The following is a 114,929-nucleotide window of genomic DNA, read 5'->3' on the forward strand; positions in this document are numbered from 1 at the left end:
CGGGCCTCGACGTCGAGCCCGGTGGTGGGTTCGTCGAGGACGACCAGCCGGGGCCGGCCGACGAAGGCCAGTGCGACGGCGAGCCGTCGCCGTTGCCCCCCGGAGAGCCCGCCGGTCTGTCGTTTCGCCTGGTCGGTGAGGCCGAACCGGTCGAGCAGTTCGCCCCGGGGCACCGGGTCGGGGAAGTGCGCGGCGACGAAGTCGACCACCTCGCCGACCCGGAGGGTGCCGGGCAGGCCGGTCTCCTGCGGGGTGACGCCGAGTTGCCGCCGGGCGGCCGGCTGGCGGGGGTCGCCGCCGAAGAGTTCGACCCGGCCGGCGCTGGGCCGGCGCAGCCCGACCAGCATGTTGATCAGGGTGCTCTTGCCGGCGCCGTTCGGCCCGAGCAGGCCGACGAGTTCTCCGGCGGAGACGGTCAGGTCGACCCGGTCGAGGGCGAGGACGTCGCCGTACCGGCGGGTGGCCTGGTCGGCGTGGGCGAGGATCATCGGGTCTCCCTGGGGTCGGGCGGGTCGAGCAGGGCGCGGATGTTCTCGGTGTATTCCTCGAAGGCCCGCCGCCCGCGCCGGCTGAGCCGGACCAGGGTGGTCGGGGTGCGTCCGCGGTGGGTCTTGTCGATCTCGACGTAGCCGGCGTCCTCCAGCTTGCGCAGGTGGACGGAGAGGTTGCCGGCGGTCATCGCGAGTAGTTCCTGGAGGCGGGGGAAGGTGATCCGGTCGCCGTCGGCCAGGGTGGCGAGGGTGACCACCACCCGCAGGCGGGCCTGGGCGTGGATGACCGGGTCGAGTTCGGTCATCCGTGCCGCCGCCGGGCGAGCGCGCCGGCCACCAGCAGTCCACCGCCACCGGCCACCGAGACCACCAGCGCGTGCCAGCCGGGGCCGGCGATGACGCCGACGATGTTGACGGCGGTGAGCCAGACGCCGAGGCGGAACAGGGTGCGGTCGAGCCAGATCGCCCCGCCGGCCATGTGCAGGGCGCCGGTCAGCCCCACCGACAGCGCCGACCAGAGCAGCCCGGCGAGATCGGGCGGCAGGCTGTCGGTGACCCGGCCGATCACCACGGACAGGCTGAAGAACCCGAGGCCCCAGGCCGTGCCGTACCACCTGCCGCGCTGCGCGGACTCGCCCGCGACGTGCCGGTAGGCGCGGGCGCTGCCCACTCCGAAGACCACCGCGGCGGCGGCGAGCAGCACGAACAGCAGGGTCAGCGGCAGCCAGGCCGGCATGTCGACGAGGGTGCGCCCGTCGGGGGAGAACCGCAGGAAGTAGACCCCGAAGCCGATCAGCCAGGCGAATCCCCAGGGCCAGTAGTGCACCCGGGGGTCGGGTTCGAGCCGTTGGACCGTGCTGGCCTGCTGCTCGCGGATCAGCCGCATCGCCTCGGCGGCGTCGAGCGGGGCGGCTTCGTCATCGGGGGTCATGCAAACTACTTTAAAACACAAAGTCGAGGGGTGGTGGGCCGGGTCGCCCACCGGACAGCGGCTGTTCCACCCGGTGCGGTGGCAGCGCCACCGGCGGCACGGCGGAGGATGCCCGGCCGGGCGGCCCTCACCCTCGCCGCCGGCCGGGGTCGGCTACCGGCCGGGGTCAGGGCGTCGGTGGTTCGGCGAGCGGGCCGGGCAGCGGAGCGGTGTGCAGCACCGACAGCCCGGACACGGCCCGGGTCAGCGCCACATAGAGGCGGTGCAGGCCGCGCGGCTCGGCGGCCACGATCGCGGCCGGCTCCACGACCACCACGTGGTCGTACTCCAGGCCCTTGACCAGGGTCGCGGGGACCACGGTGACCCGCGCCGAGGCCGTCGGGTCGTCGGCGGTCGCGGTCGGCACCCCGGCGGCGGCGAGGGCCGCACGCAGCCCGTCCACCGTGTCGTCGGCGGCGATCACCCCGACCGAGCCGTCGTGCCCGAGCGCCGCGCGCACCTCGGTCACCGTCGCCGCCGCCAGATCGGCCACGGTACGCACGTCGAGCGCCCCGTCACGCCGCAACGACACCGCCGGGGGTACGTCGACCGCCAACTCCGGCAGCAGCCGGTTGGCGAACGCGACCACCACGGCGGGCACCCGGAAACCCACGGTCAGCGGCACCACCACCGCGTCCGGCTTGCCCAGGTGGGCCAGGGACTCGCGCCAGTCGGTGGCGGCCCACGGCGCGGTGCCCTGGGCCAGGTCGCCGAGCAGGGTGATCGAGCCGTGCTCACTACGCCGGGCGATGGCCCGGCACTGCATCGGGGAGAGGTCCTGCGCCTCGTCGACCACCACGTGCCCGAACCCGGCGGCCCGTTCGATCAGTCCGGCCGCCTCGTCGATCAGCACCGTGTCGGCGGCGGTCCACCGGGTCGCCTTCGGCGTCCGGCCGAGCTTCGTGCCGTGCAACAGGGCCTGCTCGGCGGTGGTGAGCAGGCCGTCGGCGGCGGCGGCCAGCAGGTCCGGACCGGCGAGCAGGGAGTGCACCAGCCCCTCCGGGGTCAGCGCCGGCCACACCGCGTCGAGGAAGGCGGTCACCGGTCGGGACTTCCCCATCCGGCGCAGCCAGGCGTCCCCCGGCGACTCGGCCCGGCGGGCCTCGGCCTGGCGTTGCAGCAACCCCACCACCCGGGCCCGGACCCGCTCCCGCCCGGTGTCGTACGGCAGGCCCTCCCGGCGGGTCTCCTCGATCACCCGGTGCAGCGGGTCCAGTCCGATCCGCCAGCGGAACGACCCGTCCGACACCATGATCGGTTCGGTGGGGGCGGTGATCCGGGCGGCTGCGGCGCGGCGGAGCACCTCGGCCATCCGGGGGTCGTGCTTGAGGGCGGCCACCGCCGGGTCGTCGACCGCCCGGACGGGCACCCGGGCGACCAGGTCCTCCACGGTGGCCTGGGCCACCTCGACCTCGCCGAGGGCGGGCAGCACCGCCGCGATGTACGACAGGAACGCCCGGTTCGGGCCGACGATCAGCACCCCGGCGCGGCGCAGCCGCTCCCGGTGCAGATAGAGCAGGTACGCCGCCCGGTGCAGCCCGACCGCCGTCTTGCCGGTGCCCGGGGCGCCCTGCACGCAGATCGAGTCGGCCAGGTCCGCCCGGACCAGCTCGTCCTGCTCGGGCTGGATGGTGGCGACGATGTCGCGCATCGGCCCGACCCGGGGGCGTTCGATCTCGGCGGTGAGGATGCGGCTGGTGGTGCCCAGCTCCTCGCCCCGGTCCAGGTGCTCGTCCTCGAAGCTGGTCAGCGCCCCGGCACTGAACCCGAACCGCCGTCGTACCGCGACGCCCTGCGGGTCGCGGGCGCTGGCCCGGTAGAACGAGCGGGACACCGGGGCCCGCCAGTCCAGCACCAGCGGCTCGCCCCGCTCGTCGGTGACGTGCCGCCGGCCGACGTGGTAGCCCCGGCCGGCGTGCTCGGGGTCGGTGGGGCCGAAGTCCAGCCGGCCGAAGAACAACGCGGTGGTCGGGTCGTCGGCCAGTTCGGCGACCCGCCGGGCCAGGTGCCGGCCGAGCTGCTCGGCGGTGTACGCGTCCCCGGCGACCTTGTCACCGGTGGCGAAGAGCGACTGGGCGCGTTCCCGCATCCGGCGGAGGGCCTGTCGGGAGGTCTCCAGGTGGGCCTGCTCGGCGCTGAGTTCCGTTTCGAGGCGGGTGGGTTCGGGGTGGGTCCTGCCGCGTTCGTCGGTTGCGGGCACGGTGATCCTCTTTGGCGGTCTCGATCGGCTCGCCCGCGTATCCAGGACAGGTCCTTGGCGCGTGGGGACGTCCGCTGCGGTGCTACCTCACCACGGCCGTCGAGCGGTCAACCAGCCTACGCGCCGTCCAGCTTCCATCTCCACCCAATTCCCCGCCCCCGCGTGGCGGCCGGTTGCTGGCCGGGGTCCCGGACAGGCGGGATCATGGGGTCATGACCGAGCCGCACCCCGAGCCGCGCCGGATGACGATCAGCGACCCGCAGGTGATGCGGGCGCTGGCCCACCCGGCCCGGATCGCGATCATGGAGCATCTGAGCACGCGTGCGGGGGGCGGGACGGCCACCGAATTGGCCGAGATCGCCGGGTTGTCGCCGAGTGCGACCAGCTACCACCTGCGGGCGTTGGCGAAGTTCGGCCTGGTCGAGCAGGCACCCAGCCGGGGTGACGCGCGGGAACGGGTGTGGCGCGCGTTCAGCCAGAGCTGGCTGGTCGAGGCCGGGCAGGGGGCCGGCCCGGAGGCGCGGGCCGCCGAACAGGCCCTGGTCGAGGCGCACTCGGCCCGGGACGCCGAGCGGATGCGGACGTGGCTGCGGCACGCTGCCGACGAGCCCGCGGAGTGGTATCGCGGTGCCCTGTTCAGTGACTCGTTGCTGCTGCTCACCGCCGAGGAACTGGCCGGGCTGAACGACGCGGTGATGGCGTTGTTCGAGCCGTACCGGCAGCGGAACCGGTTGGCCGACCCGCCGTCCGACGCCCGCGTCGTCGCGGCCCAGTACCGCACGATCCCCCTCTAGAGGGGCCCGCCCCGCCCCCGGCCCGCCCGCCTCGCCCCTGCGCCGGCCTGGCACGGTCGCCATGTCGCTGATGGTGCGGTATCAGGGCCGTCGAATACCGCTATATCGATGACAAGGAGTTGATCAGCCACGGGTAGGGGTTGCTCCGAACAGTTGTGAAGGATTATTTTCGAAGTATGTCCTTCACGACTGACGCGTCGCGCTGGTCCGACGTCTGGATCGCCGCCACCGCCCGCGGCACCACCATCTGCGGGGACTTCCTCGCCGCCACCGCACTGGCGTTGGCTCTCCAGTCCGCCGGGGCGAGCGGCCTGGCCGTCTCCGGGCTGCTGCTGGCGGCCACCCTGCCGCTGGTGCTCTGCGCGCCGCTGGCCGGCCGGCTCGCCGACCGGGTCGACAGTCGTACCCTGCTGGTCAGCGTCGGGTCGATCCAGGCGGTGATCTGCGTCCTGCTCGCCTTCGCCACGCAACCGGTGGTCGTCATCGGCCTGGTCGCCCTGCTCGCCTGCGGGCTCGCCGTCACCCAGCCCTGCCTGGCGGCGCTGCTGCCGGCAATGGTCCGCCCCGGCGACCTGCCCCGGGCCAGCGCCGTCAGCCAGACCGCCGGCTCGCTCGGCGCACTCGCCGGGCCGGTGCTCGCCGGGCTGCTGGTCGGGGAGTTCGGCACCCGCGTACCGCTGCTGTTGGATGCCGTCAGCTACCTGGCGCTGGTCGGCGCGGGCCTGGCGTTGCGCACCCGGCGGGGCGGCCGGCAGGCGGGGACCGCGACCGTCGGCACCGGTCCCGCCCCGGCCTGGCGGCTGCGCGCGGACCCGTTGATGCTCGCCCTGGTGGTCAGCACGGCGGCGGTGATCACCGCGATCGGCGGCATCAACGTGATCGAGGTGTTCTTCATCCGGGAGACGCTTGACTCCTCGGCCACCGTCTACGGCCTGGTCGGGGCGGCCTGGATGGCCGGCATGCTGCCCGGCAGCTGGCTGGCCGCCCGGGTGGCCCGCCGGCTCACCGACGACGGCGCGCTGGTCCACGGGGTGCTCGCCACGCTCGCCGGGTGCAGCCTGGTCGTGGTGCTCGCGGCGACCGTCCCGACGGCGGCGCTGCTGGTGCCGCTCTGGCTGATCGGCGGCGCGGCCAACGGCGGTGACAACGTCTTCGCCAACGTGCTGACCGCCCGGCGGGTGCCCGAGCCGCTGCGCGCCCGCGCGTACGCCGTCATCGGCGCGGCGGTCCAGGGCGGCTCCATGGCCGGCTACCTGATCGGCGGCGCGCTGCTGGCGGTGCTCCCCCCGCGCCCGCTGATCGCCGCCGCCGGGATCGCCGGCCTGCTGGTGGTGCTGGCGTTCGTGCCGGTGGTAACCCGGGCGGTGCGTCACTCCCGCTCCGGCCCGGGCACACCGACATGGAGCGGGGACGGGCCGCCGCTGTCGGAGGCCGCCGGACCGCCCCCGGTCGGGGCAGGCCCTCCGACGAGGGGAGACGGTGCGGGGTTGACCACTCCCCGGGCCTCCCGATGAGCTGCCCCGGACCGGCGGGGATACGGTCGGGTCATGGCTGAGCGCGTGGCACGTCCCCGGGTCGGGCACATCCAGTTCCTCAACTGCCTGCCGATCTACTGGGGGCTGATGCGCTCCGGCGCGCTGCTCGACGTCGACCTGCACAAGGACTCGCCGGACCGGCTCAGCGCCGCACTGGTCGCCGGTGACCTGGACATCGGCCCGATCTCCCAGGTGGAATACCTGCGGCACGCCGACGAGCTGTTGCTCCTGCCGGACCTCGCGGTGGGCAGCGACGGGCCGGTGCTCTCGGTCAACGTGGTCTCCACCAGGCCGCTGGCCGAGCTGGACGGCGGGCGGGTCGCCCTCGGCTCGACCTCGCGTACCGGGGTGCTGCTGGCCCAGCTCCTGCTCGCCGACCGGTACGGCGTCCACCCGGAGTACTTCCGCTGCCCGCCGGACCTGACCCAGATGCTGCTGGAGGCCGACGCCGGGGTGCTCATCGGTGACGTGGCGCTACGCGCCCTCTACGAGGCGCCCCGTCGGGGGTTGGCGGTGACCGACCTCGGGCAGGCGTGGCGGGAGTGGACCGGGCTGCCGATGGTCTTCGCCGTCTGGGCGGTCCGCCGGGACTTCGCCGCCGCCCACCCGGGCCTGGTCAAGGAGGTGCACGAGGCGTTCCTGCGGTCCCGTGACCTGTGCCTGGCCGAGCTGGACCAGGTGGCCGAGGCGGCGGCCCGGTGGGAACCGTTCGACGCGGCGACGCTGGCCACGTACTTCCGTGCCCTCGACTTCTCGTTGGGCGCGCGGCAGGTCGCCGGCCTGCGCGAGTTCGCCCGTCGGGCGGCGGCGACCGGCGAGGCCCCCGCCCTGCCCGACGGCGGCCCGGAGTTCTTCGCCGGCTGAGCGCACCGGCCCCGGACCGCCCCCGGTCAGGTGGCGGGTTGGAGCAGCGCCTCGGTGATCTTCTGGCAGTTCTTCATGCCGTATTCGTAGCCCAGGTTGATCGGGTAGCGGACCATCACGCCCATCGTCCAGGTGTCGCCGATGGCCAGGCAGTTGATGTGCATCTCCTGCTCGCGGGTCCGGTCGATCCAGCCGTTCTTGATGGCGATCTTCTTCTGCTCGGCCGCCGGGAACGCCTTACGGATGCCGAAGTCGCCCGAGCCCCGGACCAGCTTCATCTCGTTGAGCAGCCACTTGGTCCACGTGGGGCCGGCGGCGCGGCCGTCGGCGATGCAGTTGCCGAGGCGGGCGGTGTCGCGGGGGGAGAGGTTGGTCCGGCTCCAGCCACCGTCGGCGGACACGCTGCTGTCGGTGAGCTTGCAGATCGAGATCAGCCGCTTGATCGAGGCCGACCGGCCGACACCGTTGTAGAACTGCTCGGCCCGGGTGTTGTCGCTGTCCCGGATGATCCGGGTGGCGTCGGCGAGCTTGGCGTCGCTCGGGGTCTGCCCGGCGTCGGCGGCCCGACGTAGGTAGTCGGCGACGATCCACGACTTGATCAGCGAGGCGGTGGTGCTGGTCTCGCCCATGTTGTCCGAGCCGATGATCTTGCCGGTGCGGCGGTCCAGCACGCTCCAGGCGTACCAGCCCCGGAGGTTGAGGTCGAGGTCCCGGTCGGCGAAGGGCAGCGGCGTCAGCGAACGGGTCGAGGACGGTGCCGGGGTGGGCAGTTCGGGGCGGTTGTGCCGGTCGGCTGCCCCGTCGGAGCGCGGTGCGGCGGACGAGTCACCCCAGTGCGAGGCGGCGGTGGATTCCAGCGGCGAGCCGGGCAGCAGCCGCAGCGAGACCAGCACCAGGCCGACCAGGATCGCGGCCACAGCGATCAGCTTCACCGGCTGGCTGTCGTGCCGACCACGGCGGTTGCTCCGCCGGCTGCCCGCCATCAGAGCTTCCCGACCGGCTGCGGCACCTTGAGTGCGGCACCGGGCTGCGGGGTGACCAGTTGGGTGGTGACGCTGGCGCACACCTTCGCGCCGTAACTCAACGGCTGTTTGATCGAGTAGCGCATCATCACGGCGAGGCTCCACTTGTCGGTGACGGCGAGGCAGCTGACGTGCCAGTTGGCGTCGTAGCTGAGGGCGGTCCAGCCGTTCTTCATGGCGACCGGGCCCTGCGACTTGATCGCGGCGGGCAGCCCGTCGATGATGCCCCACCGGCCACCGCCGGAGCGGGCTTGCTGCTTGGTGACGCTGCCCTGGACGTGAGCCATCTCGTTGAGCACCCACTTGGTCCAGATGGGTCCGGCGGCCCGGCCGTCGGCGATGCAGTCACCGAGCCGGGTGGCGTCGCGGGGGGACATCCGGGTGAAACTCCACCAACCCTCGTAGCCGGGGACGTTGCCGCGCTTGGTGTCGGTGAGGCCGCAGATGCTGATGGCCCGCTTGAGCACCGGGCTGGGCTGGCCGTTGCCCAGCGCCCGGTACGACCCACCGGCCGCCGCGTAGAGCCGGTTGGCCGCGTCGTCGTTGCTGTCCCGGATGGCCAGGCTGGCGTTCTTCTTCATCGCCGCCGATGGCGTCCGCTTGTCGAGCTGGCGCAGGTAGTCGGAGACGATCCAGACCTTGAACATCGACTCGGTGGAGCTGGTCGAGGTCATGTTCTTGGAACCGGAGATCTGGTCGGTCTCGCGCTCCATCAGGGCCCAGCTGAAGAACGACCCCTGGAAGTCCACCGCCACTGGGCCGGCGGCGAGGGTGAGGGCCGGTGGCGGGGTGGGCGCGGGGGCGGGCACCTTCTCCGCCGCGCCGCCGCCGATGCCGCCTGCCACGTCGTCGCCGGAGAGTTCGGCGTAGGCGGCCGGGACCAGTAGGCCGGCGCCGAGCAGCACCGCCATGACGGCGAGCACCATGATCACGCGAGATCGCATGAGTTGGGTGAACTCCAGATGTCAGGGCCGGGGGGGCCGGCTGTTTCCGAGGGTGTCGGCTCGATCGCCAGGCCGGGGGACGGTGGCCTATGTCGTGGTGGCGATCGTCGGCAGCCGATCGGTGGTGACCGGGGAAGTCTACGTCCGGACAGCCGACGCGCCAGAATCCGACGCACGGCAAACTGCCGGTAAGTCGAGATAAAGGCACGATATGCGGCAGTTAGGGGCATTCATCTTTGATCAGTGACCTAACTCATAGTCACAGGGGTGCCCTGGTGTCGACCGGGAGCATCCGCCTGGTGACGGAGGGGCTTACTCAAATCCTGTTACACCCTCTGGTGTCATGGGCGGCGAGCTGTAACACTTGGCGAATGTATGGCAACGACTTCGTCCCGCAGGAGGACGCGCCCGGCGGTGGCCTGCTCGGTCAGGTCGAGGCCGCCGAGGTGGCGCTGCGTGAGGCGGCGGCCCGCAGTCGGGAGGGTGCCGCCGCGCCCGGCGAGGATCCGGCGGCGTACTTCGCCGACGTGATCGACGCCGACCAGAAGATCGAACCGCGTGACTGGATGCCCGACGCCTACCGTCGGACCCTGGTCCGGCAGATCGCCCAGCACGCCCACTCGGAGATCATCGGCATGCAGCCGGAGGGGAACTGGATCAGCCGGGCCCCCTCCCTCAAACGCAAGGCCATCCTGCTGGCCAAGGTGCAGGACGAGGCCGGTCACGGCCTCTACCTCTACGCCGCCGCCGAGACCCTGGGCGTCAGCCGGGACGAGCTGGTGGAGCTGCTGCTCGACGGCCGGCAGAAGTACAGCTCGATCTTCAACTACCCCACCCTCACCTGGGCCGACGTGGGCGCGATCGGCTGGCTGGTGGACGGCGCGGCGATCGTCAACCAGGTCCCGCTGTGCCGCTGCTCCTACGGGCCGTACGCGCGGGCGATGATCCGGGTCTGCAAGGAGGAGTCCTTCCACCAGCGGCAGGGCTTCGAGATCCTGCACACCCTGTCGCACGGCACCCCGGCACAGCGGGCGATGGCGCAGGACGCGCTCGACCGCTGGTGGTATCCGTCACTGGCGATGTTCGGCCCGCCGGACGGTGACTCCACCCACTCCGCCCAGTCCATGGCCTGGAAGATCAAGCGGTTCTCCAACGACGAGCTGCGGCAACGCTTCGTCGACATGTGCGTGCAGCAGGCGGAGATCCTCGGCCTCACCATCCCCGACCCCGACCTGCGTTGGAACGAGACGCGGCAGGCGTACGACTTCACCCAGCCGGACTACGACGAGCTGATGCGGGTGATCAAGGGGGAGGGCCCGTGCAACCGGCAGCGGATGGAACACCGCCGCCGCGCGCACGCCGACGGCGCGTGGGTCCGTGAGGCGGCCACGGCGTACGCGGCGAAGCAGCGGGCCGAGTCGCAGCGGGAGAAGGTGGCCGCGTGAGCGCGCCCGGTGAACCGCCCCGGACCCCGGTGACCTCGCCGCTGTGGGAGGTCTTCGTCCGGGCCCGCCGTGGGTTGTCGCACACCCACGTCGGCAGCCTGCACGCCCCCGACGCCGAGCTGGCCCTGCGCAACGCCCGGGACCTCTACACCCGCCGGCAGGAGGGCGTCTCCATCTGGGTGGTGCCGGCCGGCGCGATCACCGCGTCCAGCCCCGACGAGAAGGACGCCTTCTTCGACCCGGCCGCCGACAAGGTCTACCGCCACCCCACCTTCTACGAGGTGCCGGACGGGGTGGACCACCTGTGAAGGGTCCTCTCGACTTCACCCTCGCCCTCGGCGACGACGCGCTGGTGGCCGCCCAGCGGCTCGGCGAGTGGGCCACCCGCGCCCCCGAGATGGAGGAGGACATCGCGCTGGCCAACATCGCCCTCGACCAGCTCGGCGCGGCCCGCCTCCTGCTGTCGTACGCGGGTGAGCTGGAGGGCGCCGGCCGGGACGAGGACGCGTTGGCGTTCCTGCGCGACGACCGGGAGTTCCGCAACTGCCTGCTGGTCGAGCTGCCCAACGGCGACTTCGCGGTGACCATGGTGAAGCTGCTGCTGCTTGCGGCCTACCAGCTGCCGCTCTACACCGCGCTGGCCGGATGCGCCGACGAGCGGCTCGCCGCGATCGGGGCCAAGGCCCGCAAGGAGTCCGCCTACCATCTGGACCACTCCGCGTTGTGGGTGAAGCGGCTCGGCGACGGCACCGACGAGTCGCACCGTCGGGCCCAGGCTGCGGTGGACCAGCTCTGGCCGTACCACCACGAGCTGTTCACGGCGGACCCGGCGGCCCCGGTCGACCCGGCCGCCCTGCGGGGCGACTTCGACGCCGTGGTCTCCCCGGTGCTGGCCGAGGCCACCCTGACCCGGCCGGCGACCGGCTGGACGCCGGGCGGTGGCCGCGACGGCGTGCACACCGAGCACCTGTCCTTCCTGTTGGCCGAGATGCAGGTGCTGCACCGCGCGCACCCCGGGGCGCAGTGGTGAGCGGGTCGGAGCGGCGGCGGTGACCGATCCCAGGGCGGCCGTGGCGGCGGTGGTGGACCCGGAGATCCGGGTGATCACCATCGACGAGCTGGGCATCCTGCGGGCGGTCGACGAGGATCCGACGACCGGCCGGGTGCTCGTCACGATCACCCCCACCTACACCGGCTGCCCGGCGATGGACGTGATCCGGGCCGACATCCGGCGGGCCCTCGCGGTCGCCGGGCATCCCGACGCCGAGGTCCGGACGGTCTTCAGCCCGGCCTGGAGCACGGACTGGATCTCCGCCAAGGGCCGGGCGAAGCTCGCCGCCGCCGGCATCGCCCCACCTCCGATGGTCGGCCCGGTCGGCGGCGGCCCTGCCCCGGTCGGCTCGGTCGGCGGCAGGCCCGCCCCGGGCCGACCGCCCGGGGTGGTGCCGCTGACCCTGACCGTCCGCTGCCCGCGCTGCGGATCACCGGAGACGGAGCAGGTCAGCCGGTTCGGCTCCACCGCGTGCAAGGCGCTCTGGCGCTGCCGTTCCTGCTCCGAACCCTTCGACCACCTGAAGGCGCTGTGACTGTCACCATCACCCGCCCGGTCCGTCGCCGGCCGGCTTTCCATCCGCTCGCGGTCAGCGCCGTCGACCGGCTCACCGACGACGCCGTGGCGATCACCTTCGCGGTGCCCGAGGAGCTGCGGGCGACGTTCGCGTTCGCCGCCGGCCAGCACCTGACCGTCCGCCTGCCCGCCGGTGCGGACGTGCGGCGGTCGTACTCGATCTGCTCCACACCCGACGACCTGGCCCGGCACGGGCGGTTGCGGATCGGGGTGCGGGAGATCCCCGGCGGCGCGTTCTCCAGCTACGCCTGCGGCGCGCTGCGGCACGGCGACACCGTCGACGTGCTGCCCCCGCTGGGACACTTCACCACCGCGTTCGCGCCGGACCGGGTGCGGCACTACGGCGCGGTGGTCGCCGGCTCCGGCATCACCCCGGTGCTCGCGCTGGTCGCGACCGCCCTGGCCGTCGAGCCGGCCAGCACCTTCACCCTGGTGTACGGCAACCGCACGGCCAACACGGTGATGTTCGCCGAGGAGTTGGCCGACCTGAAGGACCGCTACCCGACCCGGCTGCACCTGGTGCACGTGCTCTCCCGGGAGCAGGGCGAGTCGCCGCTGCTGTCCGGCCGGATCGACGCCGACCGGCTGGGCCGGCTGCTGGACACCATCGTGCCCGGCGACGTGATCTCCGAGTGGTTCCTCTGTGGCCCCTACCAGCTGGTGCTGGACGCGAAGGCGGTGCTGACCGGTCCGGGCCGGCCGGAGTCGACGGTGCACACCGAGCTGTTCCACGTCGACGCCCCACCGGAGCCGGTCCGCCGGGCCGACCCGTCGGCGGGTGGCGCGGAGGTGACGATCGTGCTGGACGGCCGGTCGTCGCGGTTCACCATGGGCCCGGACGAGCGGGTGCTGGACGCGGCGCTCAAGGTACGCGGCGAGCTGCCGTACGCCTGCAAGGGCGGGGTCTGTTCGACCTGCCGGGCGAAGGTGGTGTCCGGTGCGGTGACGATGGCCCGCAACTATGCGCTGGAGCCGGACGAGGTGGCCGCCGGGTACGTGCTGACCTGCCAGTCCACCCCGACCACCGACACGCTGACTGTCGACTACGACGGATAGCGCTGTGGGCCGCTCGCCTCCGGGCGGAGGGTCTGATGTCTGTTGCGGGTCCTGTCGAGCTGATGACGTTAGCGACTCACCCGGGATCGACCGATTCCCGCCGTTTTCGCCACCTCGTCGACCTGTGAGTCGGCGCGGAGGTGGGCGGTCCAGTAGGTGAGGTCGGAGTGGTGCTCGGTGAGGGCGACCCGCTCGCCACAGGCTTCCTCGATCAGCTTGACCGCCTCGTCCAGGTGCGGCGGATTGCCGTCCCAGTCCTCGTCACGGAACAGTTGCAGCCCGACCTCGCCCCGGTCGTCGCCGAGGGCCTGCGCCGCGTCGGGTGACACCAGCACCACCGTGTAGCGGGCGGCCTCCCGCTCGGCCTCGCTGGGCGGCTCCCTGGTGGCGAAGCAGAGCGCGCCGACCGTGGTGGGCCGTGGGTTGGGTGGCGAGTTGCGGCAGGTGCGGCGGGCCAGACGCCTGACCGGCTCGGGGGTGGCGACCCAACTCGGCTGGCAGCCGTCGAAGCTCTCCCGGATCGAGACCGGCCAGCAGGGCATCCGGCTGGAAGAGATCGCCGCGCTGCTGGCCATCTACGGTGTCGTGGGCGAGGAACGCAAACGGTTGCTCGACATGGCCAGGCGCGGCCGGGAGCCGGGCTGGTGGGAGACGCACTCGGCCGGCCTGACCCCGTGGTCGCGTACCTTCATCCGGTTCGAGGCCGAGGCGACCCGGATAGTGGGCTGGCAGCCGTTGCTGGTGCCGGGCCTGCCCCAGTTGCCGGAGTACACCAGCGCCCTGATGAAGGCGTGCGGGGTGGCCCCGGCGGACGCCCAGGCGCGGGTCGCGGCCCGGCTGGGCCGGCAGGCGATCCTGGCCCGGGACGAGCCGCCGGAGCTGAATCTGGTCATCGACGAGATGGTGCTACGTCGGCCACTCGGCGGTCGTCGGCTGATGGTCCGGCAACTCCACCATCTGATCGAGATGATGGATCGGCCCAACGTGACGCTTCGGGTGCTGCCGCTGGCGTGTGCCGGACACTCCGGGTTGGACGGAGCGTTCGTCCTGTTCGACTTCGACCGGCTCCCGCCGGTGGTGCACCTGGAGCACAAGATCTCCAGCATCTTCCTCGAGAAACCCGATCAGGTGGACGTGTTCCGTCGGGAGGCGGATACCCTGGCGGGGTCGGCGTTGAGCCAAGCCGAGTCGATGAAGTTGATAGCCCGGGTCGCAGTGGAGCACGAGCGGGAGTGAGCCGCAGATGGTGATCGCAGAGTTGTCGGAGGCATCCTGGCGTAAGTCGACCCGCAGCGGTTCCAACGCCAACTGTGTCGAGGTGGCTCGGGTGGTGGGCGTACGCGATTCGAAGGATCCGGCGGGGCCGGTGCTGGCTTTCGAGCGCCGGTCGTGGGCCGCGTTCGTCGCTCATCCGCCGGTGCGTTCCGGGTTCTGACGCCGGGTATGGGCGGTTGAGGTGTGGTGACGAATCGTTCGCGTTCTTCGACTTCTGTGCACCCGGTTGGTGGTCATCCTCGACGGGGTGGTGGGCAGGTGGCCGCCGGCTACGTGCCGACCTGCCAGGCCAGCCCGGTGACCGACGCGCTGACGGTCGACTACGACGGGTGACGGTGGGCAGGTCGGTGTCGGGTCCCGGTGGGCGGTCTGTCCCGCCGCCCAACGCAGTGGTGACCGGGCTCGGATCCTGGGATTGACGGAGCCACCCGGGTGTCGGTTTGGAGACAACCCATGCGTCTGGTGGGTCGGCCGGGCCATGGATGTGGCAGCCGGGGTGTACGACTGAGAGACGGCCGTCACGCCCATTGCCGCTGATCGAGAATGGTCTGCCGGCGTAACGGGCCGGGACGGTAGAGCCGGCGTGTCCGGTCTCCGGCGGCGAAAATCAGATCGGCGTACACATGTCAACAGTGGTGAAGAACCATGCCCGTTCGGTCATTCCTGCCCCGTACCCTCGCACGATGTTTTTCATTGACGCGTCTCGCTAGGGTTCTCCGGCAATCAAACGCTGTGTCCCAAGGCGCACACTCTGGGCGATGTGATCGGAGAGCGCGTGACGCTGAGTGAGAAGACGGCCCGTGGCAACGAGCCGTTGTCGGCGCTTGAACCTCAGCGTGAGACCGCAGGCCCGACTCGTGGCCGGCTGCGGAGCCTCGGACGGCGGATAGCCGATCTGGGTCCCTTCGCGCTCATCTTCGCGACGTACAGCCTTCTGGTCGATCACCTGCCCAATCAGTGGTTCAGCCAGGACTGGGTACGTTATGCCTTTGCCGTGCTGGCCGCCCTCTGTATGGGGATCGCCCTCAAATGGCTCGTCCAGCGACCGGGGCTACAGAGATTCGTGGGCCCCTCGTTGGCTGCCGGCACGATGCTGCCCGGGGCCCGGGAACCGCGGCCGAGGTCGTTCGTCTCCGCACGGCAGATCATGGAGGGCACCCGGAGCCGGCTGATGGCCGATCTGCGTACCGCCAGCGGGACCCGGGGTGAGGTCTTCGGGTGGTCGCAGTTCATGGGGGAGCAGGTCCCGCCGAGCGCCATCGGGACGTCGTACGGCCTTCGTATCGCCCTCGCACTGGACCTCAGGGAGGCGCGGCTCGACCGCCGGCGGTTGGTGGACAACGTGGTGGCGCTGCAACGGCCGGCAGGGGGTTGGGTCGCCCGCTCCCAACAGGACGTCGCCCGACCGGAAGTCACGGCATGGGTGCTCACCGCACTCGTACGAACCGGCCTGGATCCCGCCATCCGCTCCGAGTTGGTGGGACAACTCGAACGCATGATGACGCCGGAGGTCGACGGTGTCGGCTGGCAGCGCGTGACGGTTCTCAGCTCGGCGATCTCGGCGCTCGCCGAGGTTGCGCCCGCCTCGGCCAAGCTCGATGAGTTGACGACCCACCTGGTGGAGGGCGCCGTCCGGCAGCAGGCGGAGGGGGAGCCGGCCTGCATGGCCTGGGGCATGACGGTGAACCACGGGAGTGCGCCATCCGTACCGCACACCGCGAGAGCCGTGGTGGCTCTCCGCAAGGCGGCTCAGGCGGTTCGCGGTGACCGACGGGAGAAGCTCGACGAGTGTGTGGACGCGGGCATCGAATGGCTGATCCGAAACTCCCACTACGACGTCACTGACGAGCAGCTACGGCGGTTGACCAGTGCGGGCGACGCGATGGACACCATCATCGTCGGCCACTTCACGCCGGCCTGGGTGGCGCGGGCGCTCATGTGTCGCGCGGTCGATGAGCGGCGCCTGCCGCACCTGCAGCAGGCGGTCAGGGCAGTGCTCGACCTTCAAGAGAATGGGGTGTGGAAGTGGAAAGAGGAGCGAAAGGAGCCCACGTGGATGACCTATCAGGGGGTGCTGGTCGTACGGGACTACTCGATGCTGAATCTGCCCTGGCCACCTTGACCGATCGGATCCGGGTCGCGACCTGGAACGTCCGGGAGGGATTGCCCGCCGCCAGTGACGACGTGACCCGTCGGCCGGAGGCGCTGGCCGAGATGGTCGATCTCGTCGACGAGTTCGACATCGACGTGCTTGCCCTGCAGGAGGTGGACTTCACGACCGAGGGCGAGTCGGAGGTCCTGTCGGCGCTGCTCACCAGAACGGCGTTGCAGTATGCGGCCACCCTGCCGCTCTCCGAGTCGTCGTTCGAGCAGGGCAAGCGGGCGGGTGTCGCCATCGCCAGCCGCTACCCGGTCAGCCGGATCGGTGGAGTCGTGCTGCCCAACCCGCAGCTCTCCGCCACCAGGGGCCGCACCGTCATGGCGCTGCACGACAAGGGAATGGTGTCCTGCACGCTCGATTTCGGGTTTACCGAGGTGACCGTCGCCTCGCTGCATTCATTCCCCTTCCACCGGTTCGGTCGGGACGCTCGCGAGCCGGCGTTCTCCGGAATATGGAAGTCGGTGTCGGCAGCCCTGCCCCGGTCCGTCAGCGGGCAGGTCGTCATCTGTGGTGACTTCAACACGGAGGATCGCGACCTGGTGCTGGGCTCGATGGCGAGCCCGATGGTGCGGGCGTTCGGCGAGATGGCGACGCACAACGGGATGGCGATCGACGACATTCTCTTCTCGGCCGACCTGTCGCGAGGTGCCGAGCCAAAGCTGGTGAGCAATTTCTCGGATCACGAACTATGTGTGGTGGATCTCGTGTCGAGGTGGTGACATGTCGTCGCTCGTGCTGGACACAAACTCGATGTCGGCTGTTGAGCGGCAGATCATGGCGGCACTCGCCGGCAGTGCGGGGCAGCCGTCCGGGCCCGCCATCAGCATCCTGCGAGGGCTGGGCCGGCCGGAACGGTTGAGTGCCCTGCTCACCGAGTTGCTGGACGACGACTCCCGCGCGGACGCGGTGGCCGCTCGTTCGCATCCGCATGCTCTCGGCTTCGACAAGTTCATTCTGGCTACCTTCGGTGAATTCGGCCAGTTGCGCATGCACGTCTGGTGGCCTGGGCGGCCCAGGATGCGCGAGCATGTCCACGATCACCGCTTCGACTTTTCCTCGGTGGTGGTCGCCGGTCGACTCGACTGCCGCTACTACCACCCGGCCAGGAGCGGAGCGGTCCTCACCCGCTACCGGGAGTCGAGCCGGGATGGCGAGTCCGCCTGGCGTTTCGACCTCGTGGACATGGTGTCCGTACGGGAGACCCTGGCAGTCCAACTCACACCGGGCTCGTCCTACTCGATGCCGTACGACCTGCTGCACCGGGTGGAGGCGGCGTCGACCACCACCGTCACCCTCATGCTCCAGGGACGGCTGTCGCGTGACTGGTCGTCGGTCCTGGTGGACACCACCGAGACAGTGCCGGCGCGGGTGGGTCGGCGCACCTTCGACACCGAGGAGATGCGTGGCAGGTTGATGGCGCTGAGAAGTCATCTCGCCGCCTGAAGGCGTGCGGAGCCACGGGCGGGTCACCCGGACGGGCCCGACGGCCAGCGCCGGGCGAGGTGGGTGGGCCTCCCGGCGCGTACCGGGTGCCGTGGGGTGCTGGTCACCCGTCGCCGGTGCTGTGCGGAACCGGAGGGCTGCCCGGCGTACGCTCGGGATGTGACGGCGAACCGGGAGATCGACGACATCCTGCAACGTGGCGCGGACGGCGGGCGGATCACGCCCGAGGAGGCGCTGCTGCTCTACACCGAGGCGCCCTTCCACGCGTTGGGCGAAGCGGCGGACGCGGTACGCCGGCGGCGCTACCCGGACAACATCGTCACCTACCTGATCGACCGCAACATCAACTACACCAACGTCTGCGTGACGGCGTGCAAGTTCTGCGCCTTCTACCGGGCCCCCAAGCACGCCGAGGGGTGGACCCACCCGACCGAGGAGATCCTGCGCCGCTGCGGCGAGGCGGTCGAGCTGGGCGCCACCCAGGTCATGCTCCAGGGCGGCCACCACCCGGACTACGGGGTGGAGTACTACGAGGAGCTGTTCTCCTCGGTCAAGAAGGCGTACCCGCAGCTCGCGATCCACTCGATCGGGCCGAGCGAGATCCTGCACATGGCCAAGGTCTCCCAGGTGAGCCTGGACGAGGCCATCGCCCGGATCAAGGCCGCCGGGCTGGACTCGATCGCCGGCGCCGGTGCCGAGATGCTGCCGGACCGGCCGCGCAAGGCGATCGCCCCGCTGAAGGAGTCCGGCGCGCGCTGGCTGGAGGTCATGGAGCTGGCCCACCGGCAGGGCCTGGAGTCCACCGCGACGATGATGATGGGCACCGGCGAGACCAACGCCGAGCGGATCGAGCACCTGCGGATGATCCGCGACGTGCAGGACCGCACCCGGGGGTTCCGGGCGTTCATCCCGTGGACCTACCAGCCGGAGAACAACCACCTCAAGGGCCGCACCCAGGCCACCACCCTGGAATACCTGCGCCTGGTGGCGGTGGCCCGGCTCTTCTTCGAGACCGTGCCGCACCTGCAGGCGTCCTGGCTGACCACCGGCAAGGACGTCGGCCAGCTCGCCCTGCACATGGGGGTCGACGACCTCGGCTCGATCATGCTGGAGGAGAACGTCATCTCCTCGGCGGGCGCCCGGCACCGGTCCAACCTGCACGAGCTGATCGGCATGATCCGCTCGGCCGACCGGATCCCGGCCCAGCGGGACACCCTCTACCGGCGGCTGGCGGTGCACCACACCCCCGCCGACGATCCGACCGACGACCGGGTGGTCTCGCACTTCTCCTCGATCGCCATGCCCGGTGGCGGGGCCGGCCGTTCCCTGCCGCTCGTCGAGGCCCGCTGACCCCGATCGTCACGCAGGGTCACTGATCGGGCTTTCCGGGTGACTGGCTGATCGGGTTCGGGTGGTCGACCCGGGGGATATTCGTGGTCGCCGTTCGGGCGAGGTGGCAGGGGACCAGCCACCACAAGACGCAGCAATTCCGGCAGGACGCGGCGCGTTGGGCGGATGCCTGCCACGCGGCACTCCGGCGCGGGGGTTGGCGCGGCCCGACAGCGCCCGCTAACGTGCGCCCGACGTACCTTGGTTTCCCCGTCGGGAAGCCCGTACGAGCGTCGTACGTCCTCCATCGGCCCGGGAGGGCCGTTCATATAAAACGGGGGCGGGACGGGTGACCGTCCCGCCCCCGCTCCTCCTCCGTTCGGCCCCGTCTGGGACAAAATCGCACGTCACGGCTGGCGCACCGGCGTCGATCTCGGATAACGTCCGCTCGGTTCGCCACATCAGCCACACCTTTCCCAGCAGTCCCTAGCCCCCCGGGGGATCGATGACTCTGTTCCACCGCTCGGCCCTGGCCCGTGTCGGCGCCGTGGCCCTGCTCGCCGTGGGTGGCCTGGCCACCGTCGCCGCCCCGGCCACCGCCGCCGACCAGGCGCAGCTCGACCTCGTTCCGCTCAGCTCCCAGCTGGCCCTGGGCGTCAAGGAGGCCAAGGCCAAGCCGTTGAAGTTCTCCGTCCAGAACTTCCGGGGTTCGGTCGACGCCAAGGACGTGAAGGTCACCGTCGAGACGGCGGGCCTGAAGGCGAACAAGGTCGGGGTGCTCAAGCCGGACGCCTGCGCCGCCAGCGGCACCGCCTTCACCTGCTCGCTGTCCGACCTGGGCGGCACCACCGACGACATCGCCGCCGGCACCACCGAGGAGTTCGGCATCCCGCTGTTCGGCACCGACACGCGCGGCAAGGGGGGCGTGCTGAAGGTGACCGTGAGCGGGTCCAACACCACCTCGGACTCGGTCGACCACGAGATCATGGTGGTCAAGCCCGGCTACGACCTGACCACCTGGGTGCAGGACGTCTACGCCGACGTGGTGGTCGACGGCGACGAGGCCGGCGAGAGCGGGCTGACCGGCGTCAAGCCCGGCGGCACCGCTCCGCTGGACTGGGCGCTCTACAACGGCGGCAGCCGCCGGGCCACCGGCATCTTCTACGGCATCGCGCTGCCCGACGGCGCCAGCTTCGTCGACCTGCCGGAGAGCTGCGTCATGCAGGACCTGGGCGGCGTGGTGGCGTACTGCGAGGACTCCGGCGCGGTGCTGCGGCCGGGCGAGTTCTACACCGCCGACGTACGGGTGAAGGTCGGCGCGGGCGTCACCGAGAAGGTGCTCACCCCGGGCGTGCTGTTCGCCAGTGGGCTGACCGAGGCCGAGGGTACGCCGGAGGAGGAGCCGCAGGTCGCCAGCAAGGCGCAGCGGAAGATCTTCACCGAGACCGACGACGGTGACAACACCTCGCTGTTCGACGTCTTCGTCGACCTGACCACCGGTCCGAGCCCGTCGCCGAGCCCGAGCCCGAGCACCAGCCCGACCGGTCAGCCGAGTCCGAGCGCCAGCGCCAGCCCGACCACCGGTGGTGGCACGGGTGGCGGCGACGGCGGTCTGCCGGTGACCGGCGCACAGGCCACCCTGATCGGGGGGATCGGTGCCGCCGTGCTGCTCGCGGGCGGGGTGCTGCTGATGCTCGCCCGTCGGCGTCGGCTCGTGCTGGTGACCCCGGGCGACGAGAAGCCGCGGAGCTGAGCGACGGCGGGTCGTCGCGCCACCGGGCGGTGGGACGTGGAGCGGGCGGGGTGGTCATCCACCCCGCCCGTCCTGCGTCCTGGTCGCCCCGGCCCGGGGTGACGGGCCGGGCGGGTGGCGACCCAGCGCCGGGTGGGTGGGCGGGGGCTGGCAGAGTGGAGGGGTGAGTCGTACCCCGCAGGGCCAGCGCGCCGGCCTGGACAAGTCCCCGCACGAGGTCGCCGCGATGTTCGACGGGGTGGCCGCCCGTTACGACCTGACGAACACGGTGCTGTCCTTCGGGCAGGACCGGTCGTGGCGGCGGGCCACCCGGGCGGCGCTCGGGCTGCTCCCCGGCGAGCGGGTGCTGGACGTGGGCGCCGGCACCGGGGTGTCGACCCAGGAGCTGGCCCGTTCCGGGGCGTACGCGGTGGGTGCGGATCTGTCGCAGGGGATGTTGCAGGCCGGGCGGCGGGTCCGGCCGGAGGTGCCGCTGCTGGCCGGGGACGCGTTGCGGCTGCCCTTCGCCGACGCCTCCTTCGACGCGGTGACGATCTCCTTCGCCCTGCGCAACGTCAACGACACCGATGCGGTGCTGCGGGAACTGGCCCGGGTGACCCGGCCGGGCGGGCGGCTGGTGGTCTGCGAGTTCAGCACTCCGGTGCAGCCGGCCTTCCGTACCGTCTATCTGTCGTACCTGATGCGGTCGTTGCCGGTGGTGGCCCGGACGGTGTCCAGCAACCCCGACGCGTACGTCTACCTGGCGGAGTCGATCCGGGCCTGGCCGGATCAGGCGGCGTTGGCGGCGCGGATCGGCGCGGCCGGTTGGGGCCGGGTGGCGTGGCGCAACCTGACCGGCGGGGTGGTGGCCCTGCACCGGGCCGTCCGTGGGTGACCGTGGGTGAACGGCGACTTTCCCTGATATCCGCTTTTGGTGCACTTTGCGACGTATGCTCCCGTGCATGACGGGAGTAGCACCCGGCGGCCCACCGGCCCCCACCGACGACGCCGCCGCCGAGCTTGCCGCCCAGCTCAGGGAGCTGGTCGGCGCGGACCCCGTCGAAGTTCGCCAGGTGGTGGCCGAGGTGCTCGGCGCGCTCGACCGGGCGGCGGGCGGAGCGCTGCGTGACCAACTTCCGGCGGCGATCCGGGCCGAAACCGGCCTGGACGGCGTCCGGAACTGACGGGCGGACCCACCCCGACCCGCATGTTTCCAGGAAGTTAGGTACCCCTCACCCGGCAGCGGAGTAACCACGGTCATAGACTCCAACCCGATCGGGCTTGTGAAGCATTTCACGAGCGTGCGGGAGGAGGCGCAGATGACTTCGGTGGAGAACGACGCCGACGTGATCGTGGTGGGCGCTGGTCCCGGCGGATCGGCTACGGCGTACCACCTGGCGCGGCACGGCGTACGCGTGCTGCTGCTGGAGAAGACCGAGTTCCCCCGCGAGAAGGTGTGCGGGGACGGGCTCACCCCCCGGGCGACCCGGCAGCTCATCCGGATGGGCGTGGACACCTCGCCCGAGGCCGGCTGGCTGCACAACAAGGGCCTGCGGGTGATCGGCGGCGGGGTACGCCTCGAACTGGACTGGCCCGACCTGGCCAGCTTCCCCAACTACGGCCTGGTCCGCACCCGGCTGGACTTCGACGACCTGCTCGCCCAGCGGGCGGTCTCCGCCGGTGCCGAGCTGCGCACCGGCGTCAACGTCATCGGCCCGGTGCTCGACGCCGACGACCGGGTGGTCGGGGTGACCGCCGAGGTCGGCCCCGACCGGGAGCCGGCCACCTTCCACGCCCCGCTGGTGGTCGCCGCCGACGGCGTCTCCGGCCGGTTCCCGCTCGCCCTCGGCCTGGCCAAGCGGGAGGACCGGCCGATCGGGGTGGCCGTGCGGCGTTACTACCGCTCGCCGGCCAAGCACGACGACGACTACCTGGAGTCCTGGCTGGAGCTGCGCAGCAAGGACAACGACGCGCTGCTGCCCGGCTACGGCTGGATCTTCGGCCTCGGCGACGGCCGGGTCAACGTCGGCCTCGGCGTGCTCAACTCCTCCTCCGCGTTCGGCAAGACCAACTACCGGCGGCTGCTCACCGACTGGCTGGCCAACACCCCGGCGGACTGGGGGATGACCGACGAGGCGAACGCCGACGGCCCGATCCTCGGCGCGGCGCTGCCGATGGGCTTCAACCGGGTGCCGCACTACACCCGGGGGGTCCTGCTGGTCGGCGACTCCGGCGGCATGGTCAACCCGTTCAACGGCGAGGGCATCGCGTACGCGATGGAGTCCGGCGAGCTGGCCGCCGAAGTCATCGTGCAGGCGCTGGCCCGGCCGGCCGGCCCGGAGCGGGAGCGGGCGTTGACCGCGTACCCGCAGGAGCTGAAGGCCCGGTTCGGCGGCTACTACCGGCTCGGCGGGATCTTCGTCAAGCTGATCGGCCGGCCCGAGGTGATGCGGATGGCGACCAAACACGGCATGCCGCACCCGATGCTGATGCGCTTCGTCCTCAAACTGCTGGCCAACCTGACCGACCCGCGCGGCGGGGACGCGATGGACCGGGTCATCAACGCGATGACGAAGGCGGCCCCGGCCGTCTAGACCGACCCGCCCGAGGCCAACGACGGTCCCGGGCGGGACAAGAGATCGACCCCCGCTGACGGACGTCACGGTGGACGTGAATAGTGTGAATTTTGTCAAGCACCTGGGGCAGGGGAAGGACGAGCAGGAGAAAAGATGTCGCTCTCGCCTTACGCACCGATCATCGGGCTGTTCGCCCTCGCCGCGGCGTTCTCGCTGTTCTCCGTGGCCGCCGCCCGCTTCGCCGGTCCCCGGCGCTACAACAAGGCCAAGCTCGAGGCGTACGAGTGTGGGATCGAGCCCAGCCCGCAGCCCGTGGGCGGCGGCCGGTTCCCGATCAAGTTCTACCTGACGGCGATGCTCTTCATCGTCTTCGACATCGAGATCATCTTCCTCTACCCCTGGGCGGTCTCCTTCGACGCCCTGCCGATCTTCGGCTTCGTGGAGATGGTCCTGTTCATCGTCGCGGTCTTCGTCGCGTACGCCTATGTGTGGCGGCGCGGCGGCCTGGACTGGGACTGAGGGAGGAACGTCAGATGGGCATCGAGGAGAAACTCCCCGCCGGCGTCCTGCTCACCTCCGTGGAGAAGCTGGTCAACTGGTCGCGGAAGTCGTCCGTCTGGGGCGCCACCTTCGGCCTGGCCTGCTGCGCCATCGAGATGATGGCGGCCGGCGGCCCGCACTACGACATGGGCCGCTGGGGCATGGAGGTCTTCCGGGCCTCGCCACGCCAGGCCGACCTGATGATCGTGGCCGGCCGGGTGAGCCAGAAGATGGCCCCGGTCCTGCGCCAGATCTACGACCAGATGGCCGAGCCCCGCTGGGTGTTGTCCATGGGCGTCTGCGCCAGCAGCGGCGGCATGTTCAACAACTACGCGATCGTGCAGGGTGTCGACCACGTCGTCCCGGTCGACATGTACCTGCCGGGCTGCCCGCCCCGCCCCGAGATGCTCATCGACGCGATCCTCAAGCTCCGCGAGAAGATCATGTACGAGCCGCTCGGCCCGAACGGCCGCAAGATGCAGGCGGCCCGCCTGGAGCGCGGCGACGTGCCCGTGGTGCCGTACGGCTCGATGCCGTCGTCGTACCGCAACGACAAGGCCCGCCGTGCCGAGTGGACGAAGGCGGTCCGCGAGGGGCGCGAGGAGCAGTTGCGGATCGAGAACTGGATGAACGCCCAGAACCACCTCCAGACCCAGGCTGGTCCCAAGTGAACGCGGCGCAGCGCAGCCCCGCAGTGGTGAACGGAGGGCAGGCAGGGTGAGCGCGAGGAGTGCAGCGCAGCGGAGCCCCGCAGTCGCGAACGGAGGGCAGGCACGGTGACCGCGCCGAACGACAGGAAGAACGACGGCGGGGTGCCGGTGCCGGTCACCCCGGCCGGTGCGACCAGCGGCGCTCCCGCCGAGCTGCCGCCGTCCAGCCCCGCCGGGCGCGGCATGTTCGGCATGCAGGGCACCGGCGACGTCTCCGGCTACGGCGGCCTGGTCCGCCATCGCACCCCGATCGAGGAGGCCCCCCGGCCGTACGGGGGCTACTTCGACGAGGTGCGCGACGCGCTGGAGGAGGCGTACCCGCACTTCGCCGAAGCGATCGAGAAGGTCGTCGTCGACCGGGGCGAGCTGACCCTGCACGTGCGTCCGGAGCGGATCGCCGAGGTCTGCCAGGTGATGCGGGACGACCTGGCGCTGCGTTTCGAGCTGTGCTCCTCGGTGTCCGGTGTGGACTATCTCGGTGCCGACGAGCGCCGGCTGCACGTCGTCTACCTGCTGACCTCGATGACCTACCGGCGTCGGGTCCGGCTGGAGGCGGCGGTGTCCGCCGAGAGCCCGCACCTGCCCAGCGTCACCGCCGTCTACCCGACGGCCGACTGGCAGGAGCGCGAGGCGTACGACATGTTCGGGGTCATCTTCGACGGCCACCCCAACCTGACCCGGATCCTGATGCCGGACGACTGGGAGGGCCACCCGCAGCGCAAGGACTACCCGCTCGGCGGGGTGCCCGTCGAGTACAAGGGCGCGGAGATCCCGCCGCCGGACCGTAGGAGGTCATACCAGTGACCACGTCCAACTACGCGACCGAACGGGAGACCACCGAGGGGCGGGTCTTCACCGTCACCGGTGGGGACTGGGACCAGGTCGTCTCCGGCACCGACCCGATCAACGACGAGCGGATCGTCGTGAACATGGGTCCGCAGCACCCGTCGACGCACGGTGTGCTCCGGCTGATCCTGGAGCTGGAGGGTGAGACGGTCCGCGAGGCCCGCTCGGTCGTCGGCTACCTGCACACCGGCATCGAGAAGAACCTCGAGTACCGCAACTGGGTGCAGGGTTCGACCTTCGTGACCCGGATGGACTACCTCGCTCCGATCTTCAACGAGACGGCGTACAGCCTCGCGGTGGAGAAGCTGCTCGGCATCACCGACGACATCACCGAGCGGGCCACCACGATCCGCGTGCTGATGATGGAGCTGAACCGGATCTCCTCGCACCTGGTGTGGCTGGCCACCACCGGCATGGAGCTGGGCGCGATCTCCATCATGCTGTACGGCTTCCGCGAGCGGGAGTACATCCTCGACATCTTCGAGACCATCACCGGCCTGCGGATGAACCACGCTTACGTCCGGCCGGGCGGGGTGGCGCAGGACGTGCCGGACGCCGCGATCGTCAAGATCCGCGAGTTCCTCACGATGATGCCGAAGAAGCTCAAGGAGTACGAGGACCTGCTCTCCGGCCAGCCGATCTGGACCGAGCGCACCCAGGGTGTCGCGGTGCTCGACGCGACCGCCTGCCTCGCGCTCGGCGTGACCGGCCCGGTGCTGCGCTCCGCCGGACTCGGCTGGGACCTGCGCAAAACCATGCCGTACTGCGGTTACGACAGCTACGAGTTCGACGTGCCGACCCACCCGGACGGCGACGTCTGGGGCCGCTACCTGGTCCGGCTCGCCGAGATCCGGGAGTCGCTCAAGCTGGTCGAGCAGGCGCTGGACCGGTTGCGGCCGGGCCCGGTGATGGTGGCCGACCGCAAGATCGCCTGGCCGGCGCAGCTCGCCATCGGCGTGGACGGCATGGGCAACTCGCTGGAGCACGTCGCCAAGATCATGGGTCAGTCGATGGAGTCGCTGATCCACCACTTCAAGCTGGTCACCGAGGGCTTCCGGGTCCCGCCGGGCCAGGTGTACGTCGGCATCGAGTCCCCCCGGGGCGAGCTGGGCGTGCACGCGGTCTCCGACGGTGGCACCCGACCGTACCGGGTGCACTACCGGGAGCCGAGCTTCGTCAACCTCCAGGCCCTCCCGGCGATGGCCGAGGGCGGCCTGATCGCCGACGTGATCGCCGGTGGCGCCTCGCTGGACCCCGTGATGGGTGGATGTGACCGATGAGTGTTTTCACTGAAGAGACCCGGGCCCGGGCGCGGGAGATCATCGCCCGGTACCCGGCCGACCGGTCCCGCTCGGCGCTGCTGCCGCTGCTGCACCTCGTGCAGTCCGAGGAGGGTTACGTCTCCCCGGCCGGGGTGACGTTCTGCGCCGAGGTGCTGGGCCTGAACAAGGCCCAGGTCGGCGCGGTGGCCACCTTCTACACCATGTACAAGCGCCGGCCCACCGGTGACTACCTGGTGAGCGTCTGTACCAACACGATGTGCAACGTGCTCGGCGGCCAGGAGGTCTACGACACCCTGGTCGAGCACCTGGGCGTCGGGCACGACGAGACGACCGCCGACGGGAAGATCACCCTGGAGCACGCCGAGTGCCTGGCGGCGTGCGACTACGGCCCGGTGATGACGGTCAACTACGACTTCTTCGACGGCGTCGACCCGCAGGGCGCGGTCGGCGTGGTGGACGAGCTGCGTGCCGGGGGCCGGCCGATGCCGACCCGGGGTGCCCGGCTGTGCACGCTGAAGGAGATGGCCGTGCAGCTCGCCGGGTTCGCCGACGAGCGCGACGGTGCGGTCGCCGACGGTGGGCCGGGTGCGGCCACCCTGCGTGGCCTGCGGCTGGCCGAGCAGCACGGCATCTCGGCACCGGGCTACGACCCGAAGACCCCGATCCGCAGCAAGGCCGAGGCCGACCGGGCCGCCGCCGAGGCGAAGGCGAAGGCCGAGGCCGCCAAGGCTCCCGCGCCGGCCGCACCGGCGGCGAAGCCGGAGCAGATCACCGGCAGCACCGCGCCGGACGTCAAGGCGCCGGACGACAAGTCGCCGCAGGTGCGTACCGCCGAGACCCGGCAGCCCGACGCGGCGACCGCCGCGCCGGACGCCCCCGGCACCAAGGTCCCGACGGACGGCCCGCCACCGGCGTCCCGCGACGCGCAGGCGGCGCAGGCGGCCGGGGTGGCCGCGAACACCCCCGCCGGTGACGGCAAACCCGCCGGCGACGAGGCCGGTGCGCAGGAGCGCAACCTCAAGGAAGCCGAGGCGGAAACGGGCGCTGCCGGCGCGGGCTCCGCCGTCGCGAGCGAGACGGGGGCCCAGAAGTGACCACTCCCCGGCCGGAGACCCTGGCCAAGCTGACCCCGGTGCTGACCCGGCGCTGGATCTCCCCGGACGCCTGGCGGATCGGCACCTACGAGAATCTCGACGGCTACGCCGCGCTGCGCAAGGCCCTCAAGGCCCACCCGGACGACCTGATCCAGCTGATCAAGGACTCCGGGCTGCGTGGGCGGGGTGGCGCGGGCTTCCCCACCGGCCTGAAGTGGGGCTTCATCCCGCAGGGCGACGGCAAGCCGCACTACCTGGTGGTCAACGCCGACGAGGGCGAGCCGGGCACCTGCAAGGACCTGCCGCTGATGACCCACGACCCGCACTCGCTGGTCGAGGGGGTCATCATCGCCTCGTACGCGATCCGGGCCAACCGGGCCTACATCTACATCCGGGGCGAGGCGGTGCACGCCGCCCGCCGGCTGCGCAACGCGGTGGCCGAGGCGCAGGCCAAGGGCTACCTCGGGCGCAACATCCTCGGCACCGGGTTCGACCTGGAGCTGGTGGTGCACTCCGGTGCCGGGGCGTACATCTGCGGCGAGGAGACGGCGCTGCTGGACTCGCTGGAGGGGTTCCGGGGCCAGCCCCGGCTCCGCCCGCCGTTCCCCGCCACCCACGGCCTGTACGCCAGCCCGACGGTGGTCAACAACGTCGGCACCATCGCCAGCGTCCCGTACATCGTGCTGGGCGGCGCGGACTGGTGGAAGTCCATGGGCACCGAGAAGTCCTCCGGGCCGATGATCTACTCGCTGTCCGGCCGGATCGCCAACCCGGGCCAGTTCGAGTGCGGTCTGGGCGTCACCCTGCGCGAGCTGATCGAGCTGGCCGGCGGGATGCAGCCCGGTCACCAGCTGAGGTTCTGGACGCCGGGGGGGTCGTCGACCCCGCTGCTCACCGCCGAGCACCTCGACGTGCCGCTGGACTTCGAGGGGGTGGCGGCGGCCGGCTCGATCCTGGGCACCACGGCCACCCAGATCTTCTCCGACCAGGACTGCCCGGTCTACGCGACCTACCGGTGGCTGGAGTTCTACCACCACGAGTCGTGCGGCAAGTGCACCCCGTGCCGGGAGGGCAACTACTGGATGGTCCGGGTCTACCGGCGCATCCTCGCCGGCCAGGGCACCCACGAGGACCTGGACACCCTGCTCGACACCTGCGACAACATCCTCGGCCGCTCGTTCTGCGGTCTGGGCGACGGCGCGACCAGCTCGGTGACCTCGTCGCTGCAGTACTTCAAGCAGGACTACCTCGACTACATCGAGGGGCGTACCGCGCCGAAGCTCTCCGACAAGTCTCTGGTTGGAGCCCACTGATGAGCGCGAGGAACGAGCTTGCGAGTCCCGCAGTCGCGAAGGGAAGGCGACTCTAATGACTGACGTGGCGAAGGCCGCCGAGACCGTAACGCTCACCATCGACGGCGTCGAGGTCACCGCCCCCAAGGGGGCGCTGCTGATCCGGGTCGCCGAGCAGTTGGGCACCGAGATCCCCCGCTTCTGCGACCACCCGCTGCTGGCCCCGGCCGGTGCCTGCCGGCAGTGCCTGGTGGAGGTGGAGGGGCAGCGCAAGCCGGTCGCCTCCTGCACCCAGACCGTCGCCGAGGGCATGGTGGTCCGCACCCAGCTCAGCTCCCCGGTCGCCAAGAAGGCGCAGGAGGGGGTGATGGAGCTGCTGCTGCTCAACCACCCGCTGGACTGCCCGATGTGTGACAAGGGTGGTGAGTGCCCGCTCCAGAACCAGGCGATGTCCACCGGCCGCACCGACTCCCGCTTCCACGAGCACAAGCGGGAGTACGTCAAGCCGATGGAGATCAGCACCCAGGTGCTGCTCGACCGGGAGCGCTGCGTGCTCTGCCAGCGCTGCACCCGGTTCTCCGAGGAGATCGCCGGCGACAAGTTCATCGACCTGATGGGCCGGTCGTCCGCCGAGGAGATCAACATCTACCGGGACGACGCGTACGGCGCGGAGGGCGACTCCGGCGACGTCCCGTTCAACTCGTACTTCTCCGGTAACACCGTGCAGATCTGCCCGGTCGGCGCGCTCACCGGGGCGCAGTACCGGTTCCGGGCCCGCCCGTTCGACCTGGTCTCCAGCCCGAGCGTCTGCGAGCACTGCTCGGCCGGCTGCGCCCAGCGCACCGACTGGCGGCGGGGCAAGGTGCTGCGCCGTCTCGCCGGGGACGACCCGCAGGTCAACGAGGAGTGGAACTGCGACAAGGGGCGGTGGGGCTTCCAGTACACCCGCGCCTTCGACCGGCTCACCACCCCGTTGGTCCGCGACGAGAAGTCCGGCGAGCTGCGGGAGGCGTCCTGGAGCGAGGCGCTGACCCGGGCCGCCGACGGGCTGCGGGCCGCCCGCGACGAGGGACGCGGCACGGCGGTGCTGACCGGCGGCCGGCTGACCGTCGAGGACGCCTACGCGTACGCGAAGTTCGCCCGGGTCGCCCTGAACACCAACGACATCGACTTCCGGGCCCGGCCGGTCTCCCGCGAGGAGTCCGACTTCCTGGCCAGCAGCGTCGCCGGGGTCACCGACGTGACCTACGCCGACGTGGAGAAGGCGTCCTCGGTGGTGCTGGTCGGGCTGGAGCCGGAGGAGGAGTGCCCGATCCTCTTCCTGCGGCTGCGCAAGGCGTACCTGAAGAAGAAGCTGACGGTCTACGCGATCGCCCCGTTCGCCACCCGGGGCCTGGAGAAGCTCGGGGCCAAGCTGGCCCGGGTGGTGCCGGGCGAGGAGGCGAGCGTGCTCGCCGAGCACGACACGGTGGCCGAGGCGTTGAGCGCCGAGGGCGCGATCCTGTTCGTCGGCGAGCGGCTGGCCGGGGTGCCCGGTGGCCTCTCCGCCGCCGCGGACGTCGCCCGGCGTACCGGTGCGAAGTTGGCCTGGGTGCCGCGGCGCGCGGGTGACCGGGGTGCGGTCGACGCAGGCTGCCTGCCCAACCTGCTGCCCGGCGGGCGTCCGGTGACCGAGCCGTCGGCCCGCGCCGAGCTGGGCGAGGCGTGGGACATCCCGGCCGGGGTGATCCCCAGCCAGGCCGGTCGGGACACCGACCAGATCCTGGCCGCCGCCGCGAACGGCCAGCTCGGCGCCCTGGTGGTGGCCGGGGTGGACCCGGCCGACCTGGCCGACCCGAGGCTGGCCGAGCAGGCGCTCGACGCGGTGCCGTTCCTGGTCAGCCTGGAGCTGCGCAACTCGGCGGTGGCCCGTCGGGCGGACGTGGTCCTGCCGGTCGCCCCGGTGGCCGAGAAGGCCGGCAGCTTCCTGGACTGGGAGGGTCGGCTGCGTACGTTCGAGGCGGTGTTGCACACCGCCGCGATGACCGACGCGCGGGTGCTGGACGCGATCGCCGCGCAGCTCGACGTCCGGCTCGGCACCGGCGACGTGTCGGGCATCCGCCGGGAGTTGGGCGCACTGCCGCCGACCCGGGCCGACCGGCCGGTCACCCCCTCGGTCTCCCCGGGGGCCGTGCCCCAACCGGGTGCGGGCGAGGCGGTGCTGGCCACCTGGCACCAGCTGATCGACCTGGGCAGCCTCACCGACGGCGACGAGCACCTCGCCGGCACCGCCCGCCCGCCGGTGGTCCGGCTGGGCAAGGGCACCGCCGAGACGCTCGGCGTTGCCGACGGCGACCCGGTCACGGTGGGCACCGACCGGGGTGCGGTCACCCTGCCGGCGGCCATCACCGAGATGCCCGACGGCGTCGTCTGGCTGCCGACCAACTCTCCCGGTTCGACCGTCCGGCGCAGCCTCGGCACCGCGTCCGGCACGGTGGTACGGATCTCCGGAGGTGCACAGTGAACACCCTCCTCCTGGCGCAGGACCCGACGCTCGCCGACTTCGGCCGGGACCCGTGGTGGCTGGTCCTTATCAAGATCGTCTTCGCGTTCGTCTTCGGTCTGCTCGCCACCCTGCTCGGCGTCTGGTTCGAGCGGCGGGTCGTCGGCTACATGCAGGTCCGGCCCGGCCCCAACCAGGTCGGCCCGTTCGGCCTGCTCCAGACCCTCGCCGACGGCCTCAAGATGGCCTTCAAGGAGGACATCCTCCCGAAGGCCGCCGACAAGGTGGTCTACTTCTTCGCGCCGGTCATCTCGGTGGTCTGCGCGGTCACCGCACTGTCGGTGATCCCGTTCGGCCCGATGGTGAGCATCTTCGGCCACCGGACCCCGTTGCAGGTCACCGACGTACCGGTGGCGGTGCTGGTGCTGCTGGCCTGCTCGTCGCTGGCCGTCTACGGCATCGTGCTCGGCGGCTGGGCCTCCGGCTCGACGTACCCGCTGCTCGGCGGCCTGCGCTCCAGCGCCCAGATGATCTCCTACGAGGTCGCCATGGGGTTGAGCATCGTCGCGGTGTTCATGACCGCCGGCACCATGTCCACCAGCGGGATCGTCGCCGCCCAGGGGGACGCCACCCGGCTCACCATCGCCGGCGTCGAGATCCCCGCCCCCGGCTGGTACGCGATCCTGCTGCTGCCCAGCTTCATCATCTTCTTCATCGCCACCGTCGGCGAGACCAACCGGGCGCCGTTCGACCTGCCCGAGGCCGAGTCGGAGCTGGTCGCCGGCTTCATGACCGAGTACAGCTCGCTGAAGTTCGCGCTCTTCATGCTCTCCGAGTACGTCGCCATGGTGACCATGTCCGCGGTGACCACGACGCTCTTCCTCGGTGGCTGGCGGGCCCCCTGGCCGATCACGCTGTGGGCGGACGCCAACACCGGTTGGTGGCCGATGCTCTGGTTCTTCGGCAAGGTGCTGCTGCTGGTCTTCGTCTTCGTGTGGCTCCGGGGCACCCTGCCCCGGCTGCGCTACGACCAGTTCATGCGCTTCGGCTGGAAGGTGCTGCTCCCGATCAACCTGGTCTGGATCCTGGTCCTGGCCGGGCTGCGCTCCATCGAGGACTGGCAGTCGCGGGACCGGCTGCTCGCCACCGCAGTCGGCGCGGGCGTACTGCTGCTGGCGACGCTGCTGTGGCCGAGTCGCAAGCCGGCCCCGAAGCCGACCCCGCAGGAACAGGCCGACAACCGGCCGTACGGCAGCTTCCCGTTGCCCCCGCTGGATCTACAGGTACCGCCGAGCCCGCGCACGAAGCGTGTGGTCGCCGAGCGGGAGCCGGCCAACATCGCCACCGGCTCCGACTCTCAGGAGGTGTGACGTGGGCGCGATCACCGGAACGTTCAAGGGCTTCGGTGTCACCTTCTCGCACATGTTCAGGAAGGTCGTCACCACCGACTACCCGTTCAAGCCGCCGGTCTCGGCGCCGCGCTACCACGGGCGGCACATCCTCAACCGGCACCCGGACGGCCTGGAGAAGTGCATCGGCTGCGAGCTGTGCGCCTGGGCCTGCCCGGCGGACGCGATCTTCGTCGAGGGTGGCGACAACACCGACGAGCAGCGCTTCTCGCCGGGCGAGCGGTACGCCAGCGTCTACCAGATCAACTACGCCCGGTGCATCTTCTGCGGGCTCTGCATCGAGGCCTGCCCGACCCGTTCGCTGACCATGAGCAACGAGTACGAGCTGGCCCGGGACAACCGGCAGGACCTCATCTTCACCAAGGAGCAGTTGCTCGCTCCGCTGCTCGAAGGCATGGAGCAGCCGCCGCACCCGATGCGGCTCGGTGACAGCGAGAAGGACTACTACGTCGGCGCGCTGACCAACCCGGGCACCTCGGCCGGTGCCGAGCAGTCCCCGATGGGGCCCGGCCGCTACCAGGTCGAGGAGCATCCCGGGGTGACCTTCCCGGGTGCCGAGCAGGCGGCCCAGCGGGCGGCGGGCAAGGGAGCCGGAGCATGAACACGTCCACGGTGCTCGCCGCGGCGGGCCAGGTGTCCGGGGGTGAGGAGGTCACCTTCTGGATCCTCGCCCCGTTGGCGCTGATCGGCGCGATCGGCATGGTCTGGGCGCGCAACGCCGTGCACTCGGCGCTGTTCCTGGTGCTCACCATGCTCTGCCTGGGCGTGTTCTACGTGCTCCAGGCCGGGCCGTTCATCGGCATGGTGCAGATCATCGTCTACACCGGCGCGATCATGATGCTGTTCCTGTTCGTGCTGATGCTGGTCGGCCGGGACGCCTCCGACTCGCTGATCGAGACGCTGCGCGGCCAGCGGGTCGCCGCGGTGGTGCTCGGGCTCGGCTTCGCCGGGCTGGTCGGTACCGGCCTCTACCGGGCGCTGAACGGGGTCACCGCCGTCGGCCTGGACCAGGCCAACGCGGAGGGCAACGTGCAGGGCATCGCCCGGCTGCTGTTCACCAAGTACGTCCTGGCCTTCGAGCTGACCTCCGCGCTGCTGATCACGGCGGCGATCGGCGCGATGGTGCTGGCGCACATCGAGCGGCGCAAGGAAGACAAGATGGACCAGGTCGCCACGATGAAGGCCCGGTTCCGCCCCGGCAACTACCCCGGCCCGAAGCCCGGTCCGGGCGTCTTCGCCACCTCCTCCTCGGTGGCCACCCCGGCCCGGCTGCCCGACGGCCGGCTGACCGACCGCAGCACCCCGGCGATCCTGCCGCAGCGGGAGCTGACCGCCGAGGAAACCACCCTGAAGGGGACGGAACGGTGAGCGCGAGGAGTGCAGCGAAGCGGAGCCCCGCAGTCGCGAACAGCGGCGTGGCTTCGGTGAGCGCGAGGAGTGCAGCGAAGCGGAGCCCCGCAGTCGCGAACGAAAGGCCGGTCCGGTGAGCCCTGACTACTACCTGATCCTGGCGGCGGTGCTGTTCACCATCGGCGCGGTCGGCGTGCTGGTGCGGCGCAACGCGATCGTGCTGTTCATGTGCGTGGAGCTGATGCTCAACGCGGCCAACCTGACGCTGGTCACCTTCAGCCGGATCAACGGTGACCTCAACGGACAGATCATGGCGTTCTTCGTGATGGTGGTGGCGGCGGCCGAGGTCGTGGTCGGGCTCGCGATCATCATGTCGATCTTCCGGACCCGGCGCTCCGCGAGCGTCGACGACGCCAACCTGCTGAAGTACTAAAGGGGCCCTGCGGTGGATGAGATTCTGACGTACGCCCAGGCGGCAGAGCCAGCGGGTGCCGTCACCTACGCGGCGGCTGACGGCCTGCTGAGCAGCGTCTGGCTGTTGGTGGCGATCCCGCTGGCCAGCGCGGCGATCCTGCTGCTGCTCGGCCGGCGGGCCGACCGCTGGGGGCACTGGCTGGGCGTGGCCGCGATCGGTGCCGCGTTCGTGCTGGGGCTCACCTCGTTCTTCCAGCTGCGCGGGCTGGAGAACAAGTCCGTCGAGCTGAGCCTCTGGGACTTCATCACGGTCGGCAACCTGCGGGTCGACTTCGGTCTGCTCTTCGACCCGCTCGCCGCCGTCTTCGTCCTGCTGATCACCGGGGTGGGTTTCCTGATCCACCTCTACGCGGTCGAGTACATGGCGCACGACGAGGGCCGGCGACGGTTCTTCGCGTACTTCAACCTGTTCGTCGCCGCGATGCTGCTGCTGGTGCTCGGCAACAACTACGTGATGCTCTACTTCGGCTGGGAGGGCGTCGGCCTGGCGTCGTACCTGCTGATCTCCTTCTGGTACGGCCGGCCGAGCGCGGCCACCGCCGGCAAGAAGGCGTTCCTGATGAACCGGGTCGGCGACGCCGGCCTGGCGATCGGCATCTTCATCCTGTTCGCCACCCTCGGCACCACCCAGTACGACGAGGTCTTCTCCTCCGTCGGCGGGCTGGCCGGCGGCACGGTGCTGGTGCTGGGCCTGCTGCTGCTGCTCGGCGCGGCCGGCAAGTCCGGTCAGTTCCCGCTCCAGGCGTGGCTGCCGGACGCGATGGAGGGCCCGACCCCGGTGTCGGCGCTCATCCACGCGGCCACCATGGTCACCGCAGGTGTCTACCTGATCGCCCGGTCCAACCCGATCTTCTCGGCCAACGAGACGCTGCAACTCGTGGTGGTCAGCGTCGGCGCGCTGACCCTGCTGATGGGCTGCATCATCGGCGCGGCCAAGGACGACATCAAGCGGGTGCTGGCCTGGTCGACCGTCAGCCAGATCGGTTACATGTTCCTCGGTGTCGGTCTCGGCGGTGCGGCGTACGCGCTGGCCATCGTGCACCTGCTCGCGCACGGCTTCTTCAAGGCGAACATGTTCCTCGGTGCCGGCTCGGTCATGCACGGCATGAACGACCAGGTGGACATCCGCCGCTTCGGCGGGCTGTCGAAGTACATGAAGATCACCTGGATCACCTTCATGATGGGCTGGCTCGCCATCATCGGCATGTTCCCGTTCTCGGGCTTCTTCTCCAAGGAGCCGATCATCGTGGCGGCGTTCGAGCGGGAGGGCTGGACGGCCTGGCTGTTCGGCGGGGCGGCGCTGCTCGGCGCGGGGCTGACCGCCTTCTACATGACCCGGTTGTTCGTCCTCACCTTCCACGGCCCGAAGCGGTGGACCGAGGACATCGAGCACCCGCACGAGTCGCCGAAGCTGATGACCATCCCGCTGATCCTGCTGGCGGTCGGTTCGGTCGGTGCCGGTTTCCTGCTCGCCACCTCGGTGCCGGACTGGCTGACCGCCACCGCCGGGCTGGGCGGCGAGCACGCCGAGCACGCGGCGGTGCTGCCGCACTGGCTGCTGACCGCGCTGTCGCTGGTGGTGACGGTGCTCGGTGCCGGGCTGGCCTGGGCGCTGTTCCGCAACGGCACGGCCACCGCGCCGCAGCCGGCCGGGGTGCTGGTCACCGCCGCCCGGCGCAACCTCTACACGGACGCCTTCAACGAGGTGGTCTTCGAGAAGCCGGGCATCTTCCTCACCCGGGCGCTGGTCTTCCTCGACAACCGGGGCATCGACGGGCTGGTCAACGGCCTCGCCGCCGGGGTCGGGGGCGGTTCGGGTCGGCTCCGGCGCTGGCAGACCGGCTTCGTCCGGTCGTACGCCACCTCGATCCTGACCGGCGCGCTGCTCGTGGTGGCGGCGTTCCTGGCGGTGCAGGCGGGGTGGCTGGCGTGATCGACCTCAATGCGACAGCCCCCGCCGGCGGGCCCCGCATCCACGACGGAGGTAAGGCCGCATAATGTCCAACTTCCCGTTCCTCTCGGTGCTGACCGTGGCACCGCTGGTCGGCGCCCTGGTCGTGGCCTTCCTGCCGCGTCGCCGGCCCGACCTGGCCAAGCAGGTCGCGTTCGGCTGGTCGCTGCTGGTGCTGGCGCTGTCGGTGGTGATGTGGGTTTCGTTCCAGGCCGACGGTGACCGGCTCCAGTTCCGCGAGTCGTACCCGTGGATCCCCACCTGGGACGTCAACTTCACCTTCGCCGTCGACGGCATCGCACTGGTCATGCTGATGCTGATCGCGGTGCTGGTGCCGCTGGTGATCCTGGCGTCCTGGCACGACGCCGACGCGTCGAAGCGGTCGGTGCCGGCCTACTTCGCCCTGCTGCTCGTCCTCGAATCCACGATGATCGGCGTCTTCGCCGCCGCCGACGTCTTCCTGTTCTACGTGTTCTTCGAGGTCATGCTGGTGCCGATGTACTTCCTGATCGGCAGCTACGGCGGCCACCAGCGGCAGTACGCGGCGGTGAAGTTCTTCCTCTACTCGCTGGTCGGCGGGCTGTTCATGCTGGCCGCGGTGATCGGCCTGTGGGTGGTCGGCGGCAAGACCTTCGACTGGCAGACGCTGACCCAGGTGGACATCTCCACCGGCACGGAGCGCTGGCTGTTCCTCGGCTTCTTCCTCGCCTTCGCGATCAAGGCGCCGTTCTTCCCGTTCCACACCTGGCTGCCGGACGCCGGTCGGGCCGCCCCGGCGGGTGCCGCCGCGCTGCTGGTCGGCGTGCTGGACAAGGTCGGTACGTTCGGCATCCTGCGGTACTGCCTGCCGTTGTTCCCGGAGGCGTCGAAGTGGTTCGCCCCGTGGGCGCTGGCGCTGGGGCTGATCGGCATCCTCTACGCCGCGCTGCTCGCCGTCGGCCAGTCCGACCTGAAGCGGCTGGTGTCGTACACCTCGATCGCGCACTTCGGGTTCATCGGGGTCGGCATCTTCGCCTTCACCACGCAGGCGGGCACCGGCGCGGTGCTCTACATGCTCAACCACGGGCTCGCCACCGGCCTGCTGTTCCTGGTCGTCGGGATGCTCATCGCCCGCCGGGGCTCGTCGCTGATCTCCGACTTCGGTGGGGCGGGCAAGCTGGTGCCGCTGCTGGCCGGGGTGCTCTTCTTCGCCGGTCTGGCGTCGCTGGCACTGCCCGGCACCGCGCCGTTCGTCTCCGAGTTCCTGGTGCTGATCGGCACCTTCACGGTGAACAAGCCGGTCGCGGTGATCGCCACCCTGGGCATCATCCTGGCGGCGGCGTACGTGCTGTGGATGGTGCAGCGCACCACCCAGGGCACGCTCAACCCGGAGCTGACCGAGGTCAAGGCGATGCACCGCGACCTCACCCTGCGCGAGAAGGCAGTGGTCGCCCCGCTGATCGCCCTGATCCTGCTGCTCGGCTTCTATCCCAAGCCGGTCACCGATGTGATCAACCCCGCCGTCCAGGCGACCATGCAGGACGTCGGCAAGACCGATCCCGCCCCTGAGGTCGGCAGCGTCCAGGAGGCTGCGCAGTGAGCGCGAGGAGCGAACGAGCGCAGCGAGTGAGCCCCGCAGTCGCGATCGAAAGGCGGCATCCGCAGTGACCGAACTCAAGTTGCCGTCGATCGACTATCCGTCGATCGCCCCGATCCTGATCATGCTGGGGGTGGCCCTGCTGGGTGTCCTGGTGGAGGCGTTCGTACCGCGTCCCCGCCGGCACCTGGTGCAGCTGACGCTGTCCCTGGTGGCGGTGCTCGCCGCGCTGGTGATGGTGGTGCTCAACGCCGACGCCCGGCTGGTCACGGCGGGTGGGGCGCTGGCCGTGGACGGTCCCGCCCTGTTCCTGCAGGGCACCATCCTGGTGCTCGCCGCGATGTCGCTGCTGCTGATCGGCGAGCGGTCGGTGGAGCGCGGTGGCGCGTTCGTCGCCCAGGCGGCGGTGACCGCCGAGTCGGCCGACGACCGGAAGCAGGCCGAGGGGCGCAACGGGGCCACCGAGGTGTACCCGCTGACCAGCTTCGCGATCGGCGGCATGCTGATCTTCGTGGCGGCGAACGACCTGCTGACCATGTTCATCGCGCTGGAGGTCTTCTCCCTGCCGCTCTACCTGCTCTGCGCGCTGGCCCGTCGCCGGCGGCTGCTGAGCCAGGAAGCGGCGATGAAGTACTTCCTGCTCGGCGCGTACGCCTCGGCGTTCTTCCTGTTCGGGGTGGCCCTGGTGTACGGCTTCACCGCCGGCATCCCGGGCCGCTCGGCCGGCGTCGACTTCGCCACCGTGCACGCCGCGGTGAACGAGTCCCCGGCCAGCGAGGTGCTGCTCTTCGCCGGGATGGCGCTGATCGCCATCGGCCTGCTGTTCAAGGCTGCCGCCGCCCCGTTCCACGTCTGGACCCCGGACGTCTACCAGGGTGCGCCGACCCCGGTCACCGGCTTCATGGCGGCCTGCACGAAGGTGGCCGCGTTCGGGGCCCTGCTGCGGGTATTCCACGTGGCGTTCGATCAGACCGCCTGGGACTTCACCCCCGTCCTCGGGGTGGTGGCGGTGCTCACCATGCTGGTCGGCGCGGTGCTGGCGGTCACCCAGACCGACATCAAGCGGCTGCTGGCGTACTCGTCGATCGCCAACGCCGGTTACCTGCTGGTCGGGGTCCTCGCCCCGACCGGGGCGGGCGTCTCCGGCACGATGTTCTACCTGGCCGCGTACGGCTTCTCGGTGCTCGCCGCGTTCGCCGTGGTGACCCTGGTCCGGGACGCCGACGGGGAGGCCACCCACCTGTCCCGCTGGGCCGGGCTGGGCCGCCGCTCGCCGTTCTATGCCGGGGTCTTCACCTTCATCCTGCTGGCCTTCGCCGGTATCCCGTTGACCAGCGGCTTCATGAGCAAGTTCGCGGTCTTCGGCCCGGCTCTGGAGAGCGGGCACGCCTGGCTGGTGGTGGCCGGTGTGCTGACCAGCATGGTGCTGGCCTTCCCGTACCTGCGGGTGGTGGTGATGATGTGGCTGTCGGAGCCGGGCGAGAGCACCCCGACCGTTGCGGTGCCGGGCGGGCTGACCGCCACCGCGCTGATGATCGGGGTGGCTGCCACGCTGATCCTCGGCGTGCTGCCGGCACCCCTGCTCGACCTGGCGACGGACGCCGCAGCATTCGTCAGGTGACCTGTTCCCCGTGGCCGTGGGGCCGGTGCGCTCAGGCGTGCCGGCCCCACGGCCGTATCCCCCGTCCGGAGCAGGTCGAACGGGTGTGGCATGGTTGATGGTGTGGTGATTCCGGCGGGGGAGCGTTCAGGCGGCGTCGGCTCCGGCGGTCGTCGGGGACGGGCGGGCACGGGTCAGGTCGGCGCGCTCGGCGTGCACCTCGCCGATCCACGGGTCGAGGCGTCCGTGCTGGGCCTGCTCGACGACGTCGAGGTCGAGCTGCGGGCCAGCGTGGCCAGCGCCGATCCACTCGTCACCGAGGCGGCCCGGCACCTGGTCGAGGCGGGCGGCAAGCGGTTCCGTCCGTTGCTGGTGGCCCTGGGTGCGCAGTTCGGTGACCCGGCGGGCCCGCAGGTGGTGCCGGCGGCCGTGGTGATGGAGCTCACCCACCTGGCCACCCTCTACCACGACGACGTGATGGACGAGGCCGCCGTGCGGCGGGGTGCCCCGAGCGCCAACTCCCGCTGGACCAACTCGGTGGCCATCCTGGTCGGCGACTACCTCTTCGCGCGGGCCGCGGACATCGCCGCCGACCTGGGTCCGACGGCGGTCCGCCTCCAGGCCCGCACCTTCGCCCGGCTGGTGCACGGCCAGATCGCCGAGACCGTCGGTCCCCGCACGCAGGACCCGGTCGACCACTACCTGCGGGTGATCGCCGACAAGACAGGGTCGCTGATCGCCACCTCGGCCCGGTTCGGCGGGATGTTCGGCGGGGCGTCCGAGGAGCACACCGAGGCCCTCGCCGGCTACGGGGAGACCATCGGGGTGGCCTTCCAGCTCTCCGACGACCTGCTCGACATCGCCTCCGAGTCGACCCAGTCGGGTAAGACACCCGGCACCGACCTGCGCGAGGGGGTGCCGACCCTGCCGGTGCTCTACGCGCTGGCCGGCGACGACTCCGACGCGGCCTCGGTGCGGCTGCGGGAGATCCTGTCCACCGGCCCGCTCGTCGACGACGCGCTGCACGCCGAGGCGCTCGGCCTGCTGCGGGAGTCCCCCGCGCTCAAGCGGGCCCGGGAGACCGTCCGCAGCTACGCCGAGGACGCCCGTGCGCAGTTGGCCCCGCTGCCGCAGATCCCGGCCCGGCGGGCGCTCGAATCCCTCTGCGACTACATCGCCGACCGCACCAGCTGACCTGCGCCGCTCGACGACCGGCGGCCCGACCGGGTGCCGTCAGCCGTCCCCGTTCGTCACCAGCTGACCTGCGCCGCTCGATGACCGGCCGGCCCGACCGGGTGCCGTCAGCCGTCCCCGTTCGTCAGCCGGCGGCGGAGCGCCGCAGCAGCCGGCTGCCGGTGAGCATGAGCACGGCGGCGAGGAGCATGGCGATCGCGGCGGCCAGCCACATCACCGGGTAGCCGCGGGTGCCGGCGAGCGCCCCGAGCCCGAGCGGGCCGAGGCAGCCGCCGGCGTACACGCCGGTCTGGGTGATCGAGGTGGCGGCGGCCGGGGCCTGCGGGTGCAGCCGGACCACCGCGAAGTTCATCAGGCCGGGCCAGGCCCAGCCCAGCCCGAAGCCGAGGACCACCCCGGCGGTGAGTGGCACCGGACCGGCCACGGCCAGCAGCCCCAACCCGACCGCCCCGACCACCAGCATCGCGGCGATCAGCGCGACGTGACCGGTGTCCCGCCGGTCGGCCAGCCAGCCGACGCCGATCCGGGCGGCCACGCAGACCGCGCCCCCGAGGGTGAGCACCAGCCCGGCCGGGCCGGGGGCGAGCCCCCGGTGCACCGACGAGTCCACCACGAAGGTGCCCAGCGCGCCCGCCGCGCCCGCCGCGAGGGTCGCCGCCACCCCGACCACCACCAGCGCCGTGGTGGCCCCGCCGCCGCGTTCCGCCGCACGCTCCCGCGCCGGTCCGGCCACCTGCGGGGGTACGGCCGGCAGTGCGGCCAGCGCGGTTGCGGCGGCGGCCACGAACGCCCAGCGCCAGCCGGCGGTGAGGGCGATCGCCGGCACCGCCGCCCCGGCCAGCAGCGTGGAGGCGGGAACGGCGGCCTGCTTCACCCCGAACGACAGGCCCTGCCGCCGGGCGGGTACGTGCCGGGCCAGCGCCGCGTTGCTGGCCAGCTGGCCCAACGCGTTGGCGGTGGCGCTCAGCGCGAGCAGCCCCACCAGCACCGGGTACGACCGGGCCAGCCCGGCGATGGCGAGCAGGCAACCGGCGGCGAGACCGATGGCGACCCGGGCCACCACGGCGGGGCCGACCCGTTCCACCAGCCGGCCGGAGGGCATCGAGGCGAGCGCGCTGACGCCGAAGTAGATCGACACGGCCAGTCCCAGCCCGGCGGGGGAGAAGCCGAGGTCGTCCCCCATCTGCACGGCGAGCCCGCCGACCAGGAAGACCGGCAGGACGCTGGCGACGGTGGTCGCGACCGCTGCGACGCCGGCCCGTACGGGGCGTACGGTGGGCCGGCTCGGCGGGGGGCTGAGCGCGGTGTCGGTCATCGTGGGCTCAACCTACGCGAGTCGAGTTCCTGACAACCGTCGGCGTGTCGCCGGGTGACCCGCCGTATACCGCCTGATCTGGCATCCACCACCCGAACGGGCGTTCCGTCTCGGCCCGGTATTTCATATGGTGTAAGTCCCCGGCTGCGGAGGTGGTTGTGCGTGACCCCCTGGCGGAACCTTCGGACCTGATCCGGAGCGTTTCCCGCGCGCTACGCGTGCTCGAGTCGGTCGGTCGTGCCCCGAAAGGGCTGACCGTCAAGCAGATCGCCCGGCGGTGCGAGCTGACCGTCGCCACCACCTACCACCTGGTCCGCACCCTGGCCTACGAGGGTTACGTGATCCGTCGGGAGGACGGCACCTACATCGTCGGCCTGGAGATCGCCGACCGGTACCGCGAGCTGGTCACCGCGTTCCGGGGGCCGGCCGCCGTCGGGGAGTCGCTGCGGCGGGCCGCCATCGACACCGGGTGGAGCCACTACCTGGGCCGGTTCGTCGGCGGTCAGGTGGCGGTCACCGCCGTCGCCGAGGGAGCCCGCTCGCCCTACCTGGAGGACATGGTCCCCGGCTTCGACGAGGGTGCACACGCCACCGCCCTGGGCAAGGCGCTGCTGGCCACCCTCACCACCGAACAGCGCCTGCGCTACCTGCGCGAGTACGGCATGCGGCCGTTCACCACCGCCACCCTGACCACCCCGGAGGCGTTCGAGGCGGACCTGGCCGCCGGCGACCGGCGCGGGATGCAGTTGGAGCTGGGGCAGTTCCGGCAGGGGGTGGCCTGTGCCGCCGTGCTGGTCACCCCGGACAAGGACATGGAACGGCGGGTGGTGCTGGCCTGCGCGCTGCCGGCCAGCGAGATGATGACCTCGGCCCGGGTGGTACGGGCCAAGCTGCTCACCGCCGCCCGCGCCGTCGCCGACGGCATCGCCGCCGACGCCTGACCCGTCACGGGCGAGGGCCCCCTCCCGGACCGAAGCGGGAGAGGGCCCTCGTGGCCGGTCCGGCGGTGGACCGACCCGGGGAGCGCGTCAGCTGCCGATCGGGCCGCCGTCGAGCCGCCAGGTGACCACCACGCCCGGCTTGGCGTAGTCGCCGTCCGGCCAGGTCGACGCCGGCTTCTCCACCGACGCGCCGGTGATCTCGCCGGGGTGCTGCACGGCCACGAACACCGACCGGTTGTCGCCGGTGATGAACGGCCCGCAGGTCTCCGCGCCCAGCGGCACGGTCAGGAACTGCTTCAGGTGCCCCCGCTCCGGCCCCTCGACGGCGGTGGCGAAGAGGCCGTCGTTGCTGCCCAACGCGTTGCCGTCGGTCGAGATCCACAGGTTGCCGGTGGCGTCGAAGGCGACGTTGTCCGGGCAGGAGATCGGCGACACCTTGGTCTTGTCGTACCCGGCGAAGTAGGTCGACGGGTCGGTCGGGTCACCGGCGACGATCGGCAGCGACCAGGCGAAGGACTCCGCCGTGTTGTCGCCCCGGTCCTCGACCAGCTCCAGGATCTGCCCGTGCTTGTTGAGGTTGCGCGGGTTGATCTCGTCGGCCGCCGGCTTACCGGCCTTGCCCCGGTCGGTGTTGTTGGTCAGCGCCACGTACACCTTGCCGGTGAGCAGACTCGGCTCGACGTCCTCCGGGCGGTCCATCTTGGTCGCGCCGACCTTGTCCCCGGCGAGCCGGGTGAAGGTGAGCACGTCGGCGGCGGTCATCCCGTCGACGAAACTGCGGTTGCCGCTGACCAGCTTGATCCACCGTCCGGTGCCGTTGAACGCGCCGTCGGCGGGCAGCTTGCCCGTGCCGTCGATCTCGGCGGCGCTGGTCTGGGCGAACTGCGCCACGTAGAGGGTGCCCGACTCGAGCAGGGTCAGGTTGTTCTTGCGGGCCACCCAGGAGTCACCAGGCATGAACTTCTTGTCGGAGACGAACTTGTAGAGGTAGTCGAAGCGCTCGTCGTCGCCCATGTACGCGACCACCCGCTTGTCGCGGGCCACGATCACGTTGGCGCCCTCGTGCTTGAACCGGCCCAGCGCGGTGTGCTTGCGCGGACGGCTCTCCGGGTCGAACGGGTCGATCTCGACGATCCACCCGAACCGGTGCGCCTCGTTGGGGTGCTTGGCCAGGTCGAACCGTTCGTCGGCCCGCTCCCACTTGCGGCTGCCGCTGGGGTAACGGGCGGCGGTGGTGATGCCGTACCTGTCGAACCTGGGCTTCAACTCGGCCGGCGCGGCGTCGGCGCCGACGAAGTACTGGTTGAAGTTCTCCTCGCCGGACAGCACCGTCCCCCACGGGGTGACCCCACCGGCGCAGTTGTTCAGCGTGCCGACCACCGTGCGGCCCTTCGGGTCGGCGGCGGTGCGCAGCCAGGCCGAACCGGCGGCCGGGCCGGTCAGCTCGAACTTCGTGGCCAGCGCGGTGACCCGCCGGTTGTACGGCCGGCGGCCCTGGCCCACCGGCCGCCACTGCCCGGTGCCGTCCACCCGCTCCAGTTCCACCACGGACATGCCGTGCGCGGCCATCGCGGTGCGCAGCTGCTCGACGGTGAGGTTGTCCAGGCCGGTGAAGCCGGGGAACATCAGATCCTCGTTGGTGTACTCGTGGTTGACCACGAGCAGCGCCCGCTTGCCCCGCCGGTCCAGCGGCAGCACCCCGACGAAGTCGTTGTTGTAGCCGAACTGCTTGGCCTGGGCGGCGGCGGTCTGCCCGTGCAGGTCGAACCGGGGCGCACCGGGCAGCACCGGGTCACCCCAGCGGATGACCACGTGGTGGTCGTACCCGTTGGGGACGACCAGGGTGTCGAGCTGGTTCGGCGGGATCGGCTTGAAGGTCAGCGCCCCGCTGCCGACACCTCGCTGCGGGGCGGTCGGGTCGCCGACCTCCGGCACCACCGGGGTGGCCGGCGCGGCGGCGGCGGGGACGGCCCCGGCCAGCGCGCCGGTGGCGGCACCGCCGAAGCCGAGCACCAGCGCGCCCACCGCACCCGCCCGGACGACGCCCCGACGGGACACCTCGCCCTCGACGAGGTCGCCGAAGTAGGTGTTGTCGGACGTGTTGGGCACCGGGTGGTCGCAGGCGTTGCCGCAGCGGTACAGACAGGTCATCGCATCGCGGCTGCCGTGCCGGGTGGCACCGAGCAGCGGGAGCAGCCGGGGACGGTCGCTCATGGGAAGGAGCCTCCTGGAGACAGGTCGGTGGCACGCCGTTTTCACCTGCTCGACGTGCGTACCGGGCGGACGCTGCCAGGACGGGGTGAGCGGCCACCGGACGCGGTGTGAACCGGATGTGAACAGCAGTGGCCGGTGAACCGATCAGCGTCACGGCGCGTAGTAACGGGCGGACACATTCGCCGGACTCGTCGCGCGGGAAGCGAGGGATCACCATCAGCGACCACGACGCCCAACTGCTGCGCGCGCTGCACGACGAGCACGCCGAGGCGCTCTACGCGCACGCGTTGCGGTTGGTCAACGGGGACCGCACCCGGGCCGAGGACCTGGTGCAGGAGACCCTGCTGCGCGCCTGGCGTCACCCGGAGTCACTGGACCCGCGACGCGGCTCGGTCCGGGCCTGGCTCTTCACGACCGCCCGGAACCTGGCGATCGACGCCTGGCGGCGGCGGTCGACCCGGGTCGGCGAGGTGTTCACCGACGACCTGCCCGAGCAGCCGGAGACGATTGACGAAGCGGAACGCGCGGTGGAGGCCTGGACCATCGCCGAGGCGCTGAGCCGACTGAGCCCCACCCACCGGGAGGTGCTGGTCGAGTGCTTCTACCAGGGCCGCTCAGTGTCCGAGGCGGCGGCCCGGCTGGGGGTGCCACCGGGGACGGTCAAGTCCCGCACCCACTACGCGCTGCGTTCACTGCGGCTGGCCCTGGCCGAGATGGGGGTGACCGGATGACCCGCTGCGAGTTCGCACACGACGACGGCGCGTACGTGCTGGGTGCCCTCGCCCCCGCCGACCGGGCCGCCTACGAGCGGCACCTGTCCGGCTGTGCGGCGTGCCGGGAGGCGGTGGCCGAGGTCGCGGTGCTGCCGGGCCTGCTGGGCCGGCTCGACCCGACCACGCTGGAGGAGTTCCTCCCCCCGCCGCCGGAGATCAGCCGGGTGCCCGACCTGATCGCTGTGGCCCGGGACCGCCGCCGCCGCGAGCGGACCCGCAACCGCCGACGGTACGCGCTGACCGCGCTCGTCGCCGCCGCGTTCGCCCTGGTGCTGGGCTTCGGCGGGGCCGCCGCCCTGCGCCCGGCCGGCCCGCCCGCGCCGACCACCCAGGCGGTGCGGATGGTGTCCATGGCACCGGTGTCGCCGAAGACCCCGGCGTTGCACGCGGAGATCGGGCTGAGCGGCACCAAGTGGGGCACCGAGGTCATCATGCACTGCGGGTACGACGCGACGGCCGGCTACGGCAAGGCGAACACGTTCCGACTGGTGGCGCGCGGCCCCGACGACGCGACGGAACAGATCGCCTCCTGGCTGGCCGCCCCCGGCGACGACGTGAACCTGCGTGGCGCGACCCGGTTCACCGACGCCGACCTGGTCCGTCTCGAACTCCTGCGCGCCGACGGGACCCTCGTCCTCAGCTACGACGTCCGCTGACCCCCGGGGAGCGTCGGGTCGGGTGGCTCAGTGGGCGGCGGCCGGGAGCGGCGCGGCGGCGCGGGCGGCGGCCCGGTTGCGCCGGCCGTGCCGCACCGCGTCCAGGGTGAAGATCAGCAGGGCCAGCCAGACCAGGGCGAAGCCGGCCAGCCGGGCCGGGGGCATCGGCTCGTGGAAGATCAGCACGCCGCAGCCGAGCTGGAGGATCGGGGCCACGTACTGGAGCATGCCGAGCGCGGTCAGCGGCAACCGGTTGGCCGCGCCCGCGAAGAGCAGCAGCGGGATGGCGGTCGCCGCCCCGGCCGCCACCAGCAGCGCGGTGTGCCCGGCCGAGACCTGCCCGAACGTCGAGCCGCCCCGGCTCGCCAGCCAACCCAGGTAGCCCAGGGCGGGCAGCGCCAGCACCGCCGACTCGACGAACAGCCCCTCCGCCGCCGGCAGCCCGAGCCGCTTCTTGGCCAACCCGTACCCGGCGAAGCTGACCGCCAGGGTCAGCGCCAGGTAGGGCAGCCGACCGTAGTCGACGGTGAGCACCGCGACGGCCGCCGCCCCCACCCCGAGCGCCACCCACTGCGCCGGGCGCAGCCGCTCCCGCAGCACGAACACCCCGAGCAGCACCGACACCAGCGGGTTGATGAAGTAGCCGAGCGCGGTCTCCACCACCCGGTCGGAGTTCACCCCGTAGATGTAGGTGCCCCAGTTCACCGCGATCAGGGCCGCCGCGACGACGATCCCGGCCAGCGTCCGGGGGCGGCGGGCCAGCGAGCGCAGGAAACCGATGTTGCGCAGGGCGGCGAGCAGCAGCGCGACGAACAGCACCGACCAGATGATCCGGTGGGCGAGGATCTCCACCGGCCCGGCCGGGCGCAAAAGCTTGAGGTAGATCGGGAAGAAACCCCAGATCAGGTACGCGCCAAAGCCGTAGAGATAGCCGAGCCGCAACGGAGTCACGGTCCCACCGTAAGGGGTGGGACCGGCTCGGGTTCGTTGCCGGTGAGCGGGGTCACCGCCCGTTCACCCACGCCATCCACTGCTGCGGTGGCGCGGGCGTGAAGCCCACCTTCGCGTACACCCCGTGGGCGTCGAGGGTCGTCAGGGCGATCCGGCGTACGCCGAACCCGGCGAGGTGGTCGCGGACCGCGCCGGCCAGCCAGGTGCCCAACCCGCGACCCCGCGCCTCGGGGGCGACGTAGACGTCGCAGAGCCAACCGAAGGTCGCCCGGTCGGTGACCACCCGCCCGACAGCCACCTGCGCGCCGTCCTCCGGGCGGTAGACGCCGTACGGGATCGACCCGGCGAAGGCCCGTTCCGTCGTTTCCCGACTACGGCCGAGCGCCCAGTAGGCGTCGGTGGAGAGCCAGTGGTGCACCCGGTCCCGGTCGATCCGCTCCGGGTCGGTGCTGAGCTGGTAGCCGTCAGGGCGGGTCAGCGAGAACACGTCGTCACGCTAACCCCATCCGGGGCCCGTCCCGCCAGCCAATTTCCGTCAGGTGGCCGCAGCTGGCCGGCCCGGCCACCGCCGTGCCGGCTGGCATCCTGCCGGCCACCGCCGTGCCGGCTGGCATCGGGCGCGGTGGCCGGCAGGCGGGTCAGTCGCGGTCGAGGATGGCGCCCAGGATCCAGGTCACGATGCCGACGAGCAGCGCGCCCAGCACCGCCTCCGGCCAGAACCCGTCCACGTGGAAGGGTAGGTTCGCCTGGTCGGCGATCCAGCTGGTGAGCAGGAACAGCAGACCGTTGACGACCAGTGCGATCAGGCCGAGGGTGAGCAGGTAGAAACCACAGCCGACGGTCTTGATGATCGGCTGGAGCACCGCGTTGACCACGCCGAAGATCACCGAGACGAGCACCAGGGTGACGATCGCCTCGCCGGCCGAACCGGTGTCGAGCGTGATGCCCGGGATGAACAACGTCGCCAGCCAGAAGGCCACCACCGTGGAGCCCAGCCGGATCAGAAGGCCCTTCAGAAAATCCATGGCCGGGATCGTGCCACGCCTGGTCCACCTGGGGAAACCGCCGTGGCTTTCCGGTCAGCGCCGGCCGGGGCGACCGACCAGCTGCGACTCGATCGCGGTGGGCGAAAGCAGTGCCCACCGCAACGCCCGCCGGTTGACCACCGCCACCATGTCGTCCCGGATCCGGGTCAGCCACTCCGCCGAGCCGCCCAACCCCAGCGCGGTGCCCGCCAGGGCGGCCTCCGCCGGGTCGAGGGGTTGCAGCACCGCCAGGTCGGCCCGACCCAGGGTGTCGACGTCCAGCGGGGTCAGCTCGTCCCGGACCACCAGGGTGGACACCCAGGCCGCCCCGGGTGGCGGCTCGGCCATGGTGCCCGCGTCGACCACCACCAGCAGCGGTCGCAGTGGCGAACCGGTGGCACCCGGTGGCCGCCCGGTCGGGACCACCACGACCCCGCCCTGCTGCCCGCCGACCCCCCGCACGAACGGCTCCCAGGAGCGCGGCCGGCCGGTCTGCACCAGCACCCCCGCGCCCAGCGCCAACGACCGCAGCACCAGCAGTTGGGCTGCGGCCAGCCCACCGACCAGCACCAGCCGGGTGCCCTCGGCGCGGAACAGCCGGACGGTCACCGCACCACCGTGCCGGTTGGCCCCCACCATCAGCCCGGCCCCACCCAGGGTCAGTTCCGGTGGCTCCACCTGCGGTGCGGTCCCCTTCGCCAGCACCGGCACCGCCAACGGCAGTGTGGCGGCCAGGCCGGGGAGCTGCCCGCCGTCGAGCCGGCGCAGCTCACCACCGGCGTCGGCGGCGAGCCGGCACAACCCTTCGGCGGCGAGCGCCAACCCGGCCGGCGTCGGGGCGGCCAGTCGTACCGTCAACTCGGCCGGTGGGGGTGCGGTGTCGCCGCCGGACTGCGGACCGGCACAGAGCGACACGCTGGTGGCGGTCGCCGGCAGCGCCAGCAGCCGGGCCACCAACCGGCGACCCGGATCGACCCGGGCGTCCGGCCAGCGGTCCCACCGGAAGGTGGCCTGGTGCAGGCCGCCGGTGCGCACCGTCGACCAGGTCTCCCGCACGGGCTGACCGGCTTCGTGGTGGGCGAGTTCACCCAGCACCCGCAGCGCCGCGTGCTCACCGAGCGGTCGGGCCGGCACCGGCCCGACCCGGCGGCCGATCCGGCGTACCGTACCGGCCAGCGCCCGGCGCAGGTCGCTGTCGGACCAGCCGGGCGCACGCAGCACCCGGACCGCGAGCAGGGCATGTTCCTGCCCCGGCAGCCGCCCCTCGGTCAGCTGCCGGTAGGACGTGCCCGCCGCGCCACCGGCCACCCCCGCCGCCGGGGCGGGCACGGCGTGCAGCAGCACCTGCACCCGCACGGGCGGTTGCGCCGTCCCGGCCGGCGGCAGCAGCGTGCCGGGGGCCGGCAGCGGGTGGGGCCGGTCGCCGAGCAGGTCACCCGGGTCGCCCAGGTCGAGCAGGACGGTCAGCCCGGTGCCGTCGTCGATCACCCCGGCCGGCCCGTCGGCCAGCTCCACCGGGCCCAGCACGGCGCCGGGGAGCACCAGGTCCAGCAGGGCCGCCGGGGCGGCGTCGCGGGGTAGCCCGCGCCGTCGGGTGAGGTAACCGGTGGCGGTGCCCCACCAGGCGAAGAGCCACCGCCCACGCCACCGCCCCCAGGCGAGGCCGGCCAGGACGACCGCCCCGACCGCGGCGAGTACGGCCAGCCCCGCGCCGCGACCGTACGCGGCCAGCGGCAATGCGAGCGCCACCTGCGTGGCGACCACCTGGCCGGCACGCACGGCGGAGCCCGTGCGGGCTCGGGGCGTGCCCCCGAGGCTCCGCGGCGGCTGACGCCGGGCCGGACGATCGGTCGTGCCCGCCGACACCGCGCCTCCTCCGTCACGCTCTCCGCCCACCCCGGGACGTGGTGGTCGATCTGCTGCTGTGTCGTGGCCGATCCCGGCGCGGCCGGTGTCGGCGTCGTCGTGGTGCGGGCACCTCGTGCTGCGGGTGGGCCCCGGTGCGGGTGGGCCCGTGGTGATGTGCGTGCGGCTCGTGGTGTGCCGGTGACCGACCCGGGTGGGGTCGGGTGTCCGGGTGGATCGCCCCCACCGGTGGGGGTGGGTCCGACCACATCGGACCGCAACGCGACGGAGGCGTCACCCATGGTAGTGGCCCGGGCGGTCCGATGGGGACCCCGGCCGTCGCGCGTGCGGAGGTTGTCCACAGGGGATAGCGGCGGGGTAGCACAACCGGGATGGTGCGACTACCGTCAGCGACGAGTTTCGCCGACATCATCCCGCCAGGCCCACTGCCGGCGGGCCGCCGTCCCCCATGGAGGGCGTGGATCGGCTCCGACCGAAGAGACGAGGTGACGTCCGGATGGCCCAGACCCAGGCAGAGGCTGCGGTGATGCAGCGCACCGCTGCGAAGTTCGAGCAGGTCGACCAGTCGTTGCAGGCCATGCTGACCGGCCTGATGACCGAGCTGGAGGTGTTGCAGCAGGCCTGGCGGGGTGCCGGTGGGCGCTCGTTCGCACAGGTCAAACAGCAGTGGGGAAAAGACCAGGCCGCGCTGCACCAGGCGCTGCGGGAGACCGCGACGGCCATCCGCACCGCCGGCCGGCACTACGACGTCTCGGACACCGAGGCCGCCAGCCGGGTCGCCGGCACCAATCGCGGCATCCAACTGCCACTCTGAACCATCCCGGGGAGGGACCATCCGATGGACCACGGTGTGCTGGTCGTCAACTTCGCCGCCTTGCACCAGGCCGGCGCGGACATCCAGAAGGCGTTGAACACCCTCGACGCGCAGCTCGGTCAACTGGAGCGGGATGCCGCCCCGCTGATCGCCGGCTGGGACGGTGAGGCCCGGCAGGCGTACGAGCAACGGCAGGCGCGGTGGCGGTCCGCCTCGCAGGACCTCCAGGCCATGCTGCGCGACATCAAGCTCGCGGTGGACGACTCCGCCGCCGACTACCTCAACACCGAGAAGCGCAACGTCGGCCTGTTCCAGTGAGCCGCCCGTGCTGGCGGCAGCGTCCGACGACCCACCGGTCGGGCGCTGCCGCCAGGCGGACCCGGTCGGGTGTCGTCGTCGGGCGGACCCGGTCGGGTGTCGTCGTCAGGCGGACCGGGCCGGGTGCCAGCGTCGGCGGACGCCCCGGGGGAGCACCACCGCCAGCAGCACCGCCACCGCGAGCACCCCGCCGGTGACCGTGGCGACCAGCAGTGCCCGGTCCCGGGCCGCCGCCCGGCGGTGCTGCCGGGCCAGCAGCGCCGGGTCGGCCCGCTCCGCCGGCAGCGCCAGCGTCGACCGGGCGGCCGGCCCGGGACCGGTGCCGGTCTCCACGACCGCCCGGTACGGGTTGAGCACGCCGGCCCCGTAGCCACCCCGCCGCCCGCCCGGCGCCGGATCGGTGGTGCCCACGATCCGGCGCGTCACCTCGGCGGCGCTGAGTTCCGGCCGGTACTGCCGCAGCAGCGCCGCGGTGGCCGCCACGAACGGGGCGGCGTAACTGGTCCCCTCGGCACGCTGATGGCCCTGCCCCGGCGCGGCCATCAACACCTCACTGCCCGGGGCGACCAGGTCGACGTACGTCCCGACCTGCGAGAACGGGGTGCGGATGCCCGCCGGGGTGATCGCACCGACACCGAGCACCCCGTCGTACGCGGCGGGGTAGGGCAGCGGGTCGCCACCGTCGTGCAGGTTGCCGGCGGCGGCCACCACGACCACGTCGCGCCGGACCGCGTAGTCGATGGCGTCCCGCACGGCCGGGTTGTCGGCGTACAGGACGACGGAGAGGTTGAGCACGTCGGCGTCGTGGTCCACCGCCCAGCGGACGGCCCGGGCGAAGTCGGCGGCGCTGACCGTACGCCCCGACTCGCGCCCCTCGACGACCTGCTGTTCGCTCACCCGTACCGGCAGGATGCGGGACCCGGGTGCGAGCCCGCGGAAGGCCACCCCTGCCCCCTCCCCGGCGGCGATGATGCTGGCTACTCCGGTGCCGTGACCGGCGCAGTCGCGGGTGCCGTCGCCGCCCGGGTCGAGGAAGTCCGCGCCGTCGAGCACCCGGCCCCGCAACTGGGGGTGCCGCCGGTCGACACCCGAGTCGATCACCGCGACGGTGACGCCGGTGCCGGTGGCGAGCGGGGCGATCCGCTCCGGGGCGTACCGTCGCTGGGGCCAGGGGAGGGCGGCGACCGGCCTGGCCGGCGCGGGCGCGGTGGCGCAGGCCGGGGCGGCGTGGGCCGGGGTGACCGACGACACGGTGACCGCCGGCAGCGCGGCGAGCAGGGCCGCCGCCAGAATGGTGGGCGCTTGTCGGCTGCCGGGTCGGGGCATCGACCGCCTCCGTATCGTGTCGACTCCGTAACGCGATGTTAGTGCCTGGTCAGCTGCCAGGTCGGCCGGCCGGTGACCGACTTATTGTGATCTTGTTTTCACCTTGTAGGTTGTACGCGACGCCTGTGGCCTGATCCGGGAGGAGAGGTGGCCGTGACCGACTGGGAGCCGGCTACCGAGGCCGAGACGGCGATGCGTGACGCGCTGCGCGCCAGCGACCAGGAACGCTACTTCCGGATTCTGGCTGGTACGGACCTTTTCCTTCCGGTCTCCGGCCAGGCTCTCGCCGGGGCGACGCCGATGGGTTGGGGCACCTGGACCACCGGTGGCCGGACCCACGTGTTGGCCTTCACCTCGGCCGCCGCCATGCACGCCTGCCTCGGCGCCTCCGCCGGTCCGTGCCGGCGCAGCCGCTACGCCGACCTGGCCGTCGAGTGGCCCAACCACGAGTGGTGGCTGGCGGTGAATCCCGGGCTGCCGATCGAGGGCTACCTGCCTGCGTGGTTCGTGTCCCAGCTCTCCCGGGGCGACGTGCGGTTGCCCGGTCGCGCCCCGGGCGTGCGGTCCCGCCAGGAGCCCGACCGGACGCCGGGTTGGCTCCCGGCCGACGGGACGTCCGACGTCGAACCGACCGCCGACCTCTCCGCCGGCCCCGCCGGCTGGGCCCCGCCCCGCCCGGTCCCCTCAGCAGCCTCGGTACCACCCGCCGGTGGTGCCGTCCGCCCGGCGGAGGGTGCGTCGCTGACCGACGAGCGGGGTCATCCGGTCGCCGCGCCCGGTGGCCCACGCGACGTCGCTGCCGGGTCGCCCGATCACGGCCGGTCCGCCGGCCCGGCGTCCCCCGACCCCGCTCCGGCACCCGGCCAGCACAACGGCGGCTGGTCCACGGTCCCCCGCCGCCGCCTCCTGGGCGAGGAGGCCGCCGGTCCGACCAACGGGCGTACGTCGTTCTTCGAACCGTCCGCCGCCCGGGGCGCCTCCCGGTCACCACGGGACAACCCGCTGCGTTCCGGCGACCGGGCGACGCCACCGGCCCGGCCCGGCATGGGTGGTCAGCCCTTCCCCCGGCGTCGTCCGGCGCCCGCCCAACCGGTCGAGGACGAAACCACCCGGGCGTTCCAGGTCGGCCCGCCCGGCCCGCCGCCCCGCCCCGCTCCGGGCAACGGGCCGGCGGCTGCCGGCCGTCAACCCGACCCGCTGGCCGAGGAGCCGACCCGGGCCTTCCGGGTGGGGCCGCCTGCCGCAGAGGCGACCCAGGCCCTGCCCCGCCGGCAGCCGGCCCCGGACGCGTCGGCGGGCATCCGGCAGCCGCCACCGGAAGGCCCGTCCGGCGGCAGGGCCGACATGTTCGCCAGCGCGAACGGCATGCCCAGCGCGAACGGCATGCCCGGCGCGAACGGCATGCCCGGTCCGGTGCCGGACGAGGCGGAGGAGGTGCCGTCCTCCGCCGCCGAACCGGTCTCCGGGCCGCCGGCGTCGCGCCGGGGGTTCACGCCCATCGTCATAGAGGGGGTGATCCTGGAGTCCCGCGACCTGCCCGTCGCCCCCGCTCCGGCCGCTGCCCCGACCCCACCGGTCGTCCCGACGCCAGCTCCCGCGCCACCGGTCGTGCCCGCGCCAGCTCCCGCGCCGCCGGTGGTCCCGACGCCAGCTCCCGCGCCGCCGGTCGTGCCCGCGCCAGCTTCCGCGCCGCCGGTGGTCCCGGTGGCGGCTCCCGCGTCGCCGGTGGTCCCTGAGCCGCCGGTGGTCCCGGTGGCGGATGGGGGCGGCCCGGTCGCCGAGGACACGGTCAACCTCAACGGGAACGCCGGGCCGCCCGCGCCACCCGTTCAGCCCTCCGCCGCCGGGCCGACCTCCCCGACGTCAGTCGCCGGGTCGACCTCCCCGACGCCCGCCTCGGGTGCGGCCACCCGGCCCGCCGCCGACGACCTGTGGACTCCGGCCTCCGAACGGGCCGCGAAGGCGGTTCCATCGCAGGTGGCGGCGGGGCCCGCTGCCGGCCCGGTGGCTCCGCCGGCCGCTGCGCCCACCGCGCCGGTCGCTGCGGCGGTGGACCCGGGTCCGGTCACCGCCGCGTCGGCCGGGTTCGCCACGACGCCCCCGCCCGTCGCCGCCCCGACAGCCCCGCCCGTCGCCGCCGTCGACGAGTCGTTCCTGCCCGCCAACGAGGTCGAGGAGAACCTGCTGGACGCCGCCGGTGCCGGCAGCACCGACGGTTTCCTCTCCACCCTGCTGCTGGCCCGGGTGCTGCTGCCGGTCAATCCCGATTCGGTGACCGGCAGCCGGCCCGGCGAGCCCGGCTTCGCGTGGCGCACCGGCACCACGGACGGCGAGACGTTCGTGGTGGTCTACACCTCACCGGAACGGCTGGCCGAGCACGACGTACCACCGGTCGAGACGATCGAGGTGCGCTTCGTGCAGTTGATCCGGTGTTGGCCGGACCCGGGTTGGGCGTTCGCCGTCAACCCCGGCACCCCGGTCGGGGCCAAGCTCCCCGGCGAGCAGATCGTCGCCCTGGCCAGCTGGGCGGCCGAGGTCGGGCTGGGTGACGAGGCGGACCTGGAGCCGGTGGCCGCCGCCGAGGCGCCGGCCGAACGCACCCGGTACGCCCCGCCGGCCACCGATCCGTCCCGCCCGGTGGTGATGCAGAAGGCGATCGCCCCGAGCCAGCTCGCCTACTACCTGGAACGCGGCTACGACCGGGTCTCCGGTTTCGTGCACCGGGCCGGTGAACTGGCCCACCTGACCACCCCGGCGGAACTGCACGACGCCCTGGGACTGGGCTACCCGGGCTCCCCCTTCGCCCGCGACGCCGAGGCGGCCTACGTGCTGCGCTGGCCGGCGTACCGGCCGAGCCTCTACCGCATCCCGTACGGCGGGCAGAACGAGGCGGCGATGCGGGCCATGGAGGGCTGGGTCATCGAACGCGCGCCGTTCCGGGGCAACGGATTCGCCCCGGGGGAGAGCAGCGACGTGGTGGCCGAGTTCAAGGTGGACAGTGCCCGGCTGCCGCACGGGGCGCAGCTCTGGCGGATCGGCGCGGAGGGCACCGAACGGGTCATCGCCATCCTGGACACCGACGCGCTGGTCTGGCGACGGGTGGGGCAGTCGTGATGCGCGACGGCTACGTGGCCCGCTGGCAGGGCCGGGAATACCAGGTCAGCCCGGACGGCGACCATGTGCGGATCTACCAGCCGGAGCCCGCGGACGGCTTCGAGGAGGTACGCCCCGGCCGGTACGTGCGGGTAGTCCCGGCCGGTGAGGTCGAGAAGTTGGCGTACGTGCGGACCACCTGCACCTGGCAGGGGCAACCGTTCATCGTGCTCGGTGAGCACGACGGCTGGCTGCGGGTCGAGTACACCGGTGGTCGTTGGCCGGTGGCGCAGGCGATGGGGCTGGAGGTCTTCGACTTCGGTGTCTACCAGGGTTGGGCACCGGCCGCCGAGGTCGTCGACCTGCGCGAACAGCGGGTCTGACCCTCGGCCCACGGTCGTCGGACCAGCCGGCAGCGGACCAGCCGGCAGCGGACCAGCCGGCAGTGGATCCGTCGACACCGCGCTCGTGACCGTCGGCAGCGGGTGGCCGGCGGCGAGGGTGGCCCGCTCACCGTCGTCGCCCGGGTACGGGCGGGGTCAGGACTTGGTCCAGCGCAGGATCTCGCCGAGCACCACGTCCCCGGCCTCCACGTGGGGGAAGTGGCCCACCCCGTCGAGCAGCCGCCACTCGTAGGGGGCGCTGACGTACCGGCCGGAGCCCTGGGCGGTACGCGGCAGGGAGGCGACGTCGGCCGCCCCGTGCAGTTGCAGGGTGGGGGTGACCAGGGGCCTCTGCATCAACCGGACGAAGCGGTAGCCGTGTAGGCGCAGCACCGAGCGGAAGGCCCACCGGTAGCCCTCCAGGGCGCAGAAGGCGGCCTGCGGAATCAGCATCGCCTCCCGGCAGCGTTGCGCGTAACCGTCGAACTCCGGGCCGGCCACCCAGCGGGGTCCACCCCAGCGGTGCAGCATCCGGGTCACCTCGGCGGCGTCGTCCCGGGTGAGCACGTGTTCGTACCGGGGGAGCTGGAACTTCAGCGCCGGCGTGGAGGCGGCGAACTGGCCGCGCGGGTCGGCGAAGATGGCCGCGCGCAGCCGCAGCGGGTGGGGTGCGCCGAGCACCACCAGCCGGCGTACCAGGGTGGGGTGGAACGAGGCGGCCGTCCAGCCGATCAGTCCGCCCGAACCGGCGCCGACCACGGTGGCGGAGCGTTCCCCGAGGGCGCGGATCAGGCCGGCGACGTCGGCGGCGAGGGTGTAGCCGTCGTACCCCCGGGGGGGTTTGTCGCTGGCGCCGTAGCCGCGCAGGTCCACCGCGACGGCCCGGAAGCCGGCGTCGGCGACGGCGGGGAGCATGGTGTGCCAGGCCCACCAGTGCTCGGGGAAGCCGTGCAGGAAGAGCACCATCGGGCCGGTGCCCGCCTCGACGACGTGGAACCGGCTGCCGTTCGCGCCGACGAACCGGTGCGTCCACGGCCCCTCGGTGAGGACGCAGGACTCGTCGACGGGCCCGCCACGCTGCTCGGTCATGGGGCACAGCCTAGGACCTCGGCACCGGTCGATCGCCCCGCCGACCCGGGCGGCGCGGCCGAACCGGCTGAGCGGGCTCAACCGGGGCCGGTCGGATCGGGTGGAATCGGGCCGCCGGCAGTGCTCCGTCGGGCTGAGTGGGCTCAGCGGACCACGTTGATGGCGACGATGCCCACCGGGATGCCGGGACCGCAGGTGGCGGCCGGATCGGCCGGCCCGACGGTGACCAGGACGGTGGTGCCGGTGGCGAAGGTGCCCAGGCCGGTGCCGTGTAGCGCGTACTCCCGGCCGTCGTCGGTGACCAGGCCGTAGCAGGGGCCGTCGCCGCCCCGGCTGATCCGGCCGGCGAGCCGGTCGGCCCGGCGCAGGTCGGTGGGGTGCCGTGGGGGCGCGGCGGGCCGCCGCAGGGCCGGCGGGGTGGCGGAGAGTGGCGTCGGCCGGCCGGCGGGCGGGGCCCCACCCGGGCCGGGGTCCGACGCCCGGGTGTCGGGCGACGGGTCGGTGGTCGGGGTCCGGTCGTCGGTCACGGTGCCTCCGTTCCCGGCGCACCCGACGTGGGTACGCGCACGGCCAGCGTGCCACGTCGTCGGTGGGCCGGCACCCCTCGCTCGGAGCCGGGGCGGCTGACAGCGACCTGCCCGGAACGGGCCGATGCCCGGGCAGGAGACCTGCCCGGGCATCGGGTAAAGCGGATGGTGCGCTGATCAGCGGATCAGGAGAAGCGGACCTTCAGCGAGGTGCCGTTCTGCTCCACAACCTTGATCTTGGTGCCGGTGGCCGGGAGCTTGACGCCGTGGTTCGGCAGCTCCGGGTACCAGTACTGCTTGGTGTCGTCGAACAGCGGCTGCGCGGCCTGACCACGGACGTACTGCGGCACGCTGTTGATGTGCAGCGTGAACGAGTCCGCCTTCTTCAGGCTGAACGGCGCGTCGTACACCTGGACGCGGGCCCGCCAGGGGGCACCGGTCAGGTTGTACAGCGGCTCCGGGTGCGCGTCGATGATCATGTTCCGACCCTCGCCCGGGTGGTCGAAGGTGTCGTTGTCGGCCCACCGGAGGTTCCAGTAGGAGATCAGCAGACCCTCCTGGTACGCGTAGTGGTCCACGTAGTCCGGGCGGGTGTTCGCGTAACCGAAGTAGTACGGGCCGGTCTTGAGGTACTGGTCGTACGACACGTACGACCGGTTGCCCGCGATGTAGTAGTTGTCGAACTTGCGGATGTAGGTCTCGGCCACGACGCTGAACCCGTTCAGGGTCCAGCCGGCGGCACCGGCCTCCGCACCATCGGTGAGCACGGTCTGCCCATCGGCGGTGATGGTGATCGCGTCACCGTAGAAGCCGCCCTCGGAGACACCGCCGTCGGTCTGGTAGCGCAGCCGGAACTGCACCACCTTGCCGGCCGCCGCGTTCATCGGGATGTTGACGTCGACCCACTGGCCGTTGCTGGAGCCGTCCAGGGCGAAGCGCCCGGGAGAGATCTCCTTGAGGGCCTTGCCGTTGGCGGTACCCGGCAGGGTGGACCAGGTCTGGCCACCGTCGGTGCTGGCCTCGAAGAAGAGGTAGTCGTAGTCCGCCTCGATCGAGTAACGACCCTTCATGGTGAGCGCGGCGCTGGTCTTCCCCGTGAGGTCGATCGTCCGCGTCATCGTGGTGTTCAGGTCGTCGTCGTTGCCGGAGAAGAACTGCTTCGTCCCCTCGAACGGCTTGCCGTTCTGGAAGCTGTACTCCCGCTGCGGCAGCACGACCACGGCACCCTGCGCCTTGTCGGAGTTGTACTCCTGCGGGCCCAGGTTGAGGGTCTTCTGCTGGCCGGCCACCACGACCTCGTAGTCGAGCCAGTTGAGCTGGAGCTTGTTCCATGCGCCGAGGTCGCCGCCCCGGTCGCCGATGCCCTGGTCGTTCTTGGCACCGAGCCGGCTCTGGGCCATCAGGGTCCAGTGCTCGTTGTTGTTGTCACCGCTGTTGATGACGTTGTAGTCGTCCGGCAGACCGAGGTCGTGACCGTACTCGTGGTAGAAGACGCTCCGGCCACCGTTCTCCGGCTGGATCGTGTAGTCGCCGATCCAGACGCCCGTGTTGCCGATCTGGGTGCCGCCGCCCGGGAAGGTCGACGGGCCCGTGTTGCCCTGGTCAGAGGCGAAGGCGTACCACCGGTGGCTCCAGATGGCGTCCTCACCCTGGATCGGGTCGCCGTCGGCCTGGTCGCCGCCGGAGTGGACGATCTGGAAGTGGTCGATGTAGCCGTCCGGCTCGTTGAAGTTGCCGTCGCCGTCGTAGTCGTACCGGTCCCACTCGTCCATCGACTTGACGTCGGCGGCGATCTGGGCGTCGGTGCGGCCGGCCGCCTTCTGGTCGGCGACCCACTGGTTGGCGGCGTCCCGGACCAGGTTCCAGGTGTTGTTGCAGACGTTCGAGGCGCAGGGGTAGCCGTTGGAACGGCCGTACCGGGCCTCGTTGTACTTCACCTTGACCCAGTCGGTGACCTCACCGTCGACGCTGTAGCGACCCGAGGACTGGGCCTCGTAGTACTGCTTCAGCGACTCGTCACCCTGACCGGTGCCGAAGTAGATCTTCCGGTAGTAGTCGGCGTTGTAGTCCGGCTGCCAGACGGTGGAGTTGTCCACCGCCCGGTTGGGCGCCGGGATCTCGTTGTGCAGCGGCCCGTCGAACCGGGTCGGGCCGGGGACGGCCGGGGCCGTGTCCTGGTCCGGGTAGCTCGGGTGCCGCTCGTTGCCGAACTCCGCGAGGATGACGAAGATCTTGTCGGTCTTCTCGCGACCCAGTTCGACGTACTGGTCCTGCGTCTGGGCGACGCCCGAAGCCGTCGTCCGGGCGTTGTTCCGCCCCGCAGCCTGGGTCTTGCCAACCTTGACGACCGTGCTGCCGTTGATCTTCTGCGCCTTGACCTTACCCGAGAGGACCTCGCTGAGGCCCTCCTGGCGCAGTGCCCGCCGCTTCGTCTCGAGCGGGTTGGGCAGATCGTGGTCCGCGTTGGCGGGCTCCGCGATCGACGGGGCGGCCGTCGGGAGCTTCGGCGTCGGCGCAGCGCTGGCGGACGTACCCGTCACCAGACCTGTCGCCGTCAGCGAGAGCCCGAGCAGACCCACTGCGACTTTGCGCACGTGGTACCTCCGGTGTGAGGGAACCGACCCAACGGGGGTACGGGCCGGCATGGAACGTCCCACTAGTGGGACCCATGGTGAACATAGACACTGCCGGGACGGGTGGGAAGATGTACGCGTCGATTTGTTGCAAGATTTTGATGAGATCGCTTTTCACCGTCACACACCGCATGTTCATCAACGGTCATGAGCAGCGCGGACGCCTCGGCAGGGAATCGCAGTGATGTATTTCGATTGGATTGCTGCGATGCGTGAAACAGTGGGCCGGCGGCATCTCCGCCACCGGCCCACTGTTCACCAAACGGTCAGTTGCTGACCCTTACCGCCGCATCGTCGGATTTACCCGACGCGGGGTTCAGTACTTCGCCGGAGTGATCCGGACGACCGCGTACGAGTTGTCCGGCGCGGCCGACTCGATCTTGATGGAGACCCCGTTGCGGACCTTCGAGTCCGACGGGTTGCCGGTGCCGAGCACGATCGCCCCACCGCCCAGCGTCACGCCGTAGAACTCGGTGGCCGGCGTGCCGTCCGGGTTCACCACCCGGGTGGTGTACGGCTTGTTGCCCCGCGACGGGACCACCACCGAGGCGTCGTTGTCCCGGGCGTACGGCGCACCGTCGCGCATCTCGATGCCCGGGTACCAGCCCTTGGCGTCGTTGAAGCCCGACACCGGGTGCTGCCGCGGGAACTTCGTGCAGTACGCGCTGTACGGCTCGTCCGCCGCCTCCAGGCACTCGGTGAACGGGTACGTCGGGTTCAGCGAGAACGCCGCGTTCGCCGACTGCGGCCGGCTCGGCAGGTTGTCCAGCACCGACGGGTCCTTCGCCGCCGCCTCACCGGTACGCCGCAGCGGATCGTAGTGCGAGTCCACGATCAGCAGTCCGCCCTTGGCCCCGTAGCTGGGCAGCGCGGTCATCTGCCCGGTGACGTGGTTGACGTCGCCCAGCATCGTGTCCCGGTACCAGACCAGCATCCCCGGCGCGTTGTACGAGATCCGGTCCACCTTCCACGCCTCGTGCGAGTAGATGGTGTCGTAGGCGTACTTCAGGCCCATGTCGAAGCCGTCGAAGTTGCGCCACTCGGCCAGGTAGTACTGCGCCTTGACCTGGGTGCCCGGGTCGATGTGCCAGCCCACGCCGGTGGTGTCGGTGAAGGTGCCACCGGTCAGCGTCCAGCCGTTCGTGCCGCCCTCGACGTCGTCGCTGAACGTGGTGGCCCCACCGCCGGTGACCGAGAGGTCGTCGGCGAACCAGCCCCGCTCCTGGAACGCCTCGTCGGTGGCGTACCGCAGCCGCACCTGTACGGTCGTGCCGGCGTACGCCGACAGGTCGATCCAGTCGTGCCGCCAGCCGTCGGTGCTGCCGGTCAGGCCGTACTTCTTGTTGCCGAAGTCGACCATGCGGCCGTTCGGGTCGGCGTACCCGTCGTTCGTGGAGACCAGCGCACCGGCCGCGTCGTAGACCTTCTGCTCGGCCCAGGTGGCTCCGCCGTCGGTGGAGACCTCGACGAAGCCGTAGTCCCAGTCCTCCTCGATGACGTAGTTGTTCCACATCCAGAACTTCGCGTCGGTGGCGGCCGGGACGGCCACCTGCCGGCTGAGCTTGACGTCCGCCCAGGCCTGGTCGGAGCCGCTGTACCACATCCCGGTGCCGCTGTGCGGCTGGGCGAGGGTGACCACCTTGTCCGGCAGGTCGATCTTGATGCCGTCCTGGGTGCCCACCGGGGTCCGCGAGGTCTGCCCGAGCGACGCCGTACGGGTCCGCGTGCCGGGGGCGATGGTGAGCGGATCGGCCCAGCCCAGCACCCACTTGTCCCAGATGCCCATGTGCGTCGGCAGAGCCTGGAAGATCTCACCGGTGTGCGAGCCGGACGCCATCAGGTCCCAGAAGTCGACGTCCGAGTCGGCGTTGCCCGAGGTGTCGTAGAGGTCCGGCAGGCCCAGGTCGTGACCGAACTCGTGGGCGAAGACGCCGACCCCGGCGTCCTCCGGCTGCACGATGTAGTTGGACGCCTTCAGGTTCGTGCCGGGGATGGTGTAGCCACCGGCGACCGTGGAGGAGTGCGCCCAGACCGCGTACACGCCCTGGTCGCCGCCGCCACGGGACTTGCCCTGACCGGCGTGCACCAGCACCAGGTGGTCGATCACGCCGTCCGGCTCGTTGACGTTGCCGTCGCCGTCGCGGTCGCCCTGGTCCTCGATGTCGTAGTCGGCCCAGGGGAAGTTCGGGTCGGCCGCAGCCAGCGCGTCGATCGCGTCGGTGGCGAGCCGCCCCGCGCCCTGCGGGTTGTCCGGGTGGCCGTTCATCGCCTGCTGCCGACCGGCGACCCAGGCGCCCGTCTCGTCCTGGAAGCAGCGCGAGGCCGCGTACCAGCCCTCCGAGTGCGGCACGGTGATCCACGGGCTGGCCTGCCCGTCCACCGTGTACGCGCCCTTGGACATCTCCAGGTACATGTTGTGCATGGTGCGGCCGGACAGGTCGATGCCCTTCTTGCCGTCCGGTCCCTTGAGGTCCTTACGGACCCGCTCGGTGATGCCCTGCTTGGTGTAGAGCATCTTGTCGAAGTGGGCGGGCGAGAAGTCCGGCACCCACATCGAGTTGTTGTCCTCGTGCGGCAGGGTCGCCGGGTTGGGGATGTTGTTGTGCTTCGGTCCGTTCTGGACGGTGCCGGGCACGCAGGTGCGGTCCTCGAAGACCGTCTTGGGGACCATCACCCCGGTGAAGTCGTCGTTGGCCTGGTCGTTGAACTCCACCAGCAGGGTGAGCAGCTTGGCCGTCTGGGTGCTCTTGGCCTTCTTGAACGCGCGCGGGCTCTGCCCGGTGCGGATCGCCCGCGCCTCGTTGCGGGCCAGTTCCCGGGCGGCCAGCGGGTTGCCGCCGGCGAACTTGCGGTCGTAGGCGCGGGCCTCGTCCGCCGCCGGGGTGCGGATCCCGTCGGCGCCGCGCACCTCCTTACCCGCGGTGTCCGGCTGCACCTCCGGCTCGGCGTAGTTGAGGTAGTGCTCGTCGGCCCCGATCCGGGTCGGTGTGGCCGGCCCGGCGGGCTGGGCCGCCGCACTGCCGGTCACGGTCAGTGACGCGGCGACGAGGGCGAGGGTGGGCAACGCGACGAGTAGGCGTCGGCGTGCGCCGGTTGGCGGGACAATGTTCATGCCGCTCCAAGTCATGAGGGCGTGAGGGCGAAGGAGCGCCTGACCTGAAAGGCCGGCGCTCATGAGAGGCAAAATAAGCATATTCATCAATACCTGGCAAGGGGCTCGACCGTTCTCCGTCCGCCCAGCCACCGGGGCCGGACCGATCAGCCGGTTCCGGTTGTTCCCACCCGCCACACCGGACACGCCGACGGCCCGTCCGGTGTGGCGGAACAGTCAGCCGTCGGTGGCCGCCAGTCTGGCCACCGTGAGGGAGTTCTGGTCCGGCTTCTGCGGCTCCGCGCCGAGCTTCGACCAGGCGACGTAGTCACCTGCGGCGAACACGAGGCTCAACCCGGGCGCTTCGCCGAGCCGCCAGAGCCGCTGCGTCCTGACGTCCAGGGCGTACTGGCCGGCATCGCCACCGCCGCTGCCGTTGCTCCAGCAGACGTAGCGCGGGGAGGAGCTCAGCGTCATGGAGGTGCCGTCGTCACCGAGTGTGACCTCGGTGGCGTCTCCGGTGGCGGTGTCCAGGACGAACAGCGACGCGTTCGGCTCCGGTGCCGGGGCCGATACGATCCAGGCAACCCGACCGGGCTCCGCTGTCAGGGCGGTGACCTGCTGTTCCTTTGTCAGCGGGCCCGTGGTGAGCAGGTCGTCCCGGCCACCGGTCACCTTGCGGATCTCGTACCGGTCCGCCGGGAAGCCGGGGGACACGTCCGCTGAGCGCACGTAGTAGAGGTCGCTGCCCGCGGCAGCGGGGAGCTTCGCGCGTTCGGCCACCACCTCCGCCGCCCGGCTCCCGGTGACGGACCTGCCCAGGACCTGGGCACCGAACTCGGGTTGACCGGTGGTGGGGACGGCCGTGGTCCAGTAGACCCGGTCGGTGCCCACCGAGAGCATCGACGAACCGGGTGGGATGGGCATCTTCCTGCCCTTGGCGACGGCTGCGGAATCGCCAAGCAGCACCGTCCGGCCAGCAGCTCGGTCGAAGCCGTAGACCCGCCAGTCCATCTGGTACATGTCGGTGCTGGTCGTCTCGAGCCAGGCCACGGTCCGCTCGTCGGCGTCCCCGTAGATGGCCTGACGGGCCGCGCCGTGCGGGGCGGGGGACATGCCGCGCACTCGGCTGCCTGCGTAGAGCCCCACCTGGCTCTGGCCGATGACCACCTCGCCGCTGCGGGTGGTGGCGGCCGGGTTGGCCGCGGTGATCATCTGCCCGTCCGGCGTCAGGCCCAGGTGGTTGAGGGTACGCCCGGGCGCCGTCGTGCCGCTCAGGCTGAAGCTGACCCGGAACTCGCGGCCCGGTACGGCGTCGACCGCGTCGGTCGTGGCGTACCGGGACCGGACCCGGAAGGAGGCCCCAGGGCTGCTGGCGGAGCCGCTCGCCGAGATGCTGGGGGCGGGCGCGTCCCGGTGTCCGGGCGAGCCCACCCCCTGCTCGTCGTCGCAGCCACCGACAGCGAGGAGCAACAGCGCCACTGTCAGTGTTCGTCGCACGGTCAGTACACGATCCCGTTGGACTGGAGGAAGCGGGTTGCGAAGCTCGAGGTGCTGTAGCTGAACGACGGCTTCGTGGCGGACCACACTGTGGTCGCCGGGTCGGCCCAGCTTGAGGTCTGACCGGACGCAGTGTAGCCGAATCCGACGATCCAGTGACCGATCGTCTTGTTGGTCGGGTGTCCGTTGTAGTGCGATCCGCCGGCGAACTCCACGGTGTCGGCCCCGATCGGCATGCCGTTACCGCCGATGCTGTGGGCGAAGACGGCGACCAGCAGCGAACCACTGGGCTTGGGAACCTGCACGTACCAGTTGAAGCCGCGCCAGCGGTTGATGCCGGTGGCGAATCGCTTGCTGGTCCAGGTGGTGGCCCCGTTCGCCTCGGTGGCCATGTGCGAGCTGGTGGCCAGGTTGGGCTGGGAGAGGCTGGCCCCGTTGTACTTGCTCTTGAACCCGGTCCCGTGCAGGTAACGGAGGATCATGTAACCCGAGGCTGGGCCGCAGTAGTATCCCTTGCTCTGGCCGGTCTGGCTCAGACCCAGGATGCGGCTGCTGGCCGCTGTGGTGCGCAGACCGGCACCGTCTCCCGGATCGACGTAGCCGGAGTCGCCGTACTGGGCGACGTAGTCCGCTTCGAGCATGTTGAGCTGGGTCGGATCGGCCCCTTGGAAGTTGACCGCGTAGTACTCCTGGGACAGCTGGATCTTGAGGGACGTCTGGGTGTCCGTCGGCTGCTCGATCGAGGGATCGGTGACGTCACCGCCGGTGAAGTTGCCTTCGATGCCGTTGTACGGCTGGTCGGGGTCGATCACCTCGGCCAGTGCCGAGGTGGGGGCGGTGAGCGCGACGGCGCACCCGATCATCAGGGCGGCGAAACCGCCGGCAGCGCGCCGGTAGCTCGTCATCGCTGTCTTCAAGTGATCCTCCACAATGCGGGTAGGGTGAACCGCCCGGCCTTTCCGGCGGTTCACAGAATCGATTCGGTGCGGCTGGGTCGAATCGTAATAACGGTGCGACGGATCCGCCTGTCCCGCATTCTGGGGACAGGAGCGCCTTGGTGGTGGTAAAGCGGTCCAACGACTACCGCGTCGAGCGAAGAACCGCGTTCACCACGGCGAAAACAACGTCACGAATCGGTACGCGGAAAGGCGTACCGCCTCAGGGCTGAGGAGCGAGCGCCGCCCGGGTGAGGAACGCCTTGTTGCCGTGTCCGAGTTTCGCCTTGAGCCGCTTGACGTAGGTGTTGACGGTGTGCACGCTCACCCGCAGTCGAGCTGCCGTCTGGTTGTGGGTGAGCCCGTTGGCGATGCAGTCGAGAACCTCACGTTCCCGCTGGGAGAGTCGTTGTCGGCCAGGACCGGGGTCGCGCTGCCCGGTGCCCGGCGTGGGCTGGTCGACGGGTGTCGGGACGGTGTCGGCCGGTCCACGCCCGGCCAGCATGGTCACCAGGTCGTGGACACCGTCCTGCTCGTCCGGTGCCGCGCCGGTGACCAGCAGGAGGCAGTGCCCGGCGGGCAGACTCCTCGCTGCGTCAGCCTGGGCCCCGGCGGAGCCGCTGCGCGGCAACTCGCCCGGGTCGGTGGCCGGTGCCGGCTGGGTGACGGTCAGACCGGCCGAGCCGAGCAGGTCGCCGACGACACGCCGGAAAGCCGGATCGCCGCCGAGAACTGAGATTTGAATCATCGGTCGTCCTCTGAATAGGAACACGGCAGCTCGATCCGACGGTCGGTATTCACCGTCGGATCGAACTCGATCGAAAGAACGCGGAACGGGATCTCGTTCGGCGCTTCTGTCGCTATTGCTGCAACCTGCAGCCGGCCTGGTGTTCCGGAGGACGTTCAGTCTCTGATCGAAAATGCCACATCGATGCCATCACCCCCGTGTAGGCAAACTTTCCAATAGCTCGGTCAGGTGCTCGACGGTCTTGCACAATCTCGTACCTTGACGGTGACGATTGTCGCACGGGCGGTTCCCCGTGCGCTGCCCCGTCCGAGCGCGCAGCCAGGCGTAGAAACGGCGGTGGGTGCCGGTCCGCGCGGACCGGCACCCACCGACGGGTAGGGCTGTGGTCAGTCCTCGTCGGACTTCCCGCCACTGAGCCCGGAGGAGATCAGCTCCATCACCGAGGAATCCTGGAGCGTGGTGACGTCACCGAGCGAACGGTTCTCCGCCACGTCCCGCAGCAACCGGCGCATGATCTTGCCGGAGCGGGTCTTCGGCAGCTCCGGCACCAGCATGATCTGCCGGGGCTTGGCGATCGGGCCCAGCGTCTTGGCCACGTGGTTGCGCAGCTCGGTGATCAGCCGCTCGCCCGCCTCACCCGAGATGTCGGTGGTGCCGCGCGGAATGGCGAACGCGACGATCGCCTGCCCGGTGGTCGGGTCGGTCGCGCCGACCACCGCCGCCTCGGCCACCGACGGGTGCGACACCAGCGCCGACTCGACCTCGGTGGTGGAGATGTTGTGCCCGGACACCAGCATCACGTCGTCGACCCGGCCGAGCAGCCAGATGTGCCCGTCGTCGTCCTTCTTGGCCCCGTCACCGGCGAAGTACATCCCCTCGAACCGGGACCAGTACGTCTCGACGAACCGGTTGTCGTCACCCCAGATGGTGCGCAGCATCGACGGCCACGGCTCGCGCAGCACCAGGTAGCCACCGCCACCGTTGGGCACCGACTGGCCCTGGTCGTCCACCACGTCGGCGACGACGCCGGGCAGCGGGGTCATCGCCGAGCCCGGCTTGGTCGCGGTCACCCCGGGCAGCGGGGAGATCATGATCGCGCCGGTCTCGGTCTGCCACCAGGTGTCCACGATCGGCAGCTCACCCCGACCGACGTGCTGGCGGTACCACATCCACGCCTCCGGGTTGATCGGCTCGCCGACGCTGCCCAGCAGGCGCAGCGACGACAGGTCGAAGCCCGCCGGGATGTCGTCGCCCCACTTCATCATGGTGCGGATCAGCGTCGGCGCGGTGTAGAGGATGCTGACCTTGTACTTGTCGACGATCTCCCAGAACCGGCCCTTGTGCGGGGTGTCCGGGGTGCCCTCGTACATCACCTGGGTGGCGCCGTTGGCCAGCGGCCCGTACACGATGTAGGAGTGCCCGGTGACCCAGCCGATGTCGGCGGTGCACCAGTAGACGTCGGTCGCAGGCTTCAGGTCGAACACCGCGTGCGCCGTCCACGCGGCCTGGGTGAGGTAACCGCCGGTGGTGTGCAGGATGCCCTTCGGGCGGGCGGTGGTGCCGCTGGTGTAGAGGATGAACAGCGGGTGCTCGGCGTCGAACGGCTGCGCGACGTGCTCCGCCGACGCCTGCTCCACCGCCTCGTGCCACCAGTGGTCCTTCGCCGACCAGGCGACCTCCTCGCCGGTGCGCCGGACCACCAGCACGTGCTCGATCGACGGACAGTTCGCCACCGCCTCGTCCACGGTCGGCTTCAACGCCGACGGCTTGCCCCGTCGGTAGCCGCCGTCGGCGGTGATCACCACCTTGGCGCTGGCGTCGGAGATGCGGTTGCTCAGCGCGTCGGCGGAGAAACCGCCGAAGACCACACTGTGGGTCGCGCCGATCCGGGCGCAGGCCAGCATCGCCACCGCCGCCTCGGGGATCATCGGCAGGTAGATCGCCACCCGGTCACCGGCGACCACCCCCAGGTCGGTCAGCGCGTTCGCCGCCTGGCAGGTCAGCCGGTGCAGGTCGGCGTAGGTGAGGGTGCGGGTGTCGCCCGGCTCGCCCTCCCAGTGGATCGCCACCCGGTCGCCGTTGCCGGCCTCCACGTGCCGGTCCAGGCAGTTGTACGCCACGTTGAGCTGACCGCCGACGAACCACTTCGCGAACGGCGGGTTCGACCAGTCGAGCACCTCGTCCCACGGCCTGGCCCAGGCCAACCGGCCGGCCTGCCGCTCCCAGAAGGCGAGCCGGTCCGCGCCGGCCTCGTCGTACGCGTCGGCGGTGACGTTGGCCTGGGCGGCGAGTGCGGCCGGCGGCGGGAACTGGCGCGTCTCGTTCAGCAGGTTGGCCAAGGCCTCGCTCATGCGGTGACTCCTTCGTCGGGTGACCTGCGTCTCTACCCGGCCGAGGTTAGTCCGGGCAGCTCGGGACCGCGACACCCCCGGTGCCGGCCGGCGCGCTCAGCGGCCGTCCCGGCGCGCTCGACGGCCCACCCGTCCCGACCTGATCAGGATCGGACTCGACGGGCCGGCGGCGGGTGGCGTCCGGCCGGAGTCACCCGGTCGCTAGCGTGGCGGAGTGACCACCGACCCGCTCGCGCCCCTGCTCGCGCTCGCCGACATCGCCCCCGCCGTCGAGCGGGCCCGCGAGCGGGTCGACCAGGCGATGCGGCACCGCGCGCTGCGCCGCCACGGTGGCCAGGTCGTGGCCGAGGTCGGCCTGCGCTGCGCGGTGGCCAGCGCCGCCCTGGAGGGGTACGACCACGAGCGCGAGGCGGTCCGCGCCGGCACCGTCACCGAACCGGTGCTCCAGGGGGCGCTACGGGTGGCCGGGGCGCTGCCCGGGTTGACCGAGCTGTGGCCGAAGGCCCCCCGGCAGGCGCTGGCCCGGCTGCACGTGCTCGCCGCCCGGGACGTGGTCGCCGAGGCAGAGCTGGGGCGTCCGGTCGCCGACCCGGTGGTGGCCGCCCGGCTCGACGGGCTGGCCGGGCTGGTCGCCGGCGGGACGACGGTCTCCCCGCTGGTCCTCGCCGCCGTGGTGCACGGCGAGCTGCTCAACCTGCGGCCCTTCGCCGGCCCGTCCGGGGTGGTCGCCCGCGCCGCCGCCCGGTTGGTGCTGATGTCCCGGGGGTTCGACCCGCGTGGCCTGGTCGCCGTCGACGTCGGCCACCGGGAGCGGGAGCCGGAGTACGTCGGGGCGGCCGGGGCCTTCGCCACCGGCACCCCGGACGGCCTGCGTTCCTGGCTGCGGCACTACCTGAGCGCGGTCGAGGTGGGCGCCGACCAGCTCACCGCCGTCGGCGACGAGATCATCGCCGCCGCCTGACCCGGTGGCTGTCCGCGCGCCCCACCCGACCGCCGCCGCCTGACCCGGTGGCCGCCCGCGCGCCCCACCGGAGCGGTGCCGGGTGCGCGGTCAGTCCCGGCGGGCGGCCCGGTTCACCCGGGAGCGCAGCGCCCGCCGGGCGACCGGTCCGAGGTCGTCGACGATCTCGATGAGCACGGCGAGCTGGTCGAGTGCCGACATCGCCTGCCGCACGCCCGCCCGGTCCACCCCGTCATAGAGTTCCAGCCCGACGAACGCGGCGCAGACGGCCCGGGACAGGCCGGGCACGTCGGCGATCTCGGCGAAGGGTGACCCGGCGAGCAGCCGGCGCAGCACCGACTCGATCTCGTCCACCCAGAGTTGGAGCGCGGCGGCGGTGGGCGCGGCGAGCCGCTCGTCGGTCTGTGCCCCGGCCAGCATCTGGGCCAGGAAGGAGACGTTGCCCAGCTCGCGTTCCTGCTCGTGCAGCTCCTGCCCGACGGTGAGCAGTTCCCGCAGCGAGCCCACCCCGGCCAGCCGGGCCGACCAGTGCGCGAGCCGGTCGGCCGTGCTGGCCCGGCAGGCCGCCGTCAGCAGGTCGTCGACCGTGCCGAAGTGGTAGAAGACCAGCGCCTGGTTCACCCCGGCGGCGGCGGCGATGGTGCGGGCGGACACACCGGCGATGCCGTGCGTACGGATGGCGGTGATGGCGCCGTCCAGGAGGCGCTGCTTGGTGCCGGACATCGTCCTCCTCGTGGGCCCGCCGGATGCGGCGGTGTGATCATCGCATCGGTCACCAGCTGCGCCAGCCAACCGACGCCGGGCAACCGCAGGATCCAGCCGACCACCGCCCACCCGAGGTGCAGGTGCCCGAGGGCGCGGGCGACGGCGGCCACCCCCCGTTCCGACCGACCGCCGCCGTCGGTGTACTCCGCCCGCCACAGCACCCCGTCGGCTTCGGCGGCGGGGCGGACCAGCAGACCCACCGGGCGGCGACGGGCGACGAACCGCCAGGTCGCGGCGCACGGACCGCAGTCGTCGTCGAGGAACAGCACCGCCGCCGGCCCCACGTGGTACGGCCGCCAACGCGGCCACCAGTCCCGGATCTGCCGCCGGTACGCGTGCCACGCCCCGCCGTGCCGGTCGGCCAGGTCGTGTTCCTCGTGCGGTCTGGCCACCGCCACGCTGAAGGCGACCGCCACCACCGCTGCCAGCACCAGCGCGCAACTGCGGGTGAGCGCGGCGGTGAGCAGCACCAGGGCCACGGCGCAGGTCTGCATCGGATTGGCCATATAGGCGTACGGCCCGGTGGTGACCAGCCGTACGGGCGGGTCCCACGGGTACGGCGTGCCGCCACCGTGGGTGACGAACTCGCGGACCGCGGCGAGCGCCGGGGCGGCCAGCACCAGCGCCACCTGGGCGAGGAGCAGCAGGACGGGCCGGGGTAGTTCGGTCACCGTCGTCCATGACCCGTCGCCGACCTCGAAGGCCAGGCTGGGGACGAACCACAGCAGCAGGGCGGTGAAGACCCCGACCTGGAGCAGCGTGCGCGCCGTCAGGTGTCGCCGGTCGGCACACCAGCGGCCGAGCAGTTGCGCCGGCAGGGCCACCACGAGCAGCCCGACCAGCTCGCCGACCAGCCAGTGCGGGCCGAGCCGGACCAGCGGGTGCAGCGCGGGCATGGCCACCGCGTCGATCCAGAGCAGCAGGCCCAGCGCCACCGGCAACGGGAGGCTCCGGCGCAGCAGCACGGGCAGTGGACCCCAGAGCACGGCCCAGCCGATCCACAGGTCGACCGGCATCCCCCGGTAGCTCCCCCGCACCGGGGCGAACGTGTACCAGCCGGTGCGCCGGGCCACCTCGTCGAGGGCGGCGATGCCGATGCCGGCGGCGAGGAAGGCCAGCAGCGCCGCCGCCCGACCGGCGCGGCTCCGGTCGACCCGGGCGGCGGCGAGGAAGGCCAGCAGCGGCACCGCGAGGCTGAGGTAGCGGGCGGCGATCATCGCAGCGTCATCATGTCCAGCAGGTGTCCCGTGCCCGCACCGAGCAGGACCTGCTGGATCGGCCCGAAGTACCAGGAGGGGTCGAGCCCCCGGGTGTAGTCCACCCGGATGCGCACCTCGGTGTGCCGCTCGTCGACGGCCCGCCAGCTCACCTCGGCGTGCCGCCAACTGAACCAGCGCGCGGTGATCGAGCTGTCCTCGACGAACCGGAACCCGACCCGCTGCACCCCCACCATCTCCACCTCGGCGAGCAGGTGACCGCCGGGGCCGTGGGCGCTGCCGTGGTAGCCGAACATCCACCTGTCGCCCGGGTCGAGCCCGTCCCCGCCCACCTGGCCGGGCGTGGGCACCCCGAGCAGCCGCAGCGGCACCGACCGGACCGGTACGGGCCGGGGGCCGGCGGCGAGCCGGGCGGCCACCTGGTCGGCCGGCAGGGTCACCACCCGGACCACCTCGACGGACTGGTCGGGTGCGATCCGGGGTGCCGGTCCGCTGCCCTCCAATCCCGGCAGGAGCAGCAACGGCACCGCGATGACGGCGTACGTACGGGAGGCGTCGCGCAGTGCGCGGATCAGGGCGGTGGTCCCGTGGGACACCGCGTAGACCAGGGGGGCGGCGAGGATCACGCAGATCGCCCCCTCGTGCAGCGCGACCGCCGCCAGCAGCAGGGCGACCGTGGTGATCACGAAGACCCGGCCGTGTGCGGTGCGACCGGGCAGCAGGGCGAGTGCGGCGGCGAGGGCCGTCGGGAGCACCACGAACAGCAGGGCGCTGTCAGCCCGCCCGTCGAGCACGGTGGCGACGAACACCATCATGCCGAAAGCCAAGATCACGCCAGCGAGCACCCAGTTCGCGGCGGTCCGGCGGGGCGGTCGATCCTGCTCGTTCATTGCTACCTCCCGGTTTTGAGCACCTGCTCAAAACCGAGCATAGGCTTATTTGAGCGATCGCTCAATCGGGGGTACGCGGGGAGAGTGCTGCGTGGTGGGGTGCCGCTCGTCACTTCGGGTGCGGGTGCCGCATAGCGGTTCCGGCACCCACCCCGCGGGCGGTGCGGTCAGCGACAGTGGGTGCGGTTGCGGCGGTGGGGCCGGCCGGCGTGCCTCGACGGCCCGTCCGGGCGGTCGGGTGGCCCGGGTCGGTCAGGTGGTTCAGGCGGCCCGGGTCGGTCAGGTGGTTCAGGTGGCCCGGATCGTCAGGTCGCCCGGGTAGTCAGGCGGCCCGGGTAGTCAGGCGGCCTGTACAGCGCGGGTGCGGCGGTGTCGGCCGTACCAGGCGATGCCGATCGCCACCCCCACGCCGACGCCGAGCGCCGCCGCGGCCACCGGGACCGCCGGGCGCTCCCGCAGCCGCCGGCCCAGCGGGATCGGATGCCGGAACTCCAGCACCGGCCAGGCGTTCTCCACCGCGAGCCGGCGCAACGCCCGGTCCGGATTGACCACGCTCGGATGACCCACGCACTCCAACAACGGCCGGTCACTGTACGAGTCGGAATAGGCGTACGAGTCGGCCAGGTCGTACCCCCGGGCGGCGGCCAACTCGGTGACCGCCTCGACCTTGCTCGGACCGGCCGCGTAGAACTCCACCTCACCGCTGTAGCGGCCGTCCTGCACGCTCATCCGGGTGGCGATCACGTCGGTCACCCCGAGCAACGCGCCGATCGGCCGGACCATCTCCTCGCCCGATGCGGAGACCAGCACGACGTCCCGCCCGGCAGCCTGGTGCTCCTCGATCAGCACGGCGGCCTCGGCGTACACGTAGGGGTTGATCAGCTCGTGGAGGGTCTCCGCGACGATCTGACGGACCTGCTCCACCCGCCAGCCCTTGCAGAGCGCGGCGAGATAATCCCTGGTCCTGGCCATGGTCTGCTCGTCGGTGCCGCCCAGCCGGAACATCAGCTGCGCGTACGCCGACTTCACGACGTCCCGTCGTGTGATCAGCCCGTCCCGGTAGAACGGCCGACCGAATGCCAAGGCGCTCGACTTGGCGATGACGGTCTTGTCCAGATCGAAAAAAGCGGCACTTCGGCCCACGGCGCGCAAGTCTAGTCCGACGATGCGGGGTCGGCGGGTGCCCCGGGGTCAATACCCCACTCGACCTGCGGGAGTACCCGGGCCGCGAATGCTCAACGTGACCGCAGTCACACTCTGCGGTAATAATTTCGCAGGGAGTGGGGTCAACAACACTCGACGTGAACAGTCTGCTCGGGCAGACTTGTCCGCACGACAACGATTCACGTCCCCGAAAGCTGACAGACCCTCGGCGGTCGCACCCCCCCCGTGACCGCCGGGCCGGTTCGGCTCAACCCCCCCGGAGCCGAACCATTCGACGACCCCCGTCTCCCCCCGACGGGGGTCGTCCCTTTCCAGGTGGGAGCGCTCCGGCGCAGGTCACAGGTCGTCATCTTCCTTGTCGAGGTGGTGCCCCGATGGCATTTCCTCGGCCGGAGGCAGCAGAAAGGCAGCGGAGCCGTCGAACGCCTCCAGGACGCGCGCCGCGTAGTCGTCCGGGGTGTGGGTGTACCGGTTGAGCGTTGTCGACGCCTGTTCGTGTCCCATGACCCGCTGCACCAGGTTGATCGGGACACCGTCGGTGACCAGCCAGGTGGCGTAGGCGTGCCGCAGGTCGTGGAACCGCATCCCGCCGGCAGCCTTGGCCGCGACCTGGGCGACCGCTTCCCGCTCGGTGGTGAACTCGGCCGACCACTCGACGCCTTCCTGATCGGTCCAGACCGCGCGGTACCGGTGCGGGCCGGTGGCGACGACCTGGCCGAGCAGTCCGGCGCGGACCAACGACGGCAGCCAGACCCGACGCCGGAAGTTCGACCGCCGCAGCGGACGTCCCACCCGGTCACGGAAGACCAACGTGCGCGGGTCCGGGTCGTCGACGGCGGCCCGCAGCTCGCGGAGCGCGGCCAGCAGGAAGCCGGGTAGCGGAATGGTCCGGACCCCGGCGCGACTCTTCGGATACGGACGCAGCATGATCCCGCCGTGGGTCTCCTCGGCCACCTGGACCACACGCAGCGATGCCCGGTCGAGGTCGACCGACGACCACGTCAGCCCGGCGCACTCACCCCAGCGCAGCCCAGCCCCGGCGGCGGTGGAGACGATCGCCCGGTGCCGGGGTGGCACGGCGGGCAGCAGCCGACCGAGGAAATCTTCCCGGCTGATCGTGACCGGCTTGACGTCGCGGGACCGGTCGCGTGGCAGCTTCACGCCCTCGGCCGGGTTGGTGGCGATCAGCCGTGCCTGAACCGCCGTCCGGAGGATCATCGAGAGGAGTTGGTAGCACTTAGCCACGGTGGTGGGGGCGAGATCCCGACCCAGGCCGCTCACCCACTCCTGCACCGACATGAAGTCGACTTTGCCGAGTGGCCAGTCACCCCACTTCGGCAGGAGATGCGTGCGGAGCATGGAGACGGTCCGCTCGGTGGTGCGCGCCTCCACGGTCCGGGTGGCGAGCCACTGCTGAGCGAAGTCACCGAAGCGGGTACGGCCGGCATGCGGGTTGACGTAGGTCCCCCGGTTGAGGCTCCCTTCGACCTCGGTGAGGTAGACGCTGGCCTCCCGCTTGGTGCGGAAGCTCTTGGACTTCTGCCCGCCGGCAGGATCACGCCAGCAGGCGCGGTAGGTGCCGGCCGGAGTCTTGCGGACGAAGCCCATCAGCGCCTCCGCCCGTGCTCGGTGCCGGTGGCGGCGGCCGGTTCCTCAGTAACGCCGTCGAGCCAGGCGTGGAAGCGGGCGCGAGGAATCAGCCAGCGACCACCCAGGCGGGTCGCCGGAATCGAACCGTCCCGGACGAGGGCGTACGTACTGCCCAGCGAGATGCCCAGCAGCTTGGCGACCTCCCGGACGGTGTAGGTGACCGGCCCGACGACGGTCGACCCGGTGCGCGGGACGAGCCGGATGACGGGATTCGGTCGGGCGGTGGTGCTCATGACTGATGACCTCCCCAGGTCTGTTCGGATCGGGCGGCAGCCGGCGCGATGCCGGCCGGGGTGGTGCCGAGTTCGTGGGCGAGTTCTTCGCGGCCGGTGGCTTGTCGTTCCCGGGCCATGGCGGCGGCGGTGTTGGCGAGGAGGGCGTCACCGGTGGTGTGCCAGCCGACGCCGGCGAAGGTGAGGGTGCCGACGATCAGGGTGGTGTCGTCGTGCTCGTCGACGAGCTGGCCGCCGGTCGGGTGCGCGTGGTCCTGGTCCTCGTGCTGCCGGTGGTGGCGGCGGGTGTCGCGCAGGAGTTGGAAGGTGACGGAATACCGCCGGGCCTTGGTGAGGAAGTGGCCGCCGAAACCGAGCATGTGCGCCCAGCGACGCAGGCGGGCGTAGGGGTTGGTCGTCGGTCTGTTGGCCGGTTTGGTGTCAAGGGCGGCTTGACGGTGTGCGACGCAGACGGGGCAGGCGGCGTATCGGGTGTGGGTGCCGCAGTCGGGGCATTCCCAGCGGTCGACGAAGCCGGGCCGGGGCCGGTGGTCGCGGGGCCGTTGCGAGAGGGGCACGGGGGTGCCGGTGGGTCGGCCGATGCGCCAGCAGGCGTCGATGAGGCGGGCGGTGTGGTCGCCGTCGGGGTCGGCGTGGTCGCCGATGGTGTCGGCGGTGAGTCTGACGGAGCGGTGCCCGGTTACCTCGGTGCTCTTGGTGGCGTACTTGGCAAGGTAGCCGGCAACCATGCTGTCGGTGACCTCGCCGTGCCCGTTCAGCGTGATGGGTCGGATGTCGAGCTGTTCGCCCCAGGCGATCGGCCAGCCGTCGGGCCGGTCGGGGTGGGTGGGGGTGGTGAACGCGACCTGAGCGGCGGCGTGCCGGAGCGCGTCGACGAGGTCGGTGACGGTGAACGCGGTCGGTGGTGGGACGACGGCGGCGGGGTCGTCGGGGTCGACGCCGTCGAGGCGGACGAGGGCGTGGAAGTGGACCGCTCCGCGTGCCTGGAACTCGGCGGCCTTGCCGTGGGACAGCCGCACGGGCGGGACGGTGCGGGTGTTGCCGGCGGCGGTGACGACCTGGACGCGGGGGATGCCGCGGTGGCGGGCGAGTTTGGCGAGGTGTCGTTCCGCGGCTTGCTTGGTGCGGTGCCACAGCTCGCCCGAGAAGAGGTTCCAGACGGCCTGGTGGTCGTGGTCGTAGCAGTCCAGGCACAGCGGTTGACCGAGTGCGGCGTCACCGGGTTCGTGTCGTGCCCAGCAGGCGGCGGGGCGGCCGTGGGGGCAGCGGCCGGCGGTGGGGTCGGTGGCACGGCGGGCGTGGCAGGGGTCGGGACGGCAGTCGCAGCGTTTGCGGTTCCGGCAGGTGTGTTTGCGGACCGCCCGGACGTGGACTGGTCCGAACGACGGGGCGGTGAAGGTGGGGAACACGGCCGGATGTCGGGTGACGGTGTCGGGTACGCCCTTGCCGCCGACGAGGCCGGCGCGCAGGAGTTGGTAGGCGTCGCGTTGGTAGGTGTGGGCGCAGGAGGGGCAGACGGTGGCGCGTCGGTTGCCGCAGGCGGTGTAGATGACCGCGTCGGGCATGGTGTCGGTGTGCCGCTGGTCGAGGACCCGGCCGGTGGTGTGGTCGACGGTGTGGAGGCTGCCGGCGAGGCGGATGGGTCGGGTGCAGCCGGCGGCGGCGCGGACGTGCTCGATCCAGCCGAAGTAGTCGGGTCGGGTGGCGCGTTCGAAGGCGGAACCGGCTGCGGTGTAGCCGTAGATGGGTGGGACGTCGGCGTTCGAGCCCACCCCCCGGGCCGAAGCGCGGGGGGTGAGGTCCAGCGTCGAGCCCATCAGGCCGCGTTCCCGTCGTTGGGGGTGCGGGTGGTGATGGTGCGTTCGGTGACGATGACCCGGCAGGCGCCGCATTGGCGCTTGGCCGGTTCGTGCCGGTGGCAGGGGATGCGGGTGGTCTGTTCGCCGCAGCGGACGGTGACCGGTGCCCGGCAGGGTCCGCCGGGGATGACGTCGACGACGGTGCGCCGGATGTCGTACGGGTGCCCGTCGGGGTGGACGGGGCAGGCGTGGATGACGTGTTCGATTTCGACGACGTGGATGGTCATCGGGCACCCCCGGCCAGGGTGGTGAGGAGCTGCCCGGCGACGGCCGGGGTGACGTCGAGCCGGTCGGCCAGCTCGTCCGGGGTGATGGGTGCTCCAGTGTTCTGCTCGTGCTGGACGGCGGCGAAGCGAGCCATGGGCAGCAGGTGGGTAGGGACGTCGACCGGCTTCGGTGCCGGCATGGCGACGGGTTCCGTCGCGGTGGGTCGGGTGTCCGGGAGTGGCTCCGGGTCGGTGGTGATGGCGGCCGGCGGTGCCGGCTCGGTGGTGACCTGCTCGGTCACCTGGACGTGAATCGGCTCGGACGGCTTGGCGGCCGACGGAATGGCTTCGGTGCTGGCGGGTGCCGGGGCGAGGACGAGTTTCACCAGGGCCATGAAGGCCAGGGCGGGTACGGCGGACAGGAGCCACCCGGAGATGCCCGGCTTGGCGACCGCGAGTTGTGCGGCGAGGGAGAGGCCGGCGGCGGCGATGAGCAGGAACAGCGGGTAGCCGATGGAAGCGCCGAGCCGGCGGCGTCGGCGGATGGTCAGTAGGCAGGCGATGGGGACGAGTTCGGAGATGACGGCGTTGGCCCAGCCGAACCATTGCCCGGTGCCGGTGGGGGAGTTGGCGAGGGTCCAGTCCTTGACATGGGTGAACGAGGCGGCCCCGGCGAAGCCGGCGACGGCGATGAGGATGAGGACCAGGACGACACCCTCCACACGGGTGCCGGCAGTCGAGGTCTTCGCGGGCATCAGTGGCCTCCGTGGCAGTCGAGGCAGCAGCCGTAGCGGCGGGGGATGTAGTAGGGCTGCACCAGGCCGCAGACGGCACAGGTGCGGCGGGCGCGGAGCGCTTTGGCGATGGCCTCCCGCTGGGCGGGCGTGGCGGTCCGCTTCGGCTTGGCGAGATCGAGACGGTAGAGGTAGGCGACCCGCTTACCGCGACGCCAGAGGACCTGGCAGACGGGCTCCTGTCCGGCGGGCCGGAGGCCGGCGGCGCGCAGTTGCCGCCGGGTAGCAAGGCCGTCGGGGGCCATCCGGTACGGATAGGTGGGCAGGCCGTAGCGGCTGCCGGTCGGGTCGTAGAAGACGGTCATGAGCGGTCTGCCCAACGCTGTTGGGCGGCCTGGCGGGAGATGCCGAGGCGGGAGCCGATCTCGGCCCAGGAGTAGCCGAAGGCCCGCAGGCCGATGACGGCGTCACCGATGGCCCGGTCGAGGTCGGCGGAGAGGGCGACGAGGTCGCGGAGTGCTTCGACGTCGCCGGTGGCGACGCGTCGGCCGTGTGCGCGGATGATGCGCCGGGTGAAGGCGGCGAACTGGTCGTTCTCGACGACCTCCCGACGCTTCTGAGCCGGGACGGATGGCGTCAAGGACGCCTTGACGGTGCTCACCGGTTCTCACCTCCGGCGGTGTGGAGGCGGTCCCACTCGGTGGCGGCGGCCTCAAGGGCGGTGACGACCTGCTCGGCGGTGCGGGTCGGGTCGTCGTTCCAGGAGTAGGGGGAGGTGTGTTCGTCGAGGAGGTAGCCGTCCTCGTCGACGAAGAACACGGGCGCGGTGGCGTCGAGGTGGTCGACGAGCACGTCGAGGGTGGTGACGTAGTCGGCGATGGTGTCGCCATCGAGCTGGGCGAACTGCTCGACCGGGCGACCGGCGCAGGCGATGCGGATAGCCCCGGCGGCGCAGGCCGGCGGGGTGGGGATGTTGGTGGTGGGGGCGTAGTAGGTGCCCTGGTGCCAGCCGTGCCGGCGTAGGTAGAGGGCAGCCATCCGGAGCAGGTCAGCAGGGGTGACCGTTCCGGTGGTGGGTGGGTTCTGGGTAGCCTTCACGGCAGCCACGTCCTTTCAGAAGGGCTTGGTGGGAGGTCGGCGGAACCGGTCTGCTTTCCAGGGCTTGAGCCGGTTCCGTCGGCCGTTCAGCGGGTGCGTAGCCGCAGGTGGCGGCGGAATCGGGTGGGGTCGTCGGCCAGCGGCACGGGCGCGGAGGCGAAAGCGAGAATCCCGTGATCGGCGGCCAGCTTCAGGAGCGTGGCGAGTTCGGCGGGCGTGCCGACGACGAAGCGGTTGACGTAGCGGGTGGTCGGTCGCGGGGTGCGACGTGCGTGGATGCGCTGGAGCAGGCTCATGCGGCGGTCTCCCAGTCGACTCGGGTTCCGGTGGGTGCGGATAGGCGGGTGGGGCGACGGGTCCAGGTGGCGTAGTCGGCGATGCCGGCGATCTGGGCGTCATCGAGGTAGGCCACCTTGATGCGGCGAGGGGTGCCGCCTTCGGCGATGAGGTAGGCCGCGCCCTGGTTGGTGGGGGCGATGTCGGTGGCGGTGTAGCCCTGCTCGGCCCAGCCGTGGCCGAGGACGATGTTCGAGCTGTTGGGGGTGGTGCAGCGGAACGCGGCGCGGTAGCCGAACAGGTCCCGCAGGCTGGTGGGGATGATGTCGAACGACGGCCGCTGAGTCGCGGCGATGACGGGGATGCCGGCGGCACGTCCCCGGGCGACCAGGTCGCGGAGCAGGGCGACGAACTCTTCCTGCTCCTGCTTGCTGCCGATGGTGGCGGAGTAGAAGGCGATTTCGTCGACGAGGACGGTGATGACGGAGAGTCCGTCGAGGGCGGTGACCTTGCGACGTCCGTGGGCGCGTAGCCAGGCGTAGCGGTTGTTCATCACCGTTTGCAGGCGTCGCAGGACGTCGAGGGCGGCGGTGATGTCGGGGCCGATGAACGCGTCGGCGCAGTCCTCCCACTGCCCCAGCTCGACGAGCTTGCCGTCCAGTAGGACAAGGCGGGAGTCGACGGAGAGCGCCGCGTGGGCGGCGATGGTGTTGAGGAGGCCGGACTTGCCTCCACCGGGTTCGCCTCCGGCGAGGAGGTTGCGGTAGGCCAGGGTGATGTAGACGTGCTGGCCGAACTCGTCGATGCCGATGAAGATCGGGTCGAACATCGACAGGCCAGGCCCCACCGGAATGCCGGCGGTCGGGGCGGATGCCGTAGCCATGGGTGCCCTCCTTGGGCGTTGGTGGGCGCGGGAAGCCACACGAAGGAGCCCGTAGGGCTCCCCGCGTCCGGGTCAGGTTGGGTGCGGGATCAGAGCCAGTCGGAGAGGTCGTCGGCGTCCGACGACGGCGCGGGGGCCGGCTTGCTGCCGTTGATCGACGTGGCGGCCTGCTTCTTGGGCTGGACGGGCAGGGTGATGGTCGACGCCTGGACGTCGGGCAGGTCCAGGGCGGTGGGGATGACCGGCGTCGGCCGGTCGGTGGCCGGGGCGTCAGGGTCGATGACGTCGGCCAGGGGAGACGTGACGGTTGCGGTGAGCACCTCACGGCGCTTGATGTCGAACCGCAGGTACGCGGCGTTGCCGTCCGAGGCCCGTTCGACCAGGACGGATGAGGCGTGGCAGGTCACGGCGATCTTGTCGAGGCGGCCTTCCAGGTCCGCCAGGGACAGGCCGGGCCGCAGGTAGACCCAGACCCGTTCGCCGACCGGGGTCGGCGTGGCCCACAGGATCAGCGGGAGGGAGCCCGACTGGTTGGCGATGATGAACTGCGCGAAGCACACCCGCAGCCGGTGGCGCACGATCAGGCACCACACCCAGGCGACGACCTGACGGCGGAGGACAGGAACAGCGGCCGGGACGCCGAGGACGACGGCGACGACGGCCAGGGTGACCGGGGTCGGAGTGTGGGTGGCGAGCTGCACCCAGCCGGTGAGCAGTAGCACGGCCAGGACGATTTCGGGGGTCCACCACCAGAGCAGCCGCAGTACCGGCCAGATGCGGACCAGGAGCCAGGCCAGCGCGCCACACGGGACGCTGACGGCCGCGCCGATGAACAGCGCGATGATCGGGTGTACGTAGGCAGCGGCCACCACGGCAGCGAGTACGCCGATGATGACCGCAGTGAGGATGAACGCCATGCGGGCGTTCCGGGCCGATGACCGGTGAACCTTGGCCTCGATGACCGTCACGGTTCCGGTTGACTTCCGCCCGAACGAGCGGCGAGGGCTAGACTTGGACATGACACGTCCTCCCAAGCGATTGGGCTGGATGGGTTGGAGAGCACGGGGTCGGCAGGTGTAGGAGCCAGTACCGGCCCCGCGCTCGAAATCACTCAGGCCGCCGCAGCAGCCGATGGGCTCAGATGCAGGCGATGAGCAGTGCGGACACCCACAGGCAGGCCGCGTGCAGGGACTGATCCGCCAGGTACATGCCGCAGATCGGGGCTTGACGGTCGGCGAAGTCGGCGCTTCCGGTGTGGATGAGCAGCCACCGCACCGGCCAACGCCGGTCGAGGATGGCATGGGAGACGGCGGAGAAGCCGACACCGGCAGTGAGCCCGACAACCGTGACGGGCAGGTCGAGCGCGACGATGGCGATGGTCAACATGACCACCACCACGAGGTGATAGGCCACGATGTGGCCCAGCAGGTGACGCCAGCCGTCCCAGCCGGGAGCGGCCTTGTGGGCGGCCTGCTTGTCGGACTGGCCGAAGACGTGATCGGCCACCTGGTGGCCGGCGTAGAAGGTCGCCGCGACGACGGCGAACACGATGGCGGAAACGAGCATGACAACCACTCCCAACGACAATGGGCAGACGGGTTGGATGGCAGGCGGGGTCGGCAGGTGTAGGAGCCAGTACCGACCCCGCGCCATATTGAGAGGGCAACCGCAGTTGCCGAGGGCCGGGAGAGTAGGAGCCAGAAACGCTCCCGGAACCTTGGGCGGATCAGATCAGCGGACCGTCAGGCCGCTTCGTGCGAAGACACCAGAGGCTCACACAGCACGGTGAGCGAAGAACCTCACTTGGCCGCCGAGGCACCAGCCTTCGGCTTCAGCGAGATGGCACGGAACGCGACGCCGTTACGCCCGTTGGTCGCCCACGGAATGGCCTCCAACTGCTCGACAGCGACGAGCTGTCCCACCGTCACGCTCGGCTTCTCTCCCGCCGTGGTGATGGTGATGATCTCGCCACCGGTTTCGTCGAGCACGAAGACCTGGGTGGACCACATGAGCCGGCCAGTGTTCTTCTCCGACCGCTGGTTGCCGTTCTGGTCGTTCTTCGGCTCCGGATCCCTCGTCACCTGAACCTGCTTGCTCTGGGTGTCCACGTACAGCTTCACAACAAACCTCCTGTGTCTCGGGCCAGGTAGTGAGCTTGTCCCCGGTGGACTTTCTGCTCTTGGCCTCTGCGGTAAAGACTCCCGGAAAGCGGGGGACAACCCATCCGATGGGCTGGACGACTATGGGACGTCTCGGCTACTTTGTAGTCGTCCTAAAGTCGTCCCTTGAGGAGTGTCCGATGCCGAACGACCGGCTACGCGATGCCATCCTGCGCAACGGCCTGACTCCCGTCGCCGTAGCGGAGCGGATCGGGGTCGACGCGAAGACCGTAGAACGCTGGATCACCCAGAATCGGACGCCGTACCCGCGTCATCGGCACGCCATCGCGGCGATGGTGCGCGAAGACGTCCCGTATCTCTGGCCGGAAGCGGTGACCCCGGAACGGGCATCGAAAATCGGGCAGAGCGAAATGGTTCAGCTCTACTCCCGGCGATCCTCGGTGCCGAACGATCTGTGGCGACGACTGATCGAACGGGCCGAGCAGCGCATCGACGTACTGGCCTACGCGGGCCTATTCCTCGTGGAGCAGGACCCGATGCTTGTCGACGTCCTGCGTCAAAAGGGCCTTGACGGTGTAACGGTGAACATTCTGCTCGGTGATCCGACCAGCGCCGCAATTGAGCGAAGGAGCGTCGAGGAGGGTGCGCCTGGCGTGATGGCTGCGAAGATCCGGCAGGTTCAGGGGTACTACAAGCGGCTTGATGATGCGCCAGGGGTGAACGTGCTCTACCACGACACGACCCTCTACAACTCGATCTACCGCTTCGATGACGAGATGTTGGTCAACATGCACGTCCTCGGTTTTCCGGCGCCCCACGCGCCCGTGATGCACCTACGCAAGCTCAACGGCGGTGACCTGTTCCGCACCTACTCCGACAGCTTCGATCGAGTCGTGTTGGCCTCGAAGCGCCGACCCGGCGACGAGGTGGCAGCCTAGAGACATGGCGAGAACCGAGCACTACCACGACCCGAACGCGCCGAAGGCCAACAGCATCGTTGTCGCCGTCTCCGTTTTCGTCCGGGACGAGCAGGCCCGGGTGCTACTCATCCGGCGCACCGACAACGGTCTGTGGTCCCTGCCTGGCGGTGGCCAGGAGATCGGCGAATCGGTCGCCGAGACGGCAGTCCGGGAGACCCGCGAGGAGACCGGCATCAGTGTCGAGGTGACCGGGATGGTAGGCGTCTACTCCGACCCCGGTCACGTCATCGAGTACTCAGACGGCGAGGTACGACAGCAGTTCTCGCTCTGCTTCCGCGCCGTACCGGTCAGCGGCATCCCGACCCCGAGCGACGAGTCACACGAAGTCCGGTGGGTTGCCCGCGACGAGCTGGCCGCGCTCGACATCCACCCGTCGACCCTGCTCCGCATCACCCACGGCTACGAGGAACGTCCCGAGCCCTACATCGGCTGAGCGACGCTGCCCGCGAGCCGGCGCTGAGTCCGTTGCACGGCGGCGACCATCTCCGGTTCCGCCCGACCGATGAACCGGGTCACCAGGTGGTCTGGCCCATAACGTGACCGGATCTCCGCGAGCCGCTCCAGCACCTCGAAGTCCTGGCCGTCCGGCCCGGTCGTCATGTCCGAGAAGCAGAGTCCGTCGGTCACTGCGGATTCCTCCCGAGGGAACTCGGCGGCCAGGACCTCACCGAGCCCACGCTCCTCGGCTTCCAGCCAGGCGCAGGAGTGATGAGCCACCAGGGCGGCAATGCGCTCGTTGAACCGCTCACGCCGCAACCATCGCCCACCGTCGAGGGAGTGAAAGCCGGTGTCGACCAGGTCCGGGCTGTAGCCCACATCATGCACCCACGCCGACGCCACGAGCACCGCGCGATCCTCGGCCGGGACTGCCGCGCTGATTCGGTCCGCCTTGGCGGCCACCGCCTGGACGTGACTCCACCGACGAGGTAGCGGCGTCTCCAACAGGTGTCGCGCAACTTCCCGAGCGGTATCGACGAGGTCGGCCATCCCGCCAGGGTACGGAGCGACGCGGTCCCTGCACCATCCCGTGTCCAGTCACAGACGGCCGGGGCGGCCGGCTGCCGGCGATGTGGTTCAAACTATCTGTACGTCTTCAAGGCGGCCCTGAACGGGCCGCACGCGCCGCCGCCTGGGCGCGCGTCCGTCGCTCCGCTGGCGCTCCGACTCCGGCCACGCAACACGCCCGGCGGGCTGGCGCGGAGGGCGGGTAGCCCGGTGGGCCGCCGGCTGACGACAGGCCGTTTCCCGGTGGGGTGGTTGGGCCGGCAGCCGGCCGGGCCGCGCGGCGAGCACCGCGCGGCGGAGGGGAGCGCACGCCGGGTCCGTCGGCGGCTGCCGGGTCGGTGGTGGGGTTGCGGTTACTGCGCCTCCGGCGGGGGCGCTCCGGCTCCAGGATGGCCGGGGGTCCGTCGGCGGCTTGCGGTCCGTGGGTGGTGGCGGTGGGGAGCCATCCCGCCCACCGTCGACCCGGGCGAGCCGAGCAGACCGCCGCCCGACCCGCCAGCGTCCGTACGAGCCGTCAAGGCCGTCTTGACGTGGCGGGCCGGGCGGCGGCCCGCTCCACAGGAGTGCGGGTCGACGGCAGACGGGATGGCAGGTCCGCCTCGTAAACGACAATTGTCAACATTCAAGGAGAGATCACATTGACGAGGATGCCAATGGGTATAGACAATACGAGAAGAACGATAGTGGTGACGCGTCGAGTTGCAGAAGAAACTCCGTCTCCAGTAACTTCGAACTGCGGGAAGAACCATTCCATCGGCCCCCGCCTGGCTATCCCTGTGACCATTCCGCCGAAGGTTGCAAGTGCTGCGGAAAAGCTGGCCGCAAATGCTACGCGGCCCAAGTCGGATAAATGAAATTCTTTTGACCGATACGCAATGAGCGAGACTGTTGCAACAAGGAGGGTTGTGGCTGTGGTGAGGGCTAATATGTTTCGAAGGATTGGAGACACCTTGCCCCACCATGGAATACCCTTATCTATCTCATCCGATAGGCGGGCGTAAGTGGTTCGGGTGAAGTCTAGATCGGTGGATCTCACGTGTAGTTCCACTTCGGGAAAAAACTCGCGACCCGCAAGGTCCAACTCGATGCTGTCCTCTATTCCCACCTTCACGCGGAATGTCACACCGAGCGCGGTTCTTCTATCGAATTGCTTGATGATTGCATCGAGGGGCCCGCCGTAGTTGTCAATCCTTTCTCGCACCGACATGAATACCTCAGATTCGATAGCATCTTCCGATGAGGTAAGTCGTTTTTCCAGTCGTTCTTGCTCTACCTGCTTTAGTGCTGCTGCTAGGCGTTGGAACTGCTCAGCGTCACCTTGCCAGGCAGGCCAGCTGCGGCGTTTTTCATATGAACCCGTAGGCATTGACAGTCCTTGCAGGGGGAGTGGCTGTCTGGAGTCAAGACAGCGTACGTGCTTCAGGGCTGGCATGTCACGACGGGCTCTGCGGTATTGACCAAAATCCGACTACGTTCATGTCGGCATGACTTGCAGAAGCGCAAAGGCCGGTATCCACCTTAAGGTGGATACCGGCCTTTGGCTCCGAGCCCTATGTCGAAGTCGGTTGAAGCCCCCTCGTTGACCCCGGTGACATGCGCGATGGCTTCGTTCGCAAAGATACTGAAGCCTGGGCAGCGCCTTCGACGCAAGGACTGTGGCCCACTAAAGGAGATGGATCTCCCGCTCCTTGCCGTCCGGGCCCACTAGCTTGATCACATGTCCACTTTGGATGGACTTTTGCATGAACGCGTAAAGTTGGATCGAGCGGTTGACTGCGTCCGTCTTGCTCTCACCGGTCAGCCGGCAGGCATCCTCCAGTGCGGTCCAGGCGCGAACGATCAAGTTGACAGTGATCTTTATTGGCTTGCCGCGCCCGCTACGACCACGAGGTTCAGGCAGCATTGGCGAACCGTCTGTGATGCTGGTCGACACATCCTGCTGGGACAGTTCCTCACTGGCCGACTGACCCGACCCAGCCTTCGGAATTGTCGCTGCGCGTGTCACACCTGCTCCTTCCACCAGAGATGCCCGTCTCCCCTACGGACAAGAGCTGGCTATTGCATGGTCAGATTTCGGAATGATCATGCCTTAACCAGGCCCTTACTATGTCTCTTGCTGTCCGTACTGACAACCCCGCTTGCCCTGTAGCATCCAGGTTCTCCGTCGAGATCACAACCCACAGTGAGGTTAAGACAGCTGAAAGTAGGCGGTTTGCCGCTTTGGAAACGCCCTGACAGTGCAAAAGGTTACGGGCATCCGATCGAGCTGTGATGTACGTCACATTTTTCTCCCAGTATGGCAAGAAGCTGGGGAACGTGGGGGCTTAAAGCCAGCCCCGTGCTGGGTCTGCCGGGTGGGCGAGTATGCTACGCCAACTGGTACTTCCTGCGGTCCTGAGTGACAAAATCATGACGCTCCGCAATCCTCTCGGGGGTCACCCCTCCACCGGATGGTCCGGTACCAGTCCTGGCAATGAAGCCGAACGTGGATCTAGAAAGGCCGCGCGATGGAAGGACCGGACCGCAGCGATCCGGCGTCGATCGAGATCGACCTCACCAGGACGGAGGGGTACCCCACGGCAGGTGCTGATCTCCAGATTGCGTTGCCGCTGGTCAGCCTCCACCAGTCAGGCAAGACGTCGCCTCTGAAGGCACCTGGTGTCGAGGTATCGCTCGGCGCAGGCGCAGCGGTGGCAATCGCGCTGCTGGCGATTATCGGGGCGGTCTTCTCAGTGCTTCCCGTCGAGGTGGTCATCATCGCGGGAGTGATGGCAGTCGTTTACCTTGGCCTGTCGGCCCACATGGCACTCGGACTGGCCAGGTTGCGGCGGCGTGCGGCGAGCGGCAGTGTGGGACGGTCGTCGGAGGGTTACCCGTAGGCAGAAGGAAGGTCTCTACAAGGGGCGGCAGGCACCGAACCCTTGCCCCCATGGTCCCTGACCGGCGTGTCGGTCAGGGGCCATGGTTGCCTTGGGGGTCCGGCCGGCTGGCGAAGGGCGGCAGGCATGGGTGAGCCCAGGACCGTCAACGAGTCGTCAGACCTTGACCGAAGGCTACGAACGCGACGCGTTCGGACAGGCGCCTGATGGTCGCGAGCGTAGACAGCCAAAGCCGGGCAATGCGCATGGAGCCTGTGAGGGATACGTTGGACCTCGAACAGGCAGCAAGAGAGCAGCGCGAGCCCCGACAGTGGCCGATGTCGAACGTGTATCACCGCCGCCCTACACCTGCTTGCCGACGCGGACCGCTACCGATCGGTGTCGGGTGGCAGCTTGAGGCCGTCTCCCCCCGACGGGGGTCGTCCCTTTCCGGTGGGAGCGCTCCGCCCCGCGAACTGGTGGATCTGCGCGCCGTCGACCGGTCGGTGGCCTACCGCGCCACCGCCCTCATCGTCGTACGGGCGGGCAGGAAGCAGGCCAGGGCGCGGCCGTGCCGGTCGGTGACCACCCACGGGTGCCCCAGGTACGTCTGCTGGCGGTAGGACCGGCCGGCGTCGAGCACCTTGTACTGCCGTCGTTGGCCCTGGTAGTCGAGCCAGTAGACGACGACCTGCGAACTGCGGGCGTTGACGAACTCGACGTACGTCGAGGCTCCGTTCGAGCTGGACCGCAGCGAGTGTTCCCGGGATGCCGGCAGCGGCGTCAGTTCACCCGGTCCGGGCTGGTTGGTCGGCGGCTTCGTCGTGGGCCGGGGTGGGGTCGTCGGGGCGGGCCGGGGTGGGGTCGTCGTCGCGGCCGGGCGGGACGTCGTACCCGTGGCGGGTTGGTGTGGCTGGTGGGGCGCCGGCGCGACCGGGGCGGCGGCGCGGGTGGCGAGTGAGGCCGGCGCGGGCGCGTGTTCGGCGACCGGCGTGGGGCTCTCGACGGCCGCGAGGTCCGGGCGGTCCGCGATCCACGAGGGCGTCATCGGGAGGGCGGCGGTGTCGCGCCGCGGGCCCGACCACAACGGTGACAGGGCGAGAACGAGGCTGGCGACCAGGCCGAATGCCACTCCGGCCAGCAGTAGGGTCCGTCCGATGCCGGCGGGTTCGACGGCGTGGGCGGGCGCCGGCAGTGGGCCGGTCGGTGACCCGGTCGGGGAGGCGTCGATCAGATGCCGGCCGGCCGGGGGGACGAGATAAGGCGGCAGTGTCTGGTGGTGCCGGGGTGCCGGCAGCCAGCCACCGATGCGCAGGGTGGTGGTGGTTTCGTCGGATGAGTCGGCCATGGCCCCGGTTCCGAGAGCGGCGGATGCCACCTTCGCGGTGGCGTGCGGTCACGATTATTGACGTACGACGCCGTATGCCGTCAATCACTCGGGCGGGGTGAACAGGACATTTTTTCGCGTTCCTTCCCGCACGTCCCGGGACTGCCGGCGTCGTTCGGCCGCTCCGGCCCACCAGATGGTGTGCTGGCGGTGGCTCCGGTGCTGGTCAGGGACCTCCGGTCGGGTTCTGCGGGCGGTCGAACGGGCGGTCGGGGAGGGGCCTGCGGCCAGTCCGCCCACCAACCCGCCGGCCGGTGGTCATAGCAGATCACCTGCGGTGGCGGGGGCTGTCCACAGGCCGTCCCGTTGTCCACAGGCAAGCCGTCGCGGGCGGCACGCACCGGGGGATCCGGCGCAGGGTCTGACCCAGCACCCCCGACCGCTGGAGGCCGTGATGCCGCCCCGTACCTCCCTTCCGCCCCACCGACGACTGCCGTTGCTGGTCACCTCCGACAGTGACCTCCTCGACGAGCTGTTGCGGCTCGCCGCAGCGGGCGGCACCGAGGTGGAGGTGGCCGCCGACGCGGCTGCCGCCCGTTCCCGCTGGCTCCCCGCGCCCCTGGTGCTCGTCGGCAGCGACCAGGCCCAGGCCTGCCTGCGGGGTCGGCTGCCCCGCCGGCCCCGCACGGTGCTGGTCGGGCGGTCGGGTGAACTCGACCCGGGCTGGGAGATCGCCGAGCTGATCGGTGCCGAGCACGTCGCCGTTCTGCCCGCCGCCGAGCCCTGGCTGGTCGACCGGTTCACCGAGTGCGCGCCGGGCGGCAACCCGGCCGGCCCGGCCCGGACGGTCGCGGTGCTCGGCGGCCGGGGAGGGGCCGGTGCCAGCGTCCTCGCCGGTGGCCTGGCGGTCACCGCCGCCCGCGCCCACCTGCGGACCCTGCTGGTCGACGCGGACCCGCTCGGCGGCGGGCTCGACCTGGTGCTCGGCTGGGAGGAACTGGACGGGCTGCGCTGGCCGTCCCTCACCGACGCCGACGGCCGGGTCGACGCGCCCGCCCTGGTCCGCGCCCTGCCGCACCGGGGTGACCTGGTCGTCCTCTCCTGGGACCGGGGTGAGCCGCTGGCCCTGCCCGCGCAGGCGATGGCCGCAACCGTGGACGCGGCCCGGCGGGGTCGGGACTTCGTCGTGGTCGACCTGCCGCGCCAGCTCGACGACGCCGCAGTGATCGCGTTGCAGGCCGCCGACCAGGCGTACGTGGTGGTGCCGGCGGAGCTGCGGGCCACCGCGGCGGCGGCCCGGGTGGTCGCCGCCGCAGCCCCGCACTGCGCCACCCTGGGAGTGATCGTCCGGGGCCCCGCCCCCGGCCGGTTGCGAGCGACCGAGGTGGCTCGGGCCCTGGGGCTCCCGCTGGCCGGGACGCTGCGCCCCGAACCGGCGCTGTGCCGGGGGCTGGAACGCGGTGAGGCACCGGCCGCCGCTGGCCGTGGCCCCCTCGCCGCACTCTGCCGCCGACTGGTCACCGAGCTGACCGGGCTGCCCGTGCCGGGTGCGGCATGACCGACCGGTCCGACGGGTTCGCCGCCCGGGTCCGACAACGGATGGCCGAAGCGGCGACCCCGGTCACCCCGGCGGCGATCGTCTCCGCCGTCCGTGCCGAACCCTCCGCCGCCGTCCTCGGCGACACCGCCGTGCTGCGGATCGCCAACCGGGTGCACGACGATCTGGTGGGTGCCGGGCCGCTCGCCCCACTGCTCGAAGACCCGCAGGTCACCGACGTACTCGTCAACGGTGTCCGGGTCTGGGTCGACCGGGGCGCCGGGCTGCACCAGGTGGCGGTGCCGCTCGGCACGGTCGACGACGTACGCCGGCTGGCGCAACGGCTCACCGCTGCCGCCGGGCGTCGACTCGACGACGGCTCGCCCTACGCTGACGCGCGGCTGCCCGACGGCACCCGGCTGCACGCCGTACTGCCTCCGGTGGCGACCGACGGGCCGTACCTGTCCCTGCGGACCTTCCGGCACCGCCCGTTCACCCTCGACGAGCTGGTCCAACAGGGCACCGTGCCGCACCCGGTGGCACCGGTGCTCGCCGCGGTGGTCGCCGCCCGGCTGGCCTACCTGGTCACCGGCGGCACCGGCTCGGGCAAGACCACCCTGCTCAACACGATGCTGGGCCTGGTGCCGACGACGGAACGCATCGTGCTGGTGGAGGACGCCGCCGAGCTGCACCCGGTGCACCCGCACGTGGTCGGTCTCCAGGCCCGGACGGCCAACGTGGAGGGCGCGGGCGTGGTCGGGCTGAGCGCGCTGGTCCGGCAGGCGTTGCGGATGCGTCCCGACCGGCTGGTCGTGGGCGAGTGCCGGGGTGCGGAGGTGGTGGACCTGCTGGCCGCGCTCAACACCGGCCACGACGGCGGGGCGGGCACCCTGCACGCCAACACCCCGGCCGACGTGCCGGCCCGGTTGGAGGCCCTCGGGCTGCTCGGCGGGCTGCCCCGGGCGGCGCTGCACGCCCAGGTCGCCGCTGCGCTCCAGGTGCTGGTGCAGGTCCGTCGAGGCGCCGACGGCCGACTGCTGGAGTCGATCTGCCTACTGTTGGCGGACGGGTCGGACCGGCTGGTGACGGTGGTGCCGGCCTGGGTACGGGGCCACGGCGTCGGGCCTGCCGGGCCCGCGCTGGTCACCCTGCTGCGGGATCGGGGAGTCCCGGTGCCGTCCCTGCTGCGGGCACCCGGGTCCGGTACGGCGGGGCTGGCGTGACATCCCCGTGGTGGCTGGTCACGGCCCTCCTGGCCGGTGCGGCCCTGGTGGTCGCCTGGCCGGTAAGCCCCAACCGGCGTCGCCGCCGCCGTGTGCTCGCCACACCGCCGGGCACCCCGGCCCCTCCGGACACCCATGGCGCACCTCCGACGGTCAATCGGTGGGTCACCGGTCGAGGCCCGCTGCGGTGGCGGGCGTCCGACCGTCCGCGACGGATCATGCTGCTGGTCGGGCTCGTGGGAGCGGGTGCGGGTGGTGTCGCCGCCGGGCCGGTCGCCGCCGCTCTCCTGGCCGGATACGGGATGCTCGGGGTCCGCGCCGTGCGTCGCAGGCGGGCGGCAGGGCAGGCCAGCCGGGAGCGTCGCCGCCAACTGGACCGGCTGGGGGCGCTCGCTGCGGACCTGCGTGCTGGTCTGCCCGTTCCGACGCTCGACCGCACCGCCGCCCCATCGGGCGCGGACCGTCCGAGCGGCCCCGGCCGACCGGTGGCCGGGCCGGCTCCGCTGACCGCCCCCCGCCTGCTCGGCACCGACCCCGGACCCGCTACCGATCATGGCGTCGGTACGGGCACACCGGTGGGCCTGCTGTCAGTGTCCCGGTCGGGCGACGGACTCCCGGGCCGGGGAAGCCGCTCGGGCACGACGACGGATGATCCGGCCGGGACGGACCGGCTCGAACGGTTGGCTCGGGCGGCGGTCCGACTCGCCGACCGGACGGGGGCACCCCTGGCCGACCTCCTCGAACGGGTCGAGGCCGACGCGCGGGCGTTCGACCGGGGAATGGCCGCCGCGGCCGCCCAGGCGGCGGGTGCCAACGCCACCGCGCTGCTGCTGGCCGCGCTTCCACTCGGTGGTGTCGCCCTCGGCTACGGCATCGGCGTCGACCCACTGGCGGTGCTGCTGCACACCCCGGTGGGTGCCGGGTGCGCGCTGACCGCGATGGGTCTCCAGGTCGGCGGGTTGCTCTGGGCCGAGCGGCTGGGTGCCACGCCGGGTGGCGGCGGCTGATGTCACCGGCGAACGTGTCAGCCGGTTGCCTGGTCACGGCCGCGCTGCTGGTCATGGTGCGTGGCAACCGGGCCGGCCGGAGGTGGGACGTACTGACCGGCCGGCGGACCGGCAGACGCCGGCCAGGCTGGTGGCCCGACCGGGTACGGCTCGGAGCCGCCCTGGCGGGGCTGGCGGTCCTACTGCTGGCCGGCGGTTGGGTCGGAGCCCTGGGCGGGGCACTGACCGCGCTGACGGCGGACCGGATGCTCCGCCGGATCGAACCACCTGCCGTTCGCAAGAGCCGGTCACGGGAGACCGCCGACCTGCCACTCGCCGCCGACCTGCTGGCAGCAGCCATGCGAGCGGGTGCACCGGTGGACCGCTCGGTGCTCGCGGTGGCCGATGCTCTGGACGGTCCACTGGCGGTCCGGCTCGGACGGATCGGGCGGACCCTGCTGCTCGGCGGCGAGCCAGCGGAGGCGTGGGCACACCTCACGCCGGTGCCCGGGGCCGACCGGATGGTCGGTGCCGCGCTGCGCTCTTCCCGCAGCGGTGCGGCGCTGGCCGGTGCCCTGACCCGCGTCGCCGACGACCTTCGGGCCGACCGGTCCACGGCGGCGGAGGCGTCCGCCCGACGGGCCGGCGTGCTGATCGTGCTGCCGCTGGGCCTGTGCTTCCTGCCGGCCTTCATTCTCGCCGGCCTGGTGCCGGTGATCGTCGCCGTCCTCGGCGACGTGCTGTGACCCCTCATCGAGAAAGGGAAACGACAGATGCGCAAACTTCTCCGCCGGCTCCACACCCGGCTGCGCGGCGACGCGGGGATGAACACCGCCGAGTACGCCGTGGGCACCCTCGCCGCCGTCGCCTTCGCCGGCATCCTGCTCAAGGTGCTCACCTCGGGCAACGTGCAGTCGGCCCTGACGGCCGTGATCGATCGGGCGTTGAAGTGAGACCGCGCCGGCCGGCCGGTCGGGACCGGGGTTCGTTCACCGCCGAACTGGCGGCCGGCCTGCCGGCGCTGCTCGTGCTCCTGTTCGCCGGGCTCACCGCCGTCGACGCGGTCACCACGAAGGCGACCTGCCTGGACGCGGCCCGGGAGGCGGCGCTCGCCGCCGCCCGGGGCGGGGACGGCACCGACACGGGCACCCGGATCGCACCCGAGGCTGCGGTCGTCTCGATCTCGGTGCAGGCGGACCGGGTCACCGTGACGGTGCGGGCCCCCGTCCGGGCGCTCGGGGCCCGGCTGCCACGGCTGACCGTCGAGGCCAGCACGGTCGCCGCCATCGAACCGGGCCTGCCGGCTTCGGGCCTGCCGGGCACCGGCTCGTGATCCGCGCCTGCCGGACCGTCCGCGTCCCGGGCACCGCCGAGGCCACCGCCAGGGAGCATGCGCCGGTCCGCTCTGACCGCGCGTCGGAGCGGGGCGGGGCGACCGTGCTGTTGCTCGCCGTCGGCATGGTCTTCGTGCTGGTCGGGGGGTTCGGGGCGGCGATCGGCGCAGCCCGGCTGGCACGGCACCAGGCCCGGGTCGGTGCCGACTTCGGGGCGCTGGCCGGGGCCGGTCAGGTGTGGCAGGGGGCCGGGCCGGCTTGTGCGACCGCCGACGAGTTCGTCCGCGCCAACGCCGCCCGGCTGGTCGCCTGTCAGGTGGACGGGCTCGACGTGGTGGTGACGGTCGAGGTGGCGGTCACCCCGCTGCCGGGACTGCGGCGGTTCGCCACCGTCACCGCCCGCGCCGGACCGGTGCGCGGCTGACCGCCGCACGCCGGTGCGGCAACCCGTCTCCGGCTGCCGTGCCCGAGCACGGCGCGGCAGCCGGAAGGCGGGTTCCGGAGGTCCCGGCGAGACGTCGACGCCGTGGAGGCGAGCCGGGCGACGGCCGTCCCGGGCCGTACGGCGGCGAGCCGAGACCGGGCCGGCCGGTGGCGAGCCGAGACCGGGCCGGCCGGTGGCGAGCCGAGACCGGGCCGGCCGGTGGCTCAGCGGCCCTGGAGTGCGTCCAGGCCGATCGCCATGGCGATCACCAGCCGCCGGTCGATCTGCGGGTGCGACACCTCGACGACGTAACGGTCCCGCAGCCCCCACTTCTTGATCACGGAGAAGACCGACTGGCCACCCGCGATGAAATCGAAGTGGTAGGGCAGCCACGACAGCGAGTCGACGAACCGGCGCAGCAGCGCCACCGGCATGCTGCGTTCCTGACCGGTGATCTGCGGCAGGCCGGCCTGCTCGACGTGCCAGGTCGAGCGGAGCAGGGACTGGGCGAAGTCCTTGCGGAACAGCCCGATCGGCGTGCCGGCGTGGTCGGTCACGTCGTACGTGGCACCGAGGTCGAGCCGCTGCCGGGCCTTGAAACCGAGCAGGGGGTGCTGCTTGGAGTCGTCGGTGTAGATGGTGACCTGCTCCTTGAAGGCGAGCCGCTTCTGCTGCGCGAACGCCAACAACTCGCCCTCGGTGCCGTCCGCCGCCACGGCCCGGACCTCGTACTGGTTGACCATCATCCGGATCCGCTGTCGGACGTGGAACTGGTGCTGCGCCTGCAAACTGTCTAGCTGCATGAAAACTCCTCCGAAGGGTGCGCCGGAGTCTCGCACAACCCCACGGTCAGCGCCCGCCACCAGGCACCAGGCAGCAGCCGGCGATCACCACCGTCAGTGCCAGCCAGCAATCAGCGATCACCACCGTCAGTAGTGAGCCTCGCCGTCGTCAGTGGTGAGCCTCGCCGTCGTCAGCGGTGAGCGGTCGCCGTCAACGCCCCTCGGCGGTCGCCTTGAGCGCCCAGGTGTTGAGCACCTGGTGGATGCCCCGCAGTCGTTCGTTGATCTGGTCCAGGCGTTCCGCCTGCGCCAGGCTGGCCAGTGCGGCACCCAGCGCGATCAACTGGTCCGGGGTGAGATTGTCCTGGTCGATGGTGTAGAGCAGGTCGACGGTCTCGGCGATGGTGTCGGCCACGGCTTCTCCTCCAAAGGGGGAAGAACGGCAGGGTCGGCGGTGGGGCTGCACTCCCCATTATCGATGGAAGCGCTCCCATGCATCAATGCCCACTTGTCCTCCGGCTCAAGCACGATCACGGGCCGGAATCGCACCGCACCCGCAGCAACCGCCGACCGCGCCGCGCTACCGCTCGGCGGAGGCCCGCTGGGCAGCAGCGGGAGCGGGAGCCGGCTGGGCAGCAGCCGGTTGGGCGGGAGCTGGCTGGGCGGGAGCCGGTTGGACGGGAGCTGGCTGGGCGGGAGCTGGCTGGGCGGGAGCCGGTTGGGCAGCAGCCGGGGCGGGAGCCGGTTCGGCGGGAGTCGGCTGGGCGGGAGCCGGTGGGACAGGAACCAGCGGGGCAGGGGTGGGCTGGGTGGGGACGGGCATCCCGGTGGGGAGGTTGGTCAGGACCACGTCGAGGACCCGGACCGCATCCGGCTTGGACAGCGGGTTGTTGCCGTTGCCGCACTTGGGGGACTGGACGCAGGACGGGCAGCCCGACTCGCAGCCGCACTCGACGATGGCGTCCCGGGTGGCGCCCAGCCAGGCCGCTGCCGTCCGGTAGGCCCGCTCGGCGAAGCCGGCCCCGCCGGGGTGACCGTCGTAGACGAACACGGTGGGCGCCTCGGTGTCCGGGTGTAGGGCGGTGGACAGCCCGCCGATGTCCCACCGGTCGCAGGTGGCCATCAGCGGCAGCAACCCGATCGCGGCGTGTTCGGCGGCGTGCAGGGCCCCCGGCACGTCCGCCGGCTCGACCCCGGCCGCCGCCAGCGACTGTGGGGAGAGCGTGAACCAGACCGCGACGGTCCGTAGCTCCCGGGCGGGCAGGTCCAGCGGGCGGGTGTCGATGACCTCGCCGGAGGCGATCCGGCGACGCTGGTAGGAGACCACCTGGCTGGTCACGTCCACCTCACCGAGGAAGAGCCCGACCGGCCCGGCGTCCCGGTAGGAGCGGACCGACACCACCGAGAGCGAGGTGACGTCCCGGGCGTGGGTGGACCAGTCCGGCTCCTCGGCGTGCACCAGCGCGCACCCGTCGTCGAGGTCCAACGCGTCGACCACGTACGAGACGCCCTGGTGCAGGTAGACAGCCCCGGGGTGGACGAGGAAGTGCGCCGACCCGCCGTCGACGGTGCCGAGCAGCCGGCCGGTGGACGCCTCCACCACGCAGACCGGCGCCCCGCCCTGGCCACGCAGGTCGACCTCGGGGCGTTCCCGGTGCCGCCAGTACCAGCCGGTGGGCCGCTGCCGCAGGTCACCGGCCCGCACCAACTCGTCGACGGCCTCCTTCGCCCCCTCGCCGAACAGGTCCAGGTCGGTAGGGGTGAGCGGGGACTCGGCGGCGGCGCAGGCGAGCTGCGGGGTGAGCACGTACGGGTTGGCCGGGTCGAGCACCGTTGCCTCGACGGGCCGGCCGAACAGGGCCTCCGGGTGGTGCACCAGGTAGGTGTCGAGCGGGTCGTCCCGGGCCACCAGCACGGCGAGCGCCTCGTCGCCGGAGCGGCCGGCCCGGCCGGCCTGCTGCCACAGCGACGCCCGGGTGCCCGGCCAGCCGCAGATCAGCACCGCGTCCAGCCCGACCAGGTCGACGCCGAGCTCCAGCGCGTTGGTGGACGCCAGCCCGAGCAGCTCACCGTGGAGCAGGGCCCGTTCCAGCTCCCGGCGTTCCTCGCGCAGGTAGCCGGCCCGGTAGGCGGCGACCCGTTCGCCGAGGCCGGGCACCGCCTCGTCCAGGGCCCGTCGGGCGTTCGCGGCGACGACCTCCGCGCCGCGTCGGGACCGGACGAAGGCGAGCGTGCGTACCCCCTCGGCGACAGTGTCGGCGAGCAGGTCGGCGGTCTCCCGCAGCGCCGACCGGCGGACCTGGGTCAGGTCGTCGGCGACGGCCTCGACGTCGGTGTTCGGCGGCAGCAGCGGCGGTTCCCAGAGCGCGAAGGTGACCCCGCCGCGCGGCGAGGTGTCCTCGGTGACGGCGGTGACCGGCAGGCCGGTGAGCCGCCCGGCGGTCGCCGCCGGGTCGCCCGACGTGGCCGAGGCCAGCAGGAACACGGGGGTACGGCCGAACTGGTCGCACCGGCGGCGTAGCCGACGCAGCACGTGCGCCACGTGGGAGCCGAAGACGCCCCGGTAGGTGTGGCACTCGTCGACGATCACGTACGTCAGCCGGCGCAGGAACCCAGACCAGTGCGCGTGCCCGGGGAGGATGCCGTGGTGCAGCATGTCCGGGTTGGTGAGTACGAACCGGGAGTGCCGGCGGATCCACTCCCGTTCGGTGCGCGGGGTGTCGCCGTCGTAGCAGGCGGGGCGTACCCCGTCGAGGTCGAGGCCGGCGACGGCGCGCAGCTGGTCGGCGGCGAGGGCCTTGGTGGGGGCCAGGTAGAGCACCGTGGCCCGGGGGTCGGCGAGCAGGGTGGCCAGCGCCGGGAGCTGGTACGCCAGGGACTTTCCGGACGCCGTGCCGGTGGCGACCACCACGTGCTGCCCGGCGTACGCCAGCTCGGCGGCCTCGGCCTGGTGCCGCCAGGGGGCGGTGACGCCGCGTCGGGCGAACGCCGACCGTAGTTCCTCGGGTGCCCACTGCGGCCAGGGCGCCTGTTGCCCGGCGCGGGCCGGCACCCGCTCGACGTGGGTGACCGGGTCGGCCCGGTGCCGGGTGCGCAGCCGGTGCAGCAGCTCGGCGGGCCCTCGCCCGGTGCCGGGGCCTGCGGTAGCGGTGGCTGCGGGGTTCACGTCCTGCACTCTCGCACTGGTGTTCGGTGCTGAACAACCGGCCCGGTGGGTATGGAGGAGCCGCCGCCGGTGACCTCGCCGGGCCGTCCGGCGGGGATGGTTAGATGCCCAGGAGAGTTTACGGCTCTCGGAGGAGGACTGATGGAGCTGTCGCTGGCGACCCGCACCGTGGGGGAGCACACGGTGCTCGAGGTCGGCGGTGAGGTGGACGTCTACACCGCACCACGACTGCGCGAACGGCTCCTGGAGTTGATCGACGGCGGCGCCCGGCAGGTCGTGGTCGACCTGGGCCGGGTGGACTTTCTCGACTCCACGGGCCTGGGGGTGCTGGTCGGCGCCCTCAAGCGGCTGCGTTCGGCCGGGGGGTCGTTCGCCCTGGTCTGCGACAAGGAGCCGCTGCTGAAGATCTTCCGGATCACCGCCCTGGACCAGGTCTTCCCCCTGCATCCGACGGTCGACGCGGCGATCGCCGCCGACCCCACCGGCTCCGGCACGTGATGGCGACGGTCCGGCTCTCCTTCTCGCCGGCCCCGGTGCACGTGCGTACCGCCCGCCTGGTCGGTGTCGCGGTGGCCCGTCGGGCCGGGGTTCGGGAGGATCTGCTCGACGAGGTGCGGTTGGCCATCGGTGAGGCGTGCACCCGGGCGGTCGCCCTGCACCACCAGTACGGGTTGGCCGATCCGGTGCTGGTGGAGATGTCCGACTCCGGAGCGTATTCGGTGCGGGTGGTGGACCGGGCGCCGATCGAGGCGGGGCTGGGCCTGGCCGCGTTGAACGCCGACGAGTTGGCCAACGAGGCGTTGACCGACGAGGCCCTGACCACCGGGGTGGGCTTCGCGTTGCTCGCTGGTTTCGTGGAGGATCTCCAGGTCCGTCCGGTGGCCGAGGGCGTCGGGACCGAGGTCCGGATGGTGTGGCCGGTCGGCCGCTGATCGACACTCTGCGTACATGAGGCGGTGACCCTTGGTGGGTCACCGCCTCCTACTGTTGATGGCCTCCTATATCAGATTTTTCCTCATAACACAGTTACGGAGATCATCCGGACACGGTGTCCCCCAGGTGTGACCTCCAACACTGACCAGGGCTACAGTCTGTGAGTTGTCAGCACGTGATCCTTCCCGCAGCCAGCGAACATAGATGGTGATCATCTGCCGTCGGGGCGGGTCGGAGCAGGTGCGCCACCGCATCCAGGCGTCGGCCATACGTCCACTGGCCGGCGCGACAGTGTTCGGTACAGGAGGACATAGATGTCCGGGACCTTGGCCGCCGATAGCGGCGCGCTGTCCCTCACCGGTGAGAACCTGACGTACGTCGTCATCGCCGCGGTCATCGCGCTGGTGGCACTCGTCTTCGCCGCCGCCTTGACCAAGGCCGTGCTGGCAGCCGGTAAGGGCACCACCAACATGCAGGAGATCTCCGGCGCGGTGCAGGAGGGCGCCTCCGCCTATCTGCTCCGGCAGTTCAGGACGTTGGCGATCTTCGTGGTCGTCGCCGTCGTGCTGCTCTTCCTGTTGCCGGTGCACGACACCGACGGCAGCGAACTCGCGGTGAAGATCGGCCGATCGGTGTTCTTCGTGGTCGGCGCCCTGTTCAGCGCGTTCATCGGCGGTGCCGGCATGTGGCTGGCCACCCGCGCCAACCTGCGGGTCGCCGCGGCGGCCCGGGAGGCGACCGGTGGCCGGGAAGCCGCCATGAAGATCGCCTTCCGCACCGGTGGCGTGGTCGGCTTCCTCACCGTCGGTCTCGGCCTGTTCGGCGCGGCGATGGTGGTCGTCTTCTTCAAGGGTGACGCGCCGACCGTGCTGGAGGGCTTCGGCTTCGGTGCCGCCCTGCTCGCCATGTTCATGCGGGTCGGCGGCGGCATCTTCACCAAGGCCGCCGACGTCGGTGCCGACCTGGTCGGCAAGGTGGAGCAGGGCATCCCGGAGGACGACCCGCGCAACGCCGCCACCATCGCCGACAACGTGGGTGACAACGTCGGCGACTGCGCCGGCATGGCCGCCGACCTCTTCGAGTCGTACGCGGTGACGCTGGTCGCGGCGCTGATCCTCGGCCGTGCCGCGTTCGGTGAGGACGGCCTGGTCCTGCCGCTGATCATCTCCACGATCGGGGTCCTGGTGGCGATCGTCGGGGTGTTCATCACCCGGCTGCGCGCCTCCGACCGCAACGGCCTCACCGCCATCAACCGGGCCTTCTACCTCTCGGCCCTGTTCTCCGCGGTGCTGGTCGCGATCGCCTCCTACTTCTACCTCCAGCCGACCTGGGCCGACCTGCTCGGCCCCGAGTGGCGGGCCAGCCTCGGCGTGGACGGCGGCGACCCGCCGCTCGGCCCGCGCGGGGTGACCATCGCCGCGGTCGTCATCGGCATCGGGCTGGCCGCCGCCATCCAGGCGCTGACCGGCTACTTCACCGAGACCACCCGCCGCCCGGTGCAGGACATCGGCAAGAGCTCGCAGACCGGTGCCGCCACCGTCATCCTCGCCGGCATCAGCGTCGGCCTGGAGTCGGCGGTCTACTCGGCGCTGCTGATCGCTGCCGGGGTCTTCGGCGCGTTCCTGCTCGGCGGCGGCTCCATCACCCTGTCGCTGTTCGCGGTGGCGCTGGCCGGCACCGGCCTGCTCACCACCGTCGGCGTGATCGTCGCGATGGACACCTTCGGCCCGATCTCCGACAACGCGCAGGGCGTGGCCGAGATGTCCGGCGACATCGACGAGAACGGCGCGCGGATCCTCACCGAGCTGGACGCGGTCGGCAACACCACCAAGGCGATCACCAAGGGCATCGCGATCGCCACCGCCGTGCTCGCGGCCACCGCGCTGTTCGGCTCGTACACCGACACGCTGCGTACCGCGTACTCCGACGCGGGCGTGGGTGACGTCGGTGCCGAGATCCTCGGCGCGCTCAACGTCGCCAACCCGCGCAACCTGGTCGGTCTGATCATCGGTGCGGCGGTGGTCTTCCTCTTCTCCGGGCTGGCCATCAACGCGGTCTCCCGCTCGGCCGGCGCGGTCGTGATGGAGGTCCGCCGGCAGTTCCGCGAGCTGCCCGGGATCATGGACGGCACCCAGCGCCCCGAGTACGGCAAGGTCGTCGACATCTGCACCCGGGACGCCCAGCGTGAACTGATGACCCCCGGCCTGCTGGCCATCCTCGCCCCCATCGCGGTCGGTTTCGGCCTCGGGCCGGGCGCACTGGCCTCCTACCTGGCCGGGGCGATCGGGGCGGGCACCCTGATGGCGGTCTTCCTGTCCAACTCCGGTGGGGCCTGGGACAACGCCAAGAAGCTCGTCGAGGACGGCGCGTACGGCGGCAAGGGTTCCGAGGCGCACGAGGCGACGGTCATCGGCGACACCGTCGGTGACCCGTTCAAGGACACCGCCGGCCCGGCGATCAACCCGCTGATCAAGGTGATGAACCTGGTCTCGTTGCTGATCGCGCCGGCCGTGGTGGCCTGGAGCGTCGGCGACGACCGGAACACCCCGCTGCGCCTGACGATCGCGGCGGTCGCCACCCTGATCGTGGTCGCGGCGGTGGTGTTCAGCAAGCGCAAGGGCGTCGCGATGGACTCCACCCCGGACGGTGGTGGCACCGGTGCGGGCAACGACCCCAAGCAGGTCGAACCGGCCAACGTCTGAGTGACGACGCAGCGGGTTCCCGGCCGTCCCGGGGACCCGCTGCGGGGGCCGACCAGCGCGAAACCTGATCGCTGGCGCAATCGCCCGGAGGCCGTACGCTGCATCGCATGCGTACGTGTCGGGCGAGTGCCGCCGGAAAGCTCACGGTGGTCCTCACCACGGCCGTCCTCGTCGTCGCCGGCTGCGGCGGCGGTCCCAGCCCACGGGCCTGGGCGGCCTCGGTCTGCGAGGCGCTCACCCCGTGGCGGGCCGAGATCAGCAAGCTCACCAGCAGCACCCACCAGCAGATGACCGCGCAGACCACCCCGGCACAGGCGAAGGAGAACCTGGTGCGGCTCTTCGCCGGTGCCGAGCAGGCCAGCGAGACGGCCCGCCGCCGGATCGCCGACGCGGGCATCCCGGAGACCGACCGCGGCGACGAGGTGTCGAAGGGGTTCCGGACGTCCCTGGAGAGGATCAGGGACGCCTACGGACGCGCCGGTGACACCATCGACGCGCTGGACACCGGGCGGGCCACCGTGTTCTACGACGGCGTCCAGGCGGCGGTGGACAAGCTCAACAAGGAGTACGACGCGAGCGCGCTGGACACCGGGCGGCTCAACTCGAAAGAGCTCAAACAGGCCTTCGACGAGGTCCCGGAGTGTCGCTGAGTCGTACCGACCCGCCCGGGGAGCCGGTGCGCCAGTTGTCGCTGTTCGGCTCCGAGGCGGCCGATCCGTCCGTCGCCGATCTGTCCGGGCTGTTGGCCGGCCCGGGGGAGGTGCACCGGATGGGGCGTACCGCCCGGTTGTCCGTCGAGGTGGACGCGGCCTGGCGGGTGCACGTGCTCGTCGCCGAGCTGGCCCGGCGGGGGCTCGCGGCGGGCTGGGAGGCGACCGGGGAGCAGCGCTGGGTCGTGCGTACCTCGTATCTGACCACCCTCGCCCCGCTGGCGACGGCCTGGCTGGCCGGCGGGGTCAAGCGTCCGCCGGGCCACTTCCACCTGCACGGCCGGCGGTTGCGGCTGTGGCTGGCCGCCGCGGGGGCGGCCGACGAGGCCGGCCTGTTGCTGCGCCTGCATCCCCGGGACGAGCCGTGGTGGCCGGTGGTGCGGGCGGCGCTCGCCGTGGTGGGTCTGCCGGCGGCGCTGCTGGAGGCGGAGGCGGGTGGCCCGGCGTTCCGGATCGGCGGGCGGCGGCTGGCCCGGCTGGCCGAGCTGGTGGGCGACCGACCGCCCACCGCCCCCGTCGACCTCTGGCCGTGACCGCCCCGCCTGGCGACGCTCTGCCCGGCCCCACCCTGCCCTGCACCGCCTGGCCCCGTTGGCCCGGGCCCGGGTGGTGATCGACCCGACGGCGGCGATGTTGCGCTGTCGGGACGCCCCGGATGCGGCACCATCGGCCTACCGGAGGCGGTCGTGCAGACTGGCCAAGTGTCCGATCATGGACAGTATCGCGGACAGTATGCTGACCGTCTCACTCCGTGAGCAGCGGGATTCGCCCAGGTCGGGGGTCCGTCCCCGTCACCGTGGCCCACTTCCGGGCCTACCCACGGTGTACGGTGGCGCCGTCCGGCCGCTGCGGCCGGCGTGGCGTCGGTGGTGTCGCCGCGCGGACGTTGATTGCCGCCCCCGGGACCCGGAACCCGGGCGGCGCGTTACGTTGGACATCCGGACCAACCGTGGTCCGGCGGGCGCGACACGGCCCGAATCGGGCCTGGAGCAGGAGCGGAGTCGGGGAGAGACGTGCCGAGCAACGCTGGAACCACCCGTCTGGTCATCGTCGAGTCACCGGCGAAGGCCAAGACGATCTCGGGCTATCTCGGCCCGGGGTACGTCGTGGAGGCCAGCTTCGGCCACGTCCGGGACCTCCCCCGTAACGCCGCCGACGTGCCGGCCAAGTACAAGGGTGAGCCGTGGGCCCGCCTCGGGGTGGACGTCGACAACGGCTTCCACGCCCTCTACGTCGTCTCCGCCGACCGTAAGCAGCAGATCAACAAGCTGGTCAAGCTGGCCAAGGAGGTCGACGAGATCTTCCTGGCCACGGATGAGGACCGCGAGGGCGAGGCCATCGCCTGGCACCTGGTGGAGACCCTCAAGCCCAAGGTGCCGGTCAAGCGGATGGTCTTCCACGAGATCACCAAGCCGGCCATCCAGGCCGCGGTGGCCAACCCCCGGGAGATCGACCGGGACCTGGTCGACGCCCAGGAGGCCCGCCGCATCCTCGACCGGCTGTACGGCTACGAGGTCTCCCCGGTGCTGTGGAAGAAGGTCATGCCGAGGCTCTCGGCGGGCCGGGTGCAGTCCGTGGCGACCCGGATCGTGGTCGAGCGGGAACGCCAGCGGATGGCCTTCCGCACCGCGGAATACTGGGACATCCTCGCCACCCTGGCGGTGGCGAAGCCGGGCGAGGGCCCACGTACCTTCAACGCCACCCTGGTCGCCCTCAACGGCGACCGGATCGCCACCGGCAAGGACTTCGAGCCGACCACCGGCCGGGTACGCCCCGGCGCGGGCGTGGTGCACCTCGACGAGAGCGGGGCGCGGGGCCTGGCGGCCCGGTTGGACGGGCGGCCGTTCACCGTCACCCGGGTCGAGGAGAAGCCCTACCGTCGTCGCCCCTACGCGCCGTTCATCACCTCCACCCTCCAGCAGGAGGCGGCCCGCAAGATGCGGTTCTCGTCGCAGCAGACGATGCGCACCGCGCAGCGGCTCTACGAGAACGGCTACATCACCTACATGCGTACCGACTCGGTGAACCTGTCGGAGACCGCCATCGCGGCGGCCCGCCGGCAGATCGTCGAGCTGTACGGCGAGCGCAGCGTGCCACCGGAGCCGCGCCGCTACACCGGCAAGGTGAAGAACGCCCAGGAGGCGCACGAGGCGATCCGCCCGGCGGGGGACAACTTCCGCACCCCGGGCGACGTGGCCAAGGAGCTGTCCGGCGAGGAGTTCAAGCTCTACGAGCTGATCTGGCGGCGCACCATCGCCTCGCAGATGACCGACGCGGTCGGCTCCAGCGTCTCGGTGCGCATCCGGGCGGTCTCCGCCGCGCAGGAGGAGGCGGACTTCGGGGCCACCGGCAAGACCATCACCGACCCGGGTTTCCTGCGGGCCTACGTCGAGTCCAGCGACGACGAGAACGCCGAGGCCGAGGACGCCGAGCGGCGGCTGCCCACCCTGGTCAAGGACCAGCCGTTGACCGCCGACGAGCTGGCCGCGCAGGGCCACCACACCCAGCCGCCGTCGCGCTACACCGAGGCGTCGCTGGTCAAGTCGCTGGAGGAGCTGGGCATCGGCCGCCCGTCGACGTACGCGTCGATCATGCAGACGATCCAGGACCGCGGCTACGTCACCAAGCGCGGCCAGGCGATGATCCCGACGTTCCTGGCGTTCGCGGTGATCGGGCTGATGGAACGGCACTACCCGCGCCTGATCGACTACGACTTCACCGCCAGCATGGAAAACGAGCTGGACGAGATCGCCGGGGGCGACCACGCCGCCGTCGACTTCCTCACCGCGTTCTACTTCGGCAGCAGCAACGGCACCGGTGACCAGGCCATCGCCCACGCGGGCGGGTTGAAGAAACTGGTCACCGAGGACCTCAGCGAGATCGACGCGCGCAGCGTCAACTCGATCCCGCTGCACACCGACGACGAGGGGCGTGAGGTCGTCGTGCGGGTGGGCCGGTTCGGGCCGTACCTGCAACGGGCCCTGCCCGGCGAGCAGCCGACGCCGAAGGCCGAGGGCGAGGAGGGCGGCGGCCAGGGCGACCGGGCGCCGATCCCGGAAGGGTTGGCCCCCGACGAGCTGACCCCGGAGAAGGTGCACGAGTTGTTCCTCGGCGGGGGCGGCGAGCGCAAGCTCGGCGACGACCCGGCCACCGGGGAACCGATCGTGCTCAAGTCCGGCCGGTTCGGCCCGTACGTCGCCAGCGGCGAGCGCAAGTCGTCGCTGCTGCGGACGCAGACCCCCGACTCGCTCACCCTCGACGAGGCGTTGAAGCTGCTCAGCCTGCCCCGGGTGATCGGGGTCGCCCCGGACGGCGGTGAGGTGGTCGCCAACAACGGCCGCTACGGTCCGTACGTCAAGCGTGGTGACGAGTTCCGCTCGCTGGACTCGGAAGACAAGATGTTCACCGTCACCCTCGACGAGGCGCTGGCCCTGCTGGCCGCCCCGAAGACCCGCCAGCGTCGGGCCGCCGCGCCCCCGCTGCGCGAGATGGGCGTCGACCCGCTGACCGAGAAGCCACTGGTGATCAAGGACGGCCGGTTCGGGCCGTACGTCACCGACGGGGAGTTCAACGCGTCGCTGCGGCGCGGGCAGACCCCGGAGGAACTGACCGTCGAGCAGGCGTCGGAGATGCTGGCCGAGAAGCGGGCGAAGGGCCCGGCCCCGAAGAAGGCGGCGGCGAAGAAGGCCCCCGCCAAGAAGGCGCCGGCCAAGAAGACCACGGCGGCGAAGAAGACGACGGCGGCCAAGGCCACGACCACCAAGGCCACCGCGACGAAGCAGGCCACGACGGCCAAGAAGACGCCGGCCCGCAAGGCTGCTCCCCGCAAGGCCACGGTGGCTGCCGACGGCGAGTGAGCCGCTGAAAGGGGCCTCACGTCCGGTGCGTGATGGCCTACTCTGTCGCGGTGTCCAAATCGGAGAGTGCGGGTGGCGGCCGGCCGCTGAAGGTGGCGGGCATCGTCGCCCTCGTCGGGACGGTGCTGGCCGGAGCGGGGCTGATCGTCTGGCGTACCAGCGGGACACGGGGCGATTCGCCCGCTGACCCGCCGGGTATCGGTGCGGGTGCGCCGGTCGCCGAGGTCGGGCCGGTCAGCACCCCGCCCGACCCGGCCGTACGCCAGGACTCCTCCGGGCGTCGGCTGTTCACCATCCTGGGCGCCGGTGACGTGCTGGTGCACCCGGAACTGACCCATCAGGCGGGCCGGGACGCCAAGCGTGCGGGGCGTTCCGCCGCGCTCGACTTCAACCCGTTGTTCCGGCACGCCCGCCCGGCGGTCGAGGGTGCTGACCTGGCGATCTGTCACCTGGAGACCCCGCTGGCCAAGCCGGACGGGCCGTTCGTCGGCTTCCCGAAGTTCAGCGTCCCTCCGCAGGTGGTGGACGCGATCCGGGGCACCGGCTTCGATGCCTGCTCGACGGCGTCCAACCACAGCATCGACCAGGGCGAGGCGGGGGTCGTCCGTACCCTGGACGCGTTGGACGCGGCGAAGATCGGGCACACCGGCAGCGCGCGGACCAAGAAGGAGTCGCTCACCCCACGGATCTACACCAAGAACGGGGTACGGGTCGGGCACCTGGCCTACAGCCTGCACTTCAACGGGCTGCGACGGCCGGCGGGCAAGGAGTGGATCGCCAACCTCATCGAGCCGCCCAGGATCCTCGCGGCGGCGCGCAAGCTGCGCGCGGCGGGTGCGGAGATCGTGGTGCTGAGTCTGCACTGGGGCACCGAGTACGAGAACCTGCCGGACGCCAAGCAGGAGGAGTGGTCGAAGCTGTTGATCGCGTCCCCGGACATCGATCTGATCCTGGGTCACCATGCGCACGTGGTGCAGCCGATCGAGAAGATCGGCCAGAAGTGGGTGGTCTTCGGGATGGGCAACCAGGTCGCCCGGCACGCGGAACCGATCCCCGCCAACCGGGAGGGCGTGATGGGGCGGTTCACCTTCACCGAGACGGCCAAGGGGAAGTGGCGGGTGACCCGGGCCGAGGCCGTTCCCACCTGGATCGATCTGAATCCGGACATCCGGTTGGTGGATCTGCCGACCGCGCTGGCGGATCCGGCGACCCCGGCGCACCGCCGGGAGATCTACCGGGCTGCTGCCGCCCGCATCCGGGGCTACCTCTTGGCCCGTGGGGGAGAAGCGGATGGTCTTGAGGTTCTTGGCCCGCCCGGTGGTTCGGCCACGCCGAACGGGTAAATCACGCGGTTGAATATCCGATTCGCTCGATAGTTGGCGAATCGCGCCATCCGGCGGGCGGTGAGCGCTGTTAGCCTCGCACGCCGGCTGGTCCACGGGGAGGAACGGTTACATGGGTGACGACTGTCTACTGTGGGTGCGTGGATGAACCATCCGCCACCGCCGGTGCGGGCGGGCCTCCACCGCCCCGGGGACGGGCAGGGAGAGTTGGCCCGTTGGCGTCTGATCAGCCTGGAGAAACAGCTTCCGCAGCCCCGTCTGCTGACCGGGGTCGGTACGCCGGCACTGGTGGCCGCCCTGCTGCTCACCCTGCTCGCCGTCTTCGCCTTCGCCTACCTGGGCCGCGACAGCGAGGCCGGCGTGCCCCGGGCCGTGACCGACTCGCAGCGGGACTTCGTCAGGGCGGTCGCCCGTGGCCTCGACAGCTCGGTCGCCCGTAGCCGGGAGGAGTTGGCCCGCACGGCAGGCGCCTACGACGCGCGGCCGGCCGGGGCGGCCACCCAACTCGCCGCACTCACCAGAGACCAACCGAAGTGGCGGGGCGTCGGCGTCCTCGACGCGGCCGGAAAGTCCACTGTGGCCGCTGTCGGTCAACCGGTGGCGCTGCCCCCCGGCACCGCCGCCGGCCGGATCGCCCTGCCGGTGGTCGAGGGCAACGACCCCCGGCTGCTCCTGGTCGAACCGCTGTCCGACGGGCGGTTGCTCGTCGCCGAGCTGAACCTGCACATCCGTACCCTCCGGCTGGACCCGAAGGCGAAGCAGGCCGTCCTGATCGCCGTGCCCGGAGGTGGGCGGTCCCTCGTGCAGGGGGCACCCGTACCGGCCGATCCCGCGCTGGACGGGCTGATCACCGGGGCGGTGGGAGCGACGTCCGGGGGGTCCGCCGCCACCCGCACCGGCGCACCGGCCGCCGGCCCGGTCGACCGGGACCCGGCCGCGCCGATCGCCCCGGTGGCCACCGCCGACGCCGTCGGCAAGGTCGGTGTCGTGGTGGTCTCCCTGGTGTACGTCCCGGTCACCGCCGCTGCGGTCACCCGGGAGCCCCTGCTGGCCGCGCTCGTCCTACTGGTGGGTGCCGGTGCGGTGCTGCTGATCCTCCAGTTCGGACTGGTGCGGCCGATGCGGCTGCTCCTCGTCCACGCCAAGGCGGTGGCCTCGGGCAACCCTATGCAGGGGCCGCCGAGGACGGCGAACGCCCAGGTCAACCGGATCGCCTCGGCGTTCGGCACGCTCGCCGCCCAGCAGCACGCGACCCCGGCGGGGCGCGGCCCGGACGACCCGACCGGCGGCGTACCGGCAGGTCTTGCGGTCGTCACGGCGGTCGTCGCGGTGCTGTTGGCCGCAGGCGGGATCCTGGCCACCCTCGCCCCCCACGAGGACGACCTCCCGGCCCAGGTGGTGCGGGACTCGGAGAACCAGGTCGCCGCCGTGGCCGGCGCGGTCGACGACACCCTGGACGGTGGCTACACCAAGCTCGCCCTGGTCGGCGCGGACAACCGCACCGCCGGCACCGGCCAGCTGCGCCGGGCGCTCGACCGCCTGCTCGACGACAACCGCAGGTTCCGCAGCGGCTACCTCGTGTCGGCGAACGGCGGTGTGGTCACCAGCGTGGGCCGGACCCCGCTGCGACCCGGTGGTCCGTTGCCGGGGGAGGGCGGTGTGGTGCTGCACGACGTGCAGGGCCGACTGCCGATCGTCTACGCGTACACGCAGCTGGCGGACGGGCGGTCGCTGGTCGCCGAGTTCGACGTGCGTTACCTGACCCGGCTGTTGGAGCGGGTCGACGGGCGACTGCGGGTGGTCGACGTGGACCAGCGGGACATCCTGGATTCGGCCGGCTACCTCGCCTTCGAGCAGGTCTCCAGCCGGCAGGTGCGCACCGCGGCGGCGGAGGCGCTCAGCGGGAAGCCGTACGCCCGGGTGGCGGAGGTCGACGGTGACCGTGAGCTGTTGATCACCGCGCCGGTCGCGCTGGAGGGCTCGGCGGCGCACCTGGAGTGGACGGTGGTGGCCGAGCGCCCGGTCACCGACTACGCGCTGCCCGGCAACGAGATGCGTCAGGGCGCGCTCCTGGTCGCGGTCGTCGCGGCGGGCATCGGCCTGCTGCTGTTCAGCTGGTACTACTTCTTCCAACTCCGGCCGTTGCGCAACCTGTCCCGGGAGGCGGCGGCGCTCGCCGGTGGGGACAGCAGCCGGGTGATCTCACCGCGCTGGCACGACGACATCGGCGCGGTGGCGGTCTGCCTGGAGGTGTGTCGTCAGGCGGCGGTCCACGGCGAGCAGCGGCTCGGGGGTGCGGCACGACTGCGCGGCACCGAGGGCATGCCCACGGCGATCATGACGAAGGTCCCGCCACGACGGAAGGCGGGTAGCCGTGGTGTCCGGTCGTCCCGCAGGGGTGACTGAGATGCTCTTCCTCTATCTGGTGTTTCTCCTCGCGTGCCTCGGATTGCTGGCGGGCGGCATCATCGAGCAGCGCAACCATCACCGCAGCCTGCACCGCATCCCGCAGCGGGTGCTCGTCAACGGCATCCGGGGCAAGAGTTCGATCACCCGGCTCACCGCCGGTGCGCTGCGTGGTGGCCGGCTGGTCGTGGTGGCCAAGACGACCGGCACGGCGGCCCGGTTCATCTTCCCGGACGCCAGCGAAGAGCCGGTCTACCGCAAGTTCGGCATCGCCAACGTGGTGGAGCAGATCGGCATCGTCCGCCGGGCCGCCGCCTACTACCCGGACGCGTTGGTGATCGAGTGCATGGCGGTCATGCCGCCGTTGCAGGAGCTGAACCAGACCAAGCTGATCCAGTCCACCATCGGCATCCTCTGCAACGTCCGGGAGGACCACCTCGCCGAGATGGGGCCGACCCTGGACGACGTGGCCCGTTCGCTGAGCCGGTCCATGCCGGTCGGCGGGATCTGCGTCACCGCCGAGTCCGACCGGCTGCACATCCTGCAGGCGGAGGCGGACAAGCGGTCCTGCAAGCTGATCCCGGTCGACCCCGAATCGGTCACCGACGACGAGATGGCGGGCTTCACCTGGACCACGTTCAAGGAGAACGTGGCCATCGCCCTCAAGGTGGCCGAACTGCTCGGGGTGCCCCGGGAGGCCGCCCTGACCGGTATGTGGACGGCACCCCCCGATCCGGGGGTGCTCAGCGTCGAGGAGTACCGCCGGGACGGCACGTCGCTGCGGTTCGCGAACATCTTCGCCGCCAACGACCCCGAGTCGACGTTCATGAACATCAAGCAGTTGCAGGAACAGGGGTCGATCCCCCGACCACTGCACGTGCTGATCAACTGTCGGCCGGACCGGGTGGAGCGGAACGGCCAGATGGGCGCGCTGGTCTCCCGGATCGACCCGGACAAGGTCGTCCTGATCGGTGAGCCGACCCGGAGCGCCCGCGTCAAGATCGAGGAGAGCTGGCAGGGCCGGGTGGTCGACCTGGGCGGTCGGATCGGGGCCGAGGAACTGCTCGACGGGGTGCTCGGCAGCATCGACGGGTTCGCCTCGGTGCTGGCGATCGGCAACATCCACGGTCAGGGCGAGATCCTGCTCGCGCAGCTCAGCCGTCTGGACCGTCCCGTATCCCAGGAGCCACCTGCTCGTGCGGTACCGCCGGGTCCGGCTGCTCGTGTCGTGCCGCCGGGTCCGCCTGCTCGTGTGGTGCCGTCGGGTCCGGCTGTGCGTGCGGTGCCGCCGGGTCCGGCTGTGCGTGCGGTGCCGGCGGGTCCGCCTGCTCGTGTCGTGCCGCCGGGTCCGAGTGTTCGGCCAGTCGGCGAGGCCCCTGCCCGTCGGTACGGCGCACCGGGGGGCGACTCGCCGCCCGGACCGGCCTCCGGTGCCTCCCGGCGGCCGGCGACGACGTACGGCAACCCTCCCGCGCCCCCGGCACCCCCCGTGCCCCTCGCGCCCCCGGCGCCGTGGCCCGGCCCCCCGACGGCCCGACCGTACGACGGGCCGGAACGCCCCGGCGTGCCCGCCCCCGGGCGTCCGGACCGGTACGCCGCGCTCGCCCCCGAGCAGTTGGACCGGTACGCCGCGCTGGCCCCCGAGCAGTTGGACCGTTACCACGCCCAGTCTCCGGGCCAGCGGGACCCGTTCGGCCTGGTGGAGCAGGAGCCGCCGACCCGGCGCGGCCGGCCGGTGGGCGGGCCCCCGGAGCAGGCCCCGGTGGACCACGATCCGCGCCGGGACCGGAGCCGCCGGCCACCGGCCGACGGCACCGCTGCGACACCACCCGATCCCGATCCGCAGTCGTCGCATCGACGGCCGTCCGTCTACCGGAGTTCCTCATGATCAACGGAGAACTGACGCCCGAGCTGTCCACGCTCTGCCTGGGCGTCGGGCTGGTCCTCGCGCTGGCCTGCTACCTCACCACCAATCTCTCCCCCGGTGGCATGATCACGCCGGGTTGGCTGGCGCTGGCCCTGGTCGAGGAGTACCGCCAGGTGCTGGTGATCGTCGCGATGACCGGGGTGACCTGGGGACTCACCCGGGTCATGCAGCGGGTGGTCATCCTTTACGGCAAGCGGCTGTTCGCGGCGATCGTGCTGCTCAGCGTGCTGCTCCAGACCACCCTCTTCCTGGTCATCCAGCAGGACTTCCCGCTGCTGTTCTCGCACCAGACCCTCGGCTTCGTGGCACCTGGCCTGATCGCCTACCAGCTGGTCCGTCAACCGCCGCTGGCGACGATCCTGGCCACCGGGGCGGTCTCCGTGGGTTCGTACCTGATCATCTTCAGTGGCATCCTGGCCGGCCTGGTGCCGGTGAGTTGAGCCGAGACTACGGAAGCAGGCATCCCCCGTGTCACAGAGCAGGAACGGGATCTGGGCGACGCTGGCCGTCGTCCTGATCGCCGCGGGTGTGATCGTCGTCGTGGCGCTCCGTCCCGACCGGTCCGCGTCGACCGCCCCGCCGGGCAGCGCGGCCGGCCCGGGCGCGGCGTCGGTCGAGTCCGCCGAGCTGACCTTCACCCGGCTGGGCAAACCGTCGCGGACCCAGGTCCGCGACGCGGCCGGGCGGGTGCTGGCGGTGTTCACCGACAAGGCCCGCACGGTACGCGTCGCCGGCCCCGAGCGGACCTTCACCGAGCCCCGCTTCACGAAGTCGTCGGTGACCACCGACGCCTGGATCCGGCTCGCCCCGACCCCGTGGAAGGCCGGTGAGGAGAAGGCGGCATGGTTCCGGCCGTGGCTGGACAAGGCGGTGGGGGACGACAGCCCGGACGCCCTCGCCATCGCGATGGACTACCTGGACGACGCGCCCGCCCGTAAGGACGCCAAGGGCCGCCAGTTCGCCGGTGACGCCTCCTTCGGCCCACTCTCGGCGGCGGACCCGGACGGTCGTGCCGAGAACTCCGACTTCTACGACTACCTCGGTGTGGAGTGGGACTTCCCGGACGGCAAGCACGAGCGGCCGGCCAAGGACCACTTCCGCAGCCTGGACTGCTCGGGTTTCATCCGGATGGTCTACGGCTACCGGATGAAGTACCCGTTGCGGGGCACCAACACCAAGGGTGCCGGACTGCCCCGCCGGGCGTACGCGATGGCCGGTTTCGGCCCCGGCGCGTTGCTGATCCCGAACACCGGTCGGGCGGCCCGGGACTACGGCGTCCTCCAGGAGGGTGACCTGGTCTTCTTCAACCACGGGGCGAACGCCGGCCCGAGCATCGAGCACTCCGGCATCTATCTCGGTGTCGACGATGCCGGTCACCACCGGTTCTTCTCCAGCCGGGTCAAGGCGGACGGTCCGACGTTCGGTGACTTCGGCGGTGAGTCGCTGCTGGACGGGCCGGGCTACTGGTCGGGCCGGTTCCTGTCGGCACGCCGGGTCTGACCCCGGCCGGCCGGCAACGCGGGGGTGGCGTTCTCGGGTGCCGGGGCTGCGGGCCGGTG

104 protein-coding genes and 4 pseudogenes (1 of these 108 cut by a window edge) are annotated in these 114,929 nt (G+C 71.4%); 62 read left to right on the plus strand and 46 right to left on the minus strand.

Going from position 1 to position 114,929, the window contains the following annotated elements; translation table 11 throughout:
* The 4 genes from AB0C22_RS02130 to AB0C22_RS02145 form a co-directional block, all read right to left on the minus strand.
* Nucleotides 1-488, minus strand: the 5' portion of a protein-coding gene (locus AB0C22_RS02130; protein WP_219465830.1) for an ABC transporter ATP-binding protein. Its footprint begins 466 nt before the window's first position; 488 of the gene's 954 nt are visible here — the first part of the coding sequence; the start codon lies at nt 486-488; the stop codon falls past the left edge of the window.
* Nucleotides 485-796: a transcriptional regulator gene (locus tag AB0C22_RS02135; RefSeq protein WP_219465831.1), complete on the minus strand. Its 312-nt coding sequence runs from the start codon at nt 794-796 to the stop codon at nt 485-487. The genes AB0C22_RS02130 and AB0C22_RS02135 overlap by 4 nt, the downstream gene beginning before the upstream one ends.
* Nucleotides 793-1,422 (minus strand): transporter, encoded by a 630-nt coding sequence (locus tag AB0C22_RS02140; protein ID WP_208565493.1) that lies wholly within the window; start codon nt 1,420-1,422, stop codon nt 793-795. Before AB0C22_RS02140 ends, AB0C22_RS02135 begins: the two co-directional genes overlap by 4 nt.
* A 166-nt stretch (nt 1,423-1,588) precedes the next feature.
* Complete coding sequence (locus AB0C22_RS02145) at nt 1,589-3,550, minus strand: AAA family ATPase (RefSeq protein ID WP_357533345.1); 1,962 nt, start codon at nt 3,548-3,550, stop codon at nt 1,589-1,591.
* 323 nt (nt 3,551-3,873) lie between these two features.
* Here AB0C22_RS02145 and AB0C22_RS02150 point away from each other — a divergent pair, with 323 nt between their 5' ends.
* The 3 genes from AB0C22_RS02150 to AB0C22_RS02160 all read left to right on the plus strand — a co-directional run bounded on the left by AB0C22_RS02150 (nt 3,874) and on the right by AB0C22_RS02160 (nt 6,854).
* Nucleotides 3,874-4,455, plus strand: coding sequence for a metalloregulator ArsR/SmtB family transcription factor (locus tag AB0C22_RS02150; protein ID WP_219465835.1), 582 nt, complete (start codon nt 3,874-3,876; stop codon nt 4,453-4,455).
* A gap of 176 nt (nt 4,456-4,631) precedes the next feature.
* Nucleotides 4,632-5,969: an MFS transporter gene (locus AB0C22_RS02155; protein ID WP_357532979.1), complete on the plus strand. Its 1,338-nt coding sequence runs from the start codon at nt 4,632-4,634 to the stop codon at nt 5,967-5,969.
* Nucleotides 5,970-6,002: 33 nt separating this feature from the next.
* Entirely contained in the window at nt 6,003-6,854 is an 852-nt protein-coding gene (locus tag AB0C22_RS02160) for a menaquinone biosynthesis protein (RefSeq protein ID WP_219465839.1), read from the plus strand.
* Nucleotides 6,855-6,880: 26 nt separating this feature from the next.
* Here AB0C22_RS02160 and AB0C22_RS02165 read toward each other — a convergent pair whose 3' ends face one another.
* Nucleotides 6,881-7,837: a hypothetical protein gene (locus tag AB0C22_RS02165; RefSeq protein ID WP_357532981.1), complete on the minus strand. Its 957-nt coding sequence runs from the start codon at nt 7,835-7,837 to the stop codon at nt 6,881-6,883.
* Nucleotides 7,837-8,820, minus strand: a complete 984-nt coding sequence (locus AB0C22_RS02170) for a hypothetical protein (RefSeq protein ID WP_219465841.1) — start codon at nt 8,818-8,820, stop codon at nt 7,837-7,839. The genes AB0C22_RS02165 and AB0C22_RS02170 overlap by 1 nt, the downstream gene beginning before the upstream one ends.
* 371 nt (nt 8,821-9,191) lie before the next feature.
* On the opposite strand from AB0C22_RS02170, the gene paaA reads away from it, so the two are divergent.
* From paaA to paaE, 5 genes are read left to right on the plus strand one after another with little or no spacing between them, the layout of a single operon-like run.
* Nucleotides 9,192-10,265 (plus strand): 1,2-phenylacetyl-CoA epoxidase subunit PaaA, encoded by a 1,074-nt coding sequence (gene paaA / locus AB0C22_RS02175; protein WP_219465842.1) that lies wholly within the window; start codon nt 9,192-9,194, stop codon nt 10,263-10,265.
* Entirely contained in the window at nt 10,262-10,573 is a 312-nt protein-coding gene (paaB, locus tag AB0C22_RS02180; protein ID WP_219465848.1) for a 1,2-phenylacetyl-CoA epoxidase subunit PaaB, read from the plus strand. Before paaA ends, paaB begins: the two co-directional genes overlap by 4 nt.
* A complete protein-coding gene (gene paaC, locus AB0C22_RS02185; RefSeq protein WP_357532984.1) occupies nt 10,570-11,295 on the plus strand; it encodes a 1,2-phenylacetyl-CoA epoxidase subunit PaaC in 726 nt (241 codons plus the stop codon). Before paaB ends, paaC begins: the two co-directional genes overlap by 4 nt.
* Nucleotides 11,296-11,314: 19 nt before the next feature.
* Complete coding sequence (gene paaD / locus AB0C22_RS02190) at nt 11,315-11,851, plus strand: 1,2-phenylacetyl-CoA epoxidase subunit PaaD (RefSeq protein WP_357532986.1); 537 nt, start codon at nt 11,315-11,317, stop codon at nt 11,849-11,851.
* Entirely contained in the window at nt 11,848-12,948 is a 1,101-nt protein-coding gene (paaE, locus tag AB0C22_RS02195) for a 1,2-phenylacetyl-CoA epoxidase subunit PaaE (protein ID WP_219465850.1), read from the plus strand. The genes paaD and paaE overlap by 4 nt, the downstream gene beginning before the upstream one ends.
* A 68-nt stretch (nt 12,949-13,016) precedes the next feature.
* On the opposite strand, the gene AB0C22_RS02200 is transcribed toward paaE, so the two are convergent.
* A complete protein-coding gene (locus AB0C22_RS02200) occupies nt 13,017-13,277 on the minus strand; it encodes a hypothetical protein (RefSeq protein ID WP_219465851.1) in 261 nt (86 codons plus the stop codon).
* Nucleotides 13,278-13,332: 55 nt separating this feature from the next.
* On the opposite strand from AB0C22_RS02200, the gene AB0C22_RS02205 reads away from it, so the two are divergent.
* The 25 genes from AB0C22_RS02205 (at nt 13,333) to AB0C22_RS02325 (ending at nt 41,265) form a co-directional block, all read left to right on the plus strand.
* Nucleotides 13,333-14,184, plus strand: a complete 852-nt coding sequence (locus AB0C22_RS02205; protein WP_357532989.1) for a helix-turn-helix transcriptional regulator — start codon at nt 13,333-13,335, stop codon at nt 14,182-14,184.
* 13 nt (nt 14,185-14,197) lie between these two features.
* Entirely contained in the window at nt 14,198-14,383 is a 186-nt protein-coding gene (locus tag AB0C22_RS02210; protein WP_357533347.1) for a DUF397 domain-containing protein, read from the plus strand.
* Nucleotides 14,384-14,998: 615 nt separating this feature from the next.
* On the plus strand, nt 14,999-16,345 hold the full coding sequence (locus AB0C22_RS02215) for a hypothetical protein (protein ID WP_219465858.1): 1,347 nt from the start codon (nt 14,999-15,001) through the stop codon (nt 16,343-16,345).
* Complete coding sequence (locus AB0C22_RS02220) at nt 16,342-17,103, plus strand: endonuclease/exonuclease/phosphatase family protein (protein ID WP_357021680.1); 762 nt, start codon at nt 16,342-16,344, stop codon at nt 17,101-17,103. Before AB0C22_RS02215 ends, AB0C22_RS02220 begins: the two co-directional genes overlap by 4 nt.
* Before the next feature lies 1 nt (nt 17,104).
* Nucleotides 17,105-17,827 carry a hypothetical protein gene (locus tag AB0C22_RS02225; protein ID WP_357532991.1) on the plus strand — a complete coding sequence of 241 codons (723 nt, stop codon included), beginning with the start codon at nt 17,105-17,107 and terminating at the stop codon, nt 17,825-17,827.
* Between the two features lie 159 nt (nt 17,828-17,986).
* On the plus strand, nt 17,987-19,177 hold the full coding sequence (gene mqnC / locus AB0C22_RS02230; protein WP_208565508.1) for a cyclic dehypoxanthinyl futalosine synthase: 1,191 nt from the start codon (nt 17,987-17,989) through the stop codon (nt 19,175-19,177).
* A 484-nt stretch (nt 19,178-19,661) separates the two neighbouring features.
* A complete protein-coding gene (locus tag AB0C22_RS02235; RefSeq protein ID WP_357532993.1) occupies nt 19,662-20,909 on the plus strand; it encodes a cell wall anchor protein in 1,248 nt (415 codons plus the stop codon).
* Nucleotides 20,910-21,072: 163 nt separating this feature from the next.
* Entirely contained in the window at nt 21,073-21,783 is a 711-nt protein-coding gene (locus tag AB0C22_RS02240; protein ID WP_357532995.1) for a demethylmenaquinone methyltransferase, read from the plus strand.
* A gap of 67 nt (nt 21,784-21,850) precedes the next feature.
* Nucleotides 21,851-22,072 carry a hypothetical protein gene (locus AB0C22_RS02245; protein ID WP_357532997.1) on the plus strand — a complete coding sequence of 74 codons (222 nt, stop codon included), beginning with the start codon at nt 21,851-21,853 and terminating at the stop codon, nt 22,070-22,072.
* A 135-nt stretch (nt 22,073-22,207) separates the two neighbouring features.
* Entirely contained in the window at nt 22,208-23,482 is a 1,275-nt protein-coding gene (locus AB0C22_RS02250) for a geranylgeranyl reductase family protein (protein ID WP_208565512.1), read from the plus strand.
* Between the two features lie 135 nt (nt 23,483-23,617).
* Nucleotides 23,618-23,983, plus strand: a complete 366-nt coding sequence (locus AB0C22_RS02255; RefSeq protein WP_067300536.1) for an NADH-quinone oxidoreductase subunit A — start codon at nt 23,618-23,620, stop codon at nt 23,981-23,983.
* A gap of 14 nt (nt 23,984-23,997) precedes the next feature.
* Nucleotides 23,998-24,675 carry an NADH-quinone oxidoreductase subunit B gene (locus tag AB0C22_RS02260; RefSeq protein ID WP_067300532.1) on the plus strand — a complete coding sequence of 226 codons (678 nt, stop codon included), beginning with the start codon at nt 23,998-24,000 and terminating at the stop codon, nt 24,673-24,675.
* 105 nt (nt 24,676-24,780) lie between these two features.
* On the plus strand, nt 24,781-25,518 hold the full coding sequence (locus tag AB0C22_RS02265) for an NADH-quinone oxidoreductase subunit C (protein ID WP_357532999.1): 738 nt from the start codon (nt 24,781-24,783) through the stop codon (nt 25,516-25,518).
* Complete coding sequence (locus tag AB0C22_RS02270) at nt 25,515-26,840, plus strand: NADH-quinone oxidoreductase subunit D (protein ID WP_208565514.1); 1,326 nt, start codon at nt 25,515-25,517, stop codon at nt 26,838-26,840. The genes AB0C22_RS02265 and AB0C22_RS02270 overlap by 4 nt, the downstream gene beginning before the upstream one ends.
* Nucleotides 26,837-27,937, plus strand: a complete 1,101-nt coding sequence (nuoE, locus tag AB0C22_RS02275) for an NADH-quinone oxidoreductase subunit NuoE (protein ID WP_357533001.1) — start codon at nt 26,837-26,839, stop codon at nt 27,935-27,937. The genes AB0C22_RS02270 and nuoE overlap by 4 nt, the downstream gene beginning before the upstream one ends.
* The gene (gene nuoF / locus AB0C22_RS02280) at nt 27,934-29,250 is read left to right on the plus strand and encodes an NADH-quinone oxidoreductase subunit NuoF (protein ID WP_357533003.1); all 1,317 of its coding nucleotides are present in this window, start codon (nt 27,934-27,936) and stop codon (nt 29,248-29,250) included. Before nuoE ends, nuoF begins: the two co-directional genes overlap by 4 nt.
* Nucleotides 29,251-29,305: 55 nt before the next feature.
* Nucleotides 29,306-31,732, plus strand: coding sequence for an NADH-quinone oxidoreductase subunit G (locus AB0C22_RS02285; RefSeq protein ID WP_357533005.1), 2,427 nt, complete (start codon nt 29,306-29,308; stop codon nt 31,730-31,732).
* Nucleotides 31,729-33,081, plus strand: a complete 1,353-nt coding sequence (gene nuoH / locus AB0C22_RS02290; RefSeq protein WP_219465892.1) for an NADH-quinone oxidoreductase subunit NuoH — start codon at nt 31,729-31,731, stop codon at nt 33,079-33,081. The genes AB0C22_RS02285 and nuoH overlap by 4 nt, the downstream gene beginning before the upstream one ends.
* A gap of 1 nt (nt 33,082) precedes the next feature.
* On the plus strand, nt 33,083-33,721 hold the full coding sequence (gene nuoI / locus AB0C22_RS02295; RefSeq protein WP_208565519.1) for an NADH-quinone oxidoreductase subunit NuoI: 639 nt from the start codon (nt 33,083-33,085) through the stop codon (nt 33,719-33,721).
* The gene (locus AB0C22_RS02300) at nt 33,718-34,488 is read left to right on the plus strand and encodes an NADH-quinone oxidoreductase subunit J (protein WP_088646150.1); all 771 of its coding nucleotides are present in this window, start codon (nt 33,718-33,720) and stop codon (nt 34,486-34,488) included. The genes nuoI and AB0C22_RS02300 overlap by 4 nt, the downstream gene beginning before the upstream one ends.
* Before the next feature lie 115 nt (nt 34,489-34,603).
* Nucleotides 34,604-34,903, plus strand: a complete 300-nt coding sequence (nuoK, locus tag AB0C22_RS02305; RefSeq protein WP_091244416.1) for an NADH-quinone oxidoreductase subunit NuoK — start codon at nt 34,604-34,606, stop codon at nt 34,901-34,903.
* A 12-nt stretch (nt 34,904-34,915) separates the two neighbouring features.
* Nucleotides 34,916-36,877 (plus strand): NADH-quinone oxidoreductase subunit L, encoded by a 1,962-nt coding sequence (gene nuoL, locus AB0C22_RS02310; RefSeq protein WP_357533007.1) that lies wholly within the window; start codon nt 34,916-34,918, stop codon nt 36,875-36,877.
* 64 nt (nt 36,878-36,941) lie between these two features.
* The gene (locus tag AB0C22_RS02315; RefSeq protein WP_208565521.1) at nt 36,942-38,474 is read left to right on the plus strand and encodes an NADH-quinone oxidoreductase subunit M; all 1,533 of its coding nucleotides are present in this window, start codon (nt 36,942-36,944) and stop codon (nt 38,472-38,474) included.
* Nucleotides 38,475-38,538: 64 nt separating this feature from the next.
* On the plus strand, nt 38,539-40,092 hold the full coding sequence (gene nuoN / locus AB0C22_RS02320) for an NADH-quinone oxidoreductase subunit NuoN (RefSeq protein WP_208565522.1): 1,554 nt from the start codon (nt 38,539-38,541) through the stop codon (nt 40,090-40,092).
* A gap of 90 nt (nt 40,093-40,182) precedes the next feature.
* Entirely contained in the window at nt 40,183-41,265 is a 1,083-nt protein-coding gene (locus AB0C22_RS02325) for a polyprenyl synthetase family protein (protein WP_357533010.1), read from the plus strand.
* Nucleotides 41,266-41,389: 124 nt separating this feature from the next.
* On the opposite strand, the gene AB0C22_RS02330 is transcribed toward AB0C22_RS02325, so the two are convergent.
* Entirely contained in the window at nt 41,390-42,580 is a 1,191-nt protein-coding gene (locus AB0C22_RS02330) for an MFS transporter (RefSeq protein ID WP_357533012.1), read from the minus strand.
* Nucleotides 42,581-42,738: 158 nt separating this feature from the next.
* On the opposite strand from AB0C22_RS02330, the gene AB0C22_RS02335 reads away from it, so the two are divergent.
* On the plus strand, nt 42,739-43,521 hold the full coding sequence (locus tag AB0C22_RS02335; protein ID WP_208565525.1) for an IclR family transcriptional regulator C-terminal domain-containing protein: 783 nt from the start codon (nt 42,739-42,741) through the stop codon (nt 43,519-43,521).
* 87 nt (nt 43,522-43,608) lie between these two features.
* Here the strand turns inward: AB0C22_RS02335 and AB0C22_RS02340 are convergent, their stop codons facing one another.
* Nucleotides 43,609-45,735, minus strand: a complete 2,127-nt coding sequence (locus AB0C22_RS02340; RefSeq protein WP_208565526.1) for a PhoX family phosphatase — start codon at nt 45,733-45,735, stop codon at nt 43,609-43,611.
* Between the two features lie 215 nt (nt 45,736-45,950).
* Between AB0C22_RS02340 and AB0C22_RS02345 the strand changes: the two genes are divergently transcribed.
* Together AB0C22_RS02345 and AB0C22_RS02350 are read left to right on the plus strand one after the other, a co-directional pair.
* Nucleotides 45,951-46,466, plus strand: coding sequence for a sigma-70 family RNA polymerase sigma factor (locus AB0C22_RS02345; RefSeq protein ID WP_208565835.1), 516 nt, complete (start codon nt 45,951-45,953; stop codon nt 46,464-46,466).
* Complete coding sequence (locus AB0C22_RS02350; RefSeq protein WP_357533014.1) at nt 46,463-47,164, plus strand: zf-HC2 domain-containing protein; 702 nt, start codon at nt 46,463-46,465, stop codon at nt 47,162-47,164. The genes AB0C22_RS02345 and AB0C22_RS02350 overlap by 4 nt, the downstream gene beginning before the upstream one ends.
* Nucleotides 47,165-47,191: 27 nt before the next feature.
* Here the strand turns inward: AB0C22_RS02350 and rarD are convergent, their stop codons facing one another.
* The 4 genes and pseudogenes from rarD to eccE all read right to left on the minus strand — a co-directional run bounded on the left by rarD (nt 47,192) and on the right by eccE (nt 50,919).
* On the minus strand, nt 47,192-48,115 hold the full coding sequence (gene rarD / locus AB0C22_RS02355) for an EamA family transporter RarD (protein WP_357533016.1): 924 nt from the start codon (nt 48,113-48,115) through the stop codon (nt 47,192-47,194).
* Nucleotides 48,112-48,602: pseudogene (locus tag AB0C22_RS02360) on the minus strand (GNAT family N-acetyltransferase). Before AB0C22_RS02360 ends, rarD begins: the two are co-directional and overlap by 4 nt.
* A 151-nt stretch (nt 48,603-48,753) precedes the next feature.
* A complete protein-coding gene (locus AB0C22_RS02365) occupies nt 48,754-49,140 on the minus strand; it encodes a phage holin family protein (RefSeq protein ID WP_208565530.1) in 387 nt (128 codons plus the stop codon).
* Between the two features lie 54 nt (nt 49,141-49,194).
* The gene (eccE, locus tag AB0C22_RS02370; RefSeq protein ID WP_357533018.1) at nt 49,195-50,919 is read right to left on the minus strand and encodes a type VII secretion protein EccE; all 1,725 of its coding nucleotides are present in this window, start codon (nt 50,917-50,919) and stop codon (nt 49,195-49,197) included.
* A gap of 583 nt (nt 50,920-51,502) precedes the next feature.
* Here eccE and AB0C22_RS02375 point away from each other — a divergent pair.
* Nucleotides 51,503-51,820: a WXG100 family type VII secretion target gene (locus AB0C22_RS02375; protein ID WP_219465903.1), complete on the plus strand. Its 318-nt coding sequence runs from the start codon at nt 51,503-51,505 to the stop codon at nt 51,818-51,820.
* Nucleotides 51,821-51,844: 24 nt separating this feature from the next.
* The gene (locus tag AB0C22_RS02380; RefSeq protein WP_208565533.1) at nt 51,845-52,138 is read left to right on the plus strand and encodes a WXG100 family type VII secretion target; all 294 of its coding nucleotides are present in this window, start codon (nt 51,845-51,847) and stop codon (nt 52,136-52,138) included.
* A 105-nt stretch (nt 52,139-52,243) separates the two neighbouring features.
* On the opposite strand, the gene mycP is transcribed toward AB0C22_RS02380, so the two are convergent.
* A complete protein-coding gene (gene mycP / locus AB0C22_RS02385; RefSeq protein WP_357533020.1) occupies nt 52,244-53,464 on the minus strand; it encodes a type VII secretion-associated serine protease mycosin in 1,221 nt (406 codons plus the stop codon).
* A 153-nt stretch (nt 53,465-53,617) separates the two neighbouring features.
* Between mycP and AB0C22_RS02390 the strand changes: the two genes are divergently transcribed.
* A complete protein-coding gene (locus AB0C22_RS02390) occupies nt 53,618-56,578 on the plus strand; it encodes an SseB family protein (RefSeq protein WP_357533022.1) in 2,961 nt (986 codons plus the stop codon).
* A complete protein-coding gene (locus AB0C22_RS02395; RefSeq protein WP_208565535.1) occupies nt 56,575-56,940 on the plus strand; it encodes a hypothetical protein in 366 nt (121 codons plus the stop codon). The genes AB0C22_RS02390 and AB0C22_RS02395 overlap by 4 nt, the downstream gene beginning before the upstream one ends.
* 156 nt (nt 56,941-57,096) lie before the next feature.
* Here the strand turns inward: AB0C22_RS02395 and AB0C22_RS02400 are convergent, their stop codons facing one another.
* The 8 genes from AB0C22_RS02400 to acs form a co-directional block, all read right to left on the minus strand.
* Nucleotides 57,097-58,029 (minus strand): alpha/beta hydrolase, encoded by a 933-nt coding sequence (locus tag AB0C22_RS02400; protein ID WP_357533024.1) that lies wholly within the window; start codon nt 58,027-58,029, stop codon nt 57,097-57,099.
* Between the two features lie 143 nt (nt 58,030-58,172).
* The gene (locus AB0C22_RS02405; protein WP_219465917.1) at nt 58,173-58,556 is read right to left on the minus strand and encodes a hypothetical protein; all 384 of its coding nucleotides are present in this window, start codon (nt 58,554-58,556) and stop codon (nt 58,173-58,175) included.
* Between the two features lie 185 nt (nt 58,557-58,741).
* On the minus strand, nt 58,742-61,135 hold the full coding sequence (locus tag AB0C22_RS02410) for an immune inhibitor A domain-containing protein (RefSeq protein WP_219470594.1): 2,394 nt from the start codon (nt 61,133-61,135) through the stop codon (nt 58,742-58,744).
* 370 nt (nt 61,136-61,505) lie between these two features.
* Entirely contained in the window at nt 61,506-64,301 is a 2,796-nt protein-coding gene (locus AB0C22_RS02415) for an immune inhibitor A domain-containing protein (RefSeq protein ID WP_357533026.1), read from the minus strand.
* Nucleotides 64,302-64,517: 216 nt separating this feature from the next.
* Entirely contained in the window at nt 64,518-65,753 is a 1,236-nt protein-coding gene (locus AB0C22_RS02420) for a hypothetical protein (protein ID WP_357533028.1), read from the minus strand.
* 29 nt (nt 65,754-65,782) lie between these two features.
* Entirely contained in the window at nt 65,783-66,697 is a 915-nt protein-coding gene (locus AB0C22_RS02425) for a hypothetical protein (protein WP_357533030.1), read from the minus strand.
* A gap of 241 nt (nt 66,698-66,938) precedes the next feature.
* Nucleotides 66,939-67,463 (minus strand): LuxR C-terminal-related transcriptional regulator, encoded by a 525-nt coding sequence (locus AB0C22_RS02430; protein WP_357533032.1) that lies wholly within the window; start codon nt 67,461-67,463, stop codon nt 66,939-66,941.
* 386 nt (nt 67,464-67,849) lie between these two features.
* Nucleotides 67,850-69,814, minus strand: coding sequence for an acetate--CoA ligase (gene acs / locus AB0C22_RS02435; protein WP_357533034.1), 1,965 nt, complete (start codon nt 69,812-69,814; stop codon nt 67,850-67,852).
* Nucleotides 69,815-70,028: 214 nt separating this feature from the next.
* Between acs and AB0C22_RS02440 the strand changes: the two genes are divergently transcribed.
* Nucleotides 70,029-70,775, plus strand: a complete 747-nt coding sequence (locus AB0C22_RS02440; RefSeq protein ID WP_357022731.1) for an oxidoreductase — start codon at nt 70,029-70,031, stop codon at nt 70,773-70,775.
* Between the two features lie 90 nt (nt 70,776-70,865).
* On the opposite strand, the gene AB0C22_RS02445 is transcribed toward AB0C22_RS02440, so the two are convergent.
* From AB0C22_RS02445 to AB0C22_RS02525, 17 genes are all read right to left on the minus strand, one after another.
* Complete coding sequence (locus AB0C22_RS02445; protein WP_219465926.1) at nt 70,866-71,498, minus strand: TetR/AcrR family transcriptional regulator; 633 nt, start codon at nt 71,496-71,498, stop codon at nt 70,866-70,868.
* The gene (locus tag AB0C22_RS02450; RefSeq protein WP_357533036.1) at nt 71,393-72,757 is read right to left on the minus strand and encodes a methyltransferase; all 1,365 of its coding nucleotides are present in this window, start codon (nt 72,755-72,757) and stop codon (nt 71,393-71,395) included. Before AB0C22_RS02450 ends, AB0C22_RS02445 begins: the two co-directional genes overlap by 106 nt.
* A complete protein-coding gene (locus tag AB0C22_RS02455; RefSeq protein WP_357533038.1) occupies nt 72,754-73,647 on the minus strand; it encodes a hypothetical protein in 894 nt (297 codons plus the stop codon). The genes AB0C22_RS02450 and AB0C22_RS02455 overlap by 4 nt, the downstream gene beginning before the upstream one ends.
* 339 nt (nt 73,648-73,986) lie before the next feature.
* On the minus strand, nt 73,987-74,790 hold the full coding sequence (locus AB0C22_RS02460) for an HAD-IB family hydrolase (protein WP_208565547.1): 804 nt from the start codon (nt 74,788-74,790) through the stop codon (nt 73,987-73,989).
* 357 nt (nt 74,791-75,147) lie between these two features.
* Complete coding sequence (locus AB0C22_RS02465; protein ID WP_357533040.1) at nt 75,148-76,419, minus strand: site-specific integrase; 1,272 nt, start codon at nt 76,417-76,419, stop codon at nt 75,148-75,150.
* A complete protein-coding gene (locus AB0C22_RS02470; RefSeq protein WP_357533042.1) occupies nt 76,419-76,694 on the minus strand; it encodes a helix-turn-helix domain-containing protein in 276 nt (91 codons plus the stop codon). Before AB0C22_RS02470 ends, AB0C22_RS02465 begins: the two co-directional genes overlap by 1 nt.
* Nucleotides 76,691-78,511, minus strand: a complete 1,821-nt coding sequence (locus AB0C22_RS02475) for a replication initiator (protein WP_357533044.1) — start codon at nt 78,509-78,511, stop codon at nt 76,691-76,693. The genes AB0C22_RS02470 and AB0C22_RS02475 overlap by 4 nt, the downstream gene beginning before the upstream one ends.
* A complete protein-coding gene (locus AB0C22_RS02480) occupies nt 78,511-78,780 on the minus strand; it encodes a hypothetical protein (RefSeq protein WP_281901144.1) in 270 nt (89 codons plus the stop codon). Before AB0C22_RS02480 ends, AB0C22_RS02475 begins: the two co-directional genes overlap by 1 nt.
* Nucleotides 78,777-79,514: a hypothetical protein gene (locus AB0C22_RS02485; RefSeq protein ID WP_357533047.1), complete on the minus strand. Its 738-nt coding sequence runs from the start codon at nt 79,512-79,514 to the stop codon at nt 78,777-78,779. Before AB0C22_RS02485 ends, AB0C22_RS02480 begins: the two co-directional genes overlap by 4 nt.
* Nucleotides 79,514-79,858, minus strand: coding sequence for an RRQRL motif-containing zinc-binding protein (locus AB0C22_RS02490; RefSeq protein WP_281901140.1), 345 nt, complete (start codon nt 79,856-79,858; stop codon nt 79,514-79,516). Before AB0C22_RS02490 ends, AB0C22_RS02485 begins: the two co-directional genes overlap by 1 nt.
* The gene (locus AB0C22_RS02495) at nt 79,855-80,154 is read right to left on the minus strand and encodes a hypothetical protein (protein ID WP_194823647.1); all 300 of its coding nucleotides are present in this window, start codon (nt 80,152-80,154) and stop codon (nt 79,855-79,857) included. The genes AB0C22_RS02490 and AB0C22_RS02495 overlap by 4 nt, the downstream gene beginning before the upstream one ends.
* Nucleotides 80,151-80,591, minus strand: a complete 441-nt coding sequence (locus tag AB0C22_RS02500) for a DUF6197 family protein (protein WP_357533050.1) — start codon at nt 80,589-80,591, stop codon at nt 80,151-80,153. Before AB0C22_RS02500 ends, AB0C22_RS02495 begins: the two co-directional genes overlap by 4 nt.
* Before the next feature lie 86 nt (nt 80,592-80,677).
* Nucleotides 80,678-80,887: a hypothetical protein gene (locus AB0C22_RS02505; protein WP_357533052.1), complete on the minus strand. Its 210-nt coding sequence runs from the start codon at nt 80,885-80,887 to the stop codon at nt 80,678-80,680.
* On the minus strand, nt 80,884-81,750 hold the full coding sequence (locus AB0C22_RS02510) for an FtsK/SpoIIIE domain-containing protein (RefSeq protein ID WP_208566250.1): 867 nt from the start codon (nt 81,748-81,750) through the stop codon (nt 80,884-80,886). Before AB0C22_RS02510 ends, AB0C22_RS02505 begins: the two co-directional genes overlap by 4 nt.
* Before the next feature lie 89 nt (nt 81,751-81,839).
* Entirely contained in the window at nt 81,840-82,769 is a 930-nt protein-coding gene (locus tag AB0C22_RS02515) for a hypothetical protein (protein WP_357533054.1), read from the minus strand.
* A gap of 118 nt (nt 82,770-82,887) precedes the next feature.
* A complete protein-coding gene (locus AB0C22_RS02520; protein ID WP_357533056.1) occupies nt 82,888-83,298 on the minus strand; it encodes a DUF3307 domain-containing protein in 411 nt (136 codons plus the stop codon).
* A 251-nt stretch (nt 83,299-83,549) separates the two neighbouring features.
* Nucleotides 83,550-83,870 (minus strand): hypothetical protein, encoded by a 321-nt coding sequence (locus tag AB0C22_RS02525; RefSeq protein ID WP_204958695.1) that lies wholly within the window; start codon nt 83,868-83,870, stop codon nt 83,550-83,552.
* Between the two features lie 179 nt (nt 83,871-84,049).
* Here AB0C22_RS02525 and AB0C22_RS02530 point away from each other — a divergent pair, with 179 nt between their 5' ends.
* Nucleotides 84,050-84,808 (plus strand): XRE family transcriptional regulator, encoded by a 759-nt coding sequence (locus AB0C22_RS02530; RefSeq protein WP_088643450.1) that lies wholly within the window; start codon nt 84,050-84,052, stop codon nt 84,806-84,808.
* 4 nt (nt 84,809-84,812) lie between these two features.
* Nucleotides 84,813-85,283 carry an NUDIX domain-containing protein gene (locus AB0C22_RS02535; RefSeq protein WP_281901124.1) on the plus strand — a complete coding sequence of 157 codons (471 nt, stop codon included), beginning with the start codon at nt 84,813-84,815 and terminating at the stop codon, nt 85,281-85,283.
* Here the strand turns inward: AB0C22_RS02535 and AB0C22_RS02540 are convergent.
* The 3 genes from AB0C22_RS02540 to AB0C22_RS02550 all read right to left on the minus strand — a co-directional run bounded on the left by AB0C22_RS02540 (nt 85,271) and on the right by AB0C22_RS02550 (nt 87,860).
* Nucleotides 85,271-85,837 (minus strand): HD domain-containing protein, encoded by a 567-nt coding sequence (locus tag AB0C22_RS02540; RefSeq protein WP_357533059.1) that lies wholly within the window; start codon nt 85,835-85,837, stop codon nt 85,271-85,273. The genes AB0C22_RS02535 and AB0C22_RS02540 overlap by 13 nt on opposite strands.
* A 640-nt stretch (nt 85,838-86,477) precedes the next feature.
* Nucleotides 86,478-87,221, minus strand: coding sequence for a hypothetical protein (locus AB0C22_RS02545; RefSeq protein ID WP_357533061.1), 744 nt, complete (start codon nt 87,219-87,221; stop codon nt 86,478-86,480).
* Between the two features lie 297 nt (nt 87,222-87,518).
* Nucleotides 87,519-87,860, minus strand: a complete 342-nt coding sequence (locus AB0C22_RS02550) for a hypothetical protein (protein WP_357533063.1) — start codon at nt 87,858-87,860, stop codon at nt 87,519-87,521.
* Between the two features lie 502 nt (nt 87,861-88,362).
* On the opposite strand from AB0C22_RS02550, the gene AB0C22_RS02555 reads away from it, so the two are divergent.
* The gene (locus tag AB0C22_RS02555) at nt 88,363-88,734 is read left to right on the plus strand and encodes a hypothetical protein (RefSeq protein WP_357533065.1); all 372 of its coding nucleotides are present in this window, start codon (nt 88,363-88,365) and stop codon (nt 88,732-88,734) included.
* A gap of 490 nt (nt 88,735-89,224) precedes the next feature.
* Here the strand turns inward: AB0C22_RS02555 and AB0C22_RS02560 are convergent, their stop codons facing one another.
* Nucleotides 89,225-90,061, minus strand: coding sequence for a hypothetical protein (locus tag AB0C22_RS02560; RefSeq protein WP_357533067.1), 837 nt, complete (start codon nt 90,059-90,061; stop codon nt 89,225-89,227).
* 433 nt (nt 90,062-90,494) lie between these two features.
* Between AB0C22_RS02560 and ssd the strand changes: the two genes are divergently transcribed.
* From ssd to AB0C22_RS02595, 7 genes and pseudogenes are all read left to right on the plus strand, one after another.
* Complete coding sequence (gene ssd / locus AB0C22_RS02565) at nt 90,495-91,598, plus strand: septum site-determining protein Ssd (RefSeq protein ID WP_357533069.1); 1,104 nt, start codon at nt 90,495-90,497, stop codon at nt 91,596-91,598.
* Complete coding sequence (locus AB0C22_RS02570) at nt 91,595-92,800, plus strand: TadA family conjugal transfer-associated ATPase (protein WP_357533071.1); 1,206 nt, start codon at nt 91,595-91,597, stop codon at nt 92,798-92,800. The genes ssd and AB0C22_RS02570 overlap by 4 nt, the downstream gene beginning before the upstream one ends.
* A gap of 686 nt (nt 92,801-93,486) precedes the next feature.
* Nucleotides 93,487-93,807, plus strand: a pseudogene (locus AB0C22_RS02575) (hypothetical protein); the annotation flags it as partial.
* Nucleotides 93,807-94,532, plus strand: a complete 726-nt coding sequence (locus AB0C22_RS02580; protein ID WP_357533073.1) for a type II secretion system F family protein — start codon at nt 93,807-93,809, stop codon at nt 94,530-94,532. The pseudogene AB0C22_RS02575 and the gene AB0C22_RS02580, both read left to right, overlap by 1 nt.
* A 27-nt stretch (nt 94,533-94,559) precedes the next feature.
* Nucleotides 94,560-94,739, plus strand: a complete 180-nt coding sequence (locus AB0C22_RS02585; protein WP_091244508.1) for a DUF4244 domain-containing protein — start codon at nt 94,560-94,562, stop codon at nt 94,737-94,739.
* The gene (locus tag AB0C22_RS02590; protein ID WP_357533075.1) at nt 94,736-95,119 is read left to right on the plus strand and encodes a TadE family type IV pilus minor pilin; all 384 of its coding nucleotides are present in this window, start codon (nt 94,736-94,738) and stop codon (nt 95,117-95,119) included. Before AB0C22_RS02585 ends, AB0C22_RS02590 begins: the two co-directional genes overlap by 4 nt.
* A gap of 80 nt (nt 95,120-95,199) precedes the next feature.
* Nucleotides 95,200-95,544, plus strand: a pseudogene (locus tag AB0C22_RS02595) (Rv3654c family TadE-like protein); the annotation flags it as partial.
* 224 nt (nt 95,545-95,768) lie between these two features.
* Here AB0C22_RS02595 and AB0C22_RS02600 read toward each other — a convergent pair.
* The 3 genes and pseudogenes from AB0C22_RS02600 to AB0C22_RS02610 all read right to left on the minus strand — a co-directional run.
* Nucleotides 95,769-96,347, minus strand: a complete 579-nt coding sequence (locus tag AB0C22_RS02600; RefSeq protein WP_357533077.1) for a hypothetical protein — start codon at nt 96,345-96,347, stop codon at nt 95,769-95,771.
* A gap of 190 nt (nt 96,348-96,537) precedes the next feature.
* The gene (locus tag AB0C22_RS02605) at nt 96,538-96,741 is read right to left on the minus strand and encodes a hypothetical protein (RefSeq protein WP_208565553.1); all 204 of its coding nucleotides are present in this window, start codon (nt 96,739-96,741) and stop codon (nt 96,538-96,540) included.
* A gap of 414 nt (nt 96,742-97,155) precedes the next feature.
* Nucleotides 97,156-99,501, minus strand: a pseudogene (locus AB0C22_RS02610) (DEAD/DEAH box helicase); the annotation flags it as partial.
* A 132-nt stretch (nt 99,502-99,633) separates the two neighbouring features.
* Between AB0C22_RS02610 and AB0C22_RS02615 the strand changes: the two are divergent.
* The 11 genes from AB0C22_RS02615 (at nt 99,634) to AB0C22_RS02665 (ending at nt 114,870) form a co-directional block, all read left to right on the plus strand.
* Nucleotides 99,634-99,990, plus strand: a complete 357-nt coding sequence (locus AB0C22_RS02615) for an STAS domain-containing protein (RefSeq protein WP_219465953.1) — start codon at nt 99,634-99,636, stop codon at nt 99,988-99,990.
* A complete protein-coding gene (locus tag AB0C22_RS02620; RefSeq protein ID WP_091244524.1) occupies nt 99,987-100,424 on the plus strand; it encodes an ATP-binding protein in 438 nt (145 codons plus the stop codon). Before AB0C22_RS02615 ends, AB0C22_RS02620 begins: the two co-directional genes overlap by 4 nt.
* A gap of 315 nt (nt 100,425-100,739) precedes the next feature.
* Complete coding sequence (locus AB0C22_RS02625; protein WP_219465955.1) at nt 100,740-103,127, plus strand: sodium-translocating pyrophosphatase; 2,388 nt, start codon at nt 100,740-100,742, stop codon at nt 103,125-103,127.
* 107 nt (nt 103,128-103,234) lie between these two features.
* Nucleotides 103,235-103,777 (plus strand): hypothetical protein, encoded by a 543-nt coding sequence (locus AB0C22_RS02630; protein ID WP_208565556.1) that lies wholly within the window; start codon nt 103,235-103,237, stop codon nt 103,775-103,777.
* Nucleotides 103,768-104,370: a hypothetical protein gene (locus AB0C22_RS02635; protein ID WP_357533081.1), complete on the plus strand. Its 603-nt coding sequence runs from the start codon at nt 103,768-103,770 to the stop codon at nt 104,368-104,370. Before AB0C22_RS02630 ends, AB0C22_RS02635 begins: the two co-directional genes overlap by 10 nt.
* Before the next feature lie 480 nt (nt 104,371-104,850).
* A complete protein-coding gene (gene topA, locus AB0C22_RS02640; protein ID WP_357533083.1) occupies nt 104,851-107,694 on the plus strand; it encodes a type I DNA topoisomerase in 2,844 nt (947 codons plus the stop codon).
* 50 nt (nt 107,695-107,744) lie between these two features.
* The gene (locus AB0C22_RS02645; protein ID WP_308290984.1) at nt 107,745-109,037 is read left to right on the plus strand and encodes a CapA family protein; all 1,293 of its coding nucleotides are present in this window, start codon (nt 107,745-107,747) and stop codon (nt 109,035-109,037) included.
* Nucleotides 109,038-109,181: 144 nt separating this feature from the next.
* Nucleotides 109,182-111,443 carry a cache domain-containing protein gene (locus tag AB0C22_RS02650; protein WP_357533085.1) on the plus strand — a complete coding sequence of 754 codons (2,262 nt, stop codon included), beginning with the start codon at nt 109,182-109,184 and terminating at the stop codon, nt 111,441-111,443.
* Nucleotide 111,444: 1 nt separating this feature from the next.
* Entirely contained in the window at nt 111,445-113,331 is a 1,887-nt protein-coding gene (gene pgsB, locus AB0C22_RS02655; protein WP_357533087.1) for a poly-gamma-glutamate synthase PgsB, read from the plus strand.
* On the plus strand, nt 113,328-113,810 hold the full coding sequence (locus AB0C22_RS02660; protein WP_208565561.1) for a poly-gamma-glutamate biosynthesis protein PgsC/CapC: 483 nt from the start codon (nt 113,328-113,330) through the stop codon (nt 113,808-113,810). The genes pgsB and AB0C22_RS02660 overlap by 4 nt, the downstream gene beginning before the upstream one ends.
* Before the next feature lie 28 nt (nt 113,811-113,838).
* Nucleotides 113,839-114,870 carry an NlpC/P60 family protein gene (locus tag AB0C22_RS02665; protein ID WP_219465974.1) on the plus strand — a complete coding sequence of 344 codons (1,032 nt, stop codon included), beginning with the start codon at nt 113,839-113,841 and terminating at the stop codon, nt 114,868-114,870.
* Nucleotides 114,871-114,929 lie beyond the last annotated feature (59 nt).

Origin of the sequence: Micromonospora sp. NPDC048894 (genome assembly GCF_040649765.1) — a bacterium.
Taxonomy (GTDB): domain Bacteria; phylum Actinomycetota; class Actinomycetes; order Mycobacteriales; family Micromonosporaceae; genus Micromonospora; species Micromonospora antibiotica.

Bases quoted from the DNA above. Each gene is read 5' to 3' on its own strand.
- AB0C22_RS02160 (WP_219465839.1), top strand. From the start codon at position 6,003: ATGGCTGAGCGCGTGGCACGTCCCCGGGTCGGGCACATCCAGTTCCTC.
- AB0C22_RS02480 (WP_281901144.1), bottom strand. From the start codon at position 78,780: ATGACCATCCACGTCGTCGAAATCGAACACGTCATCCACGCCTGCCCC.
- AB0C22_RS02235 (WP_357532993.1), top strand. From the start codon at position 19,662: ATGACTCTGTTCCACCGCTCGGCCCTGGCCCGTGTCGGCGCCGTGGCC.
- AB0C22_RS02325 (WP_357533010.1), top strand. From the start codon at position 40,183: ATGGTTGATGGTGTGGTGATTCCGGCGGGGGAGCGTTCAGGCGGCGTC.
- AB0C22_RS02585 (WP_091244508.1), top strand. From the start codon at position 94,560: ATGCGCAAACTTCTCCGCCGGCTCCACACCCGGCTGCGCGGCGACGCG.
- AB0C22_RS02145 (WP_357533345.1), bottom strand. From the start codon at position 3,550: ATGCGGGAACGCGCCCAGTCGCTCTTCGCCACCGGTGACAAGGTCGCC.
- pgsB (WP_357533087.1), top strand. From the start codon at position 111,445: ATGCTCTTCCTCTATCTGGTGTTTCTCCTCGCGTGCCTCGGATTGCTG.
- AB0C22_RS02490 (WP_281901140.1), bottom strand. From the start codon at position 79,858: ATGACCGTCTTCTACGACCCGACCGGCAGCCGCTACGGCCTGCCCACC.
- nuoE (WP_357533001.1), top strand. From the start codon at position 26,837: ATGAGTGTTTTCACTGAAGAGACCCGGGCCCGGGCGCGGGAGATCATC.
- AB0C22_RS02465 (WP_357533040.1), bottom strand. From the start codon at position 76,419: ATGGGCTTCGTCCGCAAGACTCCGGCCGGCACCTACCGCGCCTGCTGG.
- AB0C22_RS02470 (WP_357533042.1), bottom strand. From the start codon at position 76,694: ATGAGCACCACCGCCCGACCGAATCCCGTCATCCGGCTCGTCCCGCGC.
- AB0C22_RS02150 (WP_219465835.1), top strand. From the start codon at position 3,874: ATGACCGAGCCGCACCCCGAGCCGCGCCGGATGACGATCAGCGACCCG.
- AB0C22_RS02350 (WP_357533014.1), top strand. From the start codon at position 46,463: ATGACCCGCTGCGAGTTCGCACACGACGACGGCGCGTACGTGCTGGGT.
- mycP (WP_357533020.1), bottom strand. From the start codon at position 53,464: ATGCCCCGACCCGGCAGCCGACAAGCGCCCACCATTCTGGCGGCGGCC.
- AB0C22_RS02255 (WP_067300536.1), top strand. From the start codon at position 23,618: ATGTCGCTCTCGCCTTACGCACCGATCATCGGGCTGTTCGCCCTCGCC.
- AB0C22_RS02630 (WP_208565556.1), top strand. From the start codon at position 103,235: ATGCGTACGTGTCGGGCGAGTGCCGCCGGAAAGCTCACGGTGGTCCTC.
- AB0C22_RS02225 (WP_357532991.1), top strand. From the start codon at position 17,105: ATGTCGTCGCTCGTGCTGGACACAAACTCGATGTCGGCTGTTGAGCGG.
- paaA (WP_219465842.1), top strand. From the start codon at position 9,192: ATGTATGGCAACGACTTCGTCCCGCAGGAGGACGCGCCCGGCGGTGGC.
- AB0C22_RS02600 (WP_357533077.1), bottom strand. From the start codon at position 96,347: ATGCAGCTAGACAGTTTGCAGGCGCAGCACCAGTTCCACGTCCGACAG.
- AB0C22_RS02580 (WP_357533073.1), top strand. From the start codon at position 93,807: ATGTCACCGGCGAACGTGTCAGCCGGTTGCCTGGTCACGGCCGCGCTG.
- AB0C22_RS02510 (WP_208566250.1), bottom strand. From the start codon at position 81,750: ATGGCTACGGCATCCGCCCCGACCGCCGGCATTCCGGTGGGGCCTGGC.
- AB0C22_RS02515 (WP_357533054.1), bottom strand. From the start codon at position 82,769: ATGTCCAAGTCTAGCCCTCGCCGCTCGTTCGGGCGGAAGTCAACCGGA.
- AB0C22_RS02260 (WP_067300532.1), top strand. From the start codon at position 23,998: ATGGGCATCGAGGAGAAACTCCCCGCCGGCGTCCTGCTCACCTCCGTG.
- AB0C22_RS02535 (WP_281901124.1), top strand. From the start codon at position 84,813: ATGGCGAGAACCGAGCACTACCACGACCCGAACGCGCCGAAGGCCAAC.
- AB0C22_RS02570 (WP_357533071.1), top strand. From the start codon at position 91,595: ATGACCGACCGGTCCGACGGGTTCGCCGCCCGGGTCCGACAACGGATG.
- AB0C22_RS02170 (WP_219465841.1), bottom strand. From the start codon at position 8,820: ATGCGATCTCGCGTGATCATGGTGCTCGCCGTCATGGCGGTGCTGCTC.
- AB0C22_RS02430 (WP_357533032.1), bottom strand. From the start codon at position 67,463: ATGATTCAAATCTCAGTTCTCGGCGGCGATCCGGCTTTCCGGCGTGTC.
- acs (WP_357533034.1), bottom strand. From the start codon at position 69,814: ATGAGCGAGGCCTTGGCCAACCTGCTGAACGAGACGCGCCAGTTCCCG.
- AB0C22_RS02475 (WP_357533044.1), bottom strand. From the start codon at position 78,511: ATGGGCTCGACGCTGGACCTCACCCCCCGCGCTTCGGCCCGGGGGGTG.
- AB0C22_RS02340 (WP_208565526.1), bottom strand. From the start codon at position 45,735: ATGAGCGACCGTCCCCGGCTGCTCCCGCTGCTCGGTGCCACCCGGCAC.
- AB0C22_RS02415 (WP_357533026.1), bottom strand. From the start codon at position 64,301: ATGAACATTGTCCCGCCAACCGGCGCACGCCGACGCCTACTCGTCGCG.
- AB0C22_RS02555 (WP_357533065.1), top strand. From the start codon at position 88,363: ATGGAAGGACCGGACCGCAGCGATCCGGCGTCGATCGAGATCGACCTC.
- AB0C22_RS02245 (WP_357532997.1), top strand. From the start codon at position 21,851: ATGACGGGAGTAGCACCCGGCGGCCCACCGGCCCCCACCGACGACGCC.
- AB0C22_RS02545 (WP_357533061.1), bottom strand. From the start codon at position 87,221: ATGCCTACGGGTTCATATGAAAAACGCCGCAGCTGGCCTGCCTGGCAA.
- AB0C22_RS02530 (WP_088643450.1), top strand. From the start codon at position 84,050: ATGCCGAACGACCGGCTACGCGATGCCATCCTGCGCAACGGCCTGACT.
- AB0C22_RS02375 (WP_219465903.1), top strand. From the start codon at position 51,503: ATGGCCCAGACCCAGGCAGAGGCTGCGGTGATGCAGCGCACCGCTGCG.
- AB0C22_RS02615 (WP_219465953.1), top strand. From the start codon at position 99,634: ATGGAGCTGTCGCTGGCGACCCGCACCGTGGGGGAGCACACGGTGCTC.
- AB0C22_RS02315 (WP_208565521.1), top strand. From the start codon at position 36,942: ATGTCCAACTTCCCGTTCCTCTCGGTGCTGACCGTGGCACCGCTGGTC.
- AB0C22_RS02285 (WP_357533005.1), top strand. From the start codon at position 29,306: ATGACTGACGTGGCGAAGGCCGCCGAGACCGTAACGCTCACCATCGAC.
- AB0C22_RS02445 (WP_219465926.1), bottom strand. From the start codon at position 71,498: ATGTCCGGCACCAAGCAGCGCCTCCTGGACGGCGCCATCACCGCCATC.
- AB0C22_RS02505 (WP_357533052.1), bottom strand. From the start codon at position 80,887: ATGAGCCTGCTCCAGCGCATCCACGCACGTCGCACCCCGCGACCGACC.
- ssd (WP_357533069.1), top strand. From the start codon at position 90,495: ATGCCGCCCCGTACCTCCCTTCCGCCCCACCGACGACTGCCGTTGCTG.
- AB0C22_RS02560 (WP_357533067.1), bottom strand. From the start codon at position 90,061: ATGGCCGACTCATCCGACGAAACCACCACCACCCTGCGCATCGGTGGC.
- AB0C22_RS02165 (WP_357532981.1), bottom strand. From the start codon at position 7,837: ATGGCGGGCAGCCGGCGGAGCAACCGCCGTGGTCGGCACGACAGCCAG.
- AB0C22_RS02300 (WP_088646150.1), top strand. From the start codon at position 33,718: ATGAACACGTCCACGGTGCTCGCCGCGGCGGGCCAGGTGTCCGGGGGT.
- AB0C22_RS02155 (WP_357532979.1), top strand. From the start codon at position 4,632: ATGTCCTTCACGACTGACGCGTCGCGCTGGTCCGACGTCTGGATCGCC.
- AB0C22_RS02140 (WP_208565493.1), bottom strand. From the start codon at position 1,422: ATGACCCCCGATGACGAAGCCGCCCCGCTCGACGCCGCCGAGGCGATG.
- AB0C22_RS02540 (WP_357533059.1), bottom strand. From the start codon at position 85,837: ATGGCCGACCTCGTCGATACCGCTCGGGAAGTTGCGCGACACCTGTTG.
- AB0C22_RS02485 (WP_357533047.1), bottom strand. From the start codon at position 79,514: ATGCCCGCGAAGACCTCGACTGCCGGCACCCGTGTGGAGGGTGTCGTC.
- AB0C22_RS02400 (WP_357533024.1), bottom strand. From the start codon at position 58,029: ATGACCGAGCAGCGTGGCGGGCCCGTCGACGAGTCCTGCGTCCTCACC.
- AB0C22_RS02365 (WP_208565530.1), bottom strand. From the start codon at position 49,140: ATGGATTTTCTGAAGGGCCTTCTGATCCGGCTGGGCTCCACGGTGGTG.
- AB0C22_RS02660 (WP_208565561.1), top strand. From the start codon at position 113,328: ATGATCAACGGAGAACTGACGCCCGAGCTGTCCACGCTCTGCCTGGGC.
- AB0C22_RS02450 (WP_357533036.1), bottom strand. From the start codon at position 72,757: ATGATCGCCGCCCGCTACCTCAGCCTCGCGGTGCCGCTGCTGGCCTTC.
- AB0C22_RS02625 (WP_219465955.1), top strand. From the start codon at position 100,740: ATGTCCGGGACCTTGGCCGCCGATAGCGGCGCGCTGTCCCTCACCGGT.
- AB0C22_RS02330 (WP_357533012.1), bottom strand. From the start codon at position 42,580: ATGACCGACACCGCGCTCAGCCCCCCGCCGAGCCGGCCCACCGTACGC.
- AB0C22_RS02455 (WP_357533038.1), bottom strand. From the start codon at position 73,647: ATGAACGAGCAGGATCGACCGCCCCGCCGGACCGCCGCGAACTGGGTG.
- AB0C22_RS02650 (WP_357533085.1), top strand. From the start codon at position 109,182: ATGAACCATCCGCCACCGCCGGTGCGGGCGGGCCTCCACCGCCCCGGG.
- AB0C22_RS02380 (WP_208565533.1), top strand. From the start codon at position 51,845: ATGGACCACGGTGTGCTGGTCGTCAACTTCGCCGCCTTGCACCAGGCC.
- AB0C22_RS02135 (WP_219465831.1), bottom strand. From the start codon at position 796: ATGACCGAACTCGACCCGGTCATCCACGCCCAGGCCCGCCTGCGGGTG.
- AB0C22_RS02250 (WP_208565512.1), top strand. From the start codon at position 22,208: ATGACTTCGGTGGAGAACGACGCCGACGTGATCGTGGTGGGCGCTGGT.